113 protein-coding genes, 4 tRNA genes, 1 other RNA gene and 2 pseudogenes (1 of these 120 only partly in view) are annotated in these 111,639 nt (G+C 71.7%); 61 read left to right on the plus strand and 59 right to left on the minus strand.

The genetic code is table 11. The features are described 5' to 3' along the window. The coding region (locus tag ABD143_RS04435) for a hypothetical protein (RefSeq protein ID WP_343971674.1) at positions 1-209 on the minus strand (209 nt) is incomplete at its 3' end. A gap of 349 nt (positions 210-558) precedes the next feature. Further along, on the minus strand, positions 559-3,135 hold the full coding sequence (locus ABD143_RS04440; RefSeq protein WP_343971678.1) for a CHAT domain-containing protein: 2,577 nt from the start codon (positions 3,133-3,135) through the stop codon (positions 559-561). Between ABD143_RS04440 and ABD143_RS04445 the strand changes: the two genes are divergently transcribed. Continuing rightward, positions 3,117-4,643, plus strand: coding sequence for a S8 family peptidase (locus ABD143_RS04445; RefSeq protein WP_343971681.1), 1,527 nt, complete (start codon positions 3,117-3,119; stop codon positions 4,641-4,643). The genes ABD143_RS04440 and ABD143_RS04445 overlap by 19 nt on opposite strands. Positions 4,644-4,701: 58 nt before the next feature. Here the strand turns inward: ABD143_RS04445 and ABD143_RS04450 are convergent, their stop codons facing one another. The 9 genes from ABD143_RS04450 to ABD143_RS04490 all read right to left on the minus strand — a co-directional run bounded on the left by ABD143_RS04450 (position 4,702) and on the right by ABD143_RS04490 (position 12,880). Further along, positions 4,702-5,160 carry a hypothetical protein gene (locus tag ABD143_RS04450; protein WP_343971684.1) on the minus strand — a complete coding sequence of 153 codons (459 nt, stop codon included), beginning with the start codon at positions 5,158-5,160 and terminating at the stop codon, positions 4,702-4,704. Between the two features lies 1 nt (position 5,161). Continuing rightward, positions 5,162-5,806, minus strand: a complete 645-nt coding sequence (locus tag ABD143_RS04455) for an RNA polymerase sigma factor (protein ID WP_343971687.1) — start codon at positions 5,804-5,806, stop codon at positions 5,162-5,164. Between the two features lie 90 nt (positions 5,807-5,896). Continuing rightward, positions 5,897-7,027: an ABC transporter ATP-binding protein gene (locus ABD143_RS04460; RefSeq protein WP_343973306.1), complete on the minus strand. Its 1,131-nt coding sequence runs from the start codon at positions 7,025-7,027 to the stop codon at positions 5,897-5,899. A gap of 43 nt (positions 7,028-7,070) precedes the next feature. Continuing rightward, positions 7,071-8,090: an ABC transporter ATP-binding protein gene (locus tag ABD143_RS04465; RefSeq protein ID WP_343971690.1), complete on the minus strand. Its 1,020-nt coding sequence runs from the start codon at positions 8,088-8,090 to the stop codon at positions 7,071-7,073. Then, on the minus strand, positions 8,087-9,010 hold the full coding sequence (locus tag ABD143_RS04470; protein WP_379659589.1) for an ABC transporter permease: 924 nt from the start codon (positions 9,008-9,010) through the stop codon (positions 8,087-8,089). Before ABD143_RS04470 ends, ABD143_RS04465 begins: the two co-directional genes overlap by 4 nt. 10 nt (positions 9,011-9,020) lie before the next feature. Beyond that, a complete protein-coding gene (locus ABD143_RS04475; protein ID WP_343971692.1) occupies positions 9,021-10,025 on the minus strand; it encodes an ABC transporter permease in 1,005 nt (334 codons plus the stop codon). 92 nt (positions 10,026-10,117) lie between these two features. Beyond that, entirely contained in the window at positions 10,118-11,797 is a 1,680-nt protein-coding gene (locus ABD143_RS04480; RefSeq protein WP_343971695.1) for an ABC transporter substrate-binding protein, read from the minus strand. A gap of 138 nt (positions 11,798-11,935) precedes the next feature. Continuing rightward, the gene (gene recR, locus ABD143_RS04485) at positions 11,936-12,553 is read right to left on the minus strand and encodes a recombination mediator RecR (protein ID WP_343971698.1); all 618 of its coding nucleotides are present in this window, start codon (positions 12,551-12,553) and stop codon (positions 11,936-11,938) included. Between the two features lie 3 nt (positions 12,554-12,556). Beyond that, a complete protein-coding gene (locus ABD143_RS04490) occupies positions 12,557-12,880 on the minus strand; it encodes a YbaB/EbfC family nucleoid-associated protein (protein WP_343973312.1) in 324 nt (107 codons plus the stop codon). A gap of 102 nt (positions 12,881-12,982) precedes the next feature. On the opposite strand from ABD143_RS04490, the gene ABD143_RS04495 reads away from it, so the two are divergent. Next, on the plus strand, positions 12,983-13,831 hold the full coding sequence (locus tag ABD143_RS04495; RefSeq protein ID WP_343971701.1) for an N-acetylmuramoyl-L-alanine amidase: 849 nt from the start codon (positions 12,983-12,985) through the stop codon (positions 13,829-13,831). Between the two features lie 27 nt (positions 13,832-13,858). On the opposite strand, the gene ABD143_RS04500 is transcribed toward ABD143_RS04495, so the two are convergent. Both ABD143_RS04500 and ffs read right to left on the minus strand, forming a co-directional pair. Further along, positions 13,859-15,952, minus strand: a complete 2,094-nt coding sequence (locus ABD143_RS04500; protein ID WP_343971704.1) for a DNA polymerase III subunit gamma and tau — start codon at positions 15,950-15,952, stop codon at positions 13,859-13,861. Between the two features lie 758 nt (positions 15,953-16,710). Next, positions 16,711-16,805, minus strand: an RNA gene (ffs, locus tag ABD143_RS04505) — signal recognition particle sRNA small type. 62 nt (positions 16,806-16,867) lie between these two features. Here ffs and ABD143_RS04510 point away from each other — a divergent pair. From ABD143_RS04510 to ABD143_RS04525, 4 genes are all read left to right on the plus strand, one after another. Further along, positions 16,868-16,955 (plus strand) — tRNA-Ser (locus ABD143_RS04510). Positions 16,956-17,125: 170 nt separating this feature from the next. Continuing rightward, on the plus strand, positions 17,126-17,770 hold the full coding sequence (locus ABD143_RS04515; protein ID WP_343971706.1) for a class I SAM-dependent methyltransferase: 645 nt from the start codon (positions 17,126-17,128) through the stop codon (positions 17,768-17,770). A 1,213-nt stretch (positions 17,771-18,983) separates the two neighbouring features. Next, a complete protein-coding gene (locus ABD143_RS04520) occupies positions 18,984-20,888 on the plus strand; it encodes an ABC transporter ATP-binding protein (RefSeq protein WP_343971708.1) in 1,905 nt (634 codons plus the stop codon). Positions 20,889-21,153: 265 nt separating this feature from the next. Continuing rightward, complete coding sequence (locus tag ABD143_RS04525) at positions 21,154-21,429, plus strand: GlsB/YeaQ/YmgE family stress response membrane protein (protein ID WP_343971711.1); 276 nt, start codon at positions 21,154-21,156, stop codon at positions 21,427-21,429. A 68-nt stretch (positions 21,430-21,497) separates the two neighbouring features. On the opposite strand, the gene ABD143_RS04530 is transcribed toward ABD143_RS04525, so the two are convergent. Further along, the gene (locus ABD143_RS04530) at positions 21,498-22,109 is read right to left on the minus strand and encodes a class F sortase (protein WP_343971714.1); all 612 of its coding nucleotides are present in this window, start codon (positions 22,107-22,109) and stop codon (positions 21,498-21,500) included. 43 nt (positions 22,110-22,152) lie between these two features. Beyond that, the gene (locus ABD143_RS04535; RefSeq protein WP_343971716.1) at positions 22,153-22,410 is read right to left on the minus strand and encodes a hypothetical protein; all 258 of its coding nucleotides are present in this window, start codon (positions 22,408-22,410) and stop codon (positions 22,153-22,155) included. Between the two features lie 334 nt (positions 22,411-22,744). Here ABD143_RS04535 and ABD143_RS04540 point away from each other — a divergent pair, with 334 nt between their 5' ends. Next, positions 22,745-23,725: a threo-3-hydroxy-L-aspartate ammonia-lyase gene (locus ABD143_RS04540; protein WP_343971719.1), complete on the plus strand. Its 981-nt coding sequence runs from the start codon at positions 22,745-22,747 to the stop codon at positions 23,723-23,725. Positions 23,726-23,782: 57 nt separating this feature from the next. Here the strand turns inward: ABD143_RS04540 and ABD143_RS04545 are convergent, their stop codons facing one another. From ABD143_RS04545 to ABD143_RS04555, 3 genes are all read right to left on the minus strand, one after another. Then, entirely contained in the window at positions 23,783-25,057 is a 1,275-nt protein-coding gene (locus ABD143_RS04545; protein WP_379659590.1) for a cytochrome P450, read from the minus strand. Positions 25,058-25,417: 360 nt separating this feature from the next. Further along, positions 25,418-25,909, minus strand: coding sequence for a DUF1269 domain-containing protein (locus ABD143_RS04550; protein WP_343971722.1), 492 nt, complete (start codon positions 25,907-25,909; stop codon positions 25,418-25,420). A gap of 1,159 nt (positions 25,910-27,068) precedes the next feature. Beyond that, positions 27,069-27,206, minus strand: coding sequence for a hypothetical protein (locus ABD143_RS04555; RefSeq protein ID WP_343971724.1), 138 nt, complete (start codon positions 27,204-27,206; stop codon positions 27,069-27,071). A gap of 449 nt (positions 27,207-27,655) precedes the next feature. Here ABD143_RS04555 and ABD143_RS04560 point away from each other — a divergent pair, with 449 nt between their 5' ends. Continuing rightward, positions 27,656-28,411 (plus strand): class I SAM-dependent methyltransferase, encoded by a 756-nt coding sequence (locus tag ABD143_RS04560; RefSeq protein WP_379659591.1) that lies wholly within the window; start codon positions 27,656-27,658, stop codon positions 28,409-28,411. A gap of 174 nt (positions 28,412-28,585) precedes the next feature. Here ABD143_RS04560 and ABD143_RS04565 read toward each other — a convergent pair. After that, positions 28,586-28,675: transfer RNA gene (locus ABD143_RS04565), tRNA-Ser, on the minus strand. A 117-nt stretch (positions 28,676-28,792) separates the two neighbouring features. Between ABD143_RS04565 and ABD143_RS04570 the strand changes: the two genes are divergently transcribed. The 6 genes from ABD143_RS04570 (at position 28,793) to ABD143_RS04595 (ending at position 33,604) form a co-directional block, all read left to right on the plus strand. Then, positions 28,793-29,536, plus strand: a complete 744-nt coding sequence (locus tag ABD143_RS04570; protein WP_343971727.1) for an IclR family transcriptional regulator — start codon at positions 28,793-28,795, stop codon at positions 29,534-29,536. 77 nt (positions 29,537-29,613) lie between these two features. Further along, positions 29,614-30,024, plus strand: coding sequence for a metal-sulfur cluster assembly factor (locus ABD143_RS04575; protein ID WP_343971730.1), 411 nt, complete (start codon positions 29,614-29,616; stop codon positions 30,022-30,024). Beyond that, positions 30,021-31,031: an amidohydrolase family protein gene (locus ABD143_RS04580; RefSeq protein WP_343971733.1), complete on the plus strand. Its 1,011-nt coding sequence runs from the start codon at positions 30,021-30,023 to the stop codon at positions 31,029-31,031. Before ABD143_RS04575 ends, ABD143_RS04580 begins: the two co-directional genes overlap by 4 nt. A gap of 88 nt (positions 31,032-31,119) precedes the next feature. After that, a complete protein-coding gene (locus tag ABD143_RS04585) occupies positions 31,120-31,983 on the plus strand; it encodes an ABC transporter substrate-binding protein (protein ID WP_343971736.1) in 864 nt (287 codons plus the stop codon). Next, on the plus strand, positions 31,980-32,843 hold the full coding sequence (locus tag ABD143_RS04590) for an amino acid ABC transporter permease (RefSeq protein ID WP_343971739.1): 864 nt from the start codon (positions 31,980-31,982) through the stop codon (positions 32,841-32,843). The genes ABD143_RS04585 and ABD143_RS04590 overlap by 4 nt, the downstream gene beginning before the upstream one ends. Before the next feature lie 8 nt (positions 32,844-32,851). Then, positions 32,852-33,604, plus strand: coding sequence for an amino acid ABC transporter ATP-binding protein (locus ABD143_RS04595; RefSeq protein WP_343973321.1), 753 nt, complete (start codon positions 32,852-32,854; stop codon positions 33,602-33,604). 39 nt (positions 33,605-33,643) lie between these two features. Here the strand turns inward: ABD143_RS04595 and ABD143_RS04600 are convergent, their stop codons facing one another. The 4 genes from ABD143_RS04600 to ABD143_RS04615 all read right to left on the minus strand — a co-directional run bounded on the left by ABD143_RS04600 (position 33,644) and on the right by ABD143_RS04615 (position 37,980). Beyond that, positions 33,644-33,835: a hypothetical protein gene (locus ABD143_RS04600; protein ID WP_343971742.1), complete on the minus strand. Its 192-nt coding sequence runs from the start codon at positions 33,833-33,835 to the stop codon at positions 33,644-33,646. A gap of 8 nt (positions 33,836-33,843) precedes the next feature. Beyond that, a complete protein-coding gene (locus tag ABD143_RS04605; RefSeq protein WP_343971744.1) occupies positions 33,844-36,537 on the minus strand; it encodes an ATP-binding protein in 2,694 nt (897 codons plus the stop codon). Positions 36,538-36,874: 337 nt separating this feature from the next. After that, complete coding sequence (locus tag ABD143_RS04610; RefSeq protein WP_379659592.1) at positions 36,875-37,351, minus strand: nucleoside deaminase; 477 nt, start codon at positions 37,349-37,351, stop codon at positions 36,875-36,877. Between the two features lie 101 nt (positions 37,352-37,452). Continuing rightward, on the minus strand, positions 37,453-37,980 hold the full coding sequence (locus ABD143_RS04615) for a tRNA adenosine deaminase-associated protein (RefSeq protein WP_343971748.1): 528 nt from the start codon (positions 37,978-37,980) through the stop codon (positions 37,453-37,455). 91 nt (positions 37,981-38,071) lie between these two features. Here ABD143_RS04615 and ABD143_RS04620 point away from each other — a divergent pair, with 91 nt between their 5' ends. From ABD143_RS04620 to ABD143_RS04630, 3 genes are all read left to right on the plus strand, one after another. Beyond that, on the plus strand, positions 38,072-39,283 hold the full coding sequence (locus ABD143_RS04620) for a M20 metallopeptidase family protein (RefSeq protein ID WP_343971751.1): 1,212 nt from the start codon (positions 38,072-38,074) through the stop codon (positions 39,281-39,283). Then, the gene (locus tag ABD143_RS04625; protein WP_343971755.1) at positions 39,283-40,626 is read left to right on the plus strand and encodes an amidase; all 1,344 of its coding nucleotides are present in this window, start codon (positions 39,283-39,285) and stop codon (positions 40,624-40,626) included. Before ABD143_RS04620 ends, ABD143_RS04625 begins: the two co-directional genes overlap by 1 nt. Positions 40,627-40,714: 88 nt before the next feature. Continuing rightward, the gene (locus ABD143_RS04630; RefSeq protein ID WP_343971758.1) at positions 40,715-41,659 is read left to right on the plus strand and encodes a prephenate dehydrogenase; all 945 of its coding nucleotides are present in this window, start codon (positions 40,715-40,717) and stop codon (positions 41,657-41,659) included. Positions 41,660-41,685: 26 nt separating this feature from the next. Here the strand turns inward: ABD143_RS04630 and ABD143_RS04635 are convergent, their stop codons facing one another. Next, positions 41,686-42,285 (minus strand): putative glycolipid-binding domain-containing protein, encoded by a 600-nt coding sequence (locus ABD143_RS04635; RefSeq protein ID WP_343973324.1) that lies wholly within the window; start codon positions 42,283-42,285, stop codon positions 41,686-41,688. A gap of 231 nt (positions 42,286-42,516) precedes the next feature. Continuing rightward, a complete protein-coding gene (locus ABD143_RS04640; protein ID WP_343973327.1) occupies positions 42,517-43,425 on the minus strand; it encodes an ATP-dependent DNA ligase in 909 nt (302 codons plus the stop codon). A 78-nt stretch (positions 43,426-43,503) separates the two neighbouring features. On the opposite strand from ABD143_RS04640, the gene ku reads away from it, so the two are divergent. Both ku and ABD143_RS04650 read left to right on the plus strand, forming a co-directional pair. Continuing rightward, positions 43,504-44,436, plus strand: coding sequence for a non-homologous end joining protein Ku (gene ku, locus ABD143_RS04645; protein ID WP_343971761.1), 933 nt, complete (start codon positions 43,504-43,506; stop codon positions 44,434-44,436). Further along, positions 44,387-45,040 (plus strand): TetR/AcrR family transcriptional regulator, encoded by a 654-nt coding sequence (locus tag ABD143_RS04650; protein ID WP_343971764.1) that lies wholly within the window; start codon positions 44,387-44,389, stop codon positions 45,038-45,040. Before ku ends, ABD143_RS04650 begins: the two co-directional genes overlap by 50 nt. A 13-nt stretch (positions 45,041-45,053) precedes the next feature. Here ABD143_RS04650 and ABD143_RS04655 read toward each other — a convergent pair whose 3' ends face one another. The 10 genes from ABD143_RS04655 to ABD143_RS04700 form a co-directional block, all read right to left on the minus strand. Continuing rightward, entirely contained in the window at positions 45,054-46,271 is a 1,218-nt protein-coding gene (locus ABD143_RS04655) for an LCP family protein (RefSeq protein WP_343971767.1), read from the minus strand. Positions 46,272-46,382: 111 nt separating this feature from the next. Further along, positions 46,383-46,904 (minus strand): VOC family protein, encoded by a 522-nt coding sequence (locus ABD143_RS04660; RefSeq protein ID WP_343971770.1) that lies wholly within the window; start codon positions 46,902-46,904, stop codon positions 46,383-46,385. A 316-nt stretch (positions 46,905-47,220) separates the two neighbouring features. Then, on the minus strand, positions 47,221-47,625 hold the full coding sequence (locus ABD143_RS04665; RefSeq protein WP_343971773.1) for a PIN domain-containing protein: 405 nt from the start codon (positions 47,623-47,625) through the stop codon (positions 47,221-47,223). Further along, entirely contained in the window at positions 47,613-47,876 is a 264-nt protein-coding gene (locus ABD143_RS04670; RefSeq protein ID WP_343971775.1) for a type II toxin-antitoxin system Phd/YefM family antitoxin, read from the minus strand. The genes ABD143_RS04665 and ABD143_RS04670 overlap by 13 nt, the downstream gene beginning before the upstream one ends. A gap of 46 nt (positions 47,877-47,922) precedes the next feature. Continuing rightward, on the minus strand, positions 47,923-49,065 hold the full coding sequence (locus tag ABD143_RS04675; RefSeq protein WP_343971778.1) for an alpha/beta hydrolase: 1,143 nt from the start codon (positions 49,063-49,065) through the stop codon (positions 47,923-47,925). Positions 49,066-49,149: 84 nt separating this feature from the next. Then, positions 49,150-50,061, minus strand: coding sequence for a carbohydrate ABC transporter permease (locus tag ABD143_RS04680; RefSeq protein WP_343971781.1), 912 nt, complete (start codon positions 50,059-50,061; stop codon positions 49,150-49,152). An 18-nt stretch (positions 50,062-50,079) separates the two neighbouring features. Continuing rightward, a complete protein-coding gene (locus tag ABD143_RS04685) occupies positions 50,080-50,991 on the minus strand; it encodes a carbohydrate ABC transporter permease (RefSeq protein WP_343971784.1) in 912 nt (303 codons plus the stop codon). A gap of 40 nt (positions 50,992-51,031) precedes the next feature. Then, positions 51,032-52,456, minus strand: a complete 1,425-nt coding sequence (gene ngcE, locus ABD143_RS04690) for an N-acetylglucosamine/diacetylchitobiose ABC transporter substrate-binding protein (RefSeq protein WP_343971786.1) — start codon at positions 52,454-52,456, stop codon at positions 51,032-51,034. 58 nt (positions 52,457-52,514) lie between these two features. Continuing rightward, the gene (locus ABD143_RS04695; protein ID WP_343971792.1) at positions 52,515-53,273 is read right to left on the minus strand and encodes a sugar isomerase domain-containing protein; all 759 of its coding nucleotides are present in this window, start codon (positions 53,271-53,273) and stop codon (positions 52,515-52,517) included. Further along, positions 53,273-54,226 (minus strand): MurR/RpiR family transcriptional regulator, encoded by a 954-nt coding sequence (locus ABD143_RS04700; RefSeq protein ID WP_343971793.1) that lies wholly within the window; start codon positions 54,224-54,226, stop codon positions 53,273-53,275. The genes ABD143_RS04695 and ABD143_RS04700 overlap by 1 nt, the downstream gene beginning before the upstream one ends. Positions 54,227-54,364: 138 nt before the next feature. On the opposite strand from ABD143_RS04700, the gene ABD143_RS04705 reads away from it, so the two are divergent. The 14 genes from ABD143_RS04705 to ABD143_RS04770 all read left to right on the plus strand — a co-directional run bounded on the left by ABD143_RS04705 (position 54,365) and on the right by ABD143_RS04770 (position 67,703). Next, positions 54,365-54,829 carry a hypothetical protein gene (locus ABD143_RS04705; protein WP_343971794.1) on the plus strand — a complete coding sequence of 155 codons (465 nt, stop codon included), beginning with the start codon at positions 54,365-54,367 and terminating at the stop codon, positions 54,827-54,829. Between the two features lie 232 nt (positions 54,830-55,061). Then, positions 55,062-55,856 carry a DeoR/GlpR family DNA-binding transcription regulator gene (locus ABD143_RS04710; protein ID WP_343971795.1) on the plus strand — a complete coding sequence of 265 codons (795 nt, stop codon included), beginning with the start codon at positions 55,062-55,064 and terminating at the stop codon, positions 55,854-55,856. After that, a complete protein-coding gene (locus ABD143_RS04715; RefSeq protein WP_343971796.1) occupies positions 55,853-57,349 on the plus strand; it encodes a rhamnulokinase in 1,497 nt (498 codons plus the stop codon). Before ABD143_RS04710 ends, ABD143_RS04715 begins: the two co-directional genes overlap by 4 nt. 23 nt (positions 57,350-57,372) lie before the next feature. Beyond that, positions 57,373-58,422: an autoinducer 2 ABC transporter substrate-binding protein gene (locus ABD143_RS04720; protein WP_343971797.1), complete on the plus strand. Its 1,050-nt coding sequence runs from the start codon at positions 57,373-57,375 to the stop codon at positions 58,420-58,422. Next, positions 58,422-59,972, plus strand: coding sequence for a sugar ABC transporter ATP-binding protein (locus ABD143_RS04725; RefSeq protein WP_343971798.1), 1,551 nt, complete (start codon positions 58,422-58,424; stop codon positions 59,970-59,972). The genes ABD143_RS04720 and ABD143_RS04725 overlap by 1 nt, the downstream gene beginning before the upstream one ends. Next, on the plus strand, positions 59,969-60,967 hold the full coding sequence (locus ABD143_RS04730) for an ABC transporter permease (protein ID WP_343971799.1): 999 nt from the start codon (positions 59,969-59,971) through the stop codon (positions 60,965-60,967). Before ABD143_RS04725 ends, ABD143_RS04730 begins: the two co-directional genes overlap by 4 nt. Further along, positions 60,964-62,043: an ABC transporter permease gene (locus ABD143_RS04735; protein WP_343971800.1), complete on the plus strand. Its 1,080-nt coding sequence runs from the start codon at positions 60,964-60,966 to the stop codon at positions 62,041-62,043. The genes ABD143_RS04730 and ABD143_RS04735 overlap by 4 nt, the downstream gene beginning before the upstream one ends. Continuing rightward, positions 62,040-62,807: a class II aldolase/adducin family protein gene (locus ABD143_RS04740; RefSeq protein ID WP_343971801.1), complete on the plus strand. Its 768-nt coding sequence runs from the start codon at positions 62,040-62,042 to the stop codon at positions 62,805-62,807. Before ABD143_RS04735 ends, ABD143_RS04740 begins: the two co-directional genes overlap by 4 nt. Before the next feature lie 14 nt (positions 62,808-62,821). Beyond that, positions 62,822-63,688, plus strand: a complete 867-nt coding sequence (locus ABD143_RS04745; protein WP_343971802.1) for a sugar phosphate isomerase/epimerase family protein — start codon at positions 62,822-62,824, stop codon at positions 63,686-63,688. Positions 63,689-63,722: 34 nt separating this feature from the next. After that, a complete protein-coding gene (locus ABD143_RS04750; RefSeq protein ID WP_343971803.1) occupies positions 63,723-63,917 on the plus strand; it encodes a hypothetical protein in 195 nt (64 codons plus the stop codon). After that, the gene (locus tag ABD143_RS04755; protein ID WP_343971804.1) at positions 63,910-65,559 is read left to right on the plus strand and encodes a thiamine pyrophosphate-binding protein; all 1,650 of its coding nucleotides are present in this window, start codon (positions 63,910-63,912) and stop codon (positions 65,557-65,559) included. The genes ABD143_RS04750 and ABD143_RS04755 overlap by 8 nt, the downstream gene beginning before the upstream one ends. After that, positions 65,556-66,221, plus strand: coding sequence for a 3-oxoacid CoA-transferase subunit A (locus ABD143_RS04760; RefSeq protein WP_343971805.1), 666 nt, complete (start codon positions 65,556-65,558; stop codon positions 66,219-66,221). The genes ABD143_RS04755 and ABD143_RS04760 overlap by 4 nt, the downstream gene beginning before the upstream one ends. Further along, a complete protein-coding gene (locus ABD143_RS04765) occupies positions 66,218-66,880 on the plus strand; it encodes a 3-oxoacid CoA-transferase subunit B (RefSeq protein WP_425563738.1) in 663 nt (220 codons plus the stop codon). Before ABD143_RS04760 ends, ABD143_RS04765 begins: the two co-directional genes overlap by 4 nt. Before the next feature lie 49 nt (positions 66,881-66,929). Further along, positions 66,930-67,703 (plus strand): SDR family oxidoreductase, encoded by a 774-nt coding sequence (locus ABD143_RS04770; RefSeq protein ID WP_343971806.1) that lies wholly within the window; start codon positions 66,930-66,932, stop codon positions 67,701-67,703. A gap of 103 nt (positions 67,704-67,806) precedes the next feature. Here ABD143_RS04770 and ABD143_RS04775 read toward each other — a convergent pair whose 3' ends face one another. Then, a complete protein-coding gene (locus tag ABD143_RS04775) occupies positions 67,807-68,547 on the minus strand; it encodes an SDR family oxidoreductase (RefSeq protein WP_343971807.1) in 741 nt (246 codons plus the stop codon). A 177-nt stretch (positions 68,548-68,724) separates the two neighbouring features. Between ABD143_RS04775 and ABD143_RS04780 the strand changes: the two genes are divergently transcribed. Continuing rightward, positions 68,725-69,957, plus strand: a complete 1,233-nt coding sequence (locus ABD143_RS04780) for a glycosyltransferase (protein ID WP_343971808.1) — start codon at positions 68,725-68,727, stop codon at positions 69,955-69,957. A 101-nt stretch (positions 69,958-70,058) separates the two neighbouring features. Next, a complete protein-coding gene (serS, locus tag ABD143_RS04785; RefSeq protein WP_343971810.1) occupies positions 70,059-71,351 on the plus strand; it encodes a serine--tRNA ligase in 1,293 nt (430 codons plus the stop codon). Between the two features lie 9 nt (positions 71,352-71,360). On the opposite strand, the gene ABD143_RS04790 is transcribed toward serS, so the two are convergent. From ABD143_RS04790 to ABD143_RS04810, 5 genes are all read right to left on the minus strand, one after another. After that, complete coding sequence (locus ABD143_RS04790) at positions 71,361-71,993, minus strand: TetR/AcrR family transcriptional regulator (RefSeq protein WP_343971811.1); 633 nt, start codon at positions 71,991-71,993, stop codon at positions 71,361-71,363. A 42-nt stretch (positions 71,994-72,035) separates the two neighbouring features. Next, on the minus strand, positions 72,036-72,251 hold the full coding sequence (locus tag ABD143_RS04795) for a (4Fe-4S)-binding protein (RefSeq protein WP_379659595.1): 216 nt from the start codon (positions 72,249-72,251) through the stop codon (positions 72,036-72,038). Further along, positions 72,248-73,447: a cytochrome P450 gene (locus ABD143_RS04800; RefSeq protein ID WP_343971813.1), complete on the minus strand. Its 1,200-nt coding sequence runs from the start codon at positions 73,445-73,447 to the stop codon at positions 72,248-72,250. The genes ABD143_RS04795 and ABD143_RS04800 overlap by 4 nt, the downstream gene beginning before the upstream one ends. Positions 73,448-73,579: 132 nt before the next feature. After that, entirely contained in the window at positions 73,580-74,464 is an 885-nt protein-coding gene (locus tag ABD143_RS04805) for an NAD-dependent epimerase/dehydratase family protein (RefSeq protein WP_343971814.1), read from the minus strand. 50 nt (positions 74,465-74,514) lie between these two features. Continuing rightward, positions 74,515-75,807 carry an adenosylmethionine--8-amino-7-oxononanoate transaminase gene (locus ABD143_RS04810; RefSeq protein ID WP_379659596.1) on the minus strand — a complete coding sequence of 431 codons (1,293 nt, stop codon included), beginning with the start codon at positions 75,805-75,807 and terminating at the stop codon, positions 74,515-74,517. A 67-nt stretch (positions 75,808-75,874) separates the two neighbouring features. On the opposite strand from ABD143_RS04810, the gene ABD143_RS04815 reads away from it, so the two are divergent. From ABD143_RS04815 to ABD143_RS04855, 9 genes are all read left to right on the plus strand, one after another. Beyond that, the gene (locus ABD143_RS04815) at positions 75,875-76,753 is read left to right on the plus strand and encodes an aminoglycoside phosphotransferase family protein (RefSeq protein ID WP_343971815.1); all 879 of its coding nucleotides are present in this window, start codon (positions 75,875-75,877) and stop codon (positions 76,751-76,753) included. Between the two features lie 192 nt (positions 76,754-76,945). Further along, positions 76,946-78,424 carry a carboxylesterase/lipase family protein gene (locus ABD143_RS04820; protein ID WP_343971816.1) on the plus strand — a complete coding sequence of 493 codons (1,479 nt, stop codon included), beginning with the start codon at positions 76,946-76,948 and terminating at the stop codon, positions 78,422-78,424. A gap of 151 nt (positions 78,425-78,575) precedes the next feature. Then, the gene (locus ABD143_RS04825; protein ID WP_343971817.1) at positions 78,576-78,956 is read left to right on the plus strand and encodes a hypothetical protein; all 381 of its coding nucleotides are present in this window, start codon (positions 78,576-78,578) and stop codon (positions 78,954-78,956) included. A gap of 78 nt (positions 78,957-79,034) precedes the next feature. Continuing rightward, positions 79,035-79,373, plus strand: coding sequence for a DMT family transporter (locus tag ABD143_RS04830; RefSeq protein WP_343971818.1), 339 nt, complete (start codon positions 79,035-79,037; stop codon positions 79,371-79,373). Positions 79,374-79,377: 4 nt separating this feature from the next. Beyond that, entirely contained in the window at positions 79,378-79,944 is a 567-nt protein-coding gene (locus ABD143_RS04835; protein ID WP_343971819.1) for a TetR/AcrR family transcriptional regulator, read from the plus strand. A 123-nt stretch (positions 79,945-80,067) separates the two neighbouring features. After that, the gene (locus ABD143_RS04840) at positions 80,068-80,433 is read left to right on the plus strand and encodes a YciI family protein (RefSeq protein ID WP_343971820.1); all 366 of its coding nucleotides are present in this window, start codon (positions 80,068-80,070) and stop codon (positions 80,431-80,433) included. Beyond that, positions 80,433-81,674 (plus strand): RNA polymerase sigma factor, encoded by a 1,242-nt coding sequence (locus ABD143_RS04845; RefSeq protein WP_343971821.1) that lies wholly within the window; start codon positions 80,433-80,435, stop codon positions 81,672-81,674. Before ABD143_RS04840 ends, ABD143_RS04845 begins: the two co-directional genes overlap by 1 nt. A gap of 99 nt (positions 81,675-81,773) precedes the next feature. Then, on the plus strand, positions 81,774-82,178 hold the full coding sequence (locus tag ABD143_RS04850) for a protein-tyrosine phosphatase family protein (protein ID WP_343971822.1): 405 nt from the start codon (positions 81,774-81,776) through the stop codon (positions 82,176-82,178). Positions 82,179-82,256: 78 nt separating this feature from the next. Then, on the plus strand, positions 82,257-83,582 hold the full coding sequence (locus ABD143_RS04855; protein ID WP_343971823.1) for an FAD-dependent oxidoreductase: 1,326 nt from the start codon (positions 82,257-82,259) through the stop codon (positions 83,580-83,582). 21 nt (positions 83,583-83,603) lie between these two features. Here ABD143_RS04855 and ABD143_RS04860 read toward each other — a convergent pair whose 3' ends face one another. After that, positions 83,604-84,134: a MarR family winged helix-turn-helix transcriptional regulator gene (locus tag ABD143_RS04860; protein WP_343971824.1), complete on the minus strand. Its 531-nt coding sequence runs from the start codon at positions 84,132-84,134 to the stop codon at positions 83,604-83,606. Between the two features lie 78 nt (positions 84,135-84,212). Between ABD143_RS04860 and ABD143_RS04865 the strand changes: the two genes are divergently transcribed. Continuing rightward, positions 84,213-85,640, plus strand: coding sequence for an MFS transporter (locus ABD143_RS04865; protein WP_343971825.1), 1,428 nt, complete (start codon positions 84,213-84,215; stop codon positions 85,638-85,640). Between the two features lie 11 nt (positions 85,641-85,651). Here ABD143_RS04865 and ABD143_RS04870 read toward each other — a convergent pair whose 3' ends face one another. After that, positions 85,652-86,263, minus strand: a complete 612-nt coding sequence (locus ABD143_RS04870) for a class I SAM-dependent methyltransferase (RefSeq protein WP_343971826.1) — start codon at positions 86,261-86,263, stop codon at positions 85,652-85,654. 172 nt (positions 86,264-86,435) lie between these two features. On the opposite strand from ABD143_RS04870, the gene ABD143_RS04875 reads away from it, so the two are divergent. Both ABD143_RS04875 and ABD143_RS04880 read left to right on the plus strand, forming a co-directional pair. Then, complete coding sequence (locus tag ABD143_RS04875; RefSeq protein WP_343971827.1) at positions 86,436-86,792, plus strand: hypothetical protein; 357 nt, start codon at positions 86,436-86,438, stop codon at positions 86,790-86,792. A 345-nt stretch (positions 86,793-87,137) separates the two neighbouring features. After that, on the plus strand, positions 87,138-87,269 hold the full coding sequence (locus ABD143_RS04880) for a hypothetical protein (RefSeq protein ID WP_343971828.1): 132 nt from the start codon (positions 87,138-87,140) through the stop codon (positions 87,267-87,269). A gap of 246 nt (positions 87,270-87,515) precedes the next feature. On the opposite strand, the gene ABD143_RS04885 is transcribed toward ABD143_RS04880, so the two are convergent. Both ABD143_RS04885 and ABD143_RS04890 read right to left on the minus strand, forming a co-directional pair. Then, positions 87,516-87,959 carry a hypothetical protein gene (locus ABD143_RS04885; RefSeq protein WP_343971829.1) on the minus strand — a complete coding sequence of 148 codons (444 nt, stop codon included), beginning with the start codon at positions 87,957-87,959 and terminating at the stop codon, positions 87,516-87,518. Then, on the minus strand, positions 87,956-88,165 hold the full coding sequence (locus ABD143_RS04890) for a type II toxin-antitoxin system HicA family toxin (protein ID WP_343971831.1): 210 nt from the start codon (positions 88,163-88,165) through the stop codon (positions 87,956-87,958). Before ABD143_RS04890 ends, ABD143_RS04885 begins: the two co-directional genes overlap by 4 nt. Before the next feature lie 424 nt (positions 88,166-88,589). On the opposite strand from ABD143_RS04890, the gene ABD143_RS04895 reads away from it, so the two are divergent. After that, positions 88,590-89,234, plus strand: a complete 645-nt coding sequence (locus tag ABD143_RS04895) for a dihydrofolate reductase family protein (RefSeq protein WP_343971833.1) — start codon at positions 88,590-88,592, stop codon at positions 89,232-89,234. 772 nt (positions 89,235-90,006) lie between these two features. Beyond that, the gene (locus ABD143_RS04900) at positions 90,007-90,297 is read left to right on the plus strand and encodes a tyrosine-type recombinase/integrase (protein WP_343971835.1); all 291 of its coding nucleotides are present in this window, start codon (positions 90,007-90,009) and stop codon (positions 90,295-90,297) included. A 23-nt stretch (positions 90,298-90,320) separates the two neighbouring features. On the opposite strand, the gene ABD143_RS04905 is transcribed toward ABD143_RS04900, so the two are convergent. From ABD143_RS04905 to ABD143_RS04920, 4 genes are all read right to left on the minus strand, one after another. Continuing rightward, positions 90,321-90,393: transfer RNA gene (locus ABD143_RS04905), tRNA-Arg, on the minus strand. Between the two features lie 56 nt (positions 90,394-90,449). Beyond that, positions 90,450-90,539: transfer RNA gene (locus ABD143_RS04910), tRNA-Ser, on the minus strand. 54 nt (positions 90,540-90,593) lie between these two features. Next, on the minus strand, positions 90,594-92,558 hold the full coding sequence (locus ABD143_RS04915; RefSeq protein ID WP_343971837.1) for an acetoacetate--CoA ligase: 1,965 nt from the start codon (positions 92,556-92,558) through the stop codon (positions 90,594-90,596). Positions 92,559-92,677: 119 nt separating this feature from the next. After that, entirely contained in the window at positions 92,678-93,376 is a 699-nt protein-coding gene (locus ABD143_RS04920) for a dienelactone hydrolase family protein (RefSeq protein ID WP_343971839.1), read from the minus strand. 61 nt (positions 93,377-93,437) lie between these two features. On the opposite strand from ABD143_RS04920, the gene hisC reads away from it, so the two are divergent. Further along, positions 93,438-94,490, plus strand: coding sequence for a histidinol-phosphate transaminase (gene hisC / locus ABD143_RS04925; RefSeq protein WP_343971841.1), 1,053 nt, complete (start codon positions 93,438-93,440; stop codon positions 94,488-94,490). Between the two features lie 77 nt (positions 94,491-94,567). On the opposite strand, the gene ABD143_RS04930 is transcribed toward hisC, so the two are convergent. Together ABD143_RS04930 and ABD143_RS04935 are read right to left on the minus strand one after the other, a co-directional pair. Beyond that, the gene (locus ABD143_RS04930; RefSeq protein WP_343971843.1) at positions 94,568-94,843 is read right to left on the minus strand and encodes a GlsB/YeaQ/YmgE family stress response membrane protein; all 276 of its coding nucleotides are present in this window, start codon (positions 94,841-94,843) and stop codon (positions 94,568-94,570) included. Positions 94,844-94,991: 148 nt separating this feature from the next. Further along, on the minus strand, positions 94,992-95,630 hold the full coding sequence (locus ABD143_RS04935; protein ID WP_343971845.1) for a response regulator transcription factor: 639 nt from the start codon (positions 95,628-95,630) through the stop codon (positions 94,992-94,994). A gap of 336 nt (positions 95,631-95,966) precedes the next feature. Here ABD143_RS04935 and ABD143_RS04940 point away from each other — a divergent pair, with 336 nt between their 5' ends. Next, positions 95,967-97,058 (plus strand): glycoside hydrolase family 16 protein, encoded by a 1,092-nt coding sequence (locus ABD143_RS04940; RefSeq protein WP_343971847.1) that lies wholly within the window; start codon positions 95,967-95,969, stop codon positions 97,056-97,058. A gap of 177 nt (positions 97,059-97,235) precedes the next feature. On the opposite strand, the pseudogene ABD143_RS04945 reads toward ABD143_RS04940, so the two are convergent. From ABD143_RS04945 to ABD143_RS04955, 3 genes and pseudogenes are all read right to left on the minus strand, one after another. Then, positions 97,236-97,529, minus strand: a pseudogene (locus ABD143_RS04945) (LLM class flavin-dependent oxidoreductase); the annotation flags it as partial. A gap of 36 nt (positions 97,530-97,565) precedes the next feature. Then, positions 97,566-97,742, minus strand: a complete 177-nt coding sequence (locus ABD143_RS04950) for a hypothetical protein (RefSeq protein ID WP_343971849.1) — start codon at positions 97,740-97,742, stop codon at positions 97,566-97,568. 251 nt (positions 97,743-97,993) lie between these two features. Further along, on the minus strand, positions 97,994-98,287 hold the full coding sequence (locus ABD143_RS04955; RefSeq protein WP_343971851.1) for a cupin domain-containing protein: 294 nt from the start codon (positions 98,285-98,287) through the stop codon (positions 97,994-97,996). Between the two features lie 102 nt (positions 98,288-98,389). Here ABD143_RS04955 and ABD143_RS04960 point away from each other — a divergent pair. Next, positions 98,390-99,290, plus strand: a pseudogene (locus ABD143_RS04960) (benzoate/H(+) symporter BenE family transporter). A gap of 16 nt (positions 99,291-99,306) precedes the next feature. Here the strand turns inward: ABD143_RS04960 and ABD143_RS04965 are convergent. Then, the gene (locus ABD143_RS04965) at positions 99,307-99,801 is read right to left on the minus strand and encodes a carboxymuconolactone decarboxylase family protein (protein ID WP_343973336.1); all 495 of its coding nucleotides are present in this window, start codon (positions 99,799-99,801) and stop codon (positions 99,307-99,309) included. Positions 99,802-99,923: 122 nt separating this feature from the next. Between ABD143_RS04965 and ABD143_RS04970 the strand changes: the two genes are divergently transcribed. Beyond that, complete coding sequence (locus ABD143_RS04970; protein ID WP_343971853.1) at positions 99,924-100,397, plus strand: MarR family winged helix-turn-helix transcriptional regulator; 474 nt, start codon at positions 99,924-99,926, stop codon at positions 100,395-100,397. Here ABD143_RS04970 and ABD143_RS04975 read toward each other — a convergent pair whose 3' ends face one another. Further along, positions 100,398-102,434, minus strand: a complete 2,037-nt coding sequence (locus tag ABD143_RS04975) for a M3 family metallopeptidase (RefSeq protein WP_343971855.1) — start codon at positions 102,432-102,434, stop codon at positions 100,398-100,400. 6 nt (positions 102,435-102,440) lie between these two features. On the opposite strand from ABD143_RS04975, the gene ABD143_RS04980 reads away from it, so the two are divergent. Both ABD143_RS04980 and ABD143_RS04985 read left to right on the plus strand, forming a co-directional pair. Continuing rightward, positions 102,441-102,848, plus strand: a complete 408-nt coding sequence (locus tag ABD143_RS04980) for a nucleotide triphosphate diphosphatase NUDT15 (protein WP_343971857.1) — start codon at positions 102,441-102,443, stop codon at positions 102,846-102,848. Positions 102,849-103,641: 793 nt separating this feature from the next. Next, complete coding sequence (locus ABD143_RS04985; protein ID WP_343971859.1) at positions 103,642-103,791, plus strand: hypothetical protein; 150 nt, start codon at positions 103,642-103,644, stop codon at positions 103,789-103,791. Positions 103,792-103,803: 12 nt separating this feature from the next. Here the strand turns inward: ABD143_RS04985 and mftG are convergent, their stop codons facing one another. Then, the gene (gene mftG / locus ABD143_RS04990) at positions 103,804-105,249 is read right to left on the minus strand and encodes a mycofactocin dehydrogenase MftG (RefSeq protein ID WP_343971861.1); all 1,446 of its coding nucleotides are present in this window, start codon (positions 105,247-105,249) and stop codon (positions 103,804-103,806) included. A gap of 19 nt (positions 105,250-105,268) precedes the next feature. Between mftG and ABD143_RS04995 the strand changes: the two genes are divergently transcribed. From ABD143_RS04995 to ABD143_RS05010, 4 genes are all read left to right on the plus strand, one after another. Then, the gene (locus ABD143_RS04995; protein ID WP_343971863.1) at positions 105,269-106,528 is read left to right on the plus strand and encodes a M18 family aminopeptidase; all 1,260 of its coding nucleotides are present in this window, start codon (positions 105,269-105,271) and stop codon (positions 106,526-106,528) included. Positions 106,529-106,687: 159 nt separating this feature from the next. Further along, positions 106,688-107,044: an ankyrin repeat domain-containing protein gene (locus ABD143_RS05000; RefSeq protein ID WP_343973338.1), complete on the plus strand. Its 357-nt coding sequence runs from the start codon at positions 106,688-106,690 to the stop codon at positions 107,042-107,044. After that, entirely contained in the window at positions 107,041-107,295 is a 255-nt protein-coding gene (locus ABD143_RS05005; RefSeq protein WP_343971865.1) for a hypothetical protein, read from the plus strand. Before ABD143_RS05000 ends, ABD143_RS05005 begins: the two co-directional genes overlap by 4 nt. Before the next feature lie 51 nt (positions 107,296-107,346). Continuing rightward, complete coding sequence (locus ABD143_RS05010; RefSeq protein ID WP_343971867.1) at positions 107,347-108,852, plus strand: FAD-dependent oxidoreductase; 1,506 nt, start codon at positions 107,347-107,349, stop codon at positions 108,850-108,852. 89 nt (positions 108,853-108,941) lie between these two features. Here the strand turns inward: ABD143_RS05010 and ABD143_RS05015 are convergent, their stop codons facing one another. Together ABD143_RS05015 and ABD143_RS05020 are read right to left on the minus strand one after the other, a co-directional pair. Further along, positions 108,942-110,093, minus strand: coding sequence for an MFS transporter (locus tag ABD143_RS05015; RefSeq protein ID WP_343971869.1), 1,152 nt, complete (start codon positions 110,091-110,093; stop codon positions 108,942-108,944). Positions 110,094-110,202: 109 nt separating this feature from the next. Further along, positions 110,203-110,328 carry a hypothetical protein gene (locus tag ABD143_RS05020; protein WP_343971871.1) on the minus strand — a complete coding sequence of 42 codons (126 nt, stop codon included), beginning with the start codon at positions 110,326-110,328 and terminating at the stop codon, positions 110,203-110,205. A 115-nt stretch (positions 110,329-110,443) separates the two neighbouring features. Between ABD143_RS05020 and ABD143_RS05025 the strand changes: the two genes are divergently transcribed. After that, positions 110,444-111,400, plus strand: a complete 957-nt coding sequence (locus ABD143_RS05025; protein WP_343971873.1) for an ABC transporter ATP-binding protein — start codon at positions 110,444-110,446, stop codon at positions 111,398-111,400. Then, on the plus strand, positions 111,397-111,639 hold the 5' portion of the coding sequence (locus tag ABD143_RS05030) for an ABC transporter permease (RefSeq protein WP_343971875.1). Its footprint extends 537 nt past the window's final position; only the first 243 of its 780 coding nucleotides appear in the window; it begins with the start codon at positions 111,397-111,399; its stop codon lies beyond the right edge, outside the window. Before ABD143_RS05025 ends, ABD143_RS05030 begins: the two co-directional genes overlap by 4 nt.

The following is a 111,639-nucleotide window of genomic DNA, read 5'->3' on the forward strand; positions in this document are numbered from 1 at the left end:
CCCACCGCCCGGCGGAACGCCGTCCCGATCTTGTCCAGGATCGCCGGGGACGGGATCGGGTAACCCAGGTGCCTGGTCAGGAAGCTGACCACCTGCCCGCCGACCTGCAGGTTGGGCACATAGGCGTTCAGATAGACCCGGTCCAGGCACTCCAGATCCAACGCCACCTGCCCGTCCAGGACATCGTTGACCGTCACCGTCGCCGCCACGACCCACAGCGTGAGCGCCACCCGCCGGCCTAACCAGCCACCACCTCGGTGGTCCGAGGCCCAGCCTCACTGGGAGGGTCCTGAACAACTCCGCCCGTAGCGAGCGGCGTCCAGGTGGGTGCATCGCAAGGCGGACGATCGGGTCGATACCGCTGTTGTATCGGCCCGATCGTCCAACGCCGCGAGGTGCCCGCCTGGGCGTCGCGCAGTAGGGCCGAGTTGCTCAGGGCGCTCCTAGGTGGCGGCCTTCTGCGAAGAAGGCCGACACCGCCGCGGCGTCCGGGAGCTCGTCGGCCCACCGCATCGCCCCGAACGGGACGTTCCAGAACTCGCCGTCGCCCGGACCGCCTCAGCCCGCGCCGTACGCGGTGGCGGCGCACCAGTTCGCGAACCCGCGTGGGTCGTCGCGATCCACCTCGGCCCGTGCTCGACACAGGCCATCGGCCATGTCCGCCCCGCGCCCCAGGTGGGCGTGCAGAGCCGTGTTCAGGGCCACCGCCTCGAGGTCGACGATCGGCGCGATGCTCGCGACCAGGCCCCGGGTGCCACGGGCCATGAGTGCGCCGACGAAACCAAGCACCTCGTCGCCCTCGTAGGCGACGCCTGCTGCCGAGTCGCACGCAGCGAGCACCACCCGAGCAGGCGCGCTCCCCAGCAGGTCGAGCTGGTGCAAGCTGAGGTCGCCACCGGAGAGCCGCAGCGCCGAGAAGGTCGGGTTGTCCAGGCGCAGCAACCCGTGGCACGCGAGATGTGCGAGATCCGCTCCGGCGAGGACGGCCGTCACCGCCTCGACCGTGCCGTAAGGAGGCACGAGCACAACGGGCGTCTGGTGCAGTGCCGCGACTGCCGCCACCTCCTGTGTCGCACCCGGGAGATCCGGGCCTGCCACCAGAACCGTCGCGCCCGAGCGGGTCGATCCGTTGTGCGCCGAGCGGGCCCAGAGGGAGAGCGACGGCGCCACCGACGTCGGCGCCGGGTGCATCGCCGACCAGGCGATGTTGCGCGTCACCACGTCCGGCAGGACCACCAGCGGCACGTCCGGCGCCAGGCCAAGCGGGTCGAGGAGCAGCGCACGCAGGACGTCGATGCCGTGCTCGGCGCTGACCCGCGCCGCCTGCAGCGAGCGCTCCGGACCCGAACGCGTCAACCGGCGAAGAGCGAACAGCACCGCGTCGGACTCGGCGCGGATCCGGTCTGCCGGGCCGAGCGGCACGAGCCGCGTGCGGCGCGCCGTGAGCACGGCGGCGAAGGCGTCCGGGCCGTCGCTGCCGAACGCCACCGCCGTGCGGCCGTCGAGCAGTGTGCGTGCAGCGGTGAGGGTGACCGGCGCGCTGCTCGGGTCCTTCGGGGCAGGCTCCCGCCACGACGATCGCCGCACCTCCGACTCCAGCTCAGCCTGCCGCGCGAGCAGCGCAGGTGGCTCCGCAGTGCCTGCCCGGCGTGCCGACTCCAGCTCCGCCTGCACCGCCGACAGCGCAGCGAGCTGCGACTTCACCTCCGGCCCCGCGGGTGGGGCCATGGTCAGCAGAGATGCGGCCCTGGTGCGCTCCATCCAATCCAGGACTGCGGCCGCCGATCCGGACCGCAGCAGCACCCGCATCCCGATCTGGCCGAGCTCCGTCCCGTGTCCTGACGCGAGGGCCCGCAGCTCCATCGAACCGAGCGCGGCGCGGTGCCTGGACAGGGTGGCGAGACCGGTACGACTGTGGCGCAGGGTCTCACGGTCGTTCCCGCCGGCCTCGGCTGCGAGGGCGGCCGCGAGCCTGCCCTCCAGGCGTACGAGCACCGAACCGCGTGCCGATTGGCGTCGGGCGGCGTCGAGGTGCCGCATCGCGACAACTCGCCGGGAGCGGGCGAGTGCGACACGACCGGCAAAGAGGTTCGCGTCCACCGCAGCGGCCCGCAGACCGAGCTGACGAAGGACCCCTGCGGCCCGCTGGACACGCGCGAGGGAGACCTCGTCGCGCCTGCCCCCCTCCCACGCGGCGCGGCCAGCAAGCACGTCCGCCCGCGCGGTCCACCCGGCCCGGCGTTGCCTGCGGAACTCGGCGGCGACGTCGCGCGCAAGCTCGTACGCCGCATCCGAGTGGCCCGCCAGCAACGCGACCCGGGCCGCCCGATACCGCGCGTCGCCTCCCATCAGTGCCACGTCGTGCGCTCCGAACTCGGCGACCGCGCGCTCGGCGAGAGCAAGCGCCTCCGGCAGCAGGCGCAGGTCGATGAATGCATCGAGCTGTTCGAGCAACAGTTCGGCGGTGGGGAGGCCTGCCTCGGTGTATCGCTCCTCGGCTGCCGAGAACTGCCGCATACTCTCGGCCAGCCTGCCTGCCTGCGCGAGGACCCACGCGCGGCTGGACGCGAACGCGGCGACGAGAGCAGGAGCGACGGCCGAGGCCAGCTCCTCAGCCATGTCCAGCAGTTCGAGTGCCGCGTCCGGACTGCCCTGCTGCACCGTGATGATCGCCAGGTTGTTGGCCACCTTGGCCCGCAGCTCCACCGGAGCCGACGGGTCGGCGAGGACACGCCGGCACAGCTGAGCCGCGGTGCGCAGCTCGCCGGTGTTGTAGTACAGCGATGCCTGCTGAAGGCCGAGCTCAGGAGGAAGGTCGTGGCGTGTCTCGCCGAGCGCAGCCAACAGGTCCCGCCGCGCTGCGGAGTGTTCTCCCAGCTCGAGGTGCACGGCGGCGCGCGATACCAGCACCTCACGCATCCGGCGGTCCAGCCGGTGCCGTTCGGCGAGCTCCGCCGCCTCGTCCAGCAGGGTCTTCGCCGCCCGGTTCGCCAGACGTGCGTGTTCGAGCCACGCCTGGGCCCGCAACGCAGCAGCGAGCGCCTCAGCGGTGGCAGGCACGTCTGCGCGCATCTCGCTCCGCGCCCGCGACAGCAGGTCGGTGCAGGCCGCCGCGCTTGCCATCGGATCGGCCACAACTCGGCGGTACATCTCGAGGGCAGGTATCAGGAGATCCGTCGGGTGCTCAGCATTCACGTGCTCGCCCTGCCTGTCGGCGTGCGCAGTCTGTCGGAAGCACAAGATTAGGAGACACCGTGCGGGGTGACCCGATCACCAGGACCCATGGCCCATTCAGCACGCTCTACCCACAACCCGATCCACCCGCCACGCAGGACGAGGCGGGGGAGATTGAGAAACACGCCGAGCATCTCGCATCCGGGGACAAGCAGTACTTCATCGCCCTCATCGATTTCCTGAACCGGCGGCGGTCCGGCGAGGACCGCATGGACCTGGTCCGGGACCCCGACGACCCGGACTTCGGGCTGCTGCTGAGACAAGGCGAGCTCATCGTCCGCACCGAGCTCGTCGACGACTCATTGCTGGCCGAGCTGCGGGCTGCGAACGTCGGCTTCGAAGAGAACGCGCGGCTCCCGGTGCCCGACGAGCTGGAAGGGAAGGTCACCCGCTTCGCATCCACGCTGGAGGCCAAGGATCTGCACGCGCTGGCGCGGCGGCTGCGGGCCGATGGCCACGCGGTGTCGGTGAACCACTTCACGCCCCTGAACCCCTGGGTGAAGGGCAAGGGTGGGCCCGAGCCGACGAGACGGCGGCCGGAACTCGTGGCCGGCAAGCCAGTTGCGTCAACGGTGGTCGCGGTCATCGACACCGGCATCTCCGACATACGGAACGACGGATGGCTGGACGAGATCCAGCGGGCAGCAGACCGCTCGAATGTCGACGAGCTGATGTGGCCGGGCGACACGTTCCTCGCGTTGGGGGCCGGGCACGGCACATTCACGTGCGGCCTCGTCACCCAGGCCTCCCGCATGGAGATCGATGGCGAGGTCCGGCCTGCCGCTCCGATCGTGGCAATCAAGGCACTGGACGTCGACGGCCTCGGCAGTGAGATCGAAGTCGCCGCGGCGATGGTCCGCGCTGTGCACGACGGCGCGCGGATCATCAACCTCTCGCTGGGCACCCAGTCCCTCGACGATCAACCACCGGTGGCGCTGCAGGTGGCGCTGGAGATCATCGACGCCTACGACGGTCCGCACGGTCCGGGCGAAGAGGTTGTCATCGTGGCGGCCGCAGGCAACTACGGCGACACCCGGCCGTGCTGGCCTGCCGCGTTCAAGCGCGTGGTCGCGGTCGCAGGGCTCACCGGCGCCGGGACCCCGGCTGGATGGTCCAGCCGCGGTTTCTGGGTCGACTGTTCGACGGTCGGCCAGGGTCTGGTTTCGACGTTCGTCATCGGTGACGAGTCCCCGGAGATCGACCCCGATGACGCCGACGTGTTCCCGCCGGGATCGGATTGGGCCGGCTGGCTCGGCACTTCCTTCGCCGCGCCGCAGATCGCCGGGCTGATCGCCCGACTCTGCGCGGAGCGGGCGCTGACCCCGCGTCAGGCGCTGGGCGAGATCCTCCGCTCCGGCCGGCCGGTCCCGGACTTCGGAAAGGCAGTGACGATCCTGCCGGGCACCTGAGGGGTTCGACGTTGCCGGGGTGGGGCCGAGGTTCGGTCCCACCCCGGTCGGTCTCCACTCACACCACGGTCGGTGGGAGCTCCACGTCCGATCCGTCGGCCAGCCGCACTCGCAGACCGATGCGCTGCCGCGTCGACGGAAGGGAGATGACGAACCGCCCGAACCCGTCGGCCGCGACGGAGACGGTCCCACCATCGTCGGTGCGCAGCTCCAGCTCCACGGCCTGGGCAGGGACAACCTGTCCCAGCAGCCGCCTGCCCGACGGTGTCGAATCGACCTCGACCTCGACCGTCAGATCGCCGCCCTCGAACGTGAGGAACCGCGGCTGGGAGGTGGAGCGCACCAGCGCAGGCTCGTCGTCCAGCAACGAGTCGTGGGTGAGCACCGCCAGCTCCGCGTCGATCGTGCGCCACGTGTAGCTCTGCTTGGCTGCCTCCACCACCTCGGGCGGCGGCTCGGTCCACGGCCGCAGCGCCTCCGCCAGCTCGGCGAGCAGAGCGTCGTCGTCGTGTCCCATGTCAGCACCCCACCGCGGAACCTGAACCGCCGTCGGCATCGAGCAGCTTGCGCAGCCGATCGAGGCAGCGCGCCCGGGTGGGACCGATGCTGCCGATCGGCATCTCGAGGGCCGCCGCCACCTCCGCGTACGGCGGCGATACGACGATCACGAGGTGCAGGAGCCTGCGGCACCTCTCCGGCAGCTTGGCGAACGCCCGGCGCATCTGGCGCTTGCGCTCGGCGCCGAGTGCGGTCTCCTCGGGGTTCGGGAGAGCGGAAGGTGCGTCGTCGAAGCGCCCCTCGTCGTCGGTGACGATCTCCCGGCCGCGCAGTCTCAGCAGCCGCAGCGCCTCCCGGCCTGCGGTGGTGGCGAGCCAGCCGCCGAGACGTTCAGGCTCGCGGAGGCGGTCGAGATTCTCCACCAGGCGAAGCCACGTGGTCTGTACGACCTCGGCGGCGTCCGCCTGCCCGAGCCGGTAGCTGGTCGCGATCGACCACACCAGCCCGCTGAAACTCTCGACGATCGCGTCCCAGGCGGCCTTGTCACCCGCAGCCGCCCGACGGACCGTGTCGCCGACCTCGCTCTGTTCCACCCGGCCCGCCCACGCTCGATCCACCCGCGTCCCCCGCGGCCGCACGACCGTAGCCCAGACCACCGCGCTCACCCACTTCCCGCTCCATGACGATCCTGTCAAGGAGGTGTCCGAGCCCGCCCCGATACCGATCCGTTGGGGTGACGCGGTTTACACGGAGGATCAGCGACCGAGGATCTCCGTGACCGACCCCGGGAGCTCCGGCACCGCGCCGGGGGCGAGCACGTCGTCGCGCACCGCTTCGGGATCCACGCGGTGCGGCTGGAGCTTGCCGCCGCGGATGTCCTCCGCCCAGTGGCACGCCACCCGGTGCCCGGCCGGAGCCCCTTCGATCACACGCAGCTGCGGCCGCTCGTCGTCGCAGCGCTGCGGCTGGCGCCAGGGACAGCGCGTGTGGAAGCGGCATCCCGCGGGCGGCGCCGCGGGCGAGGGCAGGTCGCCGGTGAGCAGGATCCGCTCCCGGCGGTCCTCCAGTTCGGGATCCGGCACCGGGACAGCCGAGAGCAGCGCTCGCGTGTACGGGTGCTGCGGGTCGTCGTAGAGGCCCTGCGACGGCGCCTCCTCGACGATCCCGCCCAGGTACATGACTCCGACGCGGTCGCTCACGTGCCGGACGACGGCGAGGTCGTGGGCGATCACCAGGTAGGTGAGCCCCAGCTCGACCTGCAGCTTGCCCAGCAGGTTGAGCACCTGCGCCTGCACCGAGACGTCCAATGCGGACACCGGCTCGTCGGCGACGATCAGGTCGGGCTCAACGCTCAGCGCGCGGGCGATCCCGATGCGCTGGCGCTGGCCGCCGGAGAACTCGTGGGGGTAGCGCCGGAGGGCGGCCGAGGGCAGCCCGACGGAGTCGACGAGCTCGCGGAGCCGGGTGTTGTCCTCCGCGGGCCCGCGGGAGAGCCCGTGCGCACGCATGCCTTCGAGCAGCAGCGACTCCACCGACTGCCGCGGGTCGAGGCTCGACATCGGGTCCTGGAACACCATCTGGAAGCGCCTGCGCATCGTGCGCAGCCGCTCACCCTGCAGGTGCGCCACGTCGACACCGTCGAACGTCACGTTGCCTGCCGTGGGCTCGACGAGGCGCAGGATCGCCCGGCCGAGCGTGGTCTTGCCGCAGCCGGACTCGCCGACGAGCCCGTAGGTCTCACCGCGCTTGATGTGCAGTGACACCCCGTCGACCGCGTAGACGTGGCCGACGGTGCGGTCGAGCACCAGCCCGCGCTTGATGGGGAAGTGGACCGCGAGGTCGCGGACGTCCAGCAGCGGGGCGGTTCCGTTCGCGCTTTCGGTCATGCCGTCGCTTTCGGTCATGACGTCGTTGCCCTCACTGCTGCCCTCACTCCGCGCTCGCCGGGACCGGGTTGTGACACCGCAGCAGCCGCCCGCCGCTCGTCTCGTCCTGAGGTGTGACCTCCAGGCAGGCCTCCAGCGAGCGCGGGCAGCGCGGGGCGAACGCGCACGCGTGCGTCCACGGCACGTTGTCGACGACCGAGCCGCGGATGGCCTGCAGCTCCTCCCCCGGCGGCGCGTCGAGCCGGGGGATGGAGCGCAGCAACCCGTGGGTGTAGGGGTGGCGCGGGGTGCTGAACAGCCGGTGCCGCTGGGCCCGCTCCACGATCCGCCCCGCGTACAGCACGTTCACGGTCTCGCACAGCCCGGCGACGACACCCAGGTCGTGGGTGATCATGATCAGGGCGGCGCCGGTCTCGCGCACGAGCTCGCGCAGCAGTTCGAGGATCTGCGCCTGGATCGTGACGTCCAGCGCGGTGGTCGGCTCGTCGGCGATGAGCAGTCGCGGCTGGCAGGCGAGCGCGATGGCGATGAGGGCGCGCTGGCGCATGCCGCCGGAGAGCTGGTGCGGGTACGAGTCGAGCCTGCGCCGCGGGTCGGGGATCCCCACCCGCTCCAGCAGCTCGGCGGCCGCCTTGCGGGCCGTCTCCTTGCCCATCCCGCGGTGGCGCCGCAGCACCTCCGTGACCTGCAGGCCGATCGGAATGACCGGGTTGAGGGAGGTCAACGGGTCCTGGAAGACCATCGACAGGTCCCGGCCGCGGCGTTCGCGCATCTGCTGGTCGGACAGCGTGAGCAGGTCGACGCCGTCCATCACGACGCTGCCGCTGACCCGCACCCCGCGGGACGGGAGCAGGCGCATGATCGCCATCGACGTGACGGACTTCCCACAGCCCGACTCGCCGACGAGCCCCACCACCTGGCCCGGCGCGACGTCGAAGCTGACGCCGTCGACGGCGACGGTCTCGGGCTCACCCTTACGCTGGAAGGCGACCCGCAGGTCGCGCACCGAGAGCAGTGGACCGGTCTCGGCGCGCAGCGACGTCGTGCTCCGTGCGGCCGTCATCGGCGCCCCTTCGGGTCGATGGCCTCGCGCAGCGACTCGCCGAGCAACGTGAAGCCCAGCGCCACGACGATGATCGCGATCGCCGGGTAGAACGCGAGCGCGGGCCGGACGTCCAGATAGGACTGAGCCTGGGCCAGCATGAGGCCCCACTCGGCGCGGCCGGGGTCCGCGTCGCCGAGGCCGAGGAACGAGAGGGCTGCGGCGTCCAGAATGGACGCGGCGAGTGTCAGTGTGGCCTGCACGATCACCGGGCCGATCGCGTTGGGGAGCATGTGCCGCAGCACTAACGCGTTCCGCTTCACCCCGAGCGCGGTGGCGGCCAGGACGTGGTCGCTCTCGCGCTGGGCGAGCATCGAACCGCGCAGCAGCCGCGCGAAGATCGGCACGCTGACGATCGCCACCGCAATGATCACCGTCGTCTGCGACGGTCGGGCGGCGAGCGCGGCGATGGAGATGGCCAGCAGCAGGCTGGGCACCGAGAGGAGGACGTCGACGAACCGCATCAGCAATGTGTCGACCCAGCCGCCGAACGCACCGGCTACGGTGCCGATCACCATCCCGACCGCCAGCCCGATGACGGTGGCGAAGACACCGACGAACAGCGTCTGCTGCGAGGCCAGCAGCATCCGCGAGAAGAAGTCGCGGCCGTTCTGGTCGCTACCCAGCGGGAACCCGGGCTGGGCCCCGGGGATCGTGTCGGGGCGCAAGTTCTCGCGCAACGCCGGGAAGCTCTCTGCCGCGTCGTGCGGTGCCAGCGCCGGCGCCAACAGGGCCACAAGCACGAACGCCCCGACGAGGACGGCGCCGATGATCGCCGCTGGATTTCGCCGCAGACGCTGGAACGCCTCGCCCGTGAGGCTACGACCGCTGGACAGGTCGTCGATCCGGTCCTTTCGGCGCTGCGCCCAGGTCGTCGTCACCCCTGCCCCCTCATCGCAGCCGCACTCTCGGGTCAATGATCGCGTAGGAGAGATCGACCAGCAGGTTGACCAGCACGTAGATCAGCGCGCCCAGCAGGATCAGGGCCTGGAGCCGAGGATAGTCCCGCCGCGTGATGCCGTCGGCCAGCAGCGTTCCGACGCCGCCCCAGACGAACACCTTCTCGGTGAGCACCGCGCCGGCCAGCAGCAACCCGACCTGCAACCCGATGGTCGTCGACACGGGCAGCAGCGCGTTGCGCAGCACATGCCTGCCCCGCACGGTCGACGGCGCCAGGCCCTTGGAATTGGCCGTGCGGACGAAGTCCGAGTTGACCACGTCCAGTACGGATGCACGCGTGATCCGCACGATGACCGCGAGCGGGATCGTCGCCAGCGCAACAGCGGGGAGGACGAGGTGCTGCAGCGCGTCCGCAGCCGCGTCGAACTCCCGGGTCAGCAGGCCGTCGAGCACGGCGAAGCCGGTGACACGGGTGGCGTCGATGTCGACGGCCTGCCGACCGGACGGCGGGAACCAGCCCAGCTGTACGGCGAAGACGGCCTTGAGCAGGTAACCGAGGAAGAACACCGGCACCGCGACCCCGACCAGCGTGCCGATGATCGTGCCGTTGTCCAACGGGCGCCCGCGATGTGTCGCAGCGAGGTAACCGAGCGGGATGCCCAACCCGATCGCGATGACGAGCGCCGCCACGGAGAGCTCGATCGTGGCGGGCAGGGCTCGAGCGATCTCGGCGAGGACCGTGTCGCCCGAGATGAGGGAGCTGCCGAAGTCGCCGGTGAGGGCGCGGCCGAGGAAACGGACGTACTGCACCGGGATGGGCTGATCCAGCCCGAGGATCTTGTTCAGGTCCGCGATCTTCTCCGGGGTCGCCTTGTCCCCGAGCAACGCCGACGCCGGGCCCCCCGGCAACAAACGCAGCCAGGCGAAAACTAGCGCCGACAGCACCAGCAGGGTCGGCACGACCTGCAGCAGGCGGCGCATGACAAAGCGCAGCACCGTCCCCCCTTCACCTGTGGAGAAAGGGATGGCGCCCGCGGTCCGCGAAGCGCCATCCCGAGATCTCGGAACTCGGTCCCACCGTTACGGGATCATCCCTTACTGACCGTATTGAACCTCTCGTCGGTCAGCGGCGAAGGCACCAGCCCGGAGATGTTCGACCGGACGACGATGGCGGGCGGCGAGCTGCTGAGCGGCACTGCCGGGAGGTACTTCGCCATGATGTCCTGGTTGGCCTGCGCGTAGGCGGCGGCGTGCGCTGCCGGGTCGGGAGTGGCATCCGCTGCGGCCAGCGCCGAGAACAGTGCGGGGTCGTTGAAGCCGAACTCGGCCTTCTCCCGCCCGAAGAACGTGCCGACGAAGTTGCCGGCGTCGTTGTAGTCGCCGGTCCAGCCCAGCAGGTGCAGGTCCTGCTTGCCGGCCTTCTGGACGCTGTCCTTGTAACCGCCGTTCCACGGCTCTGCCACGGGGTTGATCGTGATGCCGACCTGCTTGAGATCCTCGGAGATCACCGAGAACAGCTCTGTGGGGTTGGGCATGTAGGGACGCGAGACCTCGGTCGGGTAGTAGAAGTTCAGCGTGAGGTTCGACGCCCCAGCCTCGGCAAGCAGGCTCTTGGCCTTCTCCGGGTCGTAGGGATACTGCTGCACACCCTGGGCGTATCCCGCCACCGTGCTCGGCATGAACTGCGTGGCGACCTCGCCACCCTCGGGCAGCTTGTTCTTGACGAGCGCGTCGCGGTTGATCGCGTACGCGATCGCCTGGCGCACTCGCAGGTCCTTGAGCGCGGGGTTGTTCTTCTGGTTGATGCCCAGGTAGAGGATGTTGAAGTTGTCACGGACGAGCACCTGCTGCCCGGCGGCCTTCAGCGAGGCGTAGTCGGCGGGCGACGGCAGGTCGTAGCCGTCGATGGTGCCGGCCGCGAGTTCCTGCTTGCGCGCGTTCTCGTCGGGGATGATCCGGAAGATCAGCTTGTCGACCTTGGCCTTCTCGCCCCAGTAGTCGTCGTTGCGGACCAGGGTGACCGTGCCGTTGGCCCTGTCGTAGCTCTGGAACTTGAACGCCCCGGTGCCGGTCGGGTGCTCGGTGGCGTAGGCGCTGTAGCTGAACGAGTCACCGCTCTGCGTCACCTCGTTGGCGTTGTACTGCTTCATCGCCGTCGGGCTGGAGATGGAGAACGCGGTCAACCCGAACGCGGCAGGGAGCGCGCCCTTGTACTTGGTGAGCGTGACGACCGCCTGGTTGGAGGCGGGGGCCGTGCAACCCGTGTACAGGGGCGAACCGGTGGCGTCGCCTTCGTTCTTCGCGAAGCCCTCGAAGATGTCGCCGTAATAGATCATCTGGCTCTGGGCTGCGGCGCCGGACATGTTGAACCAGCGATCGAAGTTCGCGCAGATGGCGGCGCCGTCCACCGCGGTGCCGTCGTGGAACTTGACGCCGTCGCGCAACGTGAACGTCCAGGTCTTGCCGTCCGGCGTGCTCTCCCACTTCGTCGCGAGACCGGGGGCGAGTTCGGTGGTGCCCGCCTTGTACGTGATGAGGGTGTCGTAAATCTGCCGGATCGGCCGGAAGCTCTCCCCGTCGTCGTTGAAGATCGGGTCGAAGTTCTTCGGAGCACCGGCCGCGCCGAACACCAGCGTGCCACCGGTGGCGCCGGCCCCGCCTTGAGCGGCCGTGCCGTCGTCGCGCGCGGAGTTGGCGCAGGCAGCGAGGGTCACGGCGAGCGCTCCGGCCGCGCACACGGCGGAGAGTCGTCGGGCAGCAGATCTCATGCAGGCAACACCTCTTCGTAGGAGATCCGCAGACGTTAATGCGACCGAATACCGATCGGTAGGTCCCTGAGTCACGGTTCGACTACGTCTGGGCCCACTGGGTGGTTCGCCCGCCCCGCTACCCCGCTGTCCCGGTCCTCAGAGGACGCGCCGCCCGGAAAGCGCGCGTCCGAGGGTGAGCTCGTCGGCGAACTCGAGATCGCCGCCCATCGGCAACCCGGACGCGAGCCGGGTGACCGACAGCCCGGGGAAGTCGCGCAGCAGCCGCACGAGGTAGGTGGCCGTGGCCTCGCCCTCGGTGTTGGGGTCGGTCGCGATGATCACCTCGGCGATCTCGGTCTCGTCGGCCGCCGGCCCGGTGCCGCCGAGGCGCGCCAGCAGCTCGCGGATGCGCAGGGAGTCGGGGCCGACGCCGGCCAGCGGGTCCAGCGCGCCGCCGAGCACGTGGTAGCGGCCCTTGAACTCACGCGTGCGCTCGACCGCGAGCACGTCCTTCGGCTCCTCGACCACACACACCACCGTGGGGTCGCGCCGGGCGTCGGCGCAGTACCGGCAGCGCTCGCGCTCCGACACGTTGCCGCACACCTCGCAGAACCGGACGCCCTCCTTCACCTTCTGCAGGACCTCCTGCAGGCGCGAGACGTCGGCCGGCTCCGCGGCCAGCAGGTGGAACGCGATGCGCTGGGCGCTCTTCGGTCCCACTCCCGGCAGCCGGCCCAGCTCGTCGATCAGGTCCTGGACCGGTCCTTCGAACACGGACTAGCCGATCCCGGGCAGACCGAGGCCACCGGCGGCGCCGCCGAGGCCGCCCGCAAGGGGCCCGATCTTCTCGGCCTGCAGCTCCTGCGCGGCCCTCGCGGCGTCGAGGAGCGCGCCGACGACGAGGTCCTGGAGCGTCTCGACGTCGTCCGGGTCGACGACCTTGGGATCGATGCGCACGGAACGCACCTCGCCGGCAGCCGTGGTGGTGACCTGCACCAGCCCGTTGCCGGCCTGGCCGATCACCTCGGCCGCCGCCAGCTCGGCCTGTGCGGCCATCAGCTGCTCCTGCATCTTCTGCGCCTGCTGCAGGATCATCTGCATGTCGGGCTGACCAGGTTGCACCTGTGGTCTCCTCGTACGTCGCGCCGGGCCGTCGGTGCGGCCGACTCTGCACGCCAGGCTATCTGCTGAGAGGCTTGGGGGGTGCGAACGTCCCGTCGCCTATTGCTCTGCTGCGCGGCGCTCGCCGCCGTCGCAGCGGGCAGCGCGTCCGGGGCACCGCCGGTGCGCCCGGTGGCCGGGGCGGCGGTGACGGCTCCGGCGGTGACGGCGCGGGGGCTCACGGCACCGGCAGCGGTCAAGACTCCGGCAGCGGTCCCGGCTCCGGTGTCGGTCACCCGGGCACCGGTGGTGGTGCTCGACCCCGGGCACAACGGCCGCAACGGCGCGCAGCCCGGCGTGATCTCCCGCCCCGTTCCGGACGGGCGCGGCGGTACGAAGCCGTGCAACACCACCGGCACCGCCACCAACGCCGGCTACTCGGAGCACGCCTTCAACTTCGACGTCGCAAACCGCGTGGCACAACGACTGAAAGCGGCCGGCGTACAGGTTGTGCTCACCCGCACCGACGACAACGGCGTCGGGCCTTGCGTCGACGAGCGCGGGCTCGCCGGTGAGAAGCACGCGGCCGATGCCGTGGTGTCGATCCACGCAGACGGCTCCGCGGCGGCCAACTCCGGGTTCCACGTCGCCCGTTCCGAGCCGGCCCTGAACCCGGCGCAGGCAGGCCCGGCGCTCGCGCTTGCCACCGCGCTGCGCGACGCCATGCGCGCGGGCGGCTTCCGGGACTCGGACTACCTCGGGCGCCAGGGCCTCTTCCCACGCCCCGATCTCGCCGGGCTCAACCTGGCTACGCGGCCGACGGCACTCGTGGAATGCGCCAATATGCGCAACCCGGGCGAGGCCGCGGTCGTGTCGTCGCCCGAAGGCCGCGAGCGGTACGCGGCAGCCATCGCCCACGGTGTGCTGATGTTCCTGGGGCGGGGGCCCTAGAGGAGGGTCCTAGCGGCTGCTCCTGCGTCAGCGACGGTCGATCGCCTTGGCGCCCAGCTGGCTGCTCAGCAGCTCGATCGCCGCTTCCTCAGGGTCGCGCAGCGCCGTGGGGGCCGTGCCGGGGTCGGCGGCGGCCTCGGCCAGCATCGACTCCTCCTCGTCCGGAGGAGCGTCCTCGTCGGGGGGCTCGGGCGGGAGCGGCACGCCGTCCTCGGTGGCGGCCGAGCGGCGAACCGGCGGCGGGCGGTGCTGCCGCTGCGGCACGGGCGGCGCCTGCCTGGCCGGGGTCTCGCTGCCCGCGGGGCGGCGCGGCGCGGCGCTCCTCGCGTCGGCAGCCGGAGCGGGCGGGTCGCCGTGCTCGCAACGCACCTGCCAGCGGACACCCAGCACGGTGTGCAGGGCGGCCGACACGATGTCGGCGTTGCGTGGCTCGGACAGCCGCCTGGCGAGCGACGGCGCCCCGATGCCGAGCACGAGCGTGTCGCCCTGCACCGCGCGCACCGTGGCGTTGACCAGCATCGCCTCGATGCTGCGGCTCTGCGCCCGCGCTGTCGCCAGCACTTCCGGCCAGACCCTGCGGACGGCCGCTGCGTCGAGCGCGGCGGCAGGCTCGGCCGCCGCTGCCGGGGGACGAGCCGGCTCGGGGGTAGGTGCGGGGGCAGGTGGAGGTGGAGGTGGAGGTGGAGGTGGAGGTGGAGGACGCTCGCTCACACCCCCCTCGGCGGGAGGACGGGGGACCTCGGCACGACTGGCGCGGCGCTCGCTCGCCGCCGCGTCGGGGGCACGCTCCGTTCCATTGGCCGGCGCGGCACCCTCGATGGAACGGCTCTCGGCCGGGGCGGGCGTGGCGCCGTCCGGCTGGCCGGGCCGGTCGCTGCGCCGCTGGAACATGCGGCGTCCGGCTGCGGCGGGTTCCGGCTCGTCCGGGCCGGACTCGGCGGTGTGGACGGGGCCCGGCGCGATCGAGCTGCGCCGTTCCAGGCGTTCCAGCCGCTCGAGGAGGCCCGGCTCCGCAGCGGTGGCCGCAGGCAGCAGCATGCGCGCGCACAGCAGCTCGAGCAGCAGCCGAGGGGCCGTCGCGCCGCGCATCTCGGTGAGCCCGGCGTGCAGGATCTCGCCGTAGCGGGCCAGCGTGGCCTCACCGAACTTGCCCGCCTGCTCCTGCATCCGGGTCAGCTCGTCCTCCGCGGCCTCGACGAGACCCCGCTCGGCTGCCTCGGGAACGGCCTGGATCAGGACGAGGTCACGCAGGCGCTGCAGGAGGTCGGAAGCGAACCGGCGCGGGTCGTGGCCGGCCTCCACCAACCGGTCGACCGCTTCGAACACGGCGGCGCGGTCGCCCGCGGCCAGCGCGTCGACGACGTCGTCGATCAGTGCGACGTCGGTGACGCCGAGCAGCGCGACCGCCCGCTCGTACGTGACGCCCGCCGGGCCCGCACCCGCGAGCAGCTGGTCGAGCACCGAGAGTGTGTCGCGGGCGGAACCCCCGCCCGCGCGCAGCACCAGCGGGTACACGGCGGGCGCGACGACCGCGTCCTCGTCGGCGCAGATGCGCTCCAGCAGCTTGCGCAGGGTGCCCGGCGGGATGAGCCGGAACGGGTAGTGGTGGGTGCGCGACCTGATGGTGGGCAGCACCTTGTCCGGCTCGGTGGTGGCGAACACGAACACCAGGTGCTCCGGCGGCTCTTCCACGATCTTCAGCAGCGCATTGAAGCCCTGCGTGGTGATCATGTGCGCCTCGTCCACGATGAACACGCGGTAGCGCGACTCGGCGGGGGCGAAGAAGGCCCGGTCGCGCAGCTCGCGGGTGTCGTCGACACCGCCGTGGGACGCGGCGTCGAGCTCGGTGACGTCGATGTTGCCCGGCCCGCCCGGCGCCAGCGAGATGCACGACGGGCAGACCCCGCAGGGTTCTGGAGTGGGGCCGAGCTTGCAGTTCAGGGAGCGCGCCAGGATCCGCGCCGACGATGTCTTGCCGCAGCCGCGGGGGCCGGAGAAGAGGTAGGCGTGGTTGATGCGTCCGGAGGACAGCGCCGTGCTCAACGGCTCCGTGACGTGTTCCTGCCCCACCACCTCGGAGAACTTCGCCGGGCGGTACTTGCGGTACAGAGCCAGCGCCACGGCCGCGAGGCTACCCACCAGCTCCGACACGCGGACGCCGGGGAACGAACCGAGAACAGCCGGCAGGCACGAAACCCCTCCAGGTGATCCTGGCCCCGGATCCCAGGGGGCGAAGCCTCCGGGGCCGGAAGATGCGGTCCGCGAACCCCTCCGGCTAGCCGGAGGATCCGGGCGCGAAGCGCTCCGGCCGGGGGGTCCGGGGGGCGAAGCCCCTCCGGGTGGGGCCTGGGGGCTCCGCCCCCAGAAGACACGACGAACGAGAAACGGCGAGCGCGTTCCGCGAGCGCAGCTCGCCCAACTCGTCCGGTTAGCCGGAGGATCCGGGCGCGAAGCGCCCCGGCCGGGGGGTCCGGGGGGCGAAGCCCCTCCGGGTGGGGCCTGGGGGCTCCGCCCCCAGAAGACACGACGAACGAGTACGGCGAGCGCGATCCGCGAGCGCAGCTCGCCCAACTCGTCCGGCTAGCCGGAGGATCCGGGCGCGAAGCGCCCCGGCCGGGGGGTCCGGGGGGCGAAGCCCCTCCGGGTGGGGCCTGGGGGCCCCGCCCCCAGAAGACACGACGAACGAGTACGGCGAGCGCGATCCGCGAGCGCAGCTCGCCCAACTCGTCCGGCTAGCCGGAGGATCCGGGCGCGAAGCGCTCCGGCCGGGGGGGTCCGGGGGGCGAAGCCCCTCCGGGTGGGGCCTGGGGGCCCCGCCCCCAGAAGACACGACGAACGAGTACGGCGAGCGCGTTCCGCGAGCGCAGCTCGCCCAACTCGTGAGGGGACCCCGCGCACCCGCCAGAGCCCGTTGACCCTTGCTGCCTTCCGGCCCTGGGGGAGTTCACAGGATGGACGCCGCGCGGGGTCCGGTGTCGAGTGTAGTGGGGTCGTCGGCGCTCTGCGCGACCCGGCTATGCTTCTGGGGCCGGACACGGAGGATTCGCCTAGTGGCCTATGGCGCACGCTTGGAAAGCGTGTTGGGTTCACGCCCTCGGGGGTTCGAATCCCCCATCCTCCGCCAGCGCTACCAGCGCAACGCCCGGACGGCCGCTCGCGCGGACGTCCGGGCGTTGTCGTTGCCGAGTTCGTAGTTCTTCCCCGTACGGGTCATGCCGGCGATCGGGGCACCTGACAGTGCCGAGTAGCGGCGGGGCGGCTACGCAGCGTGCGTAGGGTGCGTAGGGTGCCCTCGTGCAGCAGCTCTCCGACCTTGAGACAGTCCGTGAGTCCTACGACCGGGTGGCCGACGCTTACGTCGAGATGGGCGCAGGCCGGCTGGACGCCCAGCCGTGGCTGCGGGCCGCGCTCGCCCCGTTCGCCGAGTCCGTCCGCGGGCTCGGCCCGGTCCTGGACGTCGGCTGCGGCCCCGGCATCGTCACCGCGCACCTCGCCGAGCTCAATCTGGACGCCTCGGGCGTCGACCTGTCACCGCGGATGATCGAGCACGCCCGCCGGCAGTACCCCGACCTGCGGTTCTCCGTCGCCTCGGCGACCGAGCTCGACCTCGCGCCGGCCTCGCTCGGCGGGGTGCTCGGCTGGTGGTCGCTGTTCAACCTCCCGCGGGAGGCACTGCCCGGCGTGCTGCGGACCTTTGCCGAAGCGCTGGTCCCCGGCGGCCAGGCGCTCATCGGCACGCACGTCGGCGACGGCGACATCGCGCGGACCGAGGGGTACGGCGGCCTACCGGTGTCCTGGACGACCCACCTCTACCGCCCCGAGAAACTCGCCGGGATGCTCGTCGACGCCGGTCTCGAAGTCGTCGCCGAGCTGCGTCTGCCGGAGCAGCCGCCGTCGCTGCGCCCGCAGGTGCTGCTTGCTGCGCAGCGCCCGGCCTGACCCCGCACGCGCGACCCGGCGCCTGCGGTCGGTGCCCGCGGCGTCGTTAGCGTCGACGCGGGGCAGCGCCGTCAGCGCCGTCCGCCGCGGGGCTTGCTGGTCGCGCGGCTGGGCAGCGAGCGCATCCGGACACCGGCGGCAGTCTCACCGGCAGTACCGGTCGATCCAGTGGGGACCCGAGCTCCAACTCTCGACGCGGTTCAGCACCTGGGCGGCGCGCGTGCGGCCGCGGTCGACCAGGCAGCTTCCGGTCCGCGCGTAATCCGTGCGTAATCTCGTGGACAATTGCACAAGATCAGCGTCCTGGACGTTTGCATTTGGATTGCAAAACGCGGAGCGCCGTTTTAATGATTCAGGTCACACAGCAACCGCGGCCGATCGTGATAGTGCGGCGTAAGCTGACGTTTGGAACGCCGCGCATGACGTTCCGAAGTCGAGATGAAAGGGGGAACCGACATGAGTGCTCGCAAGTTCCCGATCGCGTACCGCAGGCGCCAGTGGTTCAGGGGATGGTGGGACAACAACCACCGGTGGCACAACGGGTACTGGCGCTGACGGAGCCGACTGGGGCCCCGCCCGCAGAGGGCGGGCTCCGGCCTCGGGCCGCTTCCGTGGCCCGACCGCCTGTTTAGGGATCCTCGAACCATTCCGCCCGATGCGGCCGTCGCCAGGGCACGCAGGGCCGGTTGCCGATCCATGATCGAAAACGATCGGCGGAACGACCCGCACACGGGTCTCGATCGACGACCATTGAAGAGTTGACCTCTCCGGACCGGAGAGGTGATCGGTGGCCCCTGTCCAGGGCATGCCGGAGCGTTGCTTCGCGCCACCCCGGGCCTAGCAGCTCGCGTTGGCGCCTTTGCGCTCCGGAAGCTCATGGCGCGGAAAGGGCCGGGCGCCGACCGCAGAACGGCGGCGATCCCCATCCAGCACCTGCACAACGCGGAAATCTGCCGCTCCATTCGAGCACTCCCGATCCGGGACCACAGGAATGGATTTCCGTCCCGGGGCGTTCGGGGTGCTGAGAAATTCAGAAAGGAGCACTCCCATGAGTGCATTCGGCTTCAGGTTCACCAGCTACAACCGGGACCGCGGCTACTACGGCCGCGACCGTCGGAGCGGGTACCACCGTTGGGGCCGCCGGGGCTGATCCCCACCGGGTGGCCCCGCCTCTCCAGGGCGGGGCCACCCCCGGGGGACCTCGGAGCAAAGCATGAGTGCACTAAACGCCGAGCAGGCGGCCGACTCGCCTGCACCGCGACTGTCCGTCACCCGGCTGCTGGTGGCCTCGGACCTTCTTCCGGAGGCGCCGCCAGCGGGTTTGGTCAGCATCTTCCGTAGGTTCTGGCCCGATACGCGCCCGTACCGGGCGCAGGTGTTTACCGGCCTGCTGCTCGTCGTGCTAGGCCCACTACTGAGCGCAGCGACGATCTACCTCCTCAAGATCCTGATCGACAACGTGCTCCAGCCGCACAACTTCCACCTCTTCCCGGAGGTCGCCGGGGCCTACCTCGTGCTAACCGTGCTCGGCGGCGGCGTGGCGTACTTCGACCAGTATCTGGCGGCCTGGGTGGGCGAGCGATTCGTGCTGAACCTACGCAGTCGCCTGTTCCGCCACCTACACCGCCAGTCGTCGAGCTTCTTCGACCGGAACCAGCTGGGCGACATCCTCGCCAGGCTCACCGACGACATCAACGCCGTCGAACAGCTCATCCTCTCCGGGATCGGAGCGGCTCTGGGACTCGTCTTCGAGCTGGTGTTCTTCGTCGCCGCGCTGTTCTACATCGACTGGCGTCTCGCGTTGGCCGCGCTGATAGCGGCTCCGGGGTTCCTCCTCGTCGCCCGGTCGTTCTCGGGCCGGCTTAAGGCCGCAGCCGGCGAGAGGCAGCGCAAGGCCGGCTCCATCACCGCTGTTGCGGAGGAGAGCCTCGGCGGCGCCGCCCTGGTGCGCGCCTACGACCGCTCGGACGCCGAGCAGCGCCGATTCGACACCGAGAGCCTCGGCAGCTTCCGCGCGCAGATGCGCGCCACGCGCCTGCAAGCCCTGTTCATCCCGCTGACCGACCTCCTCGAGGTCGTCGGTGTCCTGGCTGTAGTGGCGTTCGCAGTCCGGGAGCTCACCGTCGGGGACATCACCCTTGGCGGCGTGCTGGCGTTCGTCGCCTACCTGACCCAGCTCTACACGCCGATCCAGAGCCTCGGGGCGCTGGCCAACGAGCTGTTCTCGGCCAGTGCCAGTGCTGACCGAGTGATCGAGGTACTCGACCTCACTCCAGCCGTCCAGGAGCCCGAGTACCCGGCACGGCTGGCCCAGGCCCGCGGTTCGCTGCGGGTGATCGATCTGGCCTTCCAGTACCCGGGGACGGATCGGCCGACTCTGTCCGGCATCGACTTCTCGGTCGAACCCGGTCAGCGGCTCGCGCTGGTCGGCGCGAGCGGGGCAGGCAAATCGACGCTCGCGAAGATGCTGCTGCGCTTCTTCGACCCGGACTCGGGAGCCATCATCCTCGACGGCCGCGACCTGCGGGATCTCTCGTTCGCCGACCTCCGGCACAACATCACGCCCCTGCTACAGGAGACGCTCGTCTTCGATGCGACCATCCGCGAGAACATCCTCTGGGGTCGCCCGGACGCGACCGAGGAGGAGGTCCTGCGCGCCGCGACAGCCGCCGACGCGGACTCGTTCATCAGCCAGCTGCCGGAGGGCTACGACACCCGCGTGGGACAACGCGGACGCCTGCTCTCAGGAGGCCAACGCCAGCGGATCGCCATCGCCAGGGCGATGATCCGCGATGCCCCGGTGCTGCTGCTGGACGAGCCCACCACAGGCCTCGACGCCGAGTCGACACAACGGGTCCTCAGACCACTGCGCCGTCTCATGGAGGGCCGGACCACGATCATCATCTCGCACAACCTGCTGACCGTGACCGATGCCGACCAGATCATCTACCTCGACAACGGCAGCATCACCGCGCGGGGAACACACACCGAACTGCTCGCGAGCAGCCCCGGGTACGCCCGTCTCTACCGGCTGCACAGAGTGCCCGCCGGAGACGACCCCCCCTCCCGGCCCGGGCTTCCCCCGGCTCAGGCGGGGCCACTGCCGGCCACAGCCTGAGTAACGATCGACACGAACGCCGGATCGGCCCTCACAGGTCGGTCCGGCGTTCTGCGTCTCGCGCGGGCCCAGCGGGCGGAGCGGGCTGCGGACGCTCGGCTTCCCGTCGGCCGGACGGGTTGACGGGTTGTCGAGCCCTGTGTGATGCGCCGAACGGCCCAAGATCCGAGAAAGTCGGCCGAACATGCATCACGCCCATCGGGGTTGGGAACACGACTCTCAGGCGGGTCGTCAAGAGTGACCCCGGACAGCAACAGGAGGCGCCGTGACCATCACGGGCATCATCACTGCGATCGTCGTGGGGCTCATCATCGGGGCGCTCGGCCGGCTGATCGTCCCCGGCAAGCAGAACATCCCGATCTGGCTGACCATCATCATCGGCATCGTCGCCGCATTCATCGGCACGTTCCTGGCGCGGGCGATCGGCCTGAGCAGCGGCCCGGGCTTCCACTGGGGCGAACTGATCGTCCAGGTCGTACTGGCAGCGCTCGGCGTGTTCCTCGTGGCGAGCGCGTACGGCCGCCGCGGTTCACTGCGGTAACAGCCTTCCAGCAACAGACCCTCCCGGGTCCCACCGTCGAGGGTGGGCCCGAGAGGGTCGCGTCAGTATCAGGCTGCCAGGGCGAACACCACGACGTTGTCCACGTAGTGCCGCGTGCGCCGGTCGAACTCGCCGTCGCACGTGATGAGCCGCAGCTGCGACTCCGGCGTCGTGCCGTACACCGCCTGAGTGGGGAATGCGTCCTTCCCGAACCGCTCCGAGCGCTGTACGACGAAGGCCGCGGTCGTGCCGTCGGCCCGGTCCACCAGCACCCGGTGCCCCGCGACGAGTTCGCGGAGCCGGAAGAAGACGGCCGGTCCCTGCCGAGAGTCGACGTGCCCGACGATCACGGCCGGACCCGGTTCCCCTGGTTCCGGCCCGGCCCGCCACCAGCCCGTCTCGTGGTTCGTGGCGGGCGGCGGCAGCACCCCCCGCGCGTCGACGTCGAGCGCGACCACCGGCGCGTCGACCCCGACGGCCGGGACCCGGACACGCACCGGATCCGCGGCCTGGGCAGGCACCTCCGCGGCCGGCAGGGCGCTCGCCCCGCTGACGGCGGGCCCGGTAGCCGCGACCGGGACGGTCGCGGGTGGGCGGACCTCCTGGGCGGGCGGCTCGGTCGCTGCCGCGCACCCGGTGAGTACCGCCGCCGCTGCCACCCCGGCGACCGCGACACGCACGCCCCGGGCTCCGCAGGCTGCCGTTGTGCGCACGTCTGCCCCGTCAGTCCGTGCCGCCGCCGAGCCTGCGGCGGGCGAGCACGACCCCGCCGGCCAGTGCGGCCGCACCAGCAGCGGCGGCCCCGAGCGGGAGCACGACGTCCGAGCCGCCCGCCGTTCCGCCCGCGCCCGCGTCGACGCCACCGGTGGGGGCGCCGCCACGGTCGTCGTCATCGTCGTCATCGCCCGGCTGCGTCACGAAGCCCCCCGAACCGGCCCGCACCCCACCAGCCGGCGCCACCACGGTCGTCGTCATCGTCATCGCGGTCATCGTCATCGTCATCGCCCTGCGCCGGTGCCAGGACTCCGCTGGACGGCGCGGGCGTGCCTGCCGCCAGGGCGGGCGCGGCACCCGCCACGGTCACGGCGCCCGCAGCGACCGCAGCCAGGAGAATCCGTCGGATCATCAGGTTCATGTCGGGTCTGCCTTCTCGTCCTCGTTCCGCGGGACGATCCCGCTGAGGCCGAAGCTAGGAAGGCAAACCGGCGGGCCCCGTGAGACCGGCGTGAGCGTCCTCTCATGAGGTCGCTCGAGGCGCCCGCGCAACCGAGCCCGGGTGGATGATCGCCCTTCGATCGACTGAGACAGGAGCGCGATGCCCACGCCACCCAGCTACGCCGACGTCGAGTCCGCAGCAACCCGCCTGGAGGGGCACGCACACCGCACGCCCGTTCTGACGTCGCGGCGGGTCGACGGGGAGATCGGTGCCAAGCTGTTCTTCAAGTGCGAGAACTTCCAGCGCATGGGCGCCTTCAAGTTCCGCGGAGCGTTCAACGCGCTCGCCCAGTTCGACTCCGAGCAGCGGCGGGCTGGGGTCGTGACGTACTCGTCGGGCAACCACGCGCAGGCGGTGGCCCTCGCCGCGCGGATCCTCGGGATCCCGGCCACGATCGTCATGCCGCACGACGCCCCGGCAGGCAAGCTCGCCGCCACCATGGAGTACGGCGCGCAGATCGTCGCCTACGACCGCTACACCGAGAACCGCGAGGAGATCGGCCAGGAGTTGGCTGCCGAGCGCGGCCTGACCCTCGTCCCGCCCTACGACCACCCGGACGTCATCGCCGGGCAGGGCACCGCGGTCAAGGAGCTGATCGAGGACGTCGGCGAACTCGACGCGCTGTTCGTCTGCCTCGGCGGAGGCGGGCTGCTGAGCGGCTCGACGCTGGCGGCTCGCGCATTGTCGCCGTCCTGCCGCATCTACGGGGTGGAACCGGAGGCGGGTGACGACGGCCTGCGGTCGCTGCGTACCGGTTCGATCGTGCACATCGAGACCCCCCGGACCATTGCCGACGGCGCTCAGACCCAGCACCTCGGCGAGCTGCCGTTCGAGATCATCCGCCGCGACGTCGACGACATCCACACGGCGACTGACGCCGAGCTCGTGGAGGCCATGCGGGTGTTCGCGGCGACCCTGAAGATCGTCGTCGAGCCAACCGGGTGCCTGGCGTTCGCCGCCGTCCGCAGGCTTGGCAAGGCGCTCGCGGGCCAGCGGGTCGGAGTGGTCGTCAGCGGCGGCAACATCGACCTCGACCGGTACGCGGCCATGCTCGCAGGCCCCTGGAACACCCGATCTTGACTCGCCCCGGATCGGAGCGAGCGGTGTTGATCAGGCCCTGAGGGCCCTGACAGCGCCCTATCCGAGAGTGACGGGCAGCGCGTCCACACCGAACACGAACGACAGCTTCCGATACGAGAGGTCGTCGGGCTCGGCGGCGAGGCGGATGTCCGGGAACCGGCGAACGAGGGCCGGGTAGGCCGTGCGCAGCTCCATCCGTGCCAGCTCGGCGCCGATGCAGCGATGCAACCCGTAGCCGAAGGCGAGGTGCGGCCGCGCCGCCCGCGCCGGGTCGAACGACTCCTGCCCACCGTCGCGGTTGGCTGCGCTGAGCGAACACAGGACGATGTCGCCCTGCTCGATGGTCTGGCCGCCGATCTCCACTTTCTCCCGGGCGAACCGCGGGAACGCCACCTGCACCACCGTGAGGTAGCGGAGCAGCTCATCGACGAACCGGTCGACGGCCTCGTCGTCGTCGCGGACGGCAGCGTGGCTCTCCGGGCGCTGAAGCAGCACGATCGTGCCGAGCGCCAGCATGCTCGCGGTGGTTTCCAGCCCGCCGGTGAGCAGGCCGTCGGCGAGTCCGGCGAGCTCGTAGTCGGAGATGTCGTCCCCGTGGTCGCGCACGAGTTGACCCAGCAGGCCCTCACCCGGGTCGGCGCGCTGGTTCTTGACGATGTCGAGCAGGTACTCCATCGACTCGGAGATCGCGCCGAGCGAGCCCGTGACGCCGCCGAGGAGATCGAAGCGGGTGGTGCTCAGCCGCTGGAAGTCGGCGCGGTCCGAGTACGGGACGCCCAGCAGCTCGCAGATCGTGAGCGACGGGATAGGCAGCGCGAACTGCTGCACCAGATCGACCTGCCCGCCCGCCTGCGCCGTCGCCGCCATCTCGTCGAGCTGCCCGGCGACGATCGCCTCGATCCGCGGGCCCAGCCTCCTCAGCCGGTGCCCGGTGAACTCCGGCGTCAGGAGCCTGCGGAGGCGGGTGTGGTCAGGCGGGTCGGTGAAGCCGAGGCCGCCGGGGTTCTGGTCGGCTGTGATCCCGACCGTGCCAACGAGGTTGGTGAAGTCGTTGCTGAACGTGCTGCCGGCGCCGAGCACCGCCTTCGTCTCCGCGTAGCCTGTGACGAGCCATGCGCGCAACCCGAACGGCAGCTTGAGCCGGCTGACTGGCTCGTCCGCACGAAGCCTGCCCAACTCGACGACGGGATCCAGCCCGTCGCGCTGCAACGGCACGAGGGCCGAATCGGGCAGCATCGACAGCAGCGCGTCGGTCGATCCGGCAGCGCGGCTGCTGCGCCCCAGCCGCAGTCGCGCGATCAGACCGATGATGTGTCCGCGGACCCCTCGCATGATCCCGACTCTATGCAGGTGCCCTGGTCGGGTGTCACACCAGTGACCGGTTCGCCATCCTGTCCGTGACCTCGTGGTCACTTCTCGAGGGATTCGATCAGTGCCGCGGCGAGTTCGTCGGGGCTTCCTGCGCGATCATCGCTGAGATCTGGTGCCCGCCGCCGCTACGGTCGAAACCGCGATGACCACCCACTCCGATGCCGTGCTCGGCCTGATGTCCGCCCAGACCGGGCACGTCCGGCCCGAGTCCAGCCACCACGGCGAGCTGTGGCTGGAGCTCGACGCGATGTTCTGGTCGCCCGCCGCGCTGGACGCGCTCGTGGCAGAGATGGCCGACCGGGTCCGCCCTCGTCCGGAGAGCTACTCGGCCTCGGCGAACGCTTCGCGCAGCCGGGCTTCCTGCTCATTCGACAGGTTCGTCGACAGGAGGGAAGCGCCGCTCCCCTTGAACTGCTCCAGCACCTTGTCGGCGACCGCGTCCGACGTCATCACGAACAGCGCCGACGTCCCGGGTGTGACGTTCTCACGCACCCCGCGGATGAAGTCGTCGTCGATGCCCACGTCGGACATCGAGCCGGCCAGGGCGCCCATCGCGGCACCCACCGCCATGCCCAGCAGGGGCACGAAGAAGAGGATTCCGAACAGCAGGCCCCAGAAGCTGCCGCCCAGTGCCCCGGCACCGGCCATGTTGTGCAACTGCTCTGTCTTCGGCTTCTTCCGCCCCACGGGCCATGTGACGTAGGCGGCGTCGTTGACTCTGATCAGCTGCTCCTTCTGCAAGCTCCGCAGGAGGTCGAGCGCCTTCTGCGCACCGTCCGGCGAGTCGAACTTCCATACAGTCAAGGTCCCCATGCCCAGCCTCCCTCGATGTGAACGGTCGCGGCGCGACCGGTCATCCGGGCACTCTGCGGGCGACGGCCCGTAAAGCCATCACCCGGTGCGGATGAGGCCGCACGGCAGATCCGGCGCCACGATCATCCGAGCCGCCGACCTCGGCAGCCTCGGGGAGTCCAACCCCAGACCTACGCATCGGCCCTCACGGAAGCACGGCCCCGGGACCGACACGCGGTGACCACTGCCGCGGACGTCACCATGACGTCGCCGAGTCCCCTGCCCCTCAATCAGCGACGCCAGGGAGAACCGCGCACCGGTACCGAAGGCCGCAGCCATCGCGTAACCCACCGCAGCCTCCCCCGAACTCGGCTCCGCCGCCGCGGCGGTGGCACCCAGGGCCGAGACCTCACGACTCCACTCCACGACCACCGCGCCGCCGGTCATCCGCGCAAACCCGCCCAACTCGTTGTCCCCGCGATACGACGTGCCCCGAACCAGCCGTGACTCGGTAGGACTCCGCGGCGTGAACAACAGATCAGCGGAGCCAAGCCGGGCCCGCACCCGATAGGAGCGACGGCTGAGCCGGCCACGAGACGGGCGCAGCCACTCCCGCGCACCTCCCACGGGCAACCGCAACGCGCCCGGATTGCGAGTGCCGATCGGCACGTACGCCTGAAGCGGCACCTCGGCGGTCCGCTCAACGATGGTCGTGGGAATCCGCTCACCCTGCACACTGACCAGCCCCGCAGCCACGTCCACGGCCACGGTGACCGCGCCGAAAAGGAGATCCGTGGACTCGTGCGCAACCTCGCCCATGATCGCCACGCTACCGGCGCCGGACGGCGACGTGACGATCTGGCGCACGACCTCGGCGAGCTCAGGGGCGCCCGCACCCAGTACGAACGAGCTCTCCAGATCAGCGAAGCCTGGCGATAGACGGTGTCCACATTTCCATGTCGGACATCTGCTTGAACATCCTGGTCTCCCTTACTTCCGCACGGGTGGTACTCGAATGATTGACACGTTGGCGGTCCTCGATAGGTCTGGCGAGGTCAGGGCGGCCGGCGGCTTCAGCTACGGCCGAGGTGCGCCCCGCTTCAGTGGCCGATGCCCGGCTGGACGGGACCACAGGGAGGCCTCCGTGCGGCGGAGCGGTCGGCGCGATATGTGAGCGACATTAGCCTTTCTTGGCGAATTTCTTGGCGATCTTTTCCCGCGCCTTGGGGTCCTTGGCCTTTTGCATCGCCTTGTCGCGCAGTTTCTTCCCCTTCGAGGATTTCGCGAACTTCGACATCCTGTTCTTCAATGAGCCCATTGTGACGTGCTCCTTCGGTCCACGAGGTGCCCCCGGGTCGCCACTGTCGACGTTCGCGTATCTGTCGGCATGGTTCGGCCTCGAGATCCTCGCAGGGCAATTCGACGGGACGCGAAGCGCTGGGGCTGCGGTGGGAAGGCGTCGACCTGGACGCCGGGACCCTGGTCGTCATGCGGAGCCGGCTCCGGCCGAGTGGCAGCACGGCTGCGCGACGCCGTGCGGCCACAAGTTCGGCGGTAACTGCCCTCAGCGGATTCCCCTCCGGGAGTGATGGGCTGGTCCAGCACCGCGATGGCGGCGCGATACCAACACGTTGTCGCTGCAGTACGACGCGACGTTGCCAATCAGGTGGGCGGCTTGCTGTGGAGTCCATCGACGGGGGCACCACCGCGCAACGATCCGGATCCGTCACGAGAAGTGGCCGAGCGCGGGCTGCCACGATCAGCCGTGTGACTACGGATTCAAAAGATCATGCACGTCTCGCTGAGCCGGCCGGTGGGGCCGCTTACGACCCCATCGCCGAGGGGTACGCGGCCGAGAACGAGGTCAGCCTCCTCAACGCCCACTACGAGCGGCCCGCGATGCTGGAGCTCGCCGGCGACGTGACCGGGCGACGGATCCTCGACGCCGGGTGCGGCGCGGGACCCCTGTCCGCCGCCCTGCGCGACGGCGGTGCCCGCGTCACCGGCATCGACGCGAGCGCGGGCATGCTGGAGCTGGCTCGTCGCCGACTCGGCCCCGACGCCGACCTGCGGGTCGCCGACCTGGCCGAGCCGCTGCCCTTCGCCGACGCCGCGTTCGACGACGTCGTCGCGTCCCTGGTGCTGCACTACCTGCGCGACTGGGGACCGACCCTGGCCGAGCTGCACCGCGTGCTGGTCCCCGGCGGGCGGCTCATCGCCTCGGTCGAACATCCGTTCGTCCTCGCGACCACTAGGCGCCTGGCAGGGGAGAAGGCGAACTACTTCGGGGTCACCGAGCGCACCGAGGAGTGGACTATGGGCGGGGGCAGCACCCGGCTGACCTTCTGGGACCGGCCGCTGCACGCGATGACCGACGCCTTCACCGCGGCCGGCTTCCGGGTCGAGGTCATCAGCGAGCCGCCGGCCGTGCCCGGGGCCCCGGAGATGTTCCCGGAGGAGTTCGCCACGCTGTCCGACACCCGCTTCCTGGCTTTCCTGTTCTTCGTCCTCAAGGCCGACTGATTGCGATGGTCTTGGTGAGTTCGTGGGCGTCGGCGCACTGCTGAGCACTCCGCCCGCGCCTCCACCAGATGCTCTCGCGCCCAGCAGCGGGGTCGCGACTGCAACCAGAACTGCAACCAGACGACGAACGCCGGGCGCTCCCTCAGCGGGAGGCCCGGCGTTCGCCCTGTTCAGTGGCGGTAGCGGTGGGATTTGAACCCACGGAGGGCGTGAACCCTCACACGCTTTCGAGGCGTGCTCCTTCGGCCGCTCGGACACGCTACCGCCGACAACCTTACAAGGGCGCCGCCACCGCGCTGCGCCCGCCCGGCCCACGGCCGTTCCCATCGGGGCGCGGTTCTGCCACGCTCGGGAACGAGCATCCCGCGAAGGAGCGGCGACGTGGGCGAGCGGAGAGGTCCGACCCTCATCCAGTCGGTTCAGCGTGCGCTGCGGCTGCTCGAGGTGGTCGCCGAGCGCGACGGGCGGGCGCACGCCAAGGAGATCGCCAGGGCCGCCGGGCTGCCGCTGCCCACCGTGTACCACCTGCTGCGCACCCTCGCCCACGAGGGCTACCTCCAGCGTCTCGACGACGGCTCGTACGTGCTCGGCCACCGACTCGACGTCGTGAGCCGCCACGGCGCGGCCGTGCGCGGGGTGGTGCACGCCCGCCCAGCGCTGGAGTGGCTGCGCGACGAACTGCGCAGCTGCATCTACCTCGCCCGGCACGTGGACGGGGAGATCGTCATCGTGGAGATCGTCGACGGGCCGAAGGCCCCGCGGATCGACCTGTGGGTCGGGGTGCACGACGCGGCGCACGCCACGGCGCTGGGCAAGTCGATCCTCGGGCAACTGCCGCCTGCAGACCGCGAGGACTACCTCGCGCGGCACCCGCTGCACGACCTCACGCCCCGCACCGTCGTCGACCGGCGCAGGCTACGGCTGCCCAGCCCGGACGCGGTGGCCGTCGACGACGAGGAGTACGCCGTGGGCGTGCGCTGCCTCGCCGCCCCGGTGGCAACGGCGACCGGGCCCGCCGCGCTCGGGTTCGTCACCTCTCCCGCGGCGCTGCGCGACCACACCGGGGCGCGGCAGGCCCTGAGCACCTGCGCGGCCCGGGTCTCCCGGGCGCTGTCGGTGGGGTGAGGGTGGCCTGACCGGTAGCGCCACCATCTGAAATCGCCGCCCTTCCGGCCCCGAGACGCACATCACATGATCACGGCATGGATTCGCGTCCCGCCATCCCGGAGTGGGCGCTGGCCGCCCTCGCCGACGTCTACGACCCCTGCTGCCGCGAGAAGGGGATCTCCGTGGTCGACATGGGGCTGCTCCGCTCGGTCGCTGTGACCGACGGCCACGCCCGCGTCGAACTGCTGCTCACCTCCGGCTGGTGTCCGTTCGCGTCCCGGGTGCTGAGCGAGGTCGAGGAGGCCGTGGCCGGCCAGCCCGGTATCGACAGCGCCGAGGTCGAGATCGTCTGGGACGAAGCCTGGACCACCGACCGGCTGTCGGAGTCCGCCGTCCAGAAGCTGCGGTTCCTGCCCGCGCCGACCGCCATCCCCGACCGGGACGCCTACATCGCCGCCCACCGCCCGCAGCAGACCGGGCATCAGACCCAGGAGGCCAGCCGATGATCGGCGACGCGTTCGTGTTCGACGGGGTCGCACACCCGTTCAACTTCACCCCGAAGAACGCCTTCGGCCAGCCGGGCGAGATGTTCGCCAACCACCTCTACGCCTTCCACCAGGTCCTGACGCCGGACACCGAACCGAAGCTCTCGGCCGAGGATTACCTCAAGGACTGGACCCCCGCCGACATCCACGAGATGGTCTACGACCACTCCGACACCGACATGCTCGTCGCGATGCCGCTGCCGCTCACCGACCTGTTCCGCGACGGCCTGTCCCCGTGGGAGGACTGCGCGGAACTGGCTGCTCGTGATCCGGAGCGGACGGTCTTCTGGGGCTCGGTGAACCCGCTCGAGGGGCGCAGGGCGCTCGACCTCATGGAGCGCCAGGTCGGGGAGTTCGGCGCCAAGGCGTTCAAGTTCTACAACGTCCGCTACGACTACGGCTCGCCATTCCCGTGGCGGATGGACGACCCGCGGGTCGCGTTCCCGGTGTTCGAGAAGGCGCAGGAGCTGGGGATCAACCTGATCGGCGTGCACAAGGGCGTGCCGCTCGGCCCGCAGCCCATCGAGGCGACCCAGACCTGGGACATGGACGGGGCGGCCGCGAACTTCCCCGACATCAATTTCGTGATCTTCCATGTCGGGCTGCCGTTCCTCGACGAGGTGTGCTGGCAGCTCATCCGACACCCCAACCTCTACGCGTCGATCGCGGCGACACTCAACTTCATCGTCCGGTCACCCCGGCAGTTCGCCGAGACCATCGGCAAGCTGCTGTTCTGGTGCGGAGAAGACAAGATCGTCTATGGGTCCGAGGCGCCGATCTGGCAGCCGCAATGGGCCCTGCGGGCGTTCAAGGAGTTCCAGATCCCGCAGGACCTGTGCGAGGGATACGGCTACCCGCAGCTGACCGACCAGGCGAAACGCAAGATCCTCGGCGAGAACCTGCTGCGCCTGCACGGCATGGACGTGGAGGAGACGAAGGCCCGCCTGGGCCGACCGCAGACGCACTGACCGCCCCTGGGGCGTTCGGAAGGTGACATTGCAGACGTTGAACATCTGCAATGTCAGTGCGGTACTTCGGATACGGCAGAATCCCCGCGTGATCTCACCGCTCCCGGTCAAGCGCCTCCTCGCGGCGGCTCTACTCGTCCTCGCCGCTGCGGCCTGCGCGCCGGCACCGGAGGCGGCGGCCCCGCCGGCGTCGGGCGCCTCCTGCGAACCGGGGGCGCTGCCCACGCTCACCCCTGGCTCCCTGACGATCGGCACCGATCAGCCGGTCTACCCGCCCTGGTACCTCGACGACGACCCGGCCTCCGGGCGCGGCTTCGAGAGCGCGGTGGCCTACGCGATCGCCGGCAAGCTGGGCTACTCCCGCGACCAGGTGACCTGGACCCGGGTGCCCTTCAACGCGGCGATCCAGCCGGGGCCGAAGACCTACGACCTCAACCTCACCGAGTTCTCGATCACCGACGAGCGCAGGCAGGCCGTCGACTTCTCTTCGCCGTACTACGACGTCCGCCAGGCCGTCGTGGCGATGGCCGACAACCCGCTGGCCGGGGCCACCAGCATCGCCGCGCTGGCGAACGCGCGGCTCGGCGCCCAGGTCGGCACCACCAGCCTCGACGCCATCCAGCAGCAGATCCGGCCCGCCTCGACGCCCGCGGTCTTCAACACCAATGACGATGCCAAGCTGGCGCTGACCAACGGGCAGGTCGACGCGATCGTCGTCGACCTGCCGACGGCCTTCTTCCTCACCTCGGCCGAACTGGAGGGCGCGCGAATCGTCGGGCAACTGCCTCCCGGCACCGGCACCCCTGAGCAGTTCGGCGCCGTGCTCGACAAGGGCAGCCCGCTCACCGGATGCGTCTCGACGGCCGTCGACTCGCTCCGCGCGGACGGGACGCTCGCCTCGATCGAGCAGGAGTGGCTCGCGTCGGCGGGCAACGCGCCCGAGTTGCAGTGACCGCAGGGACGACCAGCGCGGCGGCCCCTGAGCTGAGCCCGCTCGCGCAGGAACGGCTGCGCTACCGCAGGTCGCGCGCGCGCCGCTCGACGCTCGTGGCGCTGGCCTCGACGGTCCTGTTCGCCGGGGCCGTGGCCGTCGGGATCACCAGCTCACCCGGCTGGCCGCGCGTCCAGGACACGTTCCTCGACCCGGCCATCGCGTGGTCCTCGCTGCCGGCGGTGCTCGAGGGCCTCTGGCTCAATGTCCGGGTGCTCGTCGTCGCCGAGGCCGGGATCCTCGTGCTCGGGTTGGCGATCGCGGTGCTGCGCACGCTGCGCGGCCCGGTGTTCTTCCCGGTGCGGGCGCTGGCCACCGGCTACGTCGACCTGTTCCGCGGGGTCCCGCTCCTGATCGCGCTGTACCTGATCGGGTTCGGGCTCCCGGCTCTGCGGCTGCCGGGCGTGCCCACCGACACCGCCGTGCTCGGCACGATCACGCTGATCCTCGTCTACTCGGCGTACGTGGCAGAGGTCTTCCGGGCCGGGATCGAATCAGTGCACCCGTCGCAGCGCGCCGCCGCCCGCTCGCTGGGACTCACCCACCGTCAGTCGATGCGGCTGGTGGTGCTCCCGCAGGCGGTGCGCCGGGTGCTACCGCCGCTGCTCAACGACTTCGTCGCGCTGCAGAAGGACGTCGGGCTGATCTCGGTGCTCGGCGCGGTCGACGCCATCAGGGCCGCGCAGATCGAGTCGGCCAGGACGTTCAACTTCACGCCGTACGTGCTGGCGGCGGTGCTGTTCGTACTGCTCGCGATCCCCACCGGGCGGGTCGCCGACGCACTGGCGGCCAGGTCGGCCCGGCGGCAGGGGTGGGCATGACCGAGGGCATGACCAACCAGGTGCTGGAGGTACGCGGCCTCGTCAAGCGGTACGGCGCCACGACCGTGCTCGGCGGCATCGACCTCACCGTCGCGGAGCACCAGGTGGTGACCTTGATCGGTTCGTCGGGGTCGGGCAAGTCCACTCTGCTGCGGTGCGTGGACCTGCTGGAGGAGATCGACGACGGCCGGATCTTCCTCGACGGCACGGACGTTTCCGACCCGCGCGCCGATGCCGCCGCCGCGCAGCGGCGGATGGCGATCGTGTTCCAGGCGTTCAACCTGTTCCCGCACCTCACGGCGCTGCAGAACATCGCGCTTGCGCCTCGCGTGGTACACGGGGTTCCCGCCGGTGAGGCGGACGAGCGGGCCAGGGAGCTGCTGCGCCGCGTCGGGTTGGAGGGCTTCGCGGGAGCGCACCCGGATCGGCTGTCGGGTGGTCAGCAACAGCGGGTGGCGATCGCCCGCGCATTGGCTGTGCGGCCGCGGCTGCTGTTGCTCGACGAGATCACGTCAGCACTCGACCCCGAACTGGTCGGCGAGGTGCTCCAGATCGTGCGGGAACTGGCCGACGGCGGCATGACGATCCTCATGGCGACCCACGAGATGGGCTTCGCCAGGACCGTGTCGGACCGGGTGTGCTTCCTGGACGGCGGGCGCGTACTCGAAGCCGGCCCGCCCGACCAGGTGCTGGGCAAGCCGGTACAGGAGCGCACCCGGCAGTTCCTCGCCAGGGTGATCGCCGCCGGCCGGCTCGGTTGAATCGGCGCCGACCGACGGCGGTGAGTTGGGGTGAAGGAGTTACGGGTATCCGCGGCCGCAGCAGTCCGGCCCGACCGCGGCCTGGCTGATTGTCGTTCCGGACGCCGGCGAGGCGACGGCCACCTGCTGGGTTGCCGCGAGCAGCAGCATGGCGAGGACAGCGGCGACGAGCACGACTGCCGCGACGACCGCACGCAACGATGGCGTGGCGGTTGCGGTAGAGGACTCCATACCCCTTCTTACGAACCGACCCTGCTCCGCGTTACGGCTAGATCCAAAACACGGGCAGCGATCACCTGTCCGCGCACATACCCACTCCGATCGTGTGCCGCGACGGCCGCGCGCGCGTGTTCGAGCGCGACCTCGGGCCGCTCCAGCAACAGCTCCGCCCCGGCCGCGGCGGCGAGCGCCTGGCCCTCCAGGAACAGGTAGCCCCCGCGCCGGGCGATGTCCAGCGAGGCTTCCGCCGCCGCGAGCGCCGGCACGGCGTCCTGACGGCCGAGGTGAGCAGCCGCGATGCCGGCCAGGATCTGCGACTGCCCATAGCGGTTGGTCATCCGGGTGGCCGCTGCCAGCGCCGTGTCGAAGAGCACGAGCGCCTGCCCGTACCGCTGCGCGGCGAGGTGCACGCTCGCCGTCGTCTCCTGGGCCTGCGCGAGCAACCGCTGGTCGTCGATCTCCCGGGCGATGGCGGTTGCGGCGTCGGCCAGCTCGTGCGCCTGCACCCACCGGCCGGCGTCGCGGTGCACCTCGGCCTGGCAGCGCAGGTTGTAGGAGACCTGGCCGCGGTCGCCGAGCTCCTGGTGCACGACGAGCGCGGCCTGCAGGTGACCGAGCGCTTCCTCCGGCTTGCCCAGCCCGTTCAGCACGTCGCCTAGGTCGGTACGCACCTGCGCCGCCCGCGACGTCGCCGGGCTCAGCAGCTCCAGGGCGTGCGTGAAGTGCAGCGCCGCGGCTCCCAGCCGGCCCTGCTCGTGGTTGACGACAGCCATGTTCGCGATGATCGACGCGCGTGAGGGCAGGTCGGCCCGGTCGGCGACGGCGAGCGCACGCTCCAGGTGGTCGGTGGCCTCGTCCGGGCGGCCGCTCAGCCGGAGCAGGTTGCCGAGCGCCCGCAGCGCGCCGACCTCGCCGTCGAGCCATCCGGCGGCCGTCGCCCGCTCGAGTGCCCGCTCGCCGTGGCGGATGCCGTCGGCGTAGCGGTCCTGGCGCAGGAACGCGGCCGAGATGCTGAGGTGCGCCATGGCCTGGGCCGTGTCGTCGCCGGCCACCTCGGCTGCAGCCAACGCGTTCGCCGCCATCGTGTGCCACGGCAGCACGGGGCCACGCAGCTGGAAGTAGGCGCCCAGCGCGTCGACCAGCTTCCAGGCGGCCGCAGGCTGGCCGCGATCGGCGGAACGCAGCACCACAGCCTGCAGCGCAGGCAGCTCGGCGTCGATCCAGGCCGCCGCCTCCCGCTGGTCGGCGAACCGCAGTGACCCCTCGCCCGGGGCGCCGTCCCGCGGAAGGCGCAGGGCCTCGGGGTGCAACAGCAGCGACGCCGCGTCGAGGACGTCGAGGTAGTGCCGCAGGAGCCGGTCCCATGGGGCCTCGCGGCCTGCCGGGTCGGAGGCGAGCTGTTCGGCGGCGTAGAGGCGCAGCAGGTCGGGTTGGGCGTAGCGCCCTGGCACCGGCTGCTCGACGAGGTGCGCCCCGGCAAGCTGCTCCAGCAGCCTGCGCCCGTCGTCTGCGGGGACGTCGAGCATCGCGGCAGCTGTCGTGGGGGTGACGTCGCCCCCGGGCACCACCGACAGCACCCGGAAGAGCTCCCGGGCGGCCGCCGGGAGCGCCGCATACGAGAGGTCGAACGCCCCGCGCACCATCGCGTCGGCGTCCGCGGGCACAGCCAGCTCGGCGAGCCGGTTGCCGCTGCGCAGCCGCTCCACGAATGCCTCGACCCGTCCGGCCGGAAGCCCGGACGACCCGAGCACGTTGGCCGCGGCGATGCGCAGGGCGAGCGGCAGGTGCCCGCAGAGGCGGGCCAGCTCGTCGACGGCCGCGGACTCCCCCGCCGCGCGCTCGCTGCCGAGCAGCCGCACCAGGAGCGCCCGGGAGTCCACGGGATCGAGGGCGGAGAGCGTCAGCCTGCGGGCCCCGTCGCGGGCCACGAGCCCCGGAAGGGCGACCCTGCTGGTCACCAGGACGTGGCACCCCGGGCCGCCGGGCAGCAGCGGCCGCACCTGGTCGGCCTGCCGGGCGTCGTCGAGCACGACCAGCGTGCGGGTGTCGGCGAGCAGGCTGCGGAAGAGCGCGGCGGCCTCCGCGGCGTCGGTCGGTACCCGGTCCGGCGCCACATCGAGCGAACGCAGGAGCCTGGTCAGCGCCTCCGCCGGGGAGAGCGGCGGCGCGGCCGCGTGGCCCATCAGGTTCAGGTACAGCTGGCCATCCGGGAAACGGTGCCGCACGCGGTGCGCCCAGTGCACCGCCAGCGCGCTCTTGCCCACCCCCGGCGCCCCGGCGAGCACGGTGATCGACACCGCGCCCGCATCGCTGTCGGCCAGCAGCGCATCCATCTCGGCCATCACGTCGGAGCGTCCGGTGAAGCCTGCGACGTCGGCGGGCAGCTGGGCCGGCACGGGCCGGTCGGCCGGAACGGGGTCGGCCCCGGAGGGGTGGCCGTCGACGGCCGCTTTGCGAACCTCGGCCACCCGCTCCGTCCAGTAGTGCTGGCGGCCGAGCGCCTCGAACTCGCCCAGCTCGGCCCCGGCGAGCGCCAGGACGTCGGCGAGCAGCCGGACCGATCCGGGACGCGGGTAGCGGACCCGGCCCCGTTCCAGGTCACGGATGGTGCGGACGCTCAGCCCGGTGCGTTCGGCGAGCTGCTCCTGGGTGAGCAGCGCCTCGGTCCGGCGACGACGCAGCGCTGCACCGAACTCCCCGGCCGGACCGGCCACTCGTGCGCACCCCCTCACGCGACGTCCCTGCAGCCAGAGTCTCGCACGGCACCGGCAGTTCCTCCGGCGAGATCACTTACCGGTGACCAGCGGTAATCGCTCACTCACTGGTCCGAACGGCGGCACCGGCAGCTCGCACTTCTGCCGGTCGCTCTGCCTGTTGCGGCGCGGCGCCGGAAGGCACCCTCTAGATCGTCCGGCCACCGCCGATGGCTTCCGCAAGGATCGGCGGCGACCAGGACGCGGGGGTGAGCCCGGGTGCCCGAGGCTGAGTGGGGGGTGGCCTCGGACACCCGGGACTCTCACTGGGCGGATACGCCCCTGTGGGGCCGGCGGGTCAGCGCTGCGCCGCGAAGAACGACTCGAGCAGCGCCGCGCACTCCTCCGCGAGTACGCCGGCCACCACCTCGGGACGGTGGTTGAGGCGTCGGTCGCGCACCACGTCCCACAGCGACCCGACGGCCCCGGTCTTCGGTTCCCACGCCCCGAACACCACCCGCGCCACCCTCGCGAGCCCCAGCGCGCCCGCGCACATCGTGCAGGGCTCGACGGTGACGGCGAGCGTGCAGCCCTCCAGCCGCCACTCCCCCCGCACCGCTGCGGCGGCGCGGAGCGCCAACAGCTCGGCATGGGCCGTCGGGTCGGCGAGCGCCTCCCTGGCGTTGCACGCGGCGGCCAGCTCCCGGCCCGCCGCGTCGACCACCACGGCACCGATCGGGACGTCCCCGGTCTGCGGCGCCTCGGCCGCGACCTCCAACGCCCGCCGCACCAGCGCCTCGTCGGAGGTCAGTGTCCCGCGCCGCAAGTCCACCACATATCCCGGCGGCCCATATCCCGGCGGCCCATATCCCGGCGGCCCAGCTCCACCGATGTACGCACCGGGCTTCCGGCGCGGGACACCAGGGGGCGGTGGGGTCACCGCGCTCCGGTGTCGTTGACGACCTCGGCCAGCGCGTCGCCGAACCCGCAGCGCCGCCCGATGGACGCCAGCTGCTCGTCGGGGTACAACTCGACCTCGGCGGCGAGGACCTCCAGCTCGTCGGGCGGGAGGCCGAGGTCGGCGAAGATCCCCAGGTCGCCCTCGGGCCACGGCGGCGCGTCGAGATCGTCCTCGCAGGGGTGCTCGATACGCAGCAGGTCAAGCACGTCGGCGGCCACGTCGTAGTCCAGCGCCGCGACGGCGTCGGACAGCATCAGCGAGACCCCGGCCGGCGTGGGCCGCAGCAGCACGAAGAACTCGTCGTCGACGTCGAGCAGCCCGAGCACGGCCCCCGTGGACCGGAGTTCACGCAGCTCGGTGATGGCGACGTCGAGGTCGGCAAGCGCCTCGTGTGCTAGTCGCGTACAGCGCCAATGACCGTCCTCCCGGATCGCCGCGACGGCATATCCGGGCAGGGCCTGTTCCCGTACGTCCGCGAGCGCCTTGACACTCTGCACCGCCATGACCATACGGTAAGCCTCCGAGCGACTGTGCTCCAAACCACAACCCAGACTTGGTACGCACGTCACCTTCCCGAGGTGCGAGGATCATGTCATGTCGCCGGACGCCGCCTCGTTCACCGGTCTGCACGCCCAGGCGCGCAGCGTCCAGCCCCGCACGGTTGCTCTGCGTCGCGCCCTACACCGCCAGCCCGAGGTCGGGCTCGAGCTGCCCCGCACTCGCGACGCGGTCGTCGCCGCACTCGCCGACCTGCCGGTGCAGGTGCACCTCGGCCGGTCGGTCAGCTCCGTCGTGGCCGTGCTCGAGGGCGGGCGACCCGGGCCGACCGTGCTGCTGCGCGGCGACATGGACGCGTTGCCGATGTCGGAGGACACGGGTCTCCCGTTCGCGTCCCAGGTTGACGGCACGATGCACGCCTGCGGCCACGACACCCACGTGGCCATGCTCGCCTCGGCGGCTCGGGTGCTCGCCGAGCGGCGCGACCAGTTGGCCGGGCGGGTGCTGTTCATGTTCCAGCCGGGCGAGGAGGGCTTCCACGGCGCCCGCTACATGATCGACGAGGGACTGCTCGACCGGTCCGGCCCGGCCGGACGCCCGGACGCCGCCTACGCCCTGCACATCAGCGCCACGCTCCCGGCAGGCGAGGTGCACGTCCGTCCCGGCCCGCTGATGGCCGCCGCCGACACCGTGCGGATCACGGTCACCGGACGGGGCGGCCATGCATCAGCCCCGCACGACGCCCTCGACCCGGTGCCCGCAGCGGCCGCGATGGTCGGGGCGCTGCAGACCGCGGTCACCCGCCGCATCGACACCCACCATCCGACTGTGCTGACCATCGCGCACATCACCGCCGGCACCACCAACAACGTGATCCCGGAGACGGCGTTCATGGAGGGCACGCTCCGCACGCTGTCGGAGACCACCCGCGCGGCGGTGCACGACGAGATCCGCCGAGTCTGCAGGTACACCGCGATGGCCTACGGCTGCAGCGCGGAGGTGGAGATCGACGCCGGATACCCCGTCACGATCAACGACGACGACGCGGCAGGCCGGGTCGGCACGCTCGCGGGCACAGTGCTCGGCCGGAACCGGGTCGCTGCGATGCCGACACCCATCATGGGGGCCGAGGACTTCTCCTACGTGCTGGCCGAGGTGCCCGGCGCGCTCGCGTTCCTCGGCGGCTGCCCGCCGCACCTGGACCCTGCCGCGGCCCCGCCCAACCACTCCAACCGGGTCGTCTTCGACGAGGAGTCCATGGCCGCGGGGGTCGCCGTGTACGCCGGTCTCGCGCTGGCGGGCCTGTGATGGCCGGGGCCGCCGCGATGCCGGTCTCGCTGCTCGAGCTGGGAATGGCCCTGCGCTCCCGCGAGCTCTCGGTCGCCGAGCACGTCGAGGACGTGGTGGGGCGGCTCAGCACCGACACCCACAACGCCGTCGTCACGCTCGACGCCGAAGGCGCACGGGCCCAGGCCGCGGCGCTGGACGCCGACTTGGCACGCGGCGAGTGGCGCGGGCCATTGCACGGCGTGGCGGTCGGTGTGAAGGACATCTTCGACGTGGCCGGGCTCCCAACGCGGGCCGGCTCCCTCGTGCGCGCCGACGCCCCGCCTGCCGCGGCCGACGCCGCCGTGGTCGCCCGGCTGCGCGAGGCGGGCGCGGTGATCGTCGCGAAGCTGCACACCCACGAGTTCGCCTACGGCCCCACCGGCGACGCCGCGGCCACCGGCCCGGCGCGCAACCCGCACGACCCGGACCGGATCACCGGCGGTTCGTCGTCCGGCTCTGCCGCTGCCGTCGCCGCCGGGCACCTCCCGCTGGCGCTCGGCACCGACACAGGTGCCAGCGTGCGCACCCCCGCCGCGCTGTGCGGTGTGATCGGCCTCAAGCCGACCTTCGGCGCGCTCTCCACGGACGGGGTGTTCCCGCTCTCGGAGACCTGCGACCACGTCGGCGTGCTTGCCGCTGACGTGCACGCGGCGTCCGTCGCGTGGGACGTGCTGGTCCGGCCGGACGGCACGGGCGGCGGGATTCAGGCTCCGGGCGTGGACGGCGTGCGGGTCGGGGTCCCGGTCGACGGGTACTGGCAGGCGCTCGATCCGGCGTTGAACGCCGCCGCTGCCGCCGCCGTCGAGCGGCTGCGGGCGCGCGGGGCCTCGATCGTGGAGGTGTCGACCCCGATGATCGAGGAGCTGGCGGCCACCTACTCCACGATCGTCGGCGCCGAGGCCTATGCCACCCACGCGACGTGGCTGGCCGAGCGCCCGCAGGACTACCAGCGCGCAACCCGCGAGCGCCTGCTCCCGTTCGCCGACCAGCCCGCCCGCGCCTACGTCGACGCGCTCCGGACGCGGCAGCGGCTCGTGCGGAAGCTGCGGGCGGCGGTGGCGGACGTGGACGTGCTCGTGCTGCCCACCACCCGCCTGCGCGCCACCCCGATCGGCGCCCAGACCGTCGAGGTCGGCGGCTCGCAGGTGCCCGTGCGTCCCGAACTGCTCGCGCTGACGCTTCCGTTCAACCTCACGGGCTGGCCCGCGGTGTCGGTGCCCGGCGAGGTCGCCGACGGTGGGCTGCCCGCCGGGGTGCAGGTGGTCGGGGTGCGGCTGGAGGAGCGCGGGGTGCTGCGGGTCGCCGGAGCTGTCGCACGCTGAGCTGTCGCACGCTGAGCTGGCGCGCGCTGGGCTGTCGCACGCTGGGCCGATGCGGAGATCGAGTAGCGCGCGCGTAGCGTTTCTGCGCGTGACTGAGCGGGCGGTGTGCGTGATCGGCGCAGGTCTGATCGGGGGCTCGCTGATGCGGGCAGCCGAGAAGGCGGGCCGGACGGTGTGGGGAACCAGCGCGTCCGAGGAGACGGCGGAGCAAGCCGGTGCCGACGGCTTCGACGTCGGTACCGACACCGATGCCGCGCTGCGCAGGGCGGGCGAGGCCGATGCGCTCGTCGTGGCGGCCGTGCCGCTCCCTGTGCTGCCCGAGGTGCTGCGGCGCGTCGACGCGGTGGCTCCGACCTGCCGGCTCACCGACGCCGTGAGCGTCAAGGTCGCGGTGGCCGACGCCGTGGCCCGCTACGCGCCACGGGCGCGGTTCGTCGGCGGGCACCCGATGGCCGGCACGGCCGACTCGGGCTGGGCCGCCGGCCAGGCGGGTCTCTTCGCCGACGCGGCATGGGTGGTGGCCGCCGACGACGGGATCGACCTCGACGTATGGGGCGACGTCGCCGAGCTCGCGTGGGCGTGCGGGGCGCGGGTGGTGCCCGCCGCGGCGGACGAGCACGACCTCGCCGTGGCGCGGGTGTCGCACCTGCCGCACCTGCTCGCCGCGGTGCTCGCCGCCGTCGGTGCCGACGGTGCCGACAACCTCCCGCTCGCGCTCGCCGCCTCCTCGTTCGCCGACGGCACGCGGGTGGCCGGCACGCGGCCCGAGCTGGTGCTCGCCATGTGTGAGGGCAACCGGGACGCGCTGCTCGCCGCTGTGGACGACGCGCTGGGCAGGCTCGGGGCGATGCGCGGGGCACTCGCCTCGACCGGCGGGCTGGAAGCCACGGTCCGCGCAGGGCACGCGGGTCGCATGCGGTGGGCCGCGGCGCGCGACCCGCAGGGCGTGCGGGTGCGGCGCGGGAGAACATCGCTCGCGGAGCTGCGCGACATCGGCCGCCGCGGCGACGCGGTTGTCGGCTGGGCGGGCTGAGGCGCCGCAGCCCCGACCGCCGCCCGTCAGGCAGTGGGCTGAGGGACCCCGTCGGTCAGCCGGCGGGCCAGCCCCGGGTAGCTCGCCACCACGCCGTCCGCGTCGACCACCAGCTCGGCGGTGAAGTCCTCCCACCGGAATTCGACGAGGGCGTGCCCGTCCTCGCCGTCCAGCTCCGAGACGGTGCGGTAGGTCTGCTCCACCGCACGCACCTCCAGGTCGGGCAGCGACACGTACACCATCGGCACGATGTGCTCGCCCATGTTGCGGTGCAGCCCGAAACGCCGGATCGGGAGCGTGTTGAACATCGGGCTGAACGCGAGGTCGACGTCGACAGCCTGCGCGAAGTCCGCACGGGTGCTGCCCGTGCCGGTGCCCGTGTCGAGGAGCCAGATGCCGTCGTCCGTGCGGTTGATGGTCAGGTGGCGCTCGCGCTCCGCGGTGGCGCTGGTGACCGAGAGCCGCTCGAGCGTGCCGTCGTCGCCGACCAACAGCCGGTAGGAGGCGGTGAATCCGCCGTGCGGATCGGCCCGGACGAGCCGCCCGAGCGCCCGGAACCCGCCGGTTCCGAGCAGCAGCCGGGTGCCCTCGAGCCCGTGGCCGTCCTCGGCTTGCCACGTCAGCATCGTCGTCACCGGCACCACCGTAGACGACACTGAGCAGTTGCGATCGCCCTGAGTGACACTCAGTGCCCTACGGGGGCTGCGTCGGGTGATTCGCCAACTTCGCCGCCAGGGTTCAGATTCTTGATCTTGTGAACGGCCATGTCCACTGGGCACCTCCACCTCGAGGGTTGATCCACAACATCCTGCACTCCGTAGGCGGCGGAGGACAGAGCAGTTTCCGAATCGATCCCGTCAGACGTCGAGCTCGACGTGCTCGGGGTCCAGATCGTCGCGAACACCCCGGAAGACGACCTGGCGCAGCCGCCCACCGGCGTCCCGGCCGGAGTGCCCGACCTCGACGACGGCCAGCGGCGCGCACCAGCGGACGCCCGCCGCGTCCGGTCGGGACAGCGGCTCGGCGAACGGGGAGCGTTCGGCGGGGACCAGCCGCTCCTGCAGCGCCCGTTGCATCGCCTCGCCGACCAGGCCGGTGTCGACGCGGCCCACGTAGCGCAGGCCGGCACCGTGGGGCACGCCGAGCAGCAGCGCCCCGATCCGGCCTCCGGTACCGCGCTCCCGCCAGCCGCCGACGACACACGCCTGGGTGGGCCGGTGGACGATCTTCGTCCAGTCCGCGCCGTGCGCACCCGGCCGGTAGACCGCGTCACGCCGCTTCGCCACCACTCCGGCCATGCCGCGCTGCCGTGTGGCCTCGAGCAGCGCCTGACCGTCGGTGTAGGTGGGCGACAGCGACAGGGCAGGCACGGCGGCCAGGTCCAGCCGCTCCAGCGTGCCGCGGCGCTCCTCCAGCGGCCGATCCAGCAGCGGCACCCCGTAGAGCCGAAGGACGTCGAAGACCATGAACGTGATCGGCCGGAGCTGCGCCAGCCGCGGGCTCACGGGCCCGTGCAGGCGGTCGGACAGCGCACCGAAGCTCGGCACGCCGTTCTCCAGGAGCACGACCTCACCATCGAGCAGGACGTCGGGAGCGATCTTCGGCAGGTCGGCGAGCTCGGGGAAGCCGACGGTGACGTCGCGCTCGCTGCGGCTGGTGAGCCGCACCCGCCCGTCGGCCACGTCGGCGAGCGTCCGCAGTCCGTCCCACACCACCTCAAAGAACCATTCCGGACCATCCGGGAGGGCTCCAGGGGTGGCGAGCATGGGCTGCACGCCGCCATGCTGGCACCCACAAGAGGAATCACGCAGTGTGGTACTCGGCGAAGGGAACAGGGGCCCCTGATGCGCGCGATGTGGAGCGGCGCCGTGTCGTTCGGTCTGGTCAGTGTGCCGGTGAAGCTGTACTCGGCCACGACGAACCACGACATCCGGTTCCACCAGGTGCACGCGGCCGACGGTGGACGGATCAAGTACAAGCGCACCTGCTCGATCGACGGCGAGGAGGTGGACTACGTCGACATCATCAAGGGTTACGAGACCGAGGACGGCGAGCTGATCACCCTCGACGAGGAGGACCTCGACTCGCTGCCCACCGCGTCAGGGCACGAGATCGACGTGATCGAGTTCGTCCCGGCCGACCAGATCGACCCGCTGCTGTTCGACAAGAGCTACTACCTCGAGCCCGAGGCGAAGGCGGCCAAGCCGTACGCGCTGCTGCGCGAGGCGCTCGTGCAGACCGATCGCATGGCCGTGGTCCGGGTGGCTCTGCGCCAGCGCGAGACGCTCGCTCTGCTGCGGGTCCGTGAGAAGGCGATCGTCCTGCAGACGATGCTGTGGCCCGACGAGGTGCGTGAACCCGAGTTCGACGTGCTCGACACCGACGTCGAGCTGCGCCCGCAGGAGCTCACGATGGCCGCGTCGCTCGTGGAGAGCCTCGGCGCTGACTTCGACCCCACCCAGTTCCACGACGAGTACCGCGACGCGGTCGTCGACCTCATCGAGCGCAAGCGCACCACCGGCGAGACCCGCCCGGCCCCGGTGGCCGCGAAGGCCGACGAGGGCCCGGACAGCATGACCGACCTCCTCAGCGCACTCCAGGCGAGTGTGGAGGCGGCCCGGGCGACGGCCGGGGGCGGGAAGCCCGCGGAGGCTGCTCCCTCCGAGGAGCCCGCCGAGAAGAAGAAGGCGCCTGCGCGCAAGCCGGCGGCCAAGAAGAAGGCCGCCGATGAGGAGGAGGAGCCGGCCACCCGCAAGCGCACCCGGAAGCCGGCCTGAGGCGCCGCTAAACGGGCCTCCCCGTTCGGAGAGGGAGGCCGGCCTCCCGGTACACGTCGTCGATCAGCCCAACGGACCGCCGAACACCGCCGAACTCGTCGCGCACGATGGTCCGCATCCGCTGCGCGCGCTCGCCGAGGTCGGGCGCACCACGTTCTTCCGCTACTTCGGCGACAAGCAGGAGGTGCTCTTCTCCGAGCGCGATCTGGGCTTCGCCGACACAGTCGAGCGGATCACTGCCGAGGCGGCGGCCCGCGCCCCCATCGGCGACGCCGTGGGCGACTCGCTCGACGTCGTGCGGGACGCCGTGCGCACGGGGCAGGCCGGCTGGACCGACTCGCCCGACCGCACAGCGGCACTTACTCGCCTGCTCCGGGACAACCCGGACCTGCAGGCCAGGTACCTGCTCAAGCAGCAGCAGCAGGCCGACGCGGTCACCGCGGTGCTCGTCGAGCACGGCGCGACGCCTGCCGCCGCGGCACTCGCCATCCAGCTCGGCCTGGCCTGCCTGCACGCCGTGCAGCGCACGGCCACCGACCCGCTGACGCTGTCGGACGAGATCGACGCCGCCTTCGCGCGCCTGGACGCCCTCCCGCGCGCCTGAGGGGCGTGCAGCCTCAGGGGCCGAGCGCGTTCTTCGGTGGCGGCTGGTCGGCCGCGAGCGCGTCGAAGAGCGCGGCGGCGCGCTGGCGGTCCCAGTTCACCACGCCGTCGCGCACCGGGACGGTGGTGGAGACCCCTTCGCCGAGCCCGCGCATCGCCAGGCCGAGCTGCGCGAGGTTCCACACGTGGTCGCCACCGTCCACCGTGATCGCGCTGGAGAGCCCGGTGGCCAGCGGCACGATCCGGAACGGGTTGAGCAGCACGGCAGGGCTGGTGACTTTGTCCAGCAGCGCCGAGATGAACGCCCGCTGCCGCTCGACGCGCCCGAAGTCGGACGTCCTCGTGGCTCGGGTGCGGACGTATCCGAGCGCGGTGGCCTGGTCGAGGTTCTGGCAGCCGGCCTGGATGTCGAGGCCCGCCTTGGGGTCGTTGATCGCCTCCGGGATGCACATGTCCACACCGCCTACCGCGTCGACGACTGAGACAACCCCGATGAAGCCGATCTCGACGTAGTGGTCGATGTGCAGTCCGGTGGCACCCTCCACGGTCTGCACGAGCAGCTCCGGCCCGCCGCCGTCCGCGCCGCCGCCGCGCCCGTACGCTGAGTTGATCTTGTGCCGTCCGTGGCCGGGGATGTCGACCATCGAGTCGCGCGGGAGGCTCACGAGCGTGGGCGCTCCGCTGCCGGTGTGCAGGATCATGATCGTGTCGGTGAGCTCCGACTCGGGATCACCCGTGGCCAGCTGGGCCCGCTGCTCCGGGGTGAGGTTGGCCCGGCTGTCGGAGCCGACGATCAGGTAGTTCGTGCCCTGCGACGAGGTGGCACTGTCGGACGGGAGCGCGGGCACGCGGCTGAGCGTGCTGTCGATGTAGACGGCGAACCCGACCACCAGCAGCACCAGCACCAGGAGGGACACGCCGATGCGCCGGCCCCAGCGCGGGCGCTTGCCGGTCGGGCGGGGGCCGCGCGGGCGCAGCGGGGGCGGGCCACCGGGGCGTTCCTGTGGACGGACGACGCCCTGCGGCAGGAGCGCCGTGCGCTGCAAGGGAGGCGGGCGGTGCCCGGGCGGCGGCGGGTACGGCTGGCCGACGGGCGGTCCGCCGTAGGGCGGCGGCCCCGCCGGAGGGCGGGGCCGCTGCGGCTGTCCCCAGCCGGGGCCACCACCGCGGCGGGGCGGCGGGCCTGGCGGGCGGCCAGGCGGCTGCTCGCCGCGGCCTCCGTACTCGTCCATCCTCTTCACCATCCCCGTCGCCGACCATGAGCATGGTCGAGTTGCATCAAGAGGGACGCACCAGGGGGTGGTTCGGTTCCATGGCGGGCGCCACTGCGCGCCCGGCGAGCATCAGGAGGAGAGCAGCGGTTCGCCTTCGAACTTGCCGAGCTCCTCGCGGTAGAACTCGATCCCGATGCCGTTGGGGTCGCGGATGTAGAGGCTGTTGTCGACACCCCGGTCCGGGCCGAGGTACTCGATTCCTGCCGCGTCGAGCCGCTTGCGCGCGGCATCGAACTCCTCGGGGGACGTGGACAGCGCGAGGTGCTGCACGCCGCCGATGGTCTCCGTGAAGTCCGGGTGGTCGTGCCCGGGGAAGTCGAAGAAGCCGAGCAGGTTCCGGTTGCCGATGTCGAAGAAGAAGTGGCTCGAGCCGGCGTAGTCGCGGTTCTCCACCAGCTCGACCAGGGGGAAGCCCAGCAGCCCTTGGTAGAACTGGATGGTCTGCTCCACGTCACGTGCGATCAGCGCGAGGTGGTGCACCCCACGCACCGTGGTGGCCGGCCGCTCCGACGGGGCCAGCAGGTATTTCTCCTTGAGCTCGGCGCGGCGGGCCTTCACGGCCTCCAGCTGGGCGCCCTGCGGCTGTGGCATCGCTGCATCCTCTCGTCGTCGGCCTGGTCGTACCACTCGGAACGCTAGTTGTGCCTGCAACATTCCGGCGAACGGTCCGATCGCGTCGTGAGCATGCAGCGTGCTCGGCTTCGGCCAGCCGGTCGAGCCCCAAGTCCTGGTGTCGGGCCAGGGGCTGGGTGCGCGCAGGCGCCGTCGCGGGTGGTCCGCACCCGTAATCACCGTCCGGTCCTGCCCTACCCCGACTTCGCGTCCATCGCCGCGTTGCTCGACGACCTGCGCCTCGACAAGCTGCGGGTCGAGGCCACTGGCCGTGCTCAAGGCTCGCGGGTGACGCTCAGACCTGCACAAGGCGTACCTGCACGTCAGGCAGCTCGGCGAACCCCGCCTGTTCGTCGGTGGACAGCAGGAGCCGGCGGGTGGCCCGCGCCGTGGCTGCGATCATCAGGTCGTGGGCTCCGCGGGGACGTCCGGAGCGTCGCACGTGGGCCAGCAGCGCGGCGTGGTGCGCCGCGACGGCGGGCGTGTAGTCGACGACGGGCACGACGGCGAGCAGCTCGTCGAGGAACGCGCGCTGGGCCGCCTGCCGCGCAGGGTCGGCGTCGCGCTCGACTCCGGTGAGGTACTCGGCAAGGGCGACGGCCGGCAGCGCGATGTCGTCGCCCGGGCCGAACGCAGCCAGGTCGATCTTCCCGCGGACTGCCTGGACGAGTACCCCGGTGTCGAGGATCAGACGCGCCACGGATCAGCGTCCAGTTCGGCAGGGGCCTCGCCCGCGGTGGCCACTGCGTCGGCGAAGTCGTCGTCGAGCACCAGCTGGCCCTGCCAGCGCCTGAAGACGTCGACCACCGCCCCGCCGTTGGCGCGCGGTGCGGGCACGATCATCGCAACCCGGCGGCCACCCCGGGTGATCACGTAGGTCTCGCCGTCCTCGGCGCCGTCCAGCACCGCGGAGAACCGGCGAGCGGCCTCGGATGCAGAGAGCTCGACCACGGATTCAGATTATCAGAATCGTAGGATCGGATCCCCGAAGGTGGCGTCAGCTGCCGGCCAGCCGGCGCCTGTCGCTCAGCAGCCTGGCCGCCCGCGCACTGCGGCGCGCGGCCGGGCGCATGCTCTCCACCGGGCCGAGCCCTGCGCGCAGAGCGCTCGCGGCGTCGAGGGTGGCGTCGCGGGCTGCCGCGCTCAGCGCGGTGAAGCTCGCATAGCCGTGCACGAGGCCCGGGAACCGCCGGGCGACCACTGGCACGCCCGCTCGGCGCAGCCGCGCGGCCAGCTCCTCACCCTCGTCACGCAGCGGGTCGAAACCCGCCGTCGAGAGGTAGACCGGCGGCATCCGCGAAAGGTCGCGGGCACGCAGGATCGCGCCGCGCTTGTCATCGGACGGAACGCCGTCGGGGAGGTAGAGCCGCTCCAGCTCGGCGAGGTACTCGACGGTGAGCCCGAACCCGGTGCCGAACAGCTCCCGTGAGCCGCCGGTGCGCTCGGCGTCGGTGACGGGGTAGAGCGCGAGCACGAAGGCTGGCACCGGCCGGCCCAGCACGGACTGCTGGTGGGCCACGACGAGCGCGAGGTTGGCACCCGCGCTGTCGCCGCCGACCGCGATCAGGTCGGGGTCGGCCCCGAGGGCCGCCGCGTTCTCCTGCACCGCGCGGTACGCCGCGATGGCGTCCTCCAGCGCCGCCGGGTATGGGTCCTCCGGAGCGAGCCGGTAGTCCACCGACAGCACCCGCACCCCCGACTGCGCGGCGAGCAGCCGGCACAGGGGGTCGGTGGAGGCGAGGCTCCCGAGCACGAACCCGCCACCGTGGAAGTAGACGATCAGCCCGGCGGACTCCGGGACGGCAGGCGGCACGTACAGCCTCGCGGGGAGCGGCCCGACGGCGCCGGGCACCGCAAGGTCCTGGGCCTCCACGACGTCGAGCAGGCTGTCGGCCACGAGCTCGGCGGCGAGGTCGGCCTGGCGCCGCTGCTCGGCGAGCGCAACCTCGTCGACGGTGCCGCCCTCAGAGCTGTTGAGCAGCCGGTCGACCCAGCCGAGTAGCTGCAGGTCGAGGTCGAGTTCCTGCCCGTCCAGCCGGATCGGGGCGCCGGCGAGTGTGCGTTTGACGCGCGACGGAAGCCCGAACAGGACGCGAAACCCCCACCGCAGCGCCTGCACGCGCACCTTCACGCCTGCCACGCCAGCACAGTACGCCGCAGGATCGGCTCCTTCAGCGTGGCGCAGGACACGCGCCGGGAAAGGCATCCCGATCAGTACGGACGGCTACTTGAGTGCTCCCACGTTGAGTCCTTCCTGGATGCGGCGCTGGAACACGACGTAGACGGCAATCACCGGGAGCAGGGCGATCACCAGGCCGGCGAAGAGCGCGCTCCAGTCGGAGCGGTAGCCCTGGTTGGCCGCCAGCACGGCGAGCCCCTGCGAGAGCACGTACCGGTCGTTGTCCGGCATGAGCACCAGCGGCAGCAGGAACTGGTTCCACAGGCCCAGGAAGTTGAGGATGCCGACGCTGATCATCCCCGGCCGGGCAAGCGGCAGCATGATCCGGAAGAACGCGCCCGCGTGCGAGCAGCCATCGAGCATCGCCGCCTCGACGAGCGCCCCAGGGAGCGTCTTGAAGAAGCTCGTGAGGAAGAAGACCGTGAACGGCAGCGCGTACGCGGTGTAGACGAGGATCAGGCCGTGGTAGGTGCCGAGCATCCCCACGTTCTGCACCACGAAGAACAGCGGCACGAGCGCGAGGAAGATTGGGAACGTCATCCCGGCGACGAACGTGTAGTAGATGACGTTGCGCCCCGGGAACTCGTACCGCGCCAGCACGTAGGCCACCATCGCGCCGAGCAGCATCACCAGCACCACCGCCGCGCAGACGACGATCGCGCTGTTGAGGAAGTAGCGACCGATGTTGGCCGTGGTCCAGGCCCGCACGAAGTTCTCGACGTGCCACTCGGTTGGCAGGCTCCATGGGCTACTGAAGATCTCGCGGTCGGACTTGAACGCCGTCATCAGGGCCCACAGCAGCGGCACCGCCACCAGCACGGCCCACACCACCAGGAACCCGTGGGAGAACACGTTGAGCGTGCGTTCGCCCGCCGAGCCGTCCACGCCGCCGCGGTTGCGCGGCCTGCGCGCCGGTGCAGGCCGCGTCGCGGCAGGCGCCGGGGTCTCGATCGCCATCACAGACTCCTAGTAGTCCTAGTACTCGACCCGCTCTTTGTTGCCCATCCGCAGCACGATCACGGCGAGCACCAGCGTCACCAGGCAGAGCGCGACGCCGATCGCTGAGGCGTAACCGAACCGGCCGTCCGTGAACGCGGTCCGGTAGAGGTACTGCGCGACGACCTCCGTCGACCCGTCGGGCCCGCCGTCGGGCAGCATCACCTGCAGCAACGCGAACCCGTCCAGCACCATGATCCCCAGGTAGATGTAGGAGGTCTGGATGCTGTCGGTGATCATCGGCAGCGTGACGTGCCGGAACGTGCGGAACCGGCCGGCGCCGTCGAGCACGGCCGCCTCGAACACGTCCGTGGGAAGCGACTTCATCGCCGCGCTGAACACCACGTAGTAGAAGCCGACGGCGCCCCAGATCAGCACCGCCATCACCGCGGGCAGGGCGAACGTGGTGTCGCCCAGCCACGCGCGGGTCAGCCAGTCGAACCCGACGATCCGCAGCAGCCCGTTGAGCAGGCCCGCCTCTGGGTTGTAGAAGAAGGCGAAAAGCACACCGGCGATGACCAGCGGGACGACGTGCGGGAAGAAGAAGATCACCTGGTAGAAGCGCGATCCACGCACGCCGCCGCGGGCGACCGAGCCGCGCCTCCCCGCCACCGTGGTCATGGTGGCGAGGAAAAGCGCGATCACGATCGTGACAGCAGGGACGACGAGCAGCATGAGCCCGTTGTGCCCCATCGCCCGCCAGAACCGGGCGTCGCCGAGTAGCTCCGCGTAGTTCGCGAACCCGATGAAGTTCTGCTCGGCCGAGAAGCCCCGCCAGTCGGTCATCGAGATGTAGAACGCCTGCAGGTACGGCGACACCACGAAGACGATGTAGAGCACCAGCGGGACGACCAGGAAGCTCGCGATGAAGCGGTACTTTCCGTAGCGCACGGCGACCCCAGTATCCGGTCCGGTCAGCGGCTGTACTTGATCAGCGGCTGTACTTGGTGATGCTCGCGTCCGCGGCGAGGCGGTCGGTCTCGGTCTGCATGGCCGAGAGGAAGCCGTTCGCGTCGGTGCGGCCGGCCAGCAAGTTGCCCATCTCGGTCTTCAGCAGCGTGCTGTACGAGGCGTACCAGGTGCGGAACTGCCAGCTGAAGACGTTGCTGCCGGCGGCGGCGAGGCCCGCCGACAGCGACTCGAGCGCGGGCGTCTTCTGGATACCGTCGGTGGCCCCCTTCACGCCGGGCACCGAGGCGGTGAGCTCGGCGAACTTCGAGGCGCCCTGCTTGGACAGCATGATCCGCAGGTACTCCATCCCGCCGTTGACGTTCTTGGCCCGGGCGGGCACGAGGAACGCCTCGGCGGGCTGGGTGCGCAGGGCCGCGACCGGCATCGACGAGCTGCTGTCGAGCACCGGCACCGGCGCCATGGTCATCGTGAAGTCCGCGGGCGAGATGCCCTTCATCTCGTTCTCCAGCCAGGAGCCCGAGACGTAGAACGCCGCCTTGCCCTGCACCCACGAGGTCTGCGCCTCGGTGTGCTTGAGAGCCTCGGAGCCGGGCATGAAGTAGCCCTTGCGGACCATCTCCTCGACGCGCTGGGTCGCGGCGACCACGGTGTCCTGCTTCCAGGAGCCCGGCTCGAGGTTGTCGATCTTCGTGACGACGTCGATGCCGCCTTGTTTGATGGCCGAACCGAGGTTGAGGTCGAGGACGTAGTCCGCGGCGTTCGTGCCGCCGTAGGCGAACGGAGAGATGCCGGCGGCCTTGATCTGCTCGGAGAGCGCCATCATCTCGTCCCACGTGGTGGGGACCTGCCAGCCGTGCTGCTCGAAGAGCGGCTTGGAGTACCAGACTGCGTAGGTCTCGTAGACGTAGTTGAGCGCGACGAACTTGTTGCCGAAGGTGCCCTGCTCGATCACGCCGGGGAGCAGCGTGTCGCGCACCTTCACGTTCGGGTCGTCGTAGGACGGGGCGTCGAGCAGTTGGCCGAGGTCGGCGACCTGGTTGTCGTTGACCAGCACGGCGTACTCGATCTTCTGGGCGCCGGTGTCATCGAGCACGTCCGGCGGGTTGCCCGCGACGAACCGCGGCTGCATCTCCGGGCCGATCTGCGTCGTGGCGGTGTGCTTGACGGTCGACTGCGGGTACCGGTCCTTGTAGAGCTGCTCGTGGACCTTGGCGTAGTCCTCGCCGTACCCACCGTTGAAGATCACGACGTCCAGGGGCGCGTCCGCGGCCACCCCCAGCGGGTTCTGCGCGCTGACGGCGCCCTGCGCGGCCGTGCTCGGGCCGCCCCCGCCGGTCGCGCACGAGGAGAGCAGGCTCGCTCCGGGCACGGCGAGCAGACCGGCCGCGGCCAGTCTCTGCAGAAACTGCCTGCGGTCAAGTCCGGCGGGACGGGGCCTGTCCATGACTTCCTCCTGGTCGATGCTTCGGGTCTTCTTTCGGCCACCTGGCCGGACTGCGTCTTCAGGCCGGACGGCGGATGCGGCCCGCGTAGCGCGCTTCAAGCGCGGAGTTGTGGGCGTCGCCTTCCGGCACGTTCGCCGAGAGATAGACGGGTGGGGTCTCGCCGGCGGCGAGCATGGTGCGCACGACCTCGGCCACCACCATCTGCGCGAGCAGCGCGGCCGTGATCGACGAGACCGCGCATACGGCGGTGCCGCCCGCGTCCAGGACCGCGTCGCCGTAGGGCGCGCCGTTGTCGAGCACGACGTCGGCCAGCTCGAACAGGCGCAGCCCCGACGGGTGCCGGGAGGTCACCCGCGAGGTGTGGGCCATCGAGGTGACCGCGACGAGCGGGTGGCCGTGCTCCTTGACCGCGTGGGCGAGCTCGACCACGGAGCCGTTGCCGCCCGAGTTCGACGCCATCACGAACACATCGGCCGGGTGCGGACCGGTGAGGTCGTAGAGCCGCCTCCCCACGGCCGGATCACGTTCGAGGTAGTCGGTGAACAGCACGCCCGGCGGCTCGCCGCCGAGCAGCACGAGGTCGCGGATGGCGATCATGTTCGTCGGCACGAGGCCACCGGCCCGGCCGGAGATCTCCATCGCCAGCGCCTGCGAGTGGCCTGTGCCGAAGGCCTGCACGACCCCACCGGCGCGCAGGCCTTCGACCAGGTGGCCCGCGGCCTTGCTGACGGCCCCGGCCTGGCTCGTGGCGACCCGCCGCACCGCCTCCTCCGCCGCAGCCGCGAAGGCGGGCGCGGAGACTCCGGGGTTCGGCATCAGGCACCTCGCTGCGGGTCGGCGGGACGGGCGCTGCGGCCGCGCGGCTCGTACGGCGTGCGGTGCTGCGCTACGGCGTCGGCCGTGCGGGCGAAGGTGTCCTTCGCCCGCTCGTGGGTGCGCTGCGCGACGGCGAGGTAGAGCAGGTCCAGCACGAGGAACTGGGAGTGCCGGGCCGACATCTCGCCCGACCTGTACGACGTCTCGCGGACCGACGTGCACAGCAGATGGTCGGCCACCTCGGCGATGGGCGAGGTCGAGAAGTTCGTGATCGCGACCGTGGCCGCCCCGCTGGCCTTGGCCTGCGCGAGCATCTCGACGGTCTCCTTGGAGCGCCCGCTGTGCGACAGGCCGATGGCCACGTCGTCGCGGCCGAGCAGGGCAGCGCTCGTCAGGCCGTTGTGCACGTCCGACCACGACCACGAAGCAATGCCGATGCGGTGCATCCGCATCTGCATGTCCTCGAATACTGCGGCGCTGCCGCCGACGCCGTAGAAGTCGACGCGGCGGGCGGCGACGAGGGCGTCGACCACCACCTCGATGGTGCGCAGGTCGAGCCCGGCCGCCGTCTCGTGCATGGCCTGCAGGTCGACGGCGAGCAGGGTGCGGAGCACGCGTTCGATGGGGTCGGTCGGCAGCACGTCGGCGCCGATGCCCACCTCCCAGCCGGCCTGGTCGGCCCGGCCGATCTCGGTGGCGATGCCGACCCGCAGCTCCGTGTAGCCGCCGAGCCCGACGCTCCGGCAGAAGCGGGTGACGGTGGCGGGCGAGGTGCCGCTGCGCTCCCCCAGCTCGACGATGGTGGCCCGGGAAGCCCATGCCGGGTCCTCCAGGATCACGTTCCCGACCTGCCGCAGGGCCCCGGCGAGACCGGGCAGCACGCTGCGCATGTGCACCAGCAACTGGCCGGAACCCGTCTCCACGGACGGGTCCGATCCAGCGGTGAGGGACATGGGAAACCTTTCGAGGCACGGCGAGGTGGGTGAAAATTTCCACCGAGGACGCCCACACGTCAAGACTGCGGTAAGACATTTCTGTAACGGATGGGTCCCTGAGTACCCGTCCCGCTGCGGAGCGCGATACTCCTGATCATGCGACTCCGTCCGCCATCACTCCCGGCCATCGGCCTGGCGCTCGCCGCAACCGGGCTGGTGGCGGCGTGCGCGGCCCAGCCCGCGGCGGGCCTGCCGGCCGCCGCTCCGGCGCCCCCGACCGCCACATCGGCTGCCGCGCCGACGACGGCGGGCCCGACCGCCCCGGCCGTCACCAGCAGCGCGGCCGAACCGGGCGTCGAGTCCGTGAGCTGCGGCGGGGTGGGCCCGAGCGGCGGCGACCAGGTCGACCTGATCGCCGACGACACCCCGGCGGGCCGGGTCGGATGCACCGAGGCGATCAACGTGATCACCGACTACTACCGCGACGCCCCGACCATGTCGGAGGGCACCGCCCATTACCTCGTGGTCCAGGGCTGGGCCTGCATGGCCGACACCGGCGCCTACGGCAGCGGATCGATCGGGTGCAGCCGGGAGGGCCTCGCCTTCCATACCGAGCCCTGACCCTCCGCAGCAATCGCCCACGAAGTTTCGCGCGCGCGTCCGCGGGACCACGAGTCGAGCGCCTGACCGGCGCGCCCCGCCGAAAGCGGCTACGGCGCACCAGCGAAAGTAGACCGAAGGCAAACGAAAGTGACGCACCACCGCGTTCTCGCTCGTTCATTGACGTGTTGCGCGCATGTTTCCTAGGGTCCGCCCTAGGTGACCCGGGTCACCGGCGCGGGGGGTGGGTCCAATGGCGGGCATCGCGGAGCACGAGCGGCAGCAGGAGGTGCTGCGCCTGCTCGACACCGACGGCCGGGTGAGTGTGGCCGACCTCGTCCGCAGCTTCGGCGTCACCGCGGTGACGATCCGCAAGGACCTGGAGGTGCTGGAGCGCCGTCACCTGCTCGTCCGCGTGCGCGGTGGGGCCGTCAGCGCCGAAGGCGCCGACGAGGGCGCGTTCGAGATGCGGCTGCGGCACGGCACCGCGGCGAAGACCGCGATCGCGAGAGCAGCGGCGGGCCTCGTCCCCGACGGCGCGGCGATCGCGCTGGACTGCAGCACCACCTGCTACTACCTGGCCCACGAGCTGCGCGGGCGGCGCAGCCTGATCGTCGTCACCAACGGGCTGCGCGCGGCCGAACTGCTCAGCGACTCCGGCGTCACCGTGGTGCTTCCCGGCGGCACGCTGCGCCGGTCCTCATGGTCGGTGGTCGGGGACTTCGGCGACGTCGTGATGAGCCGCGGCCGGCTCGCGATGGGCTTCTTCGGCGTGCGCTCGATCTCCCGCGAGCACGGGCTGATGGAGCTCTCGGTCGAGGAGACCGCGGTGAAGCGCAGGCTCGCCGCCGCCTGCACGCAGCTCTACGGGCTCTTCGACTCCACCAAGATCGGCCGCTTCGCCCTGCACAGCTTCGCCCCGACGAACCGGATCACCGCCCTCTACACCGACGACGGCGCCCCGCCAGACGCGCTGGCGGGCTTCACCGGGCTCGGTGTCGCCGTGCACCGCGTGCCCGTCGAGGCGGCGGCCGGAGGTGCGGCGTGAGCCACCGGACGGTGACGGCGGTCGATCTCGGCGCCGAGAGCGGGCGGGTTGTCCTCTGCCGCTTCGACGGGAAACGCATCGATCTGCAGGAGGTGCACCGGTTCCCGAACGGTGCCACCGAGGTGGACGGCCACCTGCGGTGGGACGTCGACCGGCTGTGGGCCGAGATCGCCGACGGGCTCGGGCACGCCGGGCAGGCCGCCGGCCGGATCGACAGCGTCGGCGTCGCGACCTGGGGCATCGACTACGGCCTGCTCGACGGCGACGGCCGGGTGATCGACCGCCCGGTCTCCCACCGCGACCCGCGCACGAACGGTCTCCTGGCGGAGGCCGCCGCGCGCGTGGGGCGGGAGCGGCTCTACGACGAGACCGGCACGCAGCTGCTGGAGTGCAACACGATCTACCAGCTGCTCGCCGACGTGGCCGAGGACCGATTGGCCAGGGCCGCGCGGCTGCTGATGGTGCCCGACCTGTTCCACCGCCGCCTCTCCGGCAGCGCCGTCGCGGAGTTCACGGCCGCCACCACCACGGGCGCCTACGACGTCAGCGGCAGGCGGTGGGCCACGGGACTGCTCGACGACCTGGGCATCCCCACACACTTGCTCCCCGAGGTCGTCGAGCCGGGCACCGACCTCGGGCCGGTGCGCACCGGCGCGGTCGACCACTCCGCCTACCAGCACGCTCGCGTGATCCTGCCGGGCAGCCACGACACTGCGTCGGCGGTGGCGGCGGTGCCGTTCACGCACCCGGACGCGGCGTACGTCTCGTCCGGCACGTGGTCGCTCGTCGGGGGTGAGACGACCGCGCCGGTGGTGACCCCGGCGGCCAGGGCGGCGAACCTCACCAACGAGGGCGGGGTGTCCGGCACCAACCGGCTGCTGCGCAACGTCACCGGTCTGTGGGTGCTGCAGGAGTGCAGGCGGCAATGGCAGCAAGAGGGTGTGCTGCTGACGTACACGGAGATCGTCGCGCGGGCCGAGGAGGAACCCGCGCGGGGCAGCCACGTCGACATCGACCACCCCGACTTCCTCGCACCGGGCGACATGCCCGCGCGCATCCGCGCGTACTGCCGCCGGACCGGGCAGCCGGAGCCGGAGGGCGTCGGCGGGATCGCCCGGTGTGTGCTGGAGAGCCTGGCCCTGCGCTACCGCACGGCGGTCACGGCCGTGGGTGACGTGACCGGCCGGCCGGTGCCGCAGGTGCACGTGGTCGGCGGCGGCGCGCGCAACACCCTGCTCAACCAGCTGACCGCGGACGTCACGGGCCTCCCGGTGGTCGCGGGGCCCGTGGAGACCACCGCGTTGGGCAACGCGCTCGTGCAACTCGTGGCGCTGGGCGAGCTGGCGGGGCTCGCCGAGGCGCGTGAGGTGGTGCGGGCGGGCGAGCCGGTCGAGCACCTCGAACCGCGGTCGGGCGACGGCTGGGACGGGATCTACCAGGAGTTCCTCGCGCGTATCGCGCAGGACGACGAGATGGCCGGCACGTCCGCGTGAGGCGGACGAGGAAAGGAGCGATCATGCGATCGACGACGCTCAGCAGACGCTCGGCTACGGCCGTCGCGGCCGTGGCGCTGGCAGCGCTGACCGCGCTCACGGGTTGCACGCAGCGCAACCCCGACGCCGGTGCGGGCGGCGGCGGAGGTGGTGCCTCGGCGGACCGCGTGACTGTGGCGTTCGTGCCGAAGCTGCAGGGGATCCCCTACTTCGAGGCGATGAACACTGGCGGCCGGCGCGCCGCGCAGGAGCTGGGCATCGACTGGATCTACCGCGGCGCCTCCACCGCCGACCCGGGTGCGCAGACCGAGATCGTGAACTCGCTGATCCAGCAGCGCGTCGACGTGCTGGTGGTCGCCCCGAACGACCCCGACTCGATGGCCCCGGTGCTGCAGGAGGCCAAGGACGCCGGCATTCATGTGATGACCAGCGACACCGACGCGCCCAATTCGGTGCGCGAGGCGTTCGTCAACCAGGCGACGGCCGAGGGCATCGGCACGGCGCTGACCGACTCGCTGCTCGAGGCGATGGGCGGCCAGGGCAAGTACGCGATCGTCTCCTGCGGGCAGACCGCGGCGAACCTGAACTCCTGGATCGAGGTCCAGCGCCGGGTCACGGCGCAGAAGTACCCGAACGCCCAGATCGTGGACGTCGTCTACGCGGGTGAGGACGAGGCGCAGTCGGTCTCCATGGCCAAGGACCTCATGAACGCCCACCCCGACCTCACCGGCCTCGTCGGCGAGTGCACGGCATCGGCGCCGGGCGTCGCGAAGGCCGTCACCGAGGCGGGCAAGGTCGGGCAGGTCTTCACCGTCGGGCTCGGCACGCCGCAGTCGATGAAGCAGTACCTGGACAACGGTTCGTCGTCCGCGGCGATCCTGTGGGACGTCGAGCAGCTCGGCTACCTGACCGCGTGGGCCGGCAAGCAGCTCGCCTCCGGCACCCCGTTCCAACAGACGAACAGCGTCAACCCGCAGCTCAACGCCGTCCAGTGGACCGACTCGGACAAGATGCTGCTGCTCGGCGACCCGCTGCGGATCACCACGGACAACGTCGACCAGTACAAGTACTGATGTCCCACTCATCGCCCCACGTGCTGCTGGAGCTGCGGGGCGTGCAGAAGCGCTACGGCGGGGTGCGCGCGCTGCGGGGCGCGGACTTCGAGGTTCTCGCCGGCGAGGTGCACGCGCTCGTCGGCGAGAACGGCGCCGGCAAGTCAACGCTGATCAAGATCGTGTCCGGGGCCGAGGTCGCCGACGAGGGCACTGTCGAAGTGGACGGTGTCCCGCTCGCCGGTGGCAGTACCCAAGCCGCGATGGCGGCCGGTATCGCGACCGTCTACCAGGAGCCGCACCTGTTCGGCGAGCTCACGGTAGCCGAGAACGTGTTCCTCGGACGCGAGCTGCGGGCCGGCGGGCGCGTCGACTGGACGGCCCAGCGCACGCGGGTGGGCGAGCTGCTGGCGCAGATCGGGCTGGACCCGGAGATCGGCGACGTGCGCGTCGCCGATCTCCCGGTGGCCGAGCAACAGCTCGTCTCGATCGCCAAGGCGTTCGCGCACTCGGCGAAGGTGCTGATCCTCGACGAGCCGTCGGCGATCCTCACCGACCGCGAGATCGAGGTGCTGTTCGGTGTGGTGCGCAACCTGCGCGCGGCCGGCGTCGGGATCGTCTACATCTCCCACCGCCTCGACGAGCTGGCACACATCAGCGACCGGGTCACCGTCATGCGCGACGGGGCGGTGGTGGCGACCCGGCCGACGCGCGAGCTGTCGGTGCGGCAGGTGGCCGAGCTGATGGTCGGGCACGAGCTGAGCACGAGGGCCACCGACCGGGCGGTTCCGGCCGGTGACCCCGTGCTCGACGTGGCAGGCCTCGGCCGGACGGGCGCCTTCGAGGGGCTCGACCTCCAGGTGCGCCCGGCCGAGGTCGTCGCGCTGTACGGCCTGGTCGGTTCGGGCACGAGCCCGATTGCCAGGGCGCTCTACGGGATCACCCCGGCCGACACGGGCGCCGTGCGGGTGGACGGGCGCGAGGTGCGGTTGCGCAGCCCGCAGGACGCGGCCGCCGCCGGCATCGCGATGCTCCCCGGCGACCGCAAGCAGCAGGGGGTGTTCGCGAACAAGTCGATCGCGTTCAACATCAGCAGTGCCCACCTGCGCCACCTCGCCCGGCTGGGCTTCTGGTTCGACCGCGCCAAAGAACGGTCGATCGCGCTCGACTTCCTGAAGCGCATCGCGATCAAGGCCCCTAGCCCCGACACGGTGGTCGGGGCGCTGTCGGGCGGCAACCAGCAGAAGGTCGTGCTCGCCCGGCAGCTCGTGCGGGCGCCGCGGGTGCTGCTGCTGGAGGAACCGACGCAGGGCGTGGACGTGGGCGCCAAGGAGGAGATCCACCGCCTGGTGCTGGAGCTCGCCGACGGCGGCAGCGCAGTTCTCGTCATCTCAACAGATCTGCCGGAGGTGCTCCAGATCGCCGACCGGGTGCTGGTCGTGCGGCGCGGCGCGGTGGTGCGGGAGTTCGGGCGCGGCGCGAGCCAGGCCGACGTGCTCGCCGCCGCGGCGGGCGACGACGGCGGGGCGCCCGCCGTGGTCGGCGCCAGAGCGGACGGGGGCGACCGGTGACCGCCACCGCGACCGCCCCTAAGCAGGTCCGGCGCCGGCGCCGGGTGCGGGCGATCGAAGGTCAGGAGCTCGCGCTGATCGCCGTGACCGGGCTCCTGTGGGTCGTGCTCTCGGTCGCCACCGACACGTTCCTGACCTCGGGCAACATCCAGAACATCCTGTTCACGGTCGCCCCGATCGCGCTGATCGGGATCGGTATGACCGCGGTGATCGTCACCGCCGGGATCGACGTCTCGGTCGGCAGCCAGGCCGCGGTCGTGATGGTGGTGATCGCACTGCTCGTGCGGGACGCGGGCCTCGCGTTCGTGCCGGCACTCGCGGTCGCGATCGTCAGCGGGCTCGTGCTGGGCGCCGTCAACGGGCTGCTGGTCGCCTACGGCGGCATCCACCCGATCATCGTCACGTTCGGGACGCTGAACATCTACCGGTTCGTCGCGCTGCAGATCTTCGGCAGCGAGCAGGTGGCGGGGGTGCCGGGCACGTTCTCCCCGATCGGTGGGGGCGCCGAAGGGCGCCTGCTGGGCGTGCCGACGGCGTGGTGGCTGACACTCGTGCTCGCCGCCGGCATGTGGGCCTACATGCGGTTCTGGGCCACCGGCCGGCACCTCTACGCCGTCGGCGGCGACGCGCTGGCCGCGCGCCTGGCCGGGGTGCGGGTGCGGCGGCGACAGATCAGCGCCTACGTGCTGACGGGAGCCTGCGTCGGGCTCGCGGCGTGTGTGCTGATCGGCAGCGGCGGGCTGGTGCAGCAGAACGTCGGCAGCGGGCTGGAGCTGCGTGTGATCGCGGCCGTCGTGATCGGCGGAACGAGCATCATCGGCGGCCGCGGCACGGTGCTGGGAACGCTGCTCGGCGCACTTCTCGTCGGCACGGTCACCAGCGCCGTCACGCTGCTGAGCTGGCCAAGCGAGCTGACGCAGCTGTTCATCGGGCTGTTCATCCTCGTGGCGGTCGGGGTCGACCTGCTGCGTGAGCGGCGGAGGAGCACACGATGACCGAGACGCAGGTGCCTCCCACACCCGTGAACGGCAGGGAGGAGCGCGGCGAGAGCCTCCCCGCGCGGGTGCTGCGGGTCGCGCTGACCGAGCGCGTGGTGCTGCTCGCAGTGCTGCTCGTCGTCGTGGTGGTGTGGTTCCGGGTGCTCGGCGACGGCGGTTACCTCGTGGCGCCCTACGACGTGCGGTACCTGGGCAACGCGCTCGAGTCGATGGTGCCGTTCGCGCTGCTCGCCATGGCCGAGCTGTTCGTGATCGTCTCCGGCCGCGGCGGGATCGACCTGTCCGTCGGGGCGATCGTGTCGCTCGCCGGGATGGTCTTCGGGCTGACGGTGGGGGTGTGGGGGTGGCCGCTGGTGCCCTCGGTGGTGGCGTGCATCGCCGTGGGCGCGCTGCTCGGCGCCGTCAACGGGGCGCTCGTGGCGTACCTGCGATTCCCCGCGCTGATCGCGACGCTCGCCACGTACTACGCCTACAGCTCGATAGCCCTGGTCAGCAACGCCAACGCCCCCATCTCCACCCCGCCGGTGGTGGCGCTGCACGGGCTCACCCGCAACGTCGACCTGCCGCTGCTGCCGCCGGTACCGCTGCACGTGTTCACGATCCTGCTGCCGTGCGCGGTGCTCGCGTGGGTGCTGCTCTCCCGCTCGACCTACGGGCGCTCGCTGTACGCGGTGGGCACCAACGACGTCGCCGCCGGGTACGCCACGCAGCGGGTCACCCGCACGCGGTTCAGCGCCTACGTCATCTCCGGGCTGCTCTCGGGGGTCGTGGCGCTGGTGACCGTCGCGCAGTTCGCCTCTGCCCGGCCCGACGCCGGCACGGTGGGCAACGGCATGGCACTGCCGGCGATCACAGTGGCGGTGCTGGGTGGGGTGGCCATCCAGGGTGGGATCGGCCGCGTCGGGGGCGTGCTCGTCGCGGCGCTGCTCGTCACGTGGCTGAACGCGGGGATGCTGCTGGCCTTCGAGGGTTCGGAGGGCAGCCGGTACCAGCTCCTGGCGCTCGGGCTCGTGCTGGTGCTGTCGGCGCTGCTCAACACGCTGGCGCTCCGGCGCTACGGGCGGCTCTCGTGACGTTCGCGGCCCGGCCGTCGGACGTGCCGGCCGAGCTGGTGGCGCTCACCCGCAGGCTCGGCGACCCGGCCGCCGACCTGGTGGTGCTGGCCGAGGGAAACACGTCGACCCGACTCGACGGCGACCGGTTCGCCGTCAAGGCCAGCGGCGCGCGGATGGACGCCGCCGAGGCGGAGCACTTCGTCGTGGGCGAGCTGGCCGAGCTGCTTGCCGTGCTGGACGGCGGGGCGGCCGACCAGACCGACCAGGCCGACCTGACCGGCCTGCTGGCGGCCGGGGACGCGCGGGCGTCGATCGAGACGCTCGTGCACGTCGCCGCGCTCGCGGCAGGCGCGACCTGGGTGGCCCACACGCACCCGACTGCCGTCGTGGGGCTGCTGGCGGTGACCGACGCGGAGGCCCTGTGGTCGGCCCCGTTCTTCCCGGACGAGGCCGTGATGCTCGGGGAGCCGGTCTGGGTGCCGTACGCGACGCCGGGGATCGCGCTCGGGCTCGCCGTGCACGCGGCGATCCGCGACCGGCTCGACCGCGACGGCACGCCGCCCCGGCTCGTGCTGCTGGGCAACCACGGGATCGTGGCCCTCGGCTCCACCGCGAGTGAGGTCGAGACCGTGACCACGATGGCGGTCAAGGCCGCCCGCGTCCGGGGGGTGGCGCTCGCCGCCGGCACCCCGGCCCCGCTCGACCCGCAGCACGCCCGCGAGCTCGCCTGCCGGCCCGACGAGTCCGCGCGGCGCGCGATGCTCGGCCGCTCCCGCACTTGATCACCGGAGGTCATATGAACCCGCCCAGAAACCCACTCGGCATCCATGCGCTCGTGTGGGCGGGCGGCTGGTCCCGCACCGAGTGCGAGCACGCTGTCCGCAGCACCAGGGAAGCCGGGTACGACCTGATCGAGATCCCCGCGCTCGACCCGGCCGCCATCGACGCCGGGCACACCCGTGCCGTGCTGGCCGACCACGGCGTGCGGGGTGTCTGCTCGCTCGGGCTCGATCTCGACGCCGACATCTCCTCCCCCGACCCCGACGTCATGCGGCGCGGGGACGCGAAGCTCGCGGACGCGCTCGCGGTCGTGGCAGGCATCGGCGGCGACTACCTCGGCGGCGCGGTTTACTCGGCGCTCGCGAAGTACGACCACCCGCTCCACCCGCGCGGCCGCGAGAACATGATCGCCGGGCTGAAGCGGCTCGCCCGCGCCGCCGCCGACCACGGGGTGACGGTCGGGCTGGAGCCGGTGAACCGGTACGAGTCCAACGCGATCAACACCGTGGCGGACGCGCTCGCCGTGATCGAGGAGGTCGGCGAGCCGAACGTCGTCGTGCACCTGGACGTCTACCACGCCAACATCGAGGAGCGGGACTTCGTCGCGCCCGTCGTGGAGGCGGGAGACAAGCTCGGGTACGTGCACATCGGCGAGTCGCACCGCGGATATCTCGGTACGGGCACCATCGACTTCCCGGCGTTCTTCGGCGCGCTGAAGAGCTCCGGCTACACGGGCCCGGTCACGTTCGAGTCGTTCTCGCGGGCTGTCGTATCGCCGGATCTCTCCGACCGGCTCGCCGTGTGGCGGGACCTGTGGACGGACGGCATGGACCTGGCGAAGCAGGCGCGGCAGTTCATCGCGGCGGGACTTGCGGGCGACTGACGGGTATCGGTTGCCGGTGGCCCTTCGAGGGGCCGTGGACAACCGATACTCGCGATCAACACCCCAGCTCTACGAGGTGCCGCTCACAGTTCTCCCGTTCAACGGCAACCAGGAGGTGCTGACCCCCTCCTTGGGGGAAACTCGGTGGCCACGGCCTCGACGAGCGGCACAGCTCGCGGCGCTGTTCACCGAGACCGAGCAGACGTTCCAGGGAGTGGCCGGTGGCTGAGGTCGGGGCGGACCGCGGAGCGACCGGGCTGGTCGACGCCTTGCGCGAGCTGGGCGTCGAGCTGGCGTTCGGGCTGCCGGGCGTGCACAACCTGCCCGTCTGGGAAGCGTGCGCGGCGGCCGGGATCCGGCTGGTCGGGGTGCGGCACGAGCAGGCGGCCGCGTACGCCGCGGACGGCTACGCGCGGGCCACCGGGAAACTCGGGGTCGCGGTCGTGACGACCGGCCCCGGCGCGGCCAACACGTTGGGCGCCACCGGCGAGGCGATGACATCCGGTGCGCCGGTGCTCGTGATCGCCACGGACATTCCGTCGACGCTTCGACGTCCCGGCGTGTACCGGGGCGTGCTCCACGAGACGCGCGACCAGGCGGCCATGTTCGCGCCGGTCACCAAGGCGGCCACGACCTCTGTCGCTGCCGCCGACCTCTACGCCGACGTGCTGGCGGCAGGGCGGACGGCGCTGCGGGCGCCCACGGGGCCGGTCTACCTGGGAGTGCCGACGGACCTGCTTAACGCGCCGGTCGCGGAGCGCACACCGGCCGCGCCGCTGCCCGCGGGCCCGCCGGAACCCGATCTCGCCGCGGCGCTGGCGCTCGTCGCGCGGGCCGAGCGTCCGCTGCTCTGGGTGGGCGGCGGGGCGCTGCGCGCGGGCGCGGGCGACGCCGTGGGCCGGTTCGCGGAACGGCTCGCCGCCCCGGTGATCACGACCTACAACGGCCGCGGCGTGCTGCCGCCGAACCACCCGTGCCTCGTGCCGGGCCCGGCCCACGTCCCCGCGATCGGCGCGGTATGGGACAAGGCCGACCTCGTCATCGCCATCGGGAGCGACTTCGATGGCATGACCACTCAGAACTGGCGGATGCCGCAGCCGCCCGCGTTGCTCGCCGTGAACATCGACGCAGCCGACGCTGGGAAGAACTACCGGCCCGACCACGTCCTTACCGGCGACGCGAGGGCCGTGACGGAACGCCTCGCCGAGGCGGTGCCCCAGCGGGACGGACACGGCGAGCTCGCTTCGAGCATCGCGGGGTTGCGCGCAGCCGTCACGGCCCTCGTGCGCGACGAGGAGCCGCAGGCGGCGCTCCTGCTCGACGCGCTGCACCGGCTGCTGCCTCCCGACGCCACGGTCCTCGCCGACATGTGCATCGCGGGGTACTGGCTCGCGGCGTTCCACCAGGTACCGGGACCGCGAAGGTTCGCATACCCGATGGGCTGGGGCACGCTCGGCTTCGCCTTTCCCGCCGCGCTCGGTGCGGCCGCGGCAGGCACGGGCAGGGCCGTCGCTGTGGTCGGCGACGGCGGTTTCCTGTTCGCGTGCGGCGAGCTGGCCACCGCCGTGCAGGAGCGCCTGCCGCTCACCCTGGTGCTCGTCGACGACGGCGGCTACGGGATGCTGCGCTTCGACCAGGTACAGGCCGGGGTCCCCACGCGCGGAGTCGACCTGGTGACACCCGACTTCGGCGCGCTCGCGGCCGCGTTCGGCGTGCCGGCCGAGACCGTCGACGGCTTCGGCAGCGCGTTCGAGGCCGCGCTCACGAAGAGCCTCGACACCGACGGCCCGCACCTCGTGGCTGTGCGAGCCGTACTGACCCCGCCCCCGTCGACGTCCCCCCGGTGGTACCGCGCGAAGGAGAAGCATTGATCGACAAGAGGGTACCGACGCTCGCCGAGGCCGTGGCAGGCGTGAAGGACGGTTCCACGGTGCTGATCGGCGGGTTCGGCAACTCCGGTGTGCCGGTCGAACTCGTGCACGCGCTCCTGGAGCTCGGCGCGGGCGACCTCACGATCGTCACCAACAACGCGGGCAGCGGCGAGACCGACATCGCGGCGCTGATCCGGGAACGCCGGGTCAGCAGGATCGTCTGTTCGTACCCGCGGTCGGCCGGGTCGGTCTGGTTCGAAAAGTTCTGGCGGGCGGGTGAGATCGAGCTCGAGCTGGTGCCGCAGGGCACGCTCAGCGAGCGGATGCGCGCGGCCGGGGCCGGCCTCGGCGGCTTCTTCACCCCCGCCGGTGCCGACTCGCCGCTCGCGGACGGCAAGGAGGTTCGGGTGATCGACGGACGGCGGCATGTCTTCGAGAAGCCGCTGCCCGCCGATGTGGCGCTGATCAAGGCCGACCGCGCGGACCGTTGGGGCAACATCGTCTACCACAGCGCGGCCCGCAACTTCGGTCCCGTGATGGCAACAGCGGCGGCCCTCACCGTGGTGCAGGTGCGCGAGTTCGTGGAGCTGGGCGCACTCGACCCGGAGGCGATCGTGACCCCCGGGATCTTCGTCGACCGCGTGGTGGAGGTGTCCGCGTGAAGCTCGCACCCATCGAAATGGCCCGCAGGGTGGCCCTCGACATCCCCGACGGCTCCTACGTGAACCTGGGGATCGGGCTGCCGACGCTCGTCGCCGACGTCGTCCCGGCGGACCGCGAGATCGTCTACCACAGCGAGAACGGGATCCTCGGGATGGGACCGGCGCCCGAGCCGGGCACCGGCGACCCGGCGCTGATCAACGCGGGGAAGCAGCCCGTCACGCTCCTCCCCGGCGGGGCCTACATGAACCACACGGACGCCTTCGTGATGATGCGCGGGGGCCACATCGACATCACCGTGCTCGGCGCCTTCCAGGTGTCCGAGCGCGGCGATCTCGCGAACTGGGCCACGGACGAGGCGACTATGCCCCCGGCCGTCGGCGGGGCGATGGACCTCGCGGTCGGAGCGCGGCGCGTGCTGGTGATGACCTCCCACACCACGAAGGACGGCAGGCCGAAGCTGCTGCCGGCGTGCACCTACCCGCTCACCGCCGCGGGTGTGGTGGACCGCATCTACACCGACCTCGCCGTGCTCGACGTGACGGACTCCGGGTTCCTCGTTCGGGAGCTGGTGCCCGGGGTCTCCGCCGACGAGCTGCAGGACCGCACTGCCGCCGAGCTGACGTTCGCCCCCGACCTCGTCGCGCTGACCCCCGTCTGACCGCGGAACCGGGCCGATGGCTTGGGAACAACGATGGTTGACTCGGGCCATGGACACCGGACTGAAGGGACGCACCGCCGTCGTACCCGGCGCCAGCACGGGCCTCGGCCTTGCCGTCGCCCGCGCGCTCGCCGCGGAGGGTGCCAACGTCGTGCTCGGCGGGAGGCGCGGAGATCTCGTGCGCGCCGAGGCGGAGAAGCTGCCGTCGGCCGTCGGCGTGGAGGTCGACCTGACCGATCACGGCGCCGCCGCGGCGCTCATCGGAGCCGCCGAGGGGCGCTTCGGCCCCGTGGACGTGCTCGTGCTCAACGGCGGCGGCCCGCCGCCGGGCCGGGCCGAAGACTTCACCCCGGAGCAGCTCACGGTGGCGATCGAGCTGCTCGTGCATCCCCACCAGCGGCTCGTCGCGGCCACCCTGCCGGGCATGCGCGAGCGCGGGTTCGGCCGGATCGTCGCGGTCGGGTCGAGCGGGGTGCAGCAGCCGATCGACGGGCTCGTCGCCTCCAACGCCGCCCGCGCCGCGCTGGCGGGCTACCTCAAGACGCTCGCCGCCGAGGTGGCCGCCGACGGCGTCACCGTCAACATGGTGCTGCCCGGCCGCATCGACACCGACCGGGTCGGTGTGCTCGACCGGGCCAACGCCGAGCGATCCGGCATCAGCGTCGACGAGGCGCGGGCCCGCTCCGAGGCGTCGATACCGGCCGGCCGCTACGGCACCCCGGAGGAGTTCGCGGCGGTCGTCACGTTCCTCGCCTCGGCCGGAGCCGGGTACGTCACCGGCGAGCAGGTGCGCTGCGACGGCGGGATGGTGCGCGCCCACTGACCCAGGCGCATGGCGCAGGGGGCGCACCCTCAGGGGCGCTGCCGCCGTATCGAGCCAGCCCGCCGGTACCTCGGAGCGGACGAGGCGATTTCGACACCGCCCTTCAGCCGCGGCCCACGAACGGCATCGCCGTCGCCGTGATCGTCATGAACTGGACGTTCGCCTCGAGCGGCAGCCGCGCCATCATCAGCACCGCGTCCGCCACGTGCGCCGGGTCGAACGTCGGCTCCGGGCGCACACTGCCGTCGGCCTGCCGCGCGCCCACCGCGATCCCTGCCGTCATCTCGGTGGCGGCGTTGCCGATGTCGATCTGCCCGCAGGCGATCCGGTACGGCCTGCCGTCGAGGGAGAGCGACTTCGTCAGCCCGGTGATCGCGTGCTTGGTGGCGGTGTAGGCGGCGCTGCCCGGACGCGGGGTGTGCGCCGAGATCGACCCGTTGTTGATGATCCGCCCGCCCCGCGGCTCCTGCGCGCGCATCGCCGCGAACGCCTCCCGAGCGCAGAGGAACGAGCCGGTGAGGTTCGTGGCCACGGTGGCGTTCCAGTCCTCCACGCTGATCTCGTCGACCGAACCTGCGGGGCCGAACATCCCCGCGTTGTTGACAAGCAGGTCCACCCGGCCCCAGGTCTGGCGGACCGCGCCGAAGAGCTGCGCGACCGACTCGGCGTGCGCGACATCGGTGGGCATCACGAACGCCTGGGCGTGACCAGCGGCCGTCTCCTCCAGCGCGTCACGGCGGCGCCCGGCAAGCGCCACCCGGTAGCCCGCGCCGAGCAGGCCGGCCGCCACCACCCGTCCGAGCCCTGATCCCGCCCCGGTCACCACCGCCACGTCGCCGTCCATGGAGCAATGATCCGTCAGTGGGGCCGTGCGACCACACAACCCGTCCGGCCGGCAGCCAGCTCGGCCGTCCGGACGTCGACATGTGTGACAACTTAGTCACCTATCTGTCGCCTGTCACGCCTGCGCACGTGGCGCCGGCTAGAGGAAGAGGGGAAGATCGGTTTCGAGGGGGAACATATGCGGATCGTGATCGTCGCGGTGGGCACGTGGGGCGACGTGGGGCCGTACACCGGGCTCGGGACGCGGCTGCGGACCGCCGGACACGAGGTGGCCATCGCCGCGCACGCGCCGTTCGAGGCGATGGTGCGCGAGCGAGGGCTCGACTTCCGGCCGCTGCCGATGGACATCCGCGACGAGCTCGGCTCGACGGAGGGGCAACAGGTGCTCCGGACCTCGCCGCTCGCGATGGGCCGGTTCATCCGGATGTACGCGCGGCACTGGGTGACGATGGCCGAGGCCACCGAAGCGGCCGTGGATGGCGCCGACATTGTGCTGACCTCGGCGATGGGCTGGCTCGGCGTGCACGTCGCCGAGGGCAAGGGCATCCCGAGCGCGGGCGTGTACCTGCAGCCCATGGACCCGACGGGCGAGTTCCCGCCGTGGCTCGTCACCACCCGTTCGCTCGGCCGGTGGGGCAACCGGACGGCCGCACGTGCCGCCCGCACACTGGGCATGCTGCCGTTCCGTAACGCCGTGAACGGCCTGCGCGCCCGCCTCGGCCTGCCGTCCTCGACACCCGGCGCATTCTTTCGTCACCTCGACGAGACCCACTGGCCCGTGTTCTACGGAATCAGCCCGACCGTGCTCCCGTCCCCGGTGGACTGGCCGCCGCACCGGCGGACCGTCGGCTACTGGTGGCCGGAGCGCACGCCGGGGTGGGAACCCGACCAGCGCCTCGTGGACTTCCTCGCCTCCGGCCCGAAGCCGGTGTTCGTCGGCTTCGGCAGCATGTCCGGCGGCGATGCCGCGCAGCTCGGCGAACTGGTGCTGACGGCGCTGCGGCGCGCGGGGCTGCGCGGGGTGCTCCAGCAGGGCTGGGGCGGGCTCGCCGGTGCCGGCGACGACGTGCTCGCCATCGGCGAGACACCCCACGACTGGTTGTTCCCGCAGATGGCCGCCGTCGTGCACCACGGTGGCGCCGGGACCACGGCGGCCGGGCTGCGCGCCGGGGTACCAGCTGTCCCCACGCCGCTGGCGGCCGACCAGCCGTTCTGGGCCAACCGGCTCGTCGCGCTCGGCGTCGCCCCGCGGTCGCTCCCCTACCACCGGCTCGATGCCGGCGCCCTCGCCGACGCGCTCCGCGCTGCGACGGGCGAACCGTCCTTCGCGGCGCGCGCCCGCGAGCTGGCCGGGCGCATCGCCGAAGAGGACGGTGCGGGCGCACTGATCGAGGGACTCCCCCTCAGGTAGCTCTGGCGGCAATGCCGGGAGCGCCTTTCGGAGGTGCGCTACCGTCGTTGTACGCGCGCCACCAGGAACGGCACGCTTCCACTACGAGAAGGCTGCAGCTGATGCACGATGCCCGCACCCTGCTCGACCTGGGCGAGGACGCTGTCCGACGCCTGGCTCGGCGGGGTTATGCACTCGACCTCACCACGATCGAAGAGCTGTTCACCCGGCGGAACTCCTCGATCAAGAGTGCGGACGAGCTGCGGGCGGAGTCCAAGCAGGTCGCCCGTGAGGTCGGGAAGACCGCCGCCTCCGGAGGAGATGCGACCGAACTGAAGGAGCACGCGCGGGTGCTCAAGGAGCAGATTCGCGCGATCGAGGCCGAGGGCGAGAAGGTCGAGGCCGAGCTGCGCGACCTCCTCCTCAGCATCCCGAACTTCCCCGCCGACGATGTCCCGGACGGACTGTCCGAGCAGTTCAACGTCGAGGTCCGCAGACACGGCACGCCCCCGTCGTTCGACTTCGAGCCCCGCGACCACGTGGACCTCGGCGAGGCCATGGGGATCTTCGACTTCGCCCGCGCGGCCAAGCTCTCGGGCTCACGCTTCACGGTCACCCGAGGCGCCGGGGCCGTGCTGGAACGGGCGCTGGCCACGTTCTTCCTCAACCTGCACACGGGCCGGCACGGGTACGAGGAGGTCTCGGTACCCCACCTGGTGAACCGGCAGACCATGACCGGCACCGGCCAGCTGCCGAAGTTCGAGGAGGACCTGTTCCGCACCGGTGTCGCGGACCGCGAGCTCTTCCTCATCCCAACGGCGGAGGTCCCGCTCACCAACCTGCACGCCGCCGAGACCCTCCCCGCGGAGGAGCTGCCGTACGCGTACACGGCGTGGACGCCGTGCTTCCGGTCGGAGGCCGGGTCGTACGGGCGCGACACCCGCGGCATCCTGCGGCTGCACCAGTTCAGCAAGGTCGAGCTGGTGCGCATCAGCCGCGCGGAGGACTCGCGCAGCGAGCTGGAGACGATGGTCGGGCACGCCGAGGCGTGCCTGAAGGAGCTCGGCCTGGCCTACCGGGTCGTCAGCCTCGCGGCCGGCGACCTCGGCTTCAGCGCACAGATCACCTACGACATCGAGGTGTGGCTGCCGAGCCAGGAGACCTACCGCGAGATCTCGTCCTGTTCGGACACCGGCACGTTCCAGGCCAGGCGCGCCGCCATCCGCACCAGGACGAAGGACGGGCAGCGAGCGTTCGCGGCCACGCTGAACGGTTCCGGCCTCCCCATCGGGCGCACGATGGCGGCGCTGCTGGAGCAGCAGCAGCAGGCGGACGGCTCGGTGGTCATCCCCGAGGTGCTCGTGCCCTACACCGGCTTCCGCGTGATCGGCCCGGACGGCACTCCCCAGAGCTGACGCTCACCGTCACGCGCTGGTGCAGTCCCGTGAGTCCCGTGTGGCTCGGGCTCCGAAGCCCGTCGACGCCGGCGGCGGCAGGGGATCGTCGGACGGGCGCATGCCGGCCATGAGCAGGGCGAGGTAGCGGCGCGGGTCGGCGTTCGCTGGGTCGTCGGCGCGGGCGGTGGCCAGTGCCATCACGACCACGGCGGCAAGGTCGCGGACCGTGATGTCAGGGCGCACGCGCCCGGCGCGCTGCGCCGCCACGAGGACGTCGCCGAGCTGGTGCAGGTACCGCTCGGCGACGGTCACCGTGACGGCGCCGGTCTCCCTCGCGATGCCGAGGAGCACGCGGTGGGTGGCGAACGCGTCCAGGGTGCGCACGAGGGCCGTGGCCAGTGCATCACCCGGGTCCTCGGCCGCCCGCGCGGCAAGCGCGAGCGGCTCGACCTCCTCGACGAAGAACGTCGTGAAGGCCTCCCTGATCAGCCCGTCGCGCCCGCCGAACAGGCGGTACAGCGTGGCGATGCCGACGCCGGCCCGCTGCGCGACCTCGTCGAGCGACACCGCGGCGCCGACCTCCTCGAACGCGAGGATCGCAGCGCGAACGACACGGGCGGAGTTGCGCTGCGCGTCCGCACGACGCGGTTGCACATGCACCGGGGCACGCTAACAGCGGCCGACCCGACAGCCCGGCCGTCGCTAGTTCTGCTTCACGCCGGTGGTGACCGACAGCGCGCCGGACGGGCAGTTCGCGACGGCCTGCCGTGCGGCGTCCTCGTCTGCAGGCGTCTCGTCGACGACCACCACGATGCCGTCGTCGTCCTGGTCGAACACCGCGCCTGCCGTCAGCACGCACATCCCGGCCCCGATGCAGACATCGCGGTCGGCCTGCACGTGAAGCTGCTCCGCACTCACCACTCCACCTCCAGTTTCGTCAGACCATAGATCACGTTGAACGAGCGGAAGTCCGGCTCCTCCGCCGTGACCCGCAGGTCCGGGAACCGCTGGAGCAGCGCCGGGAACGCGATGCGCATCTCCATCCGCGCGAGCGGCGCGCCGAGGCAGTGGTGGATGCCGTGCCCGAACGCGACGTGTCCCATCACACCGCGGGTGACGTCCAGCTTGTCCGGGTCGGGCAGCAGTGCGGGGTCGCGGTTCGCGGCGGGCAGCGCAAGCATCACGACCTCGCCCTTGCCGATGTGCTGCCCGGCGATCTCCACGTCGGTGGTGGTCATCTTCGCCGTGCCGGAGTGGACGATGCTCAGCCAGCGCAGCAGCTCCTCGACGGCGGGGTCCACGCGCTCCGGATCGTCACGGACGAGCGCGAGCTGGTCCGGGTGGCGCAGCAGGGCGAGCGTGCCGAGCCCGAGCATGTTGGCCGTGGTCTCGTGACCTGCGATGAGCAGCAGCGAGGCGATGCCGATGAGCTCGTCGGTGGTGACGTCGTTCCCGTGCTCGCGCACGAGCATCCCGAGCATGTCCTCACCCGACTCAGCCTGGGCCTTCGCGACGAGGTCAGCCATGTACGCGCGGGACTCCCGGCTCAGCCGCATCCGCTCCTTCATCGGCACCGACAGGTCCAGCAGGCGGGTGCTGCGCTCCTGGAACTCGGTGCGGTCGGCGTAGGGCACCCCGAGCAGCTCGCAGATCACCAGCGAGGGGACCGGCAGCGCGAAGTCGGCGACGAGGTCCGACGGCGGGCCCTTCCGCTCCATCGCGTCGAGGTGCTCCTGGACGATCTCGCGGATGCGGGGTTCCAGCCGGCGCATCCGGCGAACGGTGAACTCCGGCGTGAGCAGGCGCCGGAGCCGAGTGTGGTCGGGCGGGTCGTGCGCCAGCAGGTTGCCGGCACGCGCCTGGGCCAGCTCCTCGTCGGTCATGTCGGACATGCCCGGTGGCCTGCGCATCTCCATGACGCGGGAGTTGCTGAACCGCTCCGCGTCGCCCAGCACCTCGCGGACGTCCGCGAAGCGCGTCACGAGCCAGGCTTCGTGGCCGAACATCGTGGTGACGCGGGCGATCCCGGGCCCCTCGCGCATCTCGCCGAGCTCCGCCACAGGATCAAAGGTGGTCCGGCGCATGTGGACGGGCAGCTCTCGCTCCTCCGTCATGGCTGTCTCAGACAAGAGAAACCCTCCCCGACGACGCGTGCCCGGTCGGCACGCTCCCGTCAGCTAAACGATAGGTGCCTATCGGATTGTTCCGCGCCAGGTCCGCCACCCTCAGCAGTCCCTCAGCCATCCTCAACGCGGAACCGCACTCTCGGAACGCTCCCCGTCCGAGATCGCGGGGTGCTCGTCGCCTGCGTCCCAGCCGAGCTCGACGAGCGCCTTCTCGGTGGAGTAGAAGCCTGCTGTCCCCGCTAGGGACCCCTCGATCGGAACCTGCGGGTGCCAGTGCCGCGCCAGCTCGGCGGACAGGGTGCTGCTCCCGGTGCGCTTCGCGACGATGTTGTAGACCGAATGCCCCGGGTGGCCGCGGTGCAACGCGAGCAGGACGGCCGCCGCGGCGGAGTCGAACGACACCCAGCCCCACAGGTCACGCCAGCGGAACTCGTCTTCCGCGGCGGACCAGACGGCGGACTCGTAGTCGTCGCGAAGGGCGTGCAGCCGCAATGCGGAGAACGGCACGCCCGGCCGCCTCCTGGCGAAGGAGGCCGACTGCTGTTCGCCGATCCATTTCGAGAGGCCGTAGGGGTCCTCGCAGTAGGTCGGGTGCTCCTCGTCCACGGGGAACCGGTCGTAGCGGGGACGGGCGCTGAAGATCCCCCCGATCGCGTTGACGCTCGACGCGCTGCAGACGGCGTCGAGGCCGTGCTCCTCGGCAGCCAGCAGGACGTTGTACGTACTGCTGACGTTGACGGCGTGCACCTGCGGCTCCGGCAGCGCATGCGCGCTGGGAATCGCGGCGAGGTGCACCATTGCCTCCACCCCGGCGAGCGCCGGGCGTACCTCGTCGATCGCGACGAGGTCGGCCGCGCGCCACTCGACCGCGCCGGCCTCGTGGCCGTCGTCCTGCGGCACGGCCGCCGGGAGGTCGATGGCGACGACATCGTGTCCGGCGAGCAGGGCCCGTGCGACGACATGCCGCCCGAACCCTCCTGCCGCTCCCGTGACAGCGATCCGCACCCAGCCAACCTGACACGCGCGCGGCCGGTTCGTCCAGCGGACTTGTCGAGCTACCCCGCCTGCGCCGCGACCAGCGCCGCTGACGTGATCCTGGCAAGGTCCTCGTCGCCGGTGACATAGGGCGGCATCGTGTAGACGAGGTCGCGGAAGGGACGCAGCCACACGCCCTCCCGCACCGCGGCCGCGGTCGCCGCAGCGACATCGACCTCGTGGTCGAGCTGCACCACCCCGATCGCGCCGAGCGTGCGCACGTCCCGCACCCCGGGGAGGCTGCGCCCCGGTTCCAGGCCGTCCCGCAGACCCTTCTCGATCCGGGCGATCTCGCCCCGCCAGTCCTGCTCGAGCAGCAGGCCGATCGACGCGTTCGCCACGGCGGCGGCCAGCGGGTTCCCCATGAACGTCGGCCCGTGGGCGAGCACCGGCACCTCGCCGCGGGAGATCCCGGCCGCGACTTCGGGGGTGCACAGCGCGGCAGCCATGGTGAGGTAGCCGCCGGTCATCGCCTTGCCGACGCACATGACGTCCGGGCTGACCCCGGCGTGGTCGGCGCCGAAGAGCTCTCCGGTGCGCCCGAAGCCGGTGGCGATCTCGTCGAAGACCAGCAGCACGCCGTGTTGCGTCGCCAGCTCGCGCAATGCCTGCAGGTAGCGCGGCGAGTGGAACCGCATGCCCCCGGCGTTCTGCACGACGGGCTCGACGATCACGGCCGCCACCTCGTCCGCGTGCCGGCCGAGTAGCGCCGCGAGATGCTCGACGTACGCGGGTTCGAACTCGGTGGGCGGGGCGTCGGCGAACACCTGCTCGGGCAATGCGCCTGCCCAGAGCTGATGCATCCCGCCCTCCGGGTCGCAGACGGACATCGGCTGCCAGGTGTCGCCGTGGTAGCCGCCACGCCAGGTCAGCATCCGGTACTTCTCCGGCCGTCCCCGGGAGCGCCAGTACTGCAGGCACATCTTCATCGCGACCTCGACCGACACCGATCCGGAGTCGGCCAGGAAGACGTGCTGGAGCGGATCGGGCGTGATCTCGACCAGCGTCCGCGCCAGCCGGATGGCGGGCTCGTTGGTGAGCCCGCCGAACATGACGTGGCTCATCCGGCCGAGCTGGTCGCGGACGGCCTCGTCCAGCACGGGGTGGGCGTAACCGTGGATCGCCGACCACCACGACGCCATCCCGTCCACCAGCTCGCGCACCCCGTCGACGGGCTCGGCGAGCCGCAGCCGCACGCCCGCCGCCGACTCCACCAGGTACGGGGGCCGCACACCGGGCATCGGCGCGTAGGGGTGCCAGACGTGCTCGCGGTCGAGTGCGAGTAGCTCCGGCACACTCAGTTCGCTCGTCACCCCCCGATCCTCACCCGGGGAGCCGTCACGGTCGGCGGTGGGTGCTCGAGGGAAGGAGCTGCGTCCGGTGGAGGCCCTCGTGGCGTGGCTCGACGAGCGGCTCGCCGCCGCCGGGATCGCGCGTACCGGCGAGGTCACCCGCCCGCGCGAGCGCCCGTGGGGCACCGTGCTGACGGCGCCCACGACCGCGGGACCGGTCTGGCTCAAGATCCCCGGGCGCCAGACCCGCTACGAGGTCCCCCTCTACCGCGTGCTGGCCCGGGTCGTGCCCGACGACGTGCCGCGCGTGATCGCGGCGGACGTCGAGCACGGCAGGCTGCTGCTCGCCGACGGCGGGCGCCCCCTGGACGGGCCGGATGCGATGGCCGCCGCCCTCCCGACCTACGCGAGGCTGCAGCGGGCCCTCGCCCCACACGTAGACGCGCTGCTCGCCGCTGGGGTGCCGGACATGCGCCCCGCCCTGATGCCCCAGCGCTTCGACGAGGCCGTCGCCGCCCTCGGGCGGCGGGTGGAACACGACGACGACCGCGAGGTCCTGGGGCGCGTGGCGGCGATGGGCCCGGCCTTCGTCGGTTGGTGCGAGCTGCTGGCGGCATCAGCCGTGCCCGCGAGCCTCGACCACAACGACCTGCACGCCCGCAACGTCCTGACCCGCGGGGACGGCGCCCTGCTCTTCCACGACTGGGGCGACAGCGTGGTCGCACACCCGTTCACGAGCATGCTGGCCGGGCCGGCCGACCGCGCGGCCCGCGACGCCTACCTGCGCGTCTTCGCCGATCTCGCCCCCCATGCCGAGCTGGTGGCGGAGATGGCCATCGCGTGCCGGGTCGCGAGGGCCGCCCGCGCACTCACGTGGGACCGGGCGCTGGGCCCGCCGGACCAGGCCGTCGAGCCCCGGTTCGCGCGGGCACCGCTGGAGATCCTCGCCGGGCTGCTCGCCCGCTGACCCCTACCGCGCCAGTGGTAGACCCGGATACCGCGTCGAGCCGACGACGTGCCCAGACGCCCGCCGCGATCGTCAGCGGCATGAGATCACGCATCCGGACCCTCCTCAGCCGCCTGCGGTGTCGCGCTCGCGCTCACCGCGGCCTGCACCGCCACGGCCGCGGCGCCCACCGGCCCACCGCCGGACGACGGCGTGGTCGAGACCAGCGCCGGACTCGTCCAGGGCACCGTGACCGACGGGCACCACCGCTTCCAGGGCATCCCGTACGCAGCACCACCGGTCGGCGAGCTGCGCTTCCGGGCACCGCAACCGGCACCACCGTGGCACGGCGTACGCGACGCCACCCAGCCGGGCGCGTTCTGCCCCCAGACCTGGGAGACCGGGCCCGACGGGCGACCGGTCGTGCAGGGCAGCGAGGACTGCCTGTTCCTCAACGTCGACACCCCGGCCCCGTCCGGCCGCCCGCTGCCCGTGATGGTCTTCCTGCACGGCGGTGGCTTCACCGGAGGTCAGGGCGCCCCCTACGACCCTGCTCGGATCACCGACCAGGGGCAGGTCGTCGTGGTGACGGTGAACTACCGGCTCGGCGCACTCGGGTTCCTCGCCCACCCAGCGCTGGACGATCCGACCGTGGGCAACTTCGGCCTCGCCGACCAGCAGGCCGCGCTGCGGTGGGTGCAGCGCAACATCGGGGCGTTCGGCGGTGACCCGGGCAACGTGACGCTCTGGGGCGAGTCGGCGGGGGCGTTCAGCGTCTGCTCGCAGTTGGTCTCGCCCGGCGCGCAAGGGCTCTTCCACAAGGCAATCGTGCAGAGCGGGCCGTGCTCCAACGACGTGCTGACCAGGGAGACCGCCGAGCGGCGCGGGGTCGGGACCGCGGAGCAGCTGGGCTGCGCCGACGAGGGGCAGGCGTCGGCGTGTCTGCGCGCCCTGCCGTTCGCGGAGCTGGTCGGGCTGGGCGAGGCGGAACTCGAGCAGGCCCACCGGTACATCGCCTCGCTGCCGTGGTTCCCCGTCGCCGGAACCACGGTGCTGCCCCTGCAGCCGATCGAGGCGTTCCGCGCGGGCCGGGCCAACGACGTCCCGCTCATCCACGGTGTCACCCGCGACGAGATGCGCTTCTGGGTGGGGCTCGCCTACGACGCCGCGGGCCGCCCCGTCAGCGCCGAGCAGTACCCGCAGATCATCGAGGACCTCTACGGCACCGACGCGGCTGAGGTGCTGGCGCAGTACCCGGTGACCGGCTACCCGACTCCGAGCATTGCGCTCGCCACGGCGCTCACGGACGAGGGCCGCATGGTCGGGACGTGCTCCCAGGTCGACCTGTTCGACGCGGTCCGCTCGCCCGTGTACGGGTTCGAGTTCGAGTTCGCCGAACCTTTGCCTGGTTCGGACGGCACGATGCCGCTCGGGGCACAGCACGGCGCGGACGTGCCGTATTTCTTCGACAGTGCGTTCCCCGGGGCACCGCCGCCGTCGCGCACGCCGGAGCAGAACGCGCTGGCGGAGCAGCTGATCCGCTGGTGGTCGACGTTCGCCTCGACCGGCGTGCCCGGTCCCGACTGGCCCACGTTCCGCGAGGGGGGCGCGATCTCCATCTCGACGGCCGCCACGGGCCCGGTCGACATTGGGCGGGAGCACCGCTGCGACTTCTGGCGGGGCCTGCAGTAGGGCTGCACCCGCCGTACTCCGCCTGGGGTAGCGCAGCCCCTCCCGCCTACCTCACCGACGGCACACCAGCTGTCGCCGGAGGCGGGACGCGCACGCGACCCCGGTTCGCGATTCTCGTGGCACCGACGGAACACACAGGAGCGTGATCCACTTGTCTTCCACCAACCGCTGGTCAGGCGCCCGCGGCACCACCGTGATCGGGCTCGTCGCGGGCGCCGTCGGCATCCTCGTGCTGCGGTTCTCCGGCGCCGCCATGCCCTCCGTGCCGCCCGGGCTCGTGCTGCTCGTCGCGGCCGCCGCGCTGGTTGCCTTCAGCACCCGGCGATGGGCGCCGATCGTGGCCGTGCTGGTCGCGCTCTCGGAGATCCTCGGCTACGTCCTGAGCGGGTCGACCTACGGTCTGTTCGCCGTCGACTCGATCGGCATCCTCATCGGCACGTGGGTCCGCGGGATCGGGATCGTCCTGGCCTTCGCGGCCGGCATCGCGGCGACGGTGGTGGGCTACCGCCGCACACCGTCCGAGGCACACTGAGCCCGAAAGAACCTGAGCGACTGCTCCAGAAAATGCTAATCTGGAGCAGTCGCTCAGGTTTCGTGCACGGAGGTAGAGATGCCCTGGTTGTTCCTCGCCGGCGCGATCGTCACCGAGGTCACCGCCACCACGGCACTGAAGCTCTCAGAGGGGTTCACGCGCCTCGTCCCGTCGATCGTCGTGGTCGTCGGCTACATCGCGGCGTTCGCGATGCTGTCGCAGGCCCTCACCCGCGGCATGGGGATCGGCGTCGCCTACGGCGCCTGGTCAGCGGTCGGCGTCGCATTCGTGGCGATCATCGGGGCGGTGTTCCTCGGCGAGAACATGACGTGGGTGCAGGTCGGCGGCATCGCGCTCGTCATCGCCGGGGTGCTCGCGCTGGAACTCGGCGCCCACCACCCCGCCGGGCAGTCCTGACAGGGTGAACACCGCTAAGGCCCCCGTGCCCACCGACGGCCGTCGCCGCAAGGGCGAGCGCCGGCGGCGGCTGCTCATCGAGGCCACGATGCGGGTGATCGAGCGCGACGGGCTGGCCGCGGTGAGCCAGCGGGTGGTGGCGCATGAGGCGGACGTGCCGCCCAGCGCGGTCACCTATTACTTCCCGGCGGTCGACGACCTGCTCGTCGCGGCCCTCACCGCATGCAACGACGACTACCTGGAGCGGCTCGCCGAGTGCTCAGCCTCCCCGAACCCGGTACGGGCGCTCGCCCGGCTCGTCGTCGAGAGCACGGGGGCGCGGCGCGCTTACGCCGCTGCGGAGTACGAGCTGTTCCTCATGTCCGCCCGGCGCCCCGCCCTGCAGCCGGAGGCCCTCCGCTGGGCCGACGGCGTGGACGCGTTCCTGGCACCGCACATCGCCGACCCCGTGGAACGGGCCGGGGTGGCCGCAGCCGTCGACGGCCTGTTCCTGCGCTGCTTCTGCGCCCCCGAGCCGCCCGACGTCGAGCAGGTGCACGCGGTGCTCGCGCGGCTGGTCAGCGGACAGTAGGTTCCGCCCGCCGGGCTGTTGATTCCGGCTCGCCCCGCGTGTCGTTCAGATAGGGGCCGTAGGAGGCAGGATCGCCGGCGGCACCCGGAACATGTGAACGTTCACCAGGGAGGTGGCCGTCTGATGGCCGACAACACGATGACCCAGTACGCCGTGCTCATGTACGAGCGCGAGACCCCCGGCGGAGTGGCCGACATCCCGCCAGAGGTCATGGAGGCCCACGGGAACCTGCCGAAGCGGATCGTCGAGCACGGCGGGCGCGAGGTGGGCGGTCTCGCCTTCGAGCCCACCTCGACGGCGACGACGATCCGCAACGGCCTGGTGACCGACGGCCCGTTCATCGAGACGAAGGAGGCGCTGGCCGGCATCTTCGTCATCGAGGCACGGGACCTCGACCACGCGATCGAGCTCGCGAAGATGACGCCGATCATGGACGGCGGCGTGGAGATACGGCCGCTCCTCGGCCTGGAGTTCTCGGCAGGGAGCTGATGGCGGACGTCGAGCGCGCCGTTGCGGACGCGCACCGCCGCGAGTGGGCCTACGTGCTCGCCGCGACGGTGCGCGTCTCCCGCGACGTCGACGCCGCCGAGGAGGCGGTGCAGGACGCCTACGTGCAGGCGCTGCGCACCTGGGCGCGCGACGGCGTGCCGGACCGTCCCGGCGCGTGGCTCACCACTGTGGCCAGACGCAACGCGCTGAACTCGGCGCGCTCGCGGCGCACATTCGAGAGCAAGTTGCCGCTGCTGATGGAGGCGGAGGAGACGGAGATGCCGGAGCCCGCCGACCCCGACACGATCCCGGACGACCGCCTACGGTTGATCTTCACCTGCTGCCACCCCGCGCTCGCCCAGGAGGCGCAGATCGCGCTGACGCTGCGGCTCGTCTGCGGCGTGGCCACACCCGACATCGCCCAGGCGTTCCTCGTGGCCGAGGCGACGATGGCGGCCCGGCTCACGCGGGCAAAGAAGAAGATCACGGCCGCGCGCATCCGCTACGCCGTACCGTCGGCGGCGGAGCGCCCCGAACGGGTCGACGCCGTGCTCACCGTGATCCACCTGCTCTACTCCGCGGGCCACACCGCGCACTCCGGGGCCGACCTCGTGCGTGACGAACTCACCGCCCGCGCGCTCGACCTGGCCCGGATGCTGCGCAGGCTCCTTCCCGACGAGCGCGAGGCCGCCGGGTTACTCGCACTGCTGCTCGCGCACCACGCCCGCCGCGCCACCCGCACCGACCCGGACGGCCGGCTGCTGCGGCTCGAGGAACAGGACCGAACCGCCTGGGACCGCGAGCTGATAGCCGAAGCCGACCGGCTCGTGGTGGCGGCGCTCACCGCCGGCCCGCCGGGACGCTTCACGCTGCAGGCCGCGATCGCCGCGCTCCACGCGCAGGCTCCGAGCTACGCCGACACCGACTGGGCCCAGATCCGGGTGCTCTACGACGAGATGCTGCGGATCTGGCCGTCGCCGGTCGTGGCGCTCAACCGGGCCGTGGCGGTGTCGATGGCCGACGGCCCTGAACCGGCGCTCGCCGAGGTGGAGAGGCTCGAGCGCGACGGGCGACTGGCCGGCTACCGGTACCTGCCGGCCACGAAGGCGGACCTCCTGCACCGGCTCGGCCGCGACGCCGAGGCCGTCGTGGCCTACCGGGCAGCCCTGACGCTCACCGACAACTCCGCCGAGCAGAAGTTCCTCATCGGACGTGTGGAGTCGATGCAGCCCGGCTACTGATCCCGGTTCGGGCAGGATGCCCGGATGAACGAAGCGCTGCGAGGTGCGACGCCGCTTCCGGACGGCACGGTGGTCCGAGGCAGGGGCCGACATTCCGGGATGCCGGAAGGTCCCCGCCCGGACCACGGCCTCTACCTGGGGGGTCCGCCGGACGCTCCACGACGGTTCATGGTGCGCCGCAGGCCCGTATGGCGGCCCGACTGGCCGGCCGAGTGGATCGACTGGCCGGACTTCCGCACGCCGCGGGACGGTGACGCCGCGGCCGCCGCGATCCGGCGCGCCTACCTCCTCGCCCGTGCGGGGCAGCGCGTCGAGGTGGCGTGCGACGGCGGCGTCGGCCGCACCGGGACGGTGATCGCGTGCATGGCGGTGCTGGCCGGGCATCCCGCCGAGGACGCCGTGCGGTGGACGCGCGAGCACTATCGGCCGCGGGCCGTGGAGACCCGCGGCCAGCGGCGCTGGGTCGCATGGTTCGCCGCACACCACGCCGGCGCGAGCAGCTGACGGGTCCCCGCCTTGTGATGCCACGGAGCGCGCGCTAGCGTCAACCAAGTGGTTGGTGGAAACGCGAGGGGGGACGACGTGGGCGAGCCGCTCGAGGTCATTGTCATCGGGGGCGGGATCGGCGGGCTGTGCCTGGCCCAGGGCCTGCGCAAGGCGGGCGTCGCGGTCCGGGTGTTCGAGCGCGACGACCACCCCGCGAGCCGCTGGGAGGGCTACCGCATCCACGTCGACCCGGCGGGCGCCCGCTCGCTGCGCGCGTGCCTGCCCGCGCCGCTGTGGGAGGCGTTCCTCGCCACCGCTGGTCCCGGTGGCGACTTCGCGTTCCTCACCCCGCAACTCTCCGAGCTCGTCGTGGTGGAGGAGTCGATCAGCTATCCCCACCTCGCCGCCGACCCGGCGGAGAGCCACTACGCGGTGGACCGCCGCACTCTGCGCAGGCTGCTGCTCTCCGGGCTCGGGGACGTGGTGGCGTTCGGCGCGGAGTTCGTCGGCTACGAGCACACGGCCGACGACCGGGTCGCCGCACACTTTGCGGACGGGACCCGTGTCGTCGGGGACGTGCTGGTCGGCGCCGACGGCGTCGGCTCCCGGGTGCGCAGGCAGTACCTGCCCGCCGCCGAGCCCCAGCCGGTCGGCGTCGGCGGGGTGGGCCAGAAGACATGGCTCACCGAGGAGACCCGCGCGTGGGTGCCGCGGCGACTGCAGCACGGGATGAACCTCGTGATGGACCACGGCCCGCTCGCGCTGTTCACCGCCGCGTACGAACCGCCACACGACGCCCGTGCGGTACTGGAGCGGCTGGCCGGGGACGTGCCACCCGGCATCGAGACGCCCTACATCCTCTGCGCGCTGGTCACCGACCCCGCCCGGCTCCCGCCGGACCTGGCGACCCTCGACTCCGCCGCGCTCCGGGACCTCGCAGACGACCTGATCGCCCATTGGCATCCGGACCTGCGCCGAGTGCTGGCCGAGTCCGACCCCGAGAGCCGTGGATGCACCGTCTTCACCGCCTCACCCGAGATCCCCGCATGGCCGAGCACCCGCGTCACAGTGCTCGGCGACGCGATCCACACCATGCCGGCCACCGGCGGCCTGGGCGGGAACGCCGCGATGCGCGACGCCCGGCTGCTGGCCCGACGGCTGAGCGCGGCTGCCGGCGGGGAACAGGACCTGCTGGCCGCCATCGGCGACTACGAGGACGCCCTTCGCGACCACGGCTACGCCGCAGTACGCGCGGCGCTGAAGACCAGGGACCGGATGCTGGCGCACAACCCGCTCCGCACGATGGCCACCCGGGCCTGGTTCCGCCTCTGCCGGCTCTCCCCTGCCGTGCGCCGCCGCACGTTCCAGGACCGGCCGGACGCCCCGTCGGCGCCCCGGTCCTGGGAGCGGTCGGCCACTTGAGCAGCGGCGAGGCGGCCTGGCTCACGGCTGCGGTCGCCGGGCACCCACCACGCGGTAGAGGTTGTCGATCGCCGCGGCCGCGTCCGGCGTCTCCGGTGTGGCGCCGTGGGCCGTGACGACGCGGTTCATCACCGCCGCGACGGTGCGCCCCTCCTCCGGTGAGACGTGGCGGCCGAAGTGCTCGCGGATCGCGGCGAGGAAGGTCGTGGTGGAGGACGCGAGCACTTCGCGTCCGCGGTCGGTCAGCACCGCATAGGTGACCCGCAGGTTCTCAGGATCGCCCTGTCGCTCGACGAGACCCTGTTTGCCCATGGCCGTGACCAGCTGACTCACGCCACTCTTCGAGACGAACACCTGGCGCGCCAGCTCCGTCATGGGCAGCCGCCCACCCTCGGCCGCGCCGAGCCGGGACAGCACCTCACCCCACGTCAGCGTCAGGCCGGCGTGCTCGCGCATGGCCTTCTCGATCCCTCGCGCGGCGAGCGCCTGGGCCTTCCACACGGACATCCAGGCGAAGAAGCCCTCGTCGACGAAGTCCTCGATCTCGGCCACGGGATGAGCCTAGCCGAAACTGTTTCACCTTCGACGATGCAGCTCTGTACTGTTTGTTGCTGAACAGAGGAGGCCTCGATGAGTGACCGGATCCCGCGGAGGATGCGCTGGGCGCTCGCCGCGATGCTCGCCGCTGCGGCGATGGACCTGATCGACACGACGATCGTCAACGTCGCCGCGCCCGCCGTGCGCGCCGACCTCGCCGCCGGCGACGCGCAGATCGAATGGGCGGTCGCGGGCTACGCGCTGGCGTTCGGCGTCGGCCTGATCACCGGCGGCCGCCTGGGCGACCGCTTCGGCCGCCGCCCCGTGTTCCTCGCAGGTGTCGGCGGGTTCGTGCTGACCTCGCTGGTCTCAGGGCTGGCCCCGACGGCCGACGTCCTGGTGGGAGGCAGGGTCGCCCAGGGCGCCGCGGCGGCCGTGATGATCCCGCAGATCCTCACCGTCATCCAGGTCGCGGTGCCCGCCGAGCAGCGGTCGAAGGCGTATGCGGCGTACGGCGCCACCGCCGCGATCGGAACGGTGAGTGGCCCGCTCCTCGGCGGCGCGCTCGTCGCGGCGGACCTGTTCGGTCTCGGATGGCGCGCGATCTTCCTCATCAACGTCCCGATCGGTCTCGCTGCGCTCGCCGTGACCGCTGCGACACTTCCCGACTCTCGCGCGGCACGGGCCGACCGGCTCGACCTCCCTGGCGTCACGCTCCTGGCCGCCGCCCTCGTGATGATGTTGCTTCCGTTGGTCGAAGGTCCACAGCTGGGCTGGCCTGCTTGGACCATCTGGCTGCTCGTGGCCGCGTTGCCAGTGTTCGCGGCGTTCGTCGCCCACCAGCGCAGGCAGCAGGCCCGCGGCCAGAACCCGCTTGTCGCCCTGGAGCTGCTCCGCGCGCGGAGCATCGCCGGCGGCCTCGTCACGCAACTCGGCCTGTACGCGGGCGTGACCGGGTTCTTCCTCGTCTTCGCGCTGACGCTGCAGAACGGGCACGGCTTCAGCGCCCTCGGCACGGGGGTGACGCTGGTGGCGTGGTCGGTGGGCATCGCCGTCGCGTCCGGTGTCGCAGGTCAGCTCGCCCCGCGCCTCGGCAGACGGCTGACCACGGCCGGGGCGCTGCTCATGGCCGCAGGGATGGGCGGGCTCCTCGTCGCCGCCGCCTCGTCGGGCCCGCAGATCAGCGGACCCGCGCTCGTCCCGGGCCTGCTCGTCGCCGGGCTCGGGATGGGCGCGGTCGCACCCACGCTCATCGAGGTGGCACTCCGCGACGTCGACCCGGCTCACGCCGGGGCGGCCTCGGGGATCGTGACGACCTCCGGTCAACTCGGTGGCGCCATCGGCGTCGCCGCCACCGGCGCCGTCTACTTCGCCACGCTCGGTCCGACGCCGGGGCCAGCGGACCACACCGCAGCCCTCACCGCCGTGCTCTGGTCCCAGATCGGGCTCTTCGTGCTCGTGGCGCTTCTGATGCGGCTGCTCCCCGCAAGCCGAACGGCTCGGTCCCACCGCGGCACGTAATGGGAGCGGTCTCAGCGATTGAAGGCGAACAGGCGCGCGTGCGCCTCCAGAGGCATGGACGCGGTTCGGAGCACTCCGGCCCCGACGGCCCACCGGCCCGCCGTGACAAACGAAATCGCCTCCACACCCGCTTCGAAGAACCACGCCCGCACGAGTGGAGTGAGGTCCGGGGCCCAGGTGTGGCGTGTCCAGATGACTGTGCCGCCGGTCGCGAGCAGGGACGGCGTGGCCGCGACCGTGCGTGCCACATCGGCGTCGGGGATGTTGCCGAAGATCCCGCACAGCAGCAGGACGTCCGCCGGGGCAGCGCCAGCACACAGCGCCGTGGTGCCTGCGTCGCCCTGCACCGCCTCGATCGCGGGGGGCGCCGCCGACCGTGCCGCGGCGCAGAGGCCCGGGTCGAGCTCGACGAGGCGGCCGGTGACGTCGGCACCGCGAGGGTGCTCCGCGAGGACCGGCAGGACGTCGCGACCCTCACCAGCACAGAGCGACAGCAGCCGGACCGGCCCCGGAGCGGCGCGATCGAGAGCGAAGCCGATCTGGTGCTGCACCGCGCGGAGTCGCCCCGATAGCGGGCTCTGCGGATCGTCGTACGGGTCGTGCCAGCGCTTCCAGTCCGTCATCCATACAGCTTGGAACAGGTTGCTGTACCCGCACGCACGTGTCGATCATCACCGACCTGACCTGGCTTGAGCACGCCTGCAGACTGCGCATTCCGTGCCTCCACGTATCTGAGCGCAGGACCGCGTGCTCATGCCAGTGATCACGCATCCGGTTCTCCAGCAGGAGGTAGCGATGGCGTCCCCAGACGCGCAGGAGCTCAACACATACGTCCCGCTGAGCATGAGCTACGCCGAGCCCGGGTGGCGCGCGATGATCAGTACCGACACGGATCCAACCGGTCTCATCATCCGCCCGGTCGTCGGCTGGGCCGTCTTCCACTTCACGACCGTGTCCGCCGAAACCGGTGCACTCGTGAACGACTTCGGCAACGTCATCGAGGGTGTGGTCACGTGGCGGGACGGGCTGGGCGTCTCCCTGGTCTGCGCCCAGAGCCTCGGCCGAGCCGTCTACCTGGGCCCGGAGATGGGCGAACCCCCCGACGCCGAGGCGGTGCTCGGTGAGCCGCCCCAGCAGTCGGGCCGACGGTAGCTCGGACGCGCCGTGCGCCTCCCCGCAGTGGGGGTCGGCCAACAGCACAAGCAATCGCGAAACGATCTAGCCCCTGACCGTTCGTGCTGGTCAGGGCTAGATCGCAGTTTGTGCGCCCGAAGGGACTCGAACCCCTAACCTTCTGATCCGTAGCTGGGTGGATCGGATCCAGGGTGGTTTAACTGGTCCGCCAGCACAGAGAACCTCCAGGTCAGGCCTTCCAAATCCCGCCCCGTGTGAACAGTCCGTGAGACGGCTGTGAGACGGGGGCGGGCCCGGACCCGGTGATCGAAGCACCGGCCGGGGCCTTGATCGGATAGACGTCCGACCCGTGCATGTGGACCGATGCCGGCTCAACCCCACACCAAGGAGTACCTCGATCAGCTCGTGCTCGTCGACCTCGACATCCTGTTCGGTCCGCCACCTGTTGACGTCGTCCCGCAGCCCGGCGGGTGGCTCGTCAAGGCCTCGTTCTGACAAGCCAAGTTCCCGGCCGGCTGCGGCAGCGGAGTTGCGGGAGGCGTACCTGCGGAAGGCCGGCTACACCCGCTGGGCGGATCTGGTCACCTGTGCGTGGTTCTGCTCGCTCTGGGTCGCGCTCGCTCTGGTGCTCGCCCGGCACCGGTGGCCGAGGGCGTGGCCGATCCTGTCCCGGATGCTCGCGTCGTCGGCCGTGGCCGGGGCATCTCGCGGAGCTGAGCGGATGAGCAGGCCTGGGCCTGGCTACTGCTTAGCGGTTGCACGCCCCACGGTTCGACGGCGCAGGCTCGGCACTGGGTCCTGCCCAGAGTTGAGGAGCTGCGACACGCGCTGCGCTGACACTTTGAGCACGGCGGCAATGTCCGCGCCCGAGAGCCCTGCAGCCTTGAGCTGGCGGGCGATCAGGCGGGACTTCATCGCAGCCTCCAACTGCGCCCTCTCGGCGTCGCGCACCGCTTTGCGCGCGGCGACGGCTTCCTTTGCGAGCTGACCGCCGAGGTCGGGTGTGATGGCAATGGTGGCGTCTTGGGCGTCGGGGCGGTCGTCGAGTTCGAGGTAGTCACGGACCATGCGCTCGGCCGAGGAGAGTGTGCGGGACTGTGTGACGCCGACTTCCTCGCCGACGTGGCTGATGTGAAGTTCCCAGCCGCGCGCCCAGCGGCGCGCGGTGACGTCGTACGTGGTCACTGCAGCCACCCTTCTGGCAGGCACGCGAGGCGCTTGCCGATGCTTCGAACGACTCCGGGCGAGACGATGGTGTGCCGTGGGACGGGCACGGTATGTGCGCCGCACGGACAGCCCCGTTTGGTGTGAGAGCCGCGCTCGGACAGGACCGTGCAGTCCTGCGCGAGCAGCGCCTCCTCGACCTCGCGGAGCTTCATCGCCTTGACCATGACCATAGCTCTAGCCCCCCTAGATCGTCAGAGTTAAGGGGGGCTAGATAGTCGGCGAGACGTGTAGGTGACACGCGACTGATCGCACTACGCCCGTCTGCTCGACACCACGATCCGTTGCGAGCTCGCCACCGAGCTCCGCCAGCTTCGCGGGCAACTCGCCCGCACCCACCGTCAGCTCCGGGCAACCCGGCTGAACTCGCCCGCGGCCTCGACCAGCAAGGTCAGCAACTAGGGCCCGTTTCGTAAGAGCTTGGCCGGCCTGCGGTGGTCCAGACCACGAACGCCCCTTATTCAGGAGGTGCTCCGTGGTGATGTCGAGATGGCCGGGCCGGCTCCGACCATCTCTTGACGGCGCCGGGCGACGGCGGCGCGGAGGGTGCCGAGGCAGTCTCACCATCATCAAGAGTGCAGGAGGAACCGCGTGAATCAGCTGCTGAGAGTCCAGAACTTCAACGTCTCGCGTGACGGATTCGGCGCCGGCGAACACCAGAGCATCGAGAAGCCGTTCGGGCACGCCGACCCTGGCGACATGTTCGCCTGGGCCGGGGCCACGGCGAGCTGGCCTATGCGCACAGACCCCGGCGGAAGCCGCGGCCTCGACGACTACTTCACGCGAGACTTCGCCCGCAACATCGGCGCCGAGATCATGGGCCGCAACAAGTTCGGCCCGCAGCGGGGCCCCTGGCACGACCACGACTGGCGCGGCTGGTGGGGCGACGAGCCCCCGTTCCACACCCCGGTGTTCGTGCTGACCCACCACAAGCGTCCTTCGTTCACCCTCTCCGACACCACGTTCCACTTCGTCGACACCGACCCTGCGTCGGTCCTCGAGCGGGCGCGGGACGCTGCGCAGGGCAAGGACGTCCGGCTCGGCGGCGGGGCCACCAGCATCCGGCAGTTTCTCGACGCCGGCCTCGTCGACACCATGCACGTGGCAGTCTCGCCGGTGGAGCTCGGATCCGGGGCGCGACTCTGGGAGTCACCCGATGAGCTGCGTGACCAGTTCCACCTCGAGATCGTGCCCAGTCCGAGCGGCGTGACTCACCACCTGTTCTGGCGAAGGTGACACGAGGGCCCCGCTCTGGAGTACAGAGCGGGGCTCGATGCGGGCATTTCAGTAGACGATCGCCTAACGGACACACCGCTGCCGAGAGGCAAGTGAACGCGCGTCCCGTCCTGGACATGTCGCTGACGCGAATACCCAGCTCAACGCGACCCGAAGCTGAGGAACCAAGATGAACGGCGAGCTCGTCGTGTGCCGAGACGGCAAGGTTGACGTCGCGGCGATTGTCTGCACCAAGCCAGCCGACAAATCAGACGAGCTTCGCCGACCACAAGTCCGACAACATGCCTGCAAACGCCCGAGGCCGGCCTCCGCGCGGACCGCAACAGGTGTCGTGACGTTAGGGCGCGGGCGGAGACACTCATACCCTGCGTCCGCTGCACGCCCGGTCCCGGTGACGGGTGCGGGCGGGTGCTACGGGAACGGCGCTGGCCATGCACTGGCAGCGATGTCGCGCCGACCGGCGGCCGCAGCGGATCGCCGCAGGTGCTTCGTCAGTGGGGAACAGCAGGTGCAGATACACATGCCGCACGCTGTCGGTGCGCTCCCGGGTGCTGGTCGAGTATCGGGTCATCGAGCAGGGCCCGAAGACGAAGAACGGGGTGCGCAGTCTGCCGGTGGACCCGAGCTGCTCGCCGCGCTGAGCGCCCTCAAGGCCCGGCAGACACGGGAGCGACTCGCAGCCGGCGAGGCATACGAGCAGAGCGGCCTGGTGGTCGTCGACGAGCTGGGCCAGCCGGCGCACCCGGAGTCGTAGTCCGATGAGTTCGAGCGTGTGTTCACGCGGGCAGGGCTTCCCCGCATCGTGCTGCGCGGCGCCCGGCACACGGCCTGCTCGCTCATGGAGAAGGCCGGAGTGCCGATCTCGGTGGTCTCACGGTGCGCCGGGCACTACGACTCGTCGTTCACGCTCCGGCAGTACGTGCACGCCGACCACACCGAGGACATGCGCCAGGGCACCGCGGCCCTGGGGCAGATCTACACGCTCGATCAGGCAAGTGTGAGAAACGGTGAGACGACCGGCCCCGGATACGACTCAGGGCCCCGGCTCACCGAAGTGAACTAGGGCCCTGACCTGGTCTTTCTCTGTGCGCCCGAAGGGACTCGAACCCCTAACCTTCTGATCCGTAGTCAGATGCTCTATCCATTGAGCTACGGGCGCGTGCTGTTCAGTTGTACATCATGCCGCGACCGGCCCGAGAGCCGGCCACACCAGCGCGGAGGCTCCGGGATTTGAACCCGGGATGGGGGGTGACCCCAAACCGCATTAGCAGTGCGGCGCCATAGACCAGACTAGGCGAAGCCTCCCGGGGCCTCACGGCCTCCAGCGATGACCAGGGTACACAGGCCCATCCAGCCGGTTCACCACCCCCCGGCGGCGAGGGTCAGGAAGGGATCAAGGGCGTCGGGATTCTGCAGCGCCCCACGGCTCACGGCCTTGTCGGGGGCCACCCCTGCCAGGATCTTCTTGACCGGCACCTCGCATTTCTTGCCGTTGAGCGTGCGCGGCACGGCGTCGACCACGACGAACCGGTCGGGGACGTGGCGAGGAGACAGCTCCGTGCGCAGGGCCCTGCGCAACCCGGGCTCGACGTCTTCCAGCGCCACTCCGTCGGCGAGCACCAGGAAGCACAGCAGGGCGCCCTCGTCGCCGGCACCCAGCTCCGTGGTGTCGATCACGAGCGAGTCGAGCACCTCGTCGAAGCCCTCCACGACGGCGTAGAAGTCGGCGGTGCCCATCCGTACGCCGCCGCGGTTGAGGGTGGAGTCGCTGCGGCCGTAGATCACGTACGAACCGCGGGGCGTGAGCCGGACCCAGTCGCCGTGCCGCCAGACGCCTGGGAACTCGTCGAAGTAGGCCTCACGCAGGCGGGTACCGTCCGGGTCGCTCCAGAACGCCACCGGCATCGACGGCATCGGGCTGGTGATCACCAACTCGCCCACCTCGTCGACGAGTTCCTCCCCCTTCTCGTCGTACGCCACGACGGCGGCGCCGAGCGAGGCACAGGAGATCTCGCCGAGCCAGACGGGCACGTTCGGGGCGGAGCCGACGAACGCGGCACAGACGTCGGTGCCGCCGGACACCGAGCAGATCTGGACGTGGTCACCGATGGCATTTCCGACCCAGCGGAAACCCTCAACCGAGAGCGGCGCGCCCGTGGAACCGATCGCACGCAGCGCCGCGAGGTCGTTCTGCTCGCGCGGGCGCAGGCCGGACTTGAGGCTCGCCTGGATGAACGGCGCCGACGTCCCGAAGTAGGTGACGCGGTGCCGGTCGGCGAGCCGCCACAGCGCGCCGAGGTCAGGGTGGCCGGGGTTGCCGTCGAACAGGACGACCGTGGCGCCGACGAGCAGGCCGCCGATGAGGAAGTTCCACATCATCCAGCCGGTGGTGGTGAACCAGAAGAACCGCTCGCCGGGCCCCAGCTCCATCTGCAGGCGCAGGGCCTTGAGATGCTCGCAGACGATGCCGCCGTGGCCGTGGACGATTCCCTTGGGCAGGCCGGTGGTGCCCGAGGAGTAGAGCACCCACAGCGGGTGGTCGAACCGCACCGACTCGAACGCGAGCGGAGCCGGCTCGGCGGTGAGGTCGGCCCAGGCAACAACGCCGTCCAGCGTCGCGTCCGCGTCGAGGTACGGGACCAACACGGTCGCCTTCAGCGACGGGAGCTGGGCGCGCAGCGCGTCGACGTTCGCGCGGATGTCGAACCGCTTGCCGCCGTAGACGTAGCCGTCCACGGCGAACAGGACGACCGGCTCGATCTGGGCGAAGCGGTCGTGCACGGCGCGGGCGCCGAAGTCCGGGGAGCAGGACGACCAGGTAGCGCCCAGACTCGCCGCGGCGAGGAAGGTCACTAGGGTCTCGACGGAGTTCGGCGCCAGCGCGACAACCCGGTCGCCCCGCCCCACCCCGATCCGGACGAGTCCGGCGCGCGTCCGGCCCACGAGATCGCGCAGCTCGCCGTAGGTGACCTCGCGCTCCAGCCCGTCCTCCCGCGCGAAGACGACCGCGAGGTCGCCGTCGGCGCGACCGGGTCCGTCAGCGAGCGCGTGCTCCGCGTAGTTGAGCGTGGCGCCGGGGAACCACTCCGTTCCCGGCATCTCCCGCCTGCCCAGCACCGCACGCGGCCGGTCGTGGAACCGGACGCCGAGGAACTCGGCGACGGCGGACCAGAAGCCCTCGATGTCGGTGACCGACCAGGTGTGCAGAGCGGCGTAGTCCGGGGCGTCCACCCCGCGGTGCTCACGCACCCACGACGTGAACTCCGCGAGCGGGCCGGAGCGCTGGGAGTCGGGAGTCCACAGGACGTCGGGGATCTCGGCCATGCCGCTCAGGATGCAAGCCGCGCCACCGCGGCGCCAGGGGCCTGCCACCCAGGTCACGCCGGCGGCAGATGTGGTGGGCCCACACGAGGGCTCCCGCAATCGTGTGGGCGGCGGCGGCGTCAGCGCAGGTGCGAGTCGAACCAGTTGAGCGTGCGGTGCCAGGCGTCCGCGGCGATCTCGGGATCGTCGTCGAAGCGGTGCCCGCGCCGCGGATAGACCACGACGTCGGTCGCGATCTCGGACGACGCCGCCGCCTCGCGCAGCTCGCCGATCTCTGGATCCGGCACACCGTCGGCCGTCTCGCCGTAGATCCCGAGCCACGGGCACGTGATACCGGGAGCGGCTTCGATCAGCGTCTGCAGCCCACGGGACGGGGCCTTGGCGACACTCTCGCCTGCGACCGTGACGGCGGCACCGAGCGTGCGTTTGGCCGCCACCAGGAGCGCGACCGATCCGCCGAGGTCGAAGCCGATGACGCCCATTCGGTCGGCGCTGATGTCTCGCTCGGCGAGCCAGCCGAACGCCGTGTCCGTGTCAGCCATCACCTGCTCGAACTCGAGCCGGTCGACCTGCTGCTGGACCTCCTCTTCGGCGCCGTCGAGCTCGTCAGCGCCGTCACGGTGGTACAGGTGCGGGGCGACAGCGAGCCAGCCGTCCCCCGCCAGGCCGTGCACCAGGCCGCGCACCGCGTCGGTGACGCCGCGGGCCTCATGCAGCACCACGATCCCCCCGCGGACCGCGCTGACCGGCTCGGAGACGGTGAGCCGGAGCGCGCTGCCGTCGACCAGGGGCACGGTTTCCGTCCGGATCTCGGTCATGGTCACAGCGTGACACGGCTGGGTGGCGGCCACCGGTCCGGGCGGCGCTACCGTGGCGGGCATGGCACTGATCCGCCCTGACCTCGAAACCCTCCCCGCGTACGTCCCGGGGAAGACGATCCCGGGGGCGATCAAGCTGGCCAGCAACGAGGTGCCGCTGCCGCCCACGCCGCCCGTGCTGGCCGCGATCGCCGAGGCGGCGACGGCGGGCAACCGCTACCCCGACCTCGCCGTGACGAGCCTCACCAGCCGCCTCGCCGACGCGCTGAAGGTGGCTCCGGAGCGCATCGCCGTCGGCTGCGGGTCGGTCAGCCTCTGCCAGCAGCTCGTGCAGGCCACCTGCCACGATCCTTCCGACGAGGTGGTGTTCGCCTGGCGGTCGTTCGAGGCCTACCCGATCGTCACGCAGATCGGCGGAGCAACGATCCGGACCGTCCCCCTGGACGCGGGCTTCCGGCACGACATCGACGCGATGGCCGCCGCGGTCGGGCCGAAGACGCGGCTGGTGTTCGTCTGCAGCCCGAACAACCCGACGGGCACCGCGGTGACCCGGGCCGAGATGGAGCGCCTGCTCGCTACGGTGGGGCCGGATGTGCTGGTGGCGCTGGACGAGGCCTACCACGAGTACGTCACCGACCCGGACGTCGTCGACGGGATGGACCTGATCGACGCGCACCCGAACCTGGTTGTGCTGCGCACGTTCTCCAAGGCCTACCGGCTCGCCGGGCTGCGGGTCGGCTACGCGATCGGCTCGGAGGAGACAGCGACGGCGCTGCGCAAGGTCTGCTCGCCGTTCAGCGTGAACAGCGTGGCCCAGGCTGCGGCGATCGCGGCACTCGACGACGCCGACGCGCTCCTCGCGAGCTGCGCCGTGGCGATCGAGGAGCGGGTGCGGGTGCGGGATGCGCTCCTGGACGCCGGCTACACCGTGCCGCCCACGCAGTCGAACTTCGTGTGGCTTGCACTCGGCGAGCGCACCGCCCCGTTCGCGGCGCACTGCATGGACCACAAGGTCATCGTCCGCCCGTTCCACCCTGACGGCGTGCGCGTCACGATCTCGACGCCCGAGGAGAACGACGCTTTCCTGGCAGCCGCGCAGTCGTTCGCGGGCTAACGAGCTCTAGGCCGTTCAGGAACGACTGCGGCCCGGCCCCTGGTCGGGACCGGGCCGCTGCCCGACGTGCGGCCGGGTCAGTGCCTGACGCCGCGCCGTCCGTAGATCCCGGCGACGACGGTGACACCGATCGCGGCGACGACGACCTGCAGGATCAGCTCGATCCAGTCGATTCCGCGGGTGTCGGCAACACCGAAGAAGCCGGCGATCCATGTACCGATGAACGCGGCCACGATGCCGACCAGGACCGTCAGCCAGATCGGGATGTTCTGCTTGCCGGGAGCGACGAGCCGCCCGAGCAAACCGATGATCGCGCCGATGACGATGGCCGTGATGATGCCGGTGATGGTCATGTCCTGCTCCCGACTGTCCTCAGGGCCGCCGCCCCAGCGACCCGTATGGGCACTGGGTAGCACGGTGTGACGCAGGACGCACCCTGAGCGGACCATGACCACCCGGCCGGGCGCCGTCCAGCACTGATCGGACGCTTCCGGGTGTTTCTCAGGCCTCCAGCACGTATCCCTCGCCACGCACCGTGCGGATGCGCTCCGCCCCGATCTTGCGCCGGAGATAGGAGATGTAGACCTGTATGAGGTTCGCCGACGCGGGCTCCGACCAGACCTCACGCGCGAGCCGGTCGGGCGGGACGATCTCGCCGGGCGCCGTTAGGAGCGCCATCAGCAAGGCGTACTCGGTGGGCGACAGCGACACCCCCTGCCCGTCCACCGTGACGTCACCGAACTCCGTGTCGACGGTGAGCACTCCGTGGCGCAGCACGCCGTTCTCGGCCGGCGGCCCGAGCCGCAGCCGCAGCCGGATCCGGGCGGCGAGCTCGTCGACGGCGAAGGGGCGCACCACATAGTCGTCGCGGTCGGCGCGCAGCTGGCCGATCAGGCCGGCCCGCCGTTCCCGCGACGTGACCGCGATGACCGGCACGTTCGGCACCTCGGTCTGGAGCGCGGCGAGCACGGCGCCCTGTTCCGGGCCCGGCAGCTCGACGTCCAGCACGATCAAAGCGGGGTCGCGGGCCCGCACGGCGTCGAGCACGCCGATGCCGTCGCTGACCGGGCTGACGGACACACCTTCTGACCGCAGGCTGCGCAGCACGGAAGCGGACGCGGCTGTGGGAGGCAGCGCCAACAGGACATGATCGTTTGGGGGCACGGACACACGCGCCGACGGCGGTGCCGACACGTACGAGGACGCACCCCCCGGGGGAGCAGCGGGGAGCATCGCGTCTCAGCTTCCCCGAAGGAGCCACCGATAACAATCGGCTAACGGAGCGACATCACCCGGACGAGCGGTAGTCAGGGCCATGAGCTGAGAGCAGGGTTAGCCCGAAAGGACTACAGGCGACTGCTGGACACACCGATCGGGTGCGTTCCGGCGCGTATGGGCGACCCCTGGGCGCGGATGAGCAACCTCGACTCTCAGGTTGGTGATCACGGCGCGCAACTCTCCCTATCGTCTCGGCTCATGCGACGGATGACCTCCGCTGCGGGCGAGCGCTCGGAATCCCCGACCGAGCTGATCGCAAGGATCACCGCAGAACACGACTCGAGCACCGTGACGGGAACCGGGCGGCACCGGCTCCCGGCCCGTGACGTCGAGGCCGTGGTGACGCGGGACCCGCTCCCCAAGCGTTCCATGACCCGCCGACTGGCCCCACTGGCAGTCGGTGCCACCGTGATGCTCATCGCGACGACGGTTGCCACGCTCGCGCGCCCGGCCGAAGAGGACTCGCTGGCGGCCCAGGAGTTGAGCAACGCGATCGTCCGCACCGAGCCGACGACAGTGGAGGTACCCACCCCCCAGCCGACACCAGAGGCGCTCCCGACGACGGTCCCCCCGCCGCCGGCCACGACCGAGGCCTCGGCCCCGCCACGCCCCTCCCCCACGACCCGCGCACCGGCGCCCCGCGCGGCGCCACCACCGCCACCGACCAACGACGGACGGCAGGCCGCGACGGTAAAGGGCTGGACGCTCGTCGCCTCCGACGAGTTCAACGGCAGCAAGAGCCCGAAGTGGACCGATTACAACGGGGCGGGTCACGCCGGCAACGGCCGCCGCACGTCCGATGCGATCAGCATCGAGAACGGCTCGCTGGTGATCCGGGGCGACTCGAAGGGCAACACCGGCGGCATGGCCTGGGCCGACGACCAGCGCTTCGGCAAGTGGGAGATGCGTGCCCGATTCCCCAAGGGCGACGACCAGTACCACCCGGTGCTGATCCTCTGGCCCGAGACCGGCGGGTCGGGGAACGGCGAGACCGACTTCGCCGAGACGACCAGCGCATCCGACAAGGTCTCCTTCTTCCTGCACTACGGCAGCGAGCAGGAGTACGCACACAAGACGATCGACATCACCCAGTGGCACAACTACGCCGTCGAGTGGGTGGACGGGCGCATGACCGGCTACATCGATGGCGAGAAGTGGTTCGAGAGCACCGACGCCAAGACGCTGCCGGGCGGCAAGCTGCACCCCACGATCCAGCTCGACTACTTCCCGGACGGCGGCTCGCCCCAGCCCACCGAGATGTACGTCGACTACATGCGGATCTACCGGTAGAAGCCTGCACCCAGGATTCCGCACATCAGTCCCGCCCGGCGCTCCCCACCGGGCGGGACTGGTGTGTTCCGGGCGCGTTCTGGCCAGTCAGCCCACCGACAGCAGGCGAGCGAGCCTCGCGTCCGACTCGGCCAGCGCCGCGTGGTCGAACGTCGAGGTGGACACCAGCAGTTCGTCCTCCGGCATCGCGAATTGTTCGGCGACGACGAGCGGCTGATGGTTGGGCAGCATCACCCCGCCGGAACCGACCCTGATGCTCCCGGTACGGGCCGCAACAGCGGCCATCAGCACCGGTGGGCTGCCGCTCGCGATGCCGGGCACCGCGCGGTGTTCGGCCACCCAGAACCGGTGGTAGCCGAGCCGCTCCACACGCTCGGCGCGCTTCACCGTGTGGCGTAGTGCGGCCACGTCCGGCTCCCCCGCTCTGATGCGGGAACGATCCAACAACGAGAGCTCGACCTGCGGAGACACCCTGTCCGAACGCGGGCGCGGCAGCCGGAATTCCGGTCAGCGGGCCCGCTTCGTTCGGGCGCGGGCGCCGCGGACCTGGCGCTCCTGCTCCTGGCGCGGTCCGACGTGCGACGGTACGGCTTTACGGGCCTTGGCGCGGCGCTCGGCGCGGTTGAGCGGGAGCGCGGTCTCGTTCTCGGCGGCCTCGGCCGGAGCGGCCGACTCACCGGCCACATCGGCGACCGGCGCGGGCTCCGCGGACGGGCTGGGCTGAACGGGCTTGGACTTAACGGGCTGGGATTGAACGGACTCGGGCTGAACGGACTTGGACACGGGGACCTCCGAGGGTCGAGGGGCGCGGCGGACTGCGAACGTGGCTCGAGCTCAGAGGATCACGACCCGAGCCTAGCTCCGCGGCCGGGCGGGGGTCTCCACATTTCGGTCGGCGGCTGCAGTGCTCGCGCTGTGGCGGGAGCGGGCGCGGATCACGTGGAGCTGACCGGCCGCGGGTAGCGGATCAGGACGCTCGCGAGCACGTCGGAGTCACCCACCGCCGCGTAGCCGTGCGGGACGTCGGCTGTCCACTCGACGTGCTCCCCCGGCTCTGCCCGCAATGGCCGGTCGATGGGCCCGGTCTCCAGCACGCCGGCGAACACGGTGACGTGCTCCGTCACGTCCGCGTGGTGTGGCGGTGACTCCTGCGCGAGACCTGCCGGGATCCGCATCCGGTACAGCTCGTAGGTCACCTGGCCGTCGTCGAACACCCGGAGCAGCCCCATCTCGACCGCCGCGCCCCTGATTGGTACTCGGCGGAGCGCTGAGCAGGGTCGTCAGCGGGAGATCACGGGCCGCAGCGACCGCGTGCAGGTGCCGCGCTGCTCATCTCAGCCGGGACGCCGCCGGGCGGGTTTCCCGCCGCTGTCGGGGCGTTCCTGCTCGCGGGCGCGCTCGTGGTGGTGGTCGCGTGCGTCCCGCCCCTGGGCAGGCTGATCGCCGCCATCCCGGTCCCCGTCGCTGGGGCGATGCTCGCCGGGGTACTGCTCGACCTCTGCCTGGCGCCGGTCCGCGCCCTGGCCGAGGTGCCGATGCTGGCCGCGCCGGTGATCGTCGTGTGGGCGGTGGTCGGTCGCTTCGCGCGCCCATGGGCGGTGCCCGCCGCTCTGGCCGTAGCCGTCGTCCTGATCGCCGTCACCGGTCCCGGCCTTGGAGACACCGACATCGCGCCGGTGCTGGTCTGGACCCCGCCCGTCTTCGATCCGGCCACACTCGTGAGCGTCGGGATCCCGCTCTTCCTCGTGACGATGGCGTCCCAGAACGTTCCTGGAATGGCCGTGCTCGCCCAGTTCGGCTACCGGGCTGGCCACGGTGGCGGGCGCACCCTTCGGCGGCCACGCGGTGAACCTGGCAGCCATCAGCGCCGCGCTGGCGGCCGGCCCGGACGCAGGGCCCGACACCGGACGGCGCTGGATCGCGTCGGTCACCGCAGGTGTCGGCCTCGCCGTGCTCGGGCTCGCCACCGCGCTGATCCTGCTGTCGCCGCCGGTGCTGGTGGCGGCGGTCGCCGGGCTTGCGCTGCTCGGGGCGCTGGCCGGGGCGATCGCGTCCGCCGTCGCCGAACCGGACGGAAGGGAGGCGGCAGCCGTCACGTTCGTGGTGACCGCCGCCGGTGTCGGGTTCCTGGGGATCGGCTCGGCGTTCTGGGGACTGCTCGCGGACGGGGTCATGGTGCTGTTGCACCGGCGCCGGACGCGTCGGCAGGCTCCCGAGCCGGCCGTTGGCTGATCTCTGATCGGATCGCTCAGGCCGCGTCCCACGCGAACGGTGCCAGTGGCTCGTCCAGCGGCGCGTCGGTCATCCGGTTGGCGAACGTCGACATCGTGTAGACGCCGATCCCCATGACGACCTCCAGCGCGTTGCGGGCGGTGAAGCCGTGCGCCAGGAAGGCGTCCATCGCGGCCGGCCCCACGGCGCCCGCCGTCGCGAGCACGTCGACAGTGAACACGCGCACGGCCTCGAGCCGCGGATCGGCGAGCGGCAGGCCGGCGCGCAGCGCGTCGATCAGCTCCTCGCTCGCGCCCAGCTGCGCGAGCTTCGCGGTGTGCATCGCCACGCAGACGTGGCAGCCGTTGCGCGTGGCGATCGTGAAGATCACGGTCTCGCGGGCGAGCGGGTCGAGTGTCGTGCTCTCGAACAGACCGCTGAGCCGTAGGAACCCGTCCAGCAGCTGGGGCGAGGAGGCGAGGCGGGCGACCCCGGCCGGGAGATAGCCGAGGCGGCGCGTCGTGCTCTCCATGGACCGGCGGGCCTCGGCCGGAGCGGACTCGACGGTGTGGTCGGGGAAGTGGGTGCTCACGAAAACTCCTAAGCTCGACAACATGGTTGACCATACCGTAAACCTGGTTGTCGAATTTAGCCATGGCTGATCCCGCGGACCAACCCGGCTGGATGCTCCCCCTCCTGCTCTTCGCCGGCTTCCGCTCGCTGATCGACGAGCTCCACGCTGAGCTGGCCCGCCAGGGCCACCCGGATGTGCGGCCCGCGTACGGGTTCGCCATGCAGGCGATCGGCCCCGACGGCGCCACCGCCAGCGAGGTGGGCCGCCGCCTCGGCGTCTCCAAACAGGCAGCGGGCAAGACCGTCGACCGGCTCACCGAGCTCGGCTACGCCGAGCGCATCCCCGACGAGACCGACGCGCGGCGCAAGCTCGTGCGGCTCACGCCGCACGGCCTGGACGCGCTGGCTCGCTCGGCGGCCGTGTTCGAGGAGCTGCGGACGAGGTGGGCGCAGGCACTGGGGACCGACCGGGTGCGCGCACTGGAGTCGGACCTGCGCACGGTGGTTCCCGCCGGCGCATTCCGCCTCGACGTGCCCGGCTGGTTCGGTTCCTGATCAGCCGCCGCTCAGGCCGCGGCGGGTCAGCAGCGGCGCCAGCTCCGGGTCGCGGCCACGGAACGCGCGGTAGGCCTCCATCGGATCCACCGCTCCGCCGCGGGAGAGCAGCTCGCGGCGGAACGTGTCGCCGTTCTCCCGGCGCAGCCCGCCGTTCTCCCCGAACCACTCCACGGTGTCGGCGTCGAGCACCTCGCTCCAGATGTAGGAGTAGTACCCGGCGCTGTACCCGCCGCCGAAGATGTGGTTGAAGTACGTGCTGCGGTAGCGCGGAGGCGCCGTGGGCACCGCCACCCCGGCAGCCTCGATCGCCTCTGCCTCGAACCGCTCGACGTCGGCCATCTCCGCGCCGGGGGCCAGCCGGTGCCACGCCTGGTCGAGAAGGGCGGCGGCCAGGTACTCGGTGGTGGCGAAGCCCTCCCCGAAACGCCGCGACTCCGCCAGCCGCGCCACCTGCTCGGCAGGCAGCTGCTCGCCGGTCTCGTGGTGGCGGGCGTAGTTGGCGAGGATCTCCGGCTCGTCCAGCCACATCTCGTTGACCTGCGACGGGTACTCGACGAAGTCGCGCGGCACGGCCGTTCCGGAGAACGTCGGGTACTGCACGTCGGAGAACAGCCCGTGCAGCGCGTGGCCGAACTCGTGGAACAGCGTGCGGACGTTGTCGACGGTCAGCAGGGTCGGCTCGCCGTCAGCGGGCTTGGCGATGTTGAGGGTGTTGAGCACCACCGGCTTGGTGCCCAGCCGGCGCGACTGCGCGACGAACGAGTTCATCCAGGCGCCACCGCGCTTGGAGTCGCGGGCGTAGAAGTCGGCGACAAAGAGGCCGAGCTGCCCGTTCTCGTCGAACACGTCGAAGATCCGGACGTCCGGGTGGTACAGCGGGAGGTCGTGGCGCTCGGCGAACCGCAGCCCGTAGAGCCGCCCGGCCGCGTGGAAGACCCCGTCGTGCAGCACGCGGTCCAGTTCGAAGTACGGGCGCAGCGCCGCGGTGTCGAGGTCGAAGCGCTCGCGGCGGACGCGTTCGGCATAGAAGGCGCGGTCCCACGCCTCGATGGGGAAGCCGGCGGCCGCCGACAGCTCAGCGGCCTCGGCGCGGGCGTTCGCCGCGGCGATCGGGGCCAGCTTGCCGAGCATCGCGTCGATCGCGTCGACCGTGCCGGCCGTGCCGATCTCCACCGCCCACGACGCGTGATGCGGGTGCCCCAGCAGTTGCGCACGCTCGGCCCGGAGCAGGGCCAGCCGCACCAGGACCTTCCGGGTGTCGTGTTCGCCGCCGAGCCCACGCGTGACCGACGCCGTATGCAGCCGCTCGCGGATCCCGCGGTCGGTCAGCGACGAGAGCGCGGGTTGGCCGGTCGAGAGCACGAGCGTCAGCAGATGGGCGCCCTCGTGCCCGCGGTCGGCAGCAGCCCTCGCGGCGGCGGACACCGCGTCCGGGGCCAGCCCGTCGAGCTGTGTGGGGTCCTCGACGAGCACGGCGGCGTCGTTCGCGCCGGCCAGCAGCCTCGTCCCGAACTCGGTGGAGAGCGCCGACAGCTCGGCGTTCAGCGCCCGCAGCCGCTCCTGCTCCGCCGTTCCGAGCCGCGCACCGGCCCGCACGGCGTCGCGGTGGTAGCGCTCAAGCAGGCGCAGCGACTCCGGGTCGAGACCCAGGTCGTCGCGCGCGGCGAAGAGCGCCTCAATGCGGGCGAAGAGCTTCGCGTCCAGCGTGATGGCGTCGGCGTGCGTGGCCAGCTGCGGCGCCACCTCGGCCTCGATCTCCCGGATCCCCGGCGTGCTGCACGAGCTGACCAGCGAGAAGAAGACCCGCGACACCCGCTGCAGCACCGCGCCGGAACCCTCCAGCGCAACGATCGTGTTCTCGAACGTCGCAGGCCCCGGATCAGCCGTGATCGCGTCCACCTCGGCGCGCTGCTCGGCCATCCCTGCGATGAACGCCGGCCGGAAGTGCTCCTCCCTGATCGCGTCGAAGTCCGGGAACTCGAACGGGAGCGGGCTGGGGGCGAGGAACGGGTTGCCGGTCACTCGGGCGAGCATAGGTCGGTGACGCGGGTTCAGGTCGGGGTCGGAGCGGTGATCGTCGAAGCCGGGCGGGTGCTCGTCATGGGCCGCGCCGGGACGCACGGGGCAGGCACGTGGGGGCTGCCGGGCGGGCACCAGGAGTTCGGCGAGTCGCCCGAGCGCACGGCCGTGCGCGAGGTGGCCGAAGAGACCGGCCTGGTTGTGACGGCGACGCGGCGGCTGGGCTTCACGGACGATCCGATGCCGGAGATCGGCAGGCACTACGTCACGCTCTTCGTGGCGTGCTCCCGGACCGGCGGTGAGCTGCGGGTGATGGAGCCGGAGAAGGCCACCGAGATCGCCTGGCTCACCCTCGACGAGCTGGCCGCCCGCCGCGAGGAGCTGTTCGCCCCGCTGGGGCGGTGCCTGGACGCCGGATTCCTGACCTGACGATTCTGCCCGTCACGCCGCGAGTGCCCGCTCCCGTCACGAACCCCGGCTGTCTCCCGGGCGAGGTCCTCGAGCACGCCGGCCATGGTCGTCTTCAGGTGTTCGAGGAACGCCTCGAACTGGAGGATCTGCTCCTCGCTGTACTGCGTGAGCATCGCCTCCATGCGCTCGGCGAGCGGTCCGAAGAACTCCTCCCCCGCCCCGGTGATCGAAGACCTGCGGTCCTCGGGCTCGTCGGCCTGGGGCTGGTGGCCGCCGACAGCGCGTGGTGGCTGATCGCGCTCGCCCTGTTCGGCCACGGCGTCGGGGTCGGGTTCGCCACCACCCAGGTCACCAACGTCGCGCTCGCCGACGTCCCGGCAGAGCGCAGCGGCCAGGGCGCCGGCATCCAGAGCGCCGTGCGCGAGCTCGGCTCCGCCCTCGTCATCGCGCTGCTCACCACCGTCTTCTTCACCAGCCTCGGCACCGGCCTGCGCGGCCTGCTCCCCGGCGCCGGCGTGCCGGACGCCCAGGTCGAGCCGCTCACCGGCGCTGTCACCGACAGCGCCGGAGCCGCGATCCCCGGCGCTGGCCGCAGACCCGGCGACCGCAGCCGCGGCGCAGGCCGCCCGCTAGGCGATGACGCTGGGCGTGCAGATCTCCGCCTACATCTGCGCAGGCCTGCTCCTCCTCGCGCTGGCCGCCTCCGCAGCCGTCCGCGCGACACCCGGCACGGCGGCGGCGAGCCCCGTGTACGCGCGTTCCTGACACCTTTCCCATCTGAAAGCCCGTCCCCTGCCCCGAGGAGCCCGTCATGCCACCGAGCACCGTCCACTTCAACGGCGGGGTCAACCTGCCCGACGCCGAGACCGTCCTGCGCTCGCCGAACGGGTGCCGCCTGCTGGACCTGCACCGCGAGATCCTCGCCTGCCACTCGCACGGTGCTGTCGGAAACCAGCCCTGAAGTACGGCCGCGTCAGGCCCACAACAGCTCCGCCGCCTTCTCCCCGATCGCCACCGCCGTGGCCGCCGTGCCCCGCCGGGGCACAACCGGGAGCACGGAGGTGTCAGCCACCCGCAGCCCGGCCACGCCGTGCACCCGCAGCTCGGCGTCCACCACCCGCCCGATGGCGGCGCTGCCGCTCAGGTGCACGGCCGTACCGAGGTGAGCCTTGATCCACCCGTCCAGCGCGTGGTCGGTGCCGAGGACGTCGGCGCCGGGCGCGGTGCGCGTGCCGAGCCCGGCCCGCAGCAGCTCGGCTCCCGTCCGGATGGCGTGCCGCAGCCTGCGGCGGTCGTGTTCCGTGCGCAGGTAGCCATACTCGATCCGGGGACGGACGCGCGGGTCGGCCGAGGTGAGCGTCAGCGTGCCGCGGCTGTCGGGGTGCTGGAGCAGGCACATCAGATGCAGGTCACCACCCGGTTCGAACGGGCGGACGAACAACAGCACCTCGACGTCGCCGGCGGGGTCGGCGCCCGCGTCCATGTCGAGCGCCGCCTGGCTGCCGGGGGCGTGCGGGTGGGCAGGCGGGTCGGAGGTGGTGAAGGGGACGAACACGGCGGGGTGGTCGGTGAAGCCCCGCCCCACCTCAGGCAGCTCACGGATGACGGGCACGCCCGCGGCACGCAGGTCGTCGGGCGGGCCGATCCCGGACAGCATCAGCAGGTGCGGGCTCGCGACCGCACCCGCCGCGAGCACCACCTCCCCCGCCCCGACGACCGTGCCGTCGAGCAGGGCGACGCCTCGGGCCCGGTCCCCGTCAAGAACGACGCGGGCCACCGTGGCATCGGTCCGCACGACAAGGTTCGGGCGCTCTCTGCCGAGGTAGGCGCGCGCCGCGCTGGTCCGCACCCCGTCGACGCTGTTGCTCGGCACCAACCCGGCGCCGGGCGGGGACCCGGCGTTCTTGTCCGGCTCGGCCGGGTAACCGAGGCGTTCTGCAGCGGCGAGGAAGCGTGCGGCCGCGGGGTGCAGCAACTGCCCCGCCGGCCGCCGGACGGGTACTGGTCCGCGGTCGCCGTGGCACGGGTCGCCGGGGAGGTCGCGGTCGTGCTCGGAACGCACGTAGAGCGGGAGCATGTCGGCCCATGTCCAGCCGGGGGCGTCCCACCCGTCGGCGTCGGCGGGGGTGGCGCGCATCCAGTTGGCGCCGTTGATCGCGCTCGAACCGCCGAGCACCCGCCCGCGCGGCACCAGGGCATGCACACCGGGCCGCAGCTCCGCCGCGTACGCCCAGTTGCGTGGGTGGCCGGGCCGGGTGGCGGCGAGCGACGCCGCGTCGAGCACGTCAGCGGACGTGTCGGCGGGCCCGGCCTCCAGCAGCAGCACACGGCGACCGGAATTCTCGGTCAGCCGGCCGGCGAGCGCGCAGCCTGCGGAGCCCGCGCCAACGACGACCACGTCGAACTCCTCCCGGGACACGTGAGAGAGGATGCCTCTGATGACCGATCTCGCGCAGGACCTCGCCGCCTTCATCACGTCCGCTCCGACGCCGTACCACGCTGTGGCCGAGGGCGTCAGCAGGCTCGCAGCCGCCGGCTTCACCGAGCAGCCGGAGGCGGGGCGGTGGGACGACGGTCCTGGCGGCCGTTACCTGGTGCGGGACGGCACGCTGCTGGCCTGGTTCGTGCCGGAGGGCGCCCCGCCCGGCACCCCCATGCGGATCTTCGCGGCGCACACCGACTCGCCCACCCTGAAGGTCAAGCCGCGCCCCGACATCGGGACGGCCGGGTGGCGGCAGGTGGCCGTCGAGGTCTATGGAGGGGCGCTGTGGAACTCGTGGCTGGACCGCGACCTCGGGCTCGCCGGCCGGCTCGCGCTCTACGACGGCACCACGGTGCTGGTGGACGTGCACCGGCCGCTGATGCGGGTGCCACAGCTGGCCATCCACCTCGATCGCCAGGTGAACCAGGGCCTCACGCTCGACGCGCAGCAGCACCTGCTGCCGGTCTGGGGTCTCGGCGCCGCGAGCGAGGGCGACCTGATCGAGTTCCTGGCCGGCGAGGTCGACGTCGACCCGGACGAAGTGGCGGCGCACGACCTCGTGGTGCACGACGTCAGCCCGCCGGCGCGGCTCGGTGAGGAGGAGGAGCTCCTGGCCGCCCCGCGGCTGGACAACCTCGCCTCCGTGCACGCCGGGCTCGGCGCGCTCCTGGCCGCGGCTGACAACGCTGCCGGGGTGATCCCGGTGTTCGTCGGCTTCGACCACGAAGAGGTCGGCAGCAGCTCGGCGACGGGCGCGGCCGGACCGCTGCTCGAAACCGTGCTCACGCGCCTCGCAGGCGGATTCGACGCGCGCGGCGCGGCGTTCGCGACATCGCGCTGCCTCTCGGTGGACGTCACGCACGCGGCGCACCCCAACTACCTCGGCCACCACGACCCGACGCACCGGTCGGTGCCGAACGGCGGTCCGGCACTGAAGGTGAACGCCAACCAGCGTTATGCCACCGACGCGCCGGGGGCGGCGGCCTGGCAGCGGGCGTGCCGCGACGCGGGCGTGCCGACCCAGGTGTTCGTCAGCCGCAACACCGTGCCGTGTGGCTCGACGGTCGGCCCGATCCTGTCGACGCGGCTGGGTATCCGGACGGTCGACGTGGGCATCCCGGTGCTCTCGATGCACTCGGCGCGGGAGCTGTGCGGGGTGCAGGACCCCGGCTACCTCGCCTCGGCGGCGACGGCGTTCCTGACCGACCCGGCCTGACCCCGACCACGTCGACAGCGACCGCGGCGACGGCCGCAGGTTCCCGTTCGGCACGGGCAGACACACCCGCGCTCCGCACGTACCGTGTTCGGCGTGGACCCGGAGCATCCCACCGACCCGGGCGGTCTGGACGCCGAGACAGTGGCGTTCGCGCACCGGATGTTTGACCTCGCACGCGACGGCCACAGCGAGGAGCTAGCTGCCTACGTCGATGCCGGCGTGCCGGTGAACCTCACGAACGACAAGGGCGACACGCTGCTGATGCTCGCGGCCTACCACGGGCATCCCGACACCGTCGCGGCGCTGCTCGCGCGTGGGGCCGACCCTGCGCGTGAGAACGAGCGCGGTCAGACAGCGCTGACCGCCGCGGTCTTCAAGCAGAGCCGCGAGGCCGTCACCGCGCTTCTCGACGCCGGCGCCGACCCGCATCAGGGCAACCAGTCCGCGATTGCCACGGCCACCTTCTTCGAGCTCCCGGCGATGCTGGAGCTCCTCCAGAGGGGGCGTGGGACGTGACCGCGGAAGAGGCCTCGCTCGCGGGCGGCCGCGACGTCTACTGGTTCGTCGGCGGTCCGCTCGACGGCAGGGTGCACACCCGCGAGCCCGCCGAGCCTGCGCCCGGCACCGTCCGGTACATCCACCTGCACGACGGGCCGAAGATCGTGCACCACTACGACCTGCACGAGGTGGCAGGCCACGGCGGCGAGTACCGGCTGCGCTGTTCCGAGGTCGAGCCTTCGGACGAACCGGACAACGGCACCGGTTGACGCCACAGGTGCATGGGTAGAAGAACGGCACCCGACCCAACGGAGGGCCCGTTGTCACCCACCACCACCGCGGAGCAGTCGCTCTGGCTCGCCGCGCTGTCGGCGATCACCTATCCGCCGCCAACCGACGAGCGCTCGTTCGACGTGCTCGTGCTCGGCGGTGGCATCACCGGCCTGACGACGGCCCTGCTCCTGAAGCGGAAGGGCGTGCGTGTGGCAGTGGCCGAGGCCGGCCAGGTGGGTGCGGGCGTGAGCGGCAACAACACGGCCAAGGTCACCGCGCTGCAGTCGACGATGCTGTCGAGCATCAGCAGCACCCGCGGGTCCGCCGTGGCCGACGAGTACGCCGTGCGCAGCCTCGCCGCCGTCGAGATGGTGGCCGGGCTGGCCACGGCCGAGAACATCGACTGTGACCTCGTGCGCCGCAATGCCCTCACGGTGGCGGTGCAGGACGCGGACCTTCCGGAGATCGAGCAGGAGTACGAGGCCGCCACACACGCCGGGTTCCACGTGACGATGACCGCCGACGTCGACCTGCCCTACCCCGTGTCGGGGGCGGTGCGGCTGGGCGACCAGGTGGAGTTCCACCCTGTGAAGTACCTACGTGGCATCGCGGCTGCCGTCGACGGAGGAGGGTGCCGGGTCTTCGAGAACACCCGTGCCCTGAGCGTCCGCGAGGGCAACCCCGTGCAGGTGGGGACCACGCATGGCCGGCTGACGGGCGACCGCGTGGTCGTCGCGACCCACTACCCCGTGTGGGACCGCGGGCTCTACTTCGCGCGCATGGAGGTGAGCCGCTCCTACTGCGTCGCCACGCGCGTGCGCGGCGAGCCGTCCCGCGCCATGTCGATCACAGCCGGCGACGAGACATGGTCCTACCGCTCCGCCGGCGACCTCATGATCGTGCTCGGGCAGAGCCACCCGGCAGGTGCTCGCGGGGTCGACCGCACCCGCTACACCGCCGTCGAGGAGCACGCGCGCAAGCACTGGGACGTGGAGGTGGTCACGCACCGCTGGTCGGCGCAGGACCCCATTTCCTACGACCACACCCCGGTGATCGGCACATACACACCCGGCTCGGCGCGCATGTACGTCGCCTCCGGCTACGCGAAGTGGGGCCTGACCAGCGGAACGATGGCCGGAATGCTGCTGTCCGAGCAGCTCACCGGCGGCGCCGGGAGCGAGGTCTTCAGCCCGCACCGGCTCTCCCCGCGTGGCCTGCCCCGCCTCGCGAAGATGAACGCGAAGGTAGCCGCCGACCTCGTCGCGGACCGGCTCGCCCCGGGCCAGATCACGTCGGCGGCCGACCTCGCGCCCGGCTCGGCCGGGGTGGTGCGCTCGGGAGCAGAGCGCACCGGGGTCTACCGCGACAATGACGGCGGGCTGCACGCCGTCTCGATGCGGTGCACGCACCTCGGCTGCCTCGTGCGGTTCAACGGGGCCGAGACGAGTTGGGACTGTCCCTGCCACGGCTCGCGCTTCGACGTCGACGGGAACGTGCTGGAAGGGCCCGCTGTGAGGACGCTGCCCCGCCGGACCCCACCAGGGGCGGACTGACCGAAATACATCCGGTGATCCACAGCACGTATCACGGGCGCCTCACGCGCATCTTCTCCATCGGCGGGTAGCGACACCCGGGGGCGTCGCTACCCGCTCCTCACCGGGTCGGGTCCGGCTTTCGGAGCCCGTAGCAGCAGCGGCACGGCGATGGCGAGGAGCAGTCCGAACACCGCCACCACCAGCACTTCGCCGAGCGCCCACGCGGCGTAGATCCCGAACGTCGCCGCCTCGGCGCCGACACCCGCCACCGACGTGACCGTGGCCCGGGACCGGCTCTCGAGGCGCTCCTGCAGTCGCGCATCCACCACGACGAGCACCGCCCGGTAGATCCCGTAGAACACGGCTACCGCCACCAGCCCTGCCGGGTGGTCGGCGAGGCCGGCCCCGCCGAACAACAGCATCGCAACCCCGAGCACGGCACCGAGCGCCCACGGGCCGAGCCGGCTCGCCGCGCCGGCCAGCGCCGCACCGGCCATTCCGGCCAGCACGATGGGCAGGTCGGCGATGGGGATGATCGCCGTCGGCAGCCCCCAACCCGCGAGGATCAGCGGGAAGTACTCCTCCACCGCGTCGAACGCCGACAGCGCGGCCGCCGCCACCAGGACCCCACGCACGCCGGGCCGGTGCGCAGCCTCGACCAGGCCGGCCCGCAGGATGGCGAAGTAGCCCGCGTCATCCTCGTCGTTCTCGTCGTCCGGGGTGCTGCCTCGGCGCGGCTCCGGCAGCCGCGACGCGACGAAGGCGGCCGCGAGGCAGACACCCACACTCGCCCAGCCGGCCGGTGCGTACCCGCCGGTCGCGAACAGCGAGGTGGCGAGCACCGCCCCCGGGACCTGCGCCCCCAGCTGGACCGCCGTGACCCACCCATTCACCTGGGCGTACCGGTCTTGGGCGCCCGCGTCCGCGAGGCCGTCGTAGAGCAGCGCCTCCTGCGCGCCCGACACCAGCGACCCGCCGACACCCCACAGCACGAACCCGAGCGCGAACCCGGCGAAACTCGGCATGAGCATCCAGGCGGCGTACCCGGCGCCCTGGAACACCGCGGCGAGCACGAGGCAGTTGCGCCGGGAGAACCGATCCGCGAGCGCGCCCGAGGGCACCTCCGTGAGGATCGCGACGCCCGACCAGATCGCGAAGAGCGCCGACACCTCCGCGCCGGACAACCCTGAATCGGTGAACAGCAGCGCGTACAGCGGGTAGATCGGCATGACGTCGGCCAACAGAGCCCATCCGAGCATCCGACGGACGAGCGGGCGAGCCGGGGGCGGAACAGCCGACCTAGGAGTAGTAGTGCGTCAACCAGGCATGCGAGGAGGCTAACGGAGCCCTCCGGACCGACCCACCGATTTACACCCTCAGGCCCGCCACCCGCTCGGCGGCGCGCTCGGGGGCCAGCGTGGAGCGTTCCAGCAGCAGCTGGCGGGCGAGCACGGCCCGGTTGAGTTCCCGGGTGGTCAGCACACGCTCGGCCATGGCGGGGAGTCTGCCCGCTCCCCCTGACAGTCCAGGCCGGCCGTGACATTCGTCAGACCGGAGTGCTGACGAGATCCACTGCCGCCCGGCCGGCGGGCCCGGCACCGTTGCCGTCATGACCGAGGTGACCGAGGTGCTCGAGATCGACGGGGTGCGCCACCGCTACGGCGCCGTCACCGCACTCGCCGGTGTGGACCTGACCGTCCGCGCCGGCGAGTGCGTGGCGCTGCTCGGCCCGAACGGGGCAGGCAAGACGACGCTGGTGGGGCTCGCCACCGGGCTGCTCGCGGCCCAGGACGGCGACGTGCGGGTCTGCGGGCAGGACCCGCGGCGCGCCGCCACCCGCCGCCACCTGGGCGTGGTGCAGCAGTCGATGGGGTTCCCCAGCACGCTCACCGTGGCCGAGCTGGTGCAGGGCGCCGCAGTCCGGGCCGGCCGCCGCAGGGGCGCGGCCGGCCCGGTGCTCACCGAGGTCGGGATCGCCGACCTCGCCCGCCGGCGGGCCGGGAAACTCTCCGGCGGGCAGCAGCAGCGGGTGGCGCTGGCGATGGCCCTGGTCGGCCAGCCCGACCTGCTGCTGCTCGACGAACCGACCGTCGGGCTCGACATCGCCGCCCGGCAGGCGTTCTGGCGCACGATCGGCACCCGCCGCGACGCCGGCGCTGCCGTCCTGCTCACCACCCACGTCGTGGAGGAGGCCGCCGCGGTCGCCGACCAGGTGGTGGTGCTGCACCGCGGGCGCGTGGTCGCCGCGGACACCCCGGCCGGGCTGGTCGCCTGCCTGCCCGACCGCACGATCACCGCCCGCACCACGCTCGACGACATCACCGTGCGCGCGCTACCCGGCGTCGCCACCGCGACCCGCGACGGCGACCGCGTGCGCGTGGCCACCACCGAGCCCGAGCGCGTGCTACGCGACTGGCTCGCCCTCGACGACCGGCTCGCCGACCTGCGCGTCGAAGGCGCCGGGCTGGAACAGGCACTCCTCGCGCTCACCGGTGAAACCAACCCCGACCACGCCGACCACGCCGACCACACAGACCACGCTGACCACATGGAGGTGCCGGCATGACCGCCGCGACCCTGTCCCACCGGGCCCAGCGCCCGTCCCGCCGCCGCGTGCTCGGCGTGGAGGTCACCGAGGGGCTGCTGGCCATCGGCCGGGAGCCGACGGCCCTGTTCTTCTCGCTGCTGTTCCCGGTGATGTTCTTCGCCCTCTTCGCCTCCCTGTTCGGCGACGTGCCCGGCCCCGACGGCATCCCGACGGCCGTCACGATGCTCGCCACGTTCGGCACGTTCGGCGTGGTGTCG

Source organism: Pseudonocardia aurantiaca, assembly GCF_039526725.1.
Classification (GTDB): Bacteria; Actinomycetota; Actinomycetes; order Mycobacteriales; family Pseudonocardiaceae; genus Pseudonocardia; species Pseudonocardia aurantiaca.

What these genes read in the sequence shown, in the direction of transcription:
- ABD143_RS04660 (WP_343971770.1), bottom strand. Translation starts at nt 46,904, where the DNA reads ATGCCACAGCCGCAGGGCGCCCAGCTGGAGGCCGTGAAGGCCCGCCGC.
- ABD143_RS04930 (WP_343971843.1), bottom strand. Translation starts at nt 94,843, where the DNA reads ATGACCATCACCGGCATCATCACGGCCATCGTCATCGGCGCGATCATC.
- ABD143_RS04705 (WP_343971794.1), top strand. Translation starts at nt 54,365, where the DNA reads ATGCGACTCCGTCCGCCATCACTCCCGGCCATCGGCCTGGCGCTCGCC.
- serS (WP_343971810.1), top strand. Translation starts at nt 70,059, where the DNA reads ATGCACGATGCCCGCACCCTGCTCGACCTGGGCGAGGACGCTGTCCGA.
- ABD143_RS04625 (WP_343971755.1), top strand. Translation starts at nt 39,283, where the DNA reads ATGGCCGGGGCCGCCGCGATGCCGGTCTCGCTGCTCGAGCTGGGAATG.
- ABD143_RS04745 (WP_343971802.1), top strand. Translation starts at nt 62,822, where the DNA reads ATGAACCCGCCCAGAAACCCACTCGGCATCCATGCGCTCGTGTGGGCG.
- ABD143_RS04490 (WP_343973312.1), bottom strand. Translation starts at nt 12,880, where the DNA reads ATGCAGATGATCCTGCAGCAGGCGCAGAAGATGCAGGAGCAGCTGATG.
- ABD143_RS04620 (WP_343971751.1), top strand. Translation starts at nt 38,072, where the DNA reads ATGTCGCCGGACGCCGCCTCGTTCACCGGTCTGCACGCCCAGGCGCGC.
- hisC (WP_343971841.1), top strand. Translation starts at nt 93,438, where the DNA reads ATGGCACTGATCCGCCCTGACCTCGAAACCCTCCCCGCGTACGTCCCG.
- ABD143_RS05020 (WP_343971871.1), bottom strand. Translation starts at nt 110,328, where the DNA reads ATGGCCGAGCGTGTGCTGACCACCCGGGAACTCAACCGGGCCGTGCTC.
- ABD143_RS04875 (WP_343971827.1), top strand. Translation starts at nt 86,436, where the DNA reads ATGGCGTCCCCAGACGCGCAGGAGCTCAACACATACGTCCCGCTGAGC.
- ABD143_RS04595 (WP_343973321.1), top strand. Translation starts at nt 32,852, where the DNA reads ATGACCAACCAGGTGCTGGAGGTACGCGGCCTCGTCAAGCGGTACGGC.
- ABD143_RS04985 (WP_343971859.1), top strand. Translation starts at nt 103,642, where the DNA reads ATGCCACCGAGCACCGTCCACTTCAACGGCGGGGTCAACCTGCCCGAC.
- ABD143_RS04700 (WP_343971793.1), bottom strand. Translation starts at nt 54,226, where the DNA reads ATGTCCCTCACCGCTGGATCGGACCCGTCCGTGGAGACGGGTTCCGGC.
- ABD143_RS04655 (WP_343971767.1), bottom strand. Translation starts at nt 46,271, where the DNA reads ATGGACGAGTACGGAGGCCGCGGCGAGCAGCCGCCTGGCCGCCCGCCA.
- ABD143_RS04770 (WP_343971806.1), top strand. Translation starts at nt 66,930, where the DNA reads ATGGACACCGGACTGAAGGGACGCACCGCCGTCGTACCCGGCGCCAGC.
- ABD143_RS04840 (WP_343971820.1), top strand. Translation starts at nt 80,068, where the DNA reads ATGGCCGACAACACGATGACCCAGTACGCCGTGCTCATGTACGAGCGC.
- ABD143_RS04735 (WP_343971800.1), top strand. Translation starts at nt 60,964, where the DNA reads ATGACCGAGACGCAGGTGCCTCCCACACCCGTGAACGGCAGGGAGGAG.
- ABD143_RS04775 (WP_343971807.1), bottom strand. Translation starts at nt 68,547, where the DNA reads ATGGACGGCGACGTGGCGGTGGTGACCGGGGCGGGATCAGGGCTCGGA.
- ABD143_RS04870 (WP_343971826.1), bottom strand. Translation starts at nt 86,263, where the DNA reads ATGACGGACTGGAAGCGCTGGCACGACCCGTACGACGATCCGCAGAGC.
- ABD143_RS04600 (WP_343971742.1), bottom strand. Translation starts at nt 33,835, where the DNA reads ATGGAGTCCTCTACCGCAACCGCCACGCCATCGTTGCGTGCGGTCGTC.
- ABD143_RS04915 (WP_343971837.1), bottom strand. Translation starts at nt 92,558, where the DNA reads ATGGCCGAGATCCCCGACGTCCTGTGGACTCCCGACTCCCAGCGCTCC.
- ABD143_RS04550 (WP_343971722.1), bottom strand. Translation starts at nt 25,909, where the DNA reads ATGGGGACCTTGACTGTATGGAAGTTCGACTCGCCGGACGGTGCGCAG.
- ABD143_RS04695 (WP_343971792.1), bottom strand. Translation starts at nt 53,273, where the DNA reads ATGCCGAACCCCGGAGTCTCCGCGCCCGCCTTCGCGGCTGCGGCGGAG.
- ABD143_RS04920 (WP_343971839.1), bottom strand. Translation starts at nt 93,376, where the DNA reads ATGACCGAGATCCGGACGGAAACCGTGCCCCTGGTCGACGGCAGCGCG.
- ABD143_RS04970 (WP_343971853.1), top strand. Translation starts at nt 99,924, where the DNA reads ATGGCTGATCCCGCGGACCAACCCGGCTGGATGCTCCCCCTCCTGCTC.
- ABD143_RS04640 (WP_343973327.1), bottom strand. Translation starts at nt 43,425, where the DNA reads ATGCTCGCCACCCCTGGAGCCCTCCCGGATGGTCCGGAATGGTTCTTT.
- ABD143_RS04460 (WP_343973306.1), bottom strand. Translation starts at nt 7,027, where the DNA reads ATGACCGAAAGCGCGAACGGAACCGCCCCGCTGCTGGACGTCCGCGAC.
- ABD143_RS05015 (WP_343971869.1), bottom strand. Translation starts at nt 110,093, where the DNA reads ATGCTCGGATGGGCTCTGTTGGCCGACGTCATGCCGATCTACCCGCTG.
- ABD143_RS04725 (WP_343971798.1), top strand. Translation starts at nt 58,422, where the DNA reads ATGTCCCACTCATCGCCCCACGTGCTGCTGGAGCTGCGGGGCGTGCAG.
- ABD143_RS04880 (WP_343971828.1), top strand. Translation starts at nt 87,138, where the DNA reads ATGCCGGCTCAACCCCACACCAAGGAGTACCTCGATCAGCTCGTGCTC.
- ABD143_RS04580 (WP_343971733.1), top strand. Translation starts at nt 30,021, where the DNA reads ATGATCGGCGACGCGTTCGTGTTCGACGGGGTCGCACACCCGTTCAAC.
- ABD143_RS04680 (WP_343971781.1), bottom strand. Translation starts at nt 50,061, where the DNA reads ATGGCGATCGAGACCCCGGCGCCTGCCGCGACGCGGCCTGCACCGGCG.
- ABD143_RS04635 (WP_343973324.1), bottom strand. Translation starts at nt 42,285, where the DNA reads ATGCTGACGTGGCAAGCCGAGGACGGCCACGGGCTCGAGGGCACCCGG.
- ABD143_RS04830 (WP_343971818.1), top strand. Translation starts at nt 79,035, where the DNA reads ATGCCCTGGTTGTTCCTCGCCGGCGCGATCGTCACCGAGGTCACCGCC.
- ABD143_RS04545 (WP_379659590.1), bottom strand. Translation starts at nt 25,057, where the DNA reads ATGCGAGGGGTCCGCGGACACATCATCGGTCTGATCGCGCGACTGCGG.
- ABD143_RS04520 (WP_343971708.1), top strand. Translation starts at nt 18,984, where the DNA reads ATGAGTGCACTAAACGCCGAGCAGGCGGCCGACTCGCCTGCACCGCGA.
- ABD143_RS04965 (WP_343973336.1), bottom strand. Translation starts at nt 99,801, where the DNA reads ATGGAGAGCACGACGCGCCGCCTCGGCTATCTCCCGGCCGGGGTCGCC.
- ABD143_RS05025 (WP_343971873.1), top strand. Translation starts at nt 110,444, where the DNA reads ATGACCGAGGTGACCGAGGTGCTCGAGATCGACGGGGTGCGCCACCGC.
- ABD143_RS04575 (WP_343971730.1), top strand. Translation starts at nt 29,614, where the DNA reads ATGGATTCGCGTCCCGCCATCCCGGAGTGGGCGCTGGCCGCCCTCGCC.
- ABD143_RS04955 (WP_343971851.1), bottom strand. Translation starts at nt 98,287, where the DNA reads ATGGGGCTGCTCCGGGTGTTCGACGACGGCCAGGTGACCTACGAGCTG.
- ABD143_RS04975 (WP_343971855.1), bottom strand. Translation starts at nt 102,434, where the DNA reads ATGCTCGCCCGAGTGACCGGCAACCCGTTCCTCGCCCCCAGCCCGCTC.
- ABD143_RS04540 (WP_343971719.1), top strand. Translation starts at nt 22,745, where the DNA reads ATGCCCACGCCACCCAGCTACGCCGACGTCGAGTCCGCAGCAACCCGC.
- ABD143_RS05000 (WP_343973338.1), top strand. Translation starts at nt 106,688, where the DNA reads ATGTTTGACCTCGCACGCGACGGCCACAGCGAGGAGCTAGCTGCCTAC.
- ABD143_RS04865 (WP_343971825.1), top strand. Translation starts at nt 84,213, where the DNA reads ATGAGTGACCGGATCCCGCGGAGGATGCGCTGGGCGCTCGCCGCGATG.
- ABD143_RS04615 (WP_343971748.1), bottom strand. Translation starts at nt 37,980, where the DNA reads ATGGCGGTGCAGAGTGTCAAGGCGCTCGCGGACGTACGGGAACAGGCC.
- ABD143_RS04535 (WP_343971716.1), bottom strand. Translation starts at nt 22,410, where the DNA reads ATGACGATGACGACGACCGTGGTGGCGCCGGCTGGTGGGGTGCGGGCC.
- ABD143_RS04480 (WP_343971695.1), bottom strand. Translation starts at nt 11,797, where the DNA reads ATGAGATCTGCTGCCCGACGACTCTCCGCCGTGTGCGCGGCCGGAGCG.
- ABD143_RS04650 (WP_343971764.1), top strand. Translation starts at nt 44,387, where the DNA reads ATGAGGAGGAGGAGCCGGCCACCCGCAAGCGCACCCGGAAGCCGGCCT.
- ABD143_RS04710 (WP_343971795.1), top strand. Translation starts at nt 55,062, where the DNA reads ATGGCGGGCATCGCGGAGCACGAGCGGCAGCAGGAGGTGCTGCGCCTG.
- ABD143_RS04845 (WP_343971821.1), top strand. Translation starts at nt 80,433, where the DNA reads ATGGCGGACGTCGAGCGCGCCGTTGCGGACGCGCACCGCCGCGAGTGG.
- ABD143_RS04850 (WP_343971822.1), top strand. Translation starts at nt 81,774, where the DNA reads ATGCCGGAAGGTCCCCGCCCGGACCACGGCCTCTACCTGGGGGGTCCG.
- ku (WP_343971761.1), top strand. Translation starts at nt 43,504, where the DNA reads ATGCGCGCGATGTGGAGCGGCGCCGTGTCGTTCGGTCTGGTCAGTGTG.
- ABD143_RS04720 (WP_343971797.1), top strand. Translation starts at nt 57,373, where the DNA reads ATGCGATCGACGACGCTCAGCAGACGCTCGGCTACGGCCGTCGCGGCC.
- ngcE (WP_343971786.1), bottom strand. Translation starts at nt 52,456, where the DNA reads ATGGACAGGCCCCGTCCCGCCGGACTTGACCGCAGGCAGTTTCTGCAG.
- ABD143_RS04800 (WP_343971813.1), bottom strand. Translation starts at nt 73,447, where the DNA reads ATGACGGAGGAGCGAGAGCTGCCCGTCCACATGCGCCGGACCACCTTT.
- ABD143_RS04890 (WP_343971831.1), bottom strand. Translation starts at nt 88,165, where the DNA reads ATGGTCAAGGCGATGAAGCTCCGCGAGGTCGAGGAGGCGCTGCTCGCG.
- ABD143_RS04940 (WP_343971847.1), top strand. Translation starts at nt 95,967, where the DNA reads ATGCGACGGATGACCTCCGCTGCGGGCGAGCGCTCGGAATCCCCGACC.
- ABD143_RS04450 (WP_343971684.1), bottom strand. Translation starts at nt 5,160, where the DNA reads ATGGGACACGACGACGACGCTCTGCTCGCCGAGCTGGCGGAGGCGCTG.
- ABD143_RS04555 (WP_343971724.1), bottom strand. Translation starts at nt 27,206, where the DNA reads ATGGGCTCATTGAAGAACAGGATGTCGAAGTTCGCGAAATCCTCGAAG.
- ABD143_RS04780 (WP_343971808.1), top strand. Translation starts at nt 68,725, where the DNA reads ATGCGGATCGTGATCGTCGCGGTGGGCACGTGGGGCGACGTGGGGCCG.
- ABD143_RS04995 (WP_343971863.1), top strand. Translation starts at nt 105,269, where the DNA reads ATGACCGATCTCGCGCAGGACCTCGCCGCCTTCATCACGTCCGCTCCG.
- ABD143_RS04465 (WP_343971690.1), bottom strand. Translation starts at nt 8,090, where the DNA reads ATGACGGCCGCACGGAGCACGACGTCGCTGCGCGCCGAGACCGGTCCA.